The organism is Rhizobium sp. ZK1 (genome assembly GCF_047782645.1).
GTDB lineage: Bacteria > Pseudomonadota > Alphaproteobacteria > Rhizobiales > Rhizobiaceae > Rhizobium.
In genome coordinates this window covers 1,483,564-1,595,862 of the sequence record NZ_CP180587.1, presented here as the reverse complement: position 1 = coordinate 1,595,862, position 112,299 = coordinate 1,483,564, and the positions used below count along the sequence as shown (strand labels likewise).

Below are 112,299 nucleotides of genomic sequence, written 5' to 3'. Positions count from 1 at the left end.
ACGGTCGCTATCAGCGCGATGAACAGCAGCGTGACGTTGCCGACGGCGGAGGCGTAGCCGACATTGAAGAATTGCAGCCCCTCCTTGACGCCCAGCATCATCAGCGTGTTGGTGGCATCGTTCGGCCCGCCGCCTGTTGTGACGAAAACGGAATCGAAGACCCGGAAGGCATCCATCGTCCTCAGCGTGAGTGCGAGGAAGATCGATGGCAGCATCAAGGGCAAGATCAATAGGCGGAAGCGCTGCCATGCCGTTGCGCCGTCGACTGTCCCGGCCTCAAGCAGGTCCGCCGGAAGTGCCTTGAGGCCGGCAAGCAGGATCAGCGTCATCAGAGGGGTCCACTCCCAGCAGTCGATCAATATGAGGACCCAGAGTGCGGTTGAAGCGTCGGTGAGGAGGCCCGTGCGGGGTCCGATGCCCGCCTCGGACAGGAAATAGCCGATCATGCCGTAGTCGGCGCCAAGCAGCGCCTTGAAGATCAGTCCGACCACGAGCGGGGTGATCGTCGATGGCACCAGCAGGAAGGCCAGAACTGCGCGATTGAAGCGGCTGTCGCGCCACAGAAGGAGTGCCAGGCAGAAGCCGAAGATGAGCTGGAGGCCGACGCTGAAAATCGTGAACTGGAAGGTGTTGAGGATTGCCGTGCGCGTCGCCTCATCGGTGAAGATGTCGACATAGTTCTGCAGGCCGACGAAACTTGTCCGGGCCGGACGGAGAAGATTGTAGCGATAGAAGCTGTACCAGATCCCTTGCGAAAGTGGCCAAAGGCCGATTGCAGCGACGTAGACGACTGCCGGCGCGGCCATCAAGAACAGGAAGAGCCTGCGGCGATCGGAGAAGCGATAGGGCATCGGCAAAACAGCGTTCATTCGTGTCAGGCCCGGCTCCGGCCCTCAGGCTGCATCCTTGACCGCGCCGGTTTGAGGATCGGCGCGGTCGCGAAGCGGAATGCGCCTGCCAAGCATAGCGGCAGGCGCGGCGATCAGAACAGTTTTTCTGCTGCTTCCTGCGCCTTGTCGAGCGCTTCCTTCGGGGTTGCGGCGCCGGCGAGTACGGAATTGACGGCTGTGCCGAGCATATCCTGAATTTCCGGATATTCCGGAATGCGCGGACGGAATTCGCCGTTGCCGTGCTCGTAGGTTTGCGCGATCACCGGCAGGAAGTCGTATTTGGCAAGAAGGTCGGGGTCGGTCATCTGGCTCTTGCGCATGAAGCCGCCGGCACCGAGCATATTGAACTCCTTGTGGATTTTCTTGCTCGTCACCCACTTGATGAAGGTCCATGCAGCTTCCTGTTTCGACGTATCGATATCGGCATTGATCGCAAGCCCCCAGCCGCCGACGCCATATTGCGGCGTCATGCCCGCGGCAACCGGCGCCACGGCAATGCCGGCCTTGCCGACGATGTTCGATACTTTCGGATCGGAATAGGCAGCAGCACCCACAGACCAGGTCTGCATGAAGGCAGACATTCCCTGGCGGAAGCTTTCCTCGCGCCCGCCCCAGTCATATTCGATGGCGCCGGGAGGTGCAGCCTCTGTGAAGAGTTCCTTGTAGACCGTGAGGCTCTTGATATTTGCCTCAGAGTTGAGGGCGGGCATGCCGTCCTTATCCAGGATGGAGCCGCCGAGCTGGTTGTTGTATTGCATCCAGTCCTGGGCGACCGCCGGCCCCTTCTGGCCGTTGGCGACGAAGCCGTATTGCTTCTTTGAGGGATCCGTCAGCTTCTTGGCATCGGCGACAAGTTCTTCCATGCTCGCCGGCGGCTTCAGCCCGGCAGCTTCCAGAAGGTCCTTGCGATAGGCGAGCACGTTGGCGTAGGCCGCAAACGGAAAAGCCACATAGTGATCGTCATATTGGCCGAGCGATTTCAGCGCCACCGGATAGATGTCGTCGAGATCAAGTTCGGCAGCGTCGCGCTTGACCCAGTCGGTCAGGTCGACCGAGTACTTGTTCTCAGCGTAGGCGCCCGCCCAGACGATGTCCATGGTCACCAGATCGTAACCCTTGGTGTCGCCGACGAAATCCGCTGTCGTCTTGGTCAACAATGTGCCGTAGTCCATGATCTCGACCTTGAGGTCGGCACCGGTTTCTTCCTTGAAGGCGGGTGCCAGCTCGGTGAGGACCTTGGAAAAACCGTCGTTCATCGACGCGATCGTCAGGGTCACGCCGTCGAGCGACTTTGCCTGCGTGTAGGCGGTGGTCGCCATCAGCGCCATGACGGCGGCCGTCAGGCGGTATGCCGTTTTGGGCATGGAGAATGAAGAGGCTCTCGTCATGACAATCAACCTTTCCGGTGCGGTGAAATATGAAGCGACGTTAGCGCGCCTCAATTCCAAGTCAAACAAAAAATCACATATATAACAAAATAGAATTCGATGCCGGCTACTTTGGTTAAAGCAGTCGCATCCTGCCTAAATGATGAACTTTGATCTGCTTGTTTTTTCACCTGACAGCCGATCTCTCATTATATAGCTGTTTTATCGCATGGATTTCGGCCCGCGCGTTGAGACGAGTGATGGAAAGGCTCTCCACGCTCCGGCAGGCTGTTTGTCGAAATGTCGATCCAAAAACGAACACGGCATGATAGAAAAAATCGAAAAGAAACATGATCAAACACTTTACAACGTGATCATGTTCGCTACGCTTCGGGAAAATTCTGGGGGTCAGTCTCGATGCAGGAACCATTGTCGGCGCAGGATATGTCCAGCCCGGATGCGGCGAAGGCAGCAAGATCACGGTTGCTGCGGCTCGAAAGACAGGTTCGACGCGATCTCGGGATGATCGAAGCGGCGCCACGAGCCTGGGTTCCGACGCACGATGAGGCTGATGTCTCGCATGACGTCATTATCGTCGGTGCAGGCCTGTCGGGTCTTACGATCGCCTTCGGCCTGAAGAGGCAAGGAGTGGAACGTGTCAGCCTGATCGATGCAGCGCCTGCGGGGCAGGAGGGGCCGTGGGTGACGACGGCGCGCATGCGGACCTTGCGATCCCCGAAGACGTTGAGCGGCCCGGATCTTGGCGTGCCGAGCCTGACCTATCGGGCATGGCACGAAGCGCTTCATGGTCGCAAGAGCTTCGACAGGCTCGACAGGATCGATCGCATTGCCTGGATGAACTATTTGAGTTGGTTTCGAAGTGTGCTGGGGTTGAACATCGAAAACGACAGCCGGCTGCTTTCAATCGACGAGGAGCGGGATCATCTCCGGCTCCGCGTTCTGCAGGGCGGTCGGGAACTCACAATGTCCTGTCGCAAGGTGGTGCTGGCGACGGGCCTGGAGGGGGCCGGTGGGCTTCATGTGCCCGCTCTGATCCGCCACGGATTACCGAGGGAACGTTGGACGCATAGCGGCGAACCCATCTTAGCACAGAGCCTTGCCGGCAAGCGGATCGCGGTGATTGGCGCGGCTGCCTCCAGTTTCGACTGGGCGGTGACCGCACTGGAGGCGGGTGCCGACAGCGTAACGCTCCTTGCCCGTGCGCCGTCCCTGCCCAAGACCGAACTGCTGGACTGGTCGAATTTTCCGGGCTTTCTCAATCACTTCTCCGATCTCGATGATGAGAGCCGTTATCGCTTCACCCGTCGCATGTTCGCTTTCAGAACACCGCCGACGGTGGAAATGTACGAGCGCGCCATGGCATTCCCTCGGTGCCGCCTCGTGTCTGGAGCAGCGATAGAAGCGGTTGGGATCGAATGCGGCGAGATTGCCGTCAAGACGACGGTCGGTGACTTTGCCTTCGATCACCTTCTGCTTGGAACAGGTTATCGGATTGACCTTGCGCATCGACCCGAACTGGCCGGGTTTTCCGGCTTGATCGCGACCTGGGCCGACCGCTTCGCGCCGCCAAAGGGCGAGGTCGACCTCGACCTTCTCGCCTATCCCTATCTAGGTCCGGCCTTCGAACTCGTCGAAAAGGTTCCCGGAACGGCATCCATGCTTGCCAATATTCATATCTTCAACAATGCCGCGGTACCAAGTCTTGGTCCGGTTTGTAACGGCATCACCGGCTTGAAGGCAGGGGTGCCGAAGCTTGTCGCCGGCATTTGCCGGGGACTGTTCATGGGAAATATCGACTATTTTTTCCGGTCACTGGACGGCTACGACAAGGTGCATTTCCAGCCGAATATCGGTCCGTGAGCATGGCGCGCTGAGATCATCCGGCGATGAGCCCGACGCGTCGCGCAGCAACGACTTTATACAGTCGATCGCCAGTGTAGCGATATTCCTCGAAGGCGGAAAACACGAGTGAATGGTCATGTTCGTCGTCGGATGCGACGGTCGCCGCCGCTATCTCGGCATCGGAGGGCAGCGGTAGATGGCGCCATTCCTCCAGTTCTCCGGAGGTCGGCGGAAGCGGCATGCCGATCTTGGTGTAGAGCGCCATCACGACTTCCCAGAAATGGAGCGCGAGGCGCTGGGGCTCCCCGATATGCGGGGAAACGAGGCGCAGCCAGTGGCAACCGGTCACCGCATGCAGGGCTTCGAAGCTCATCGTCCCCGCATAAAGAGCAAGGGATGCCGGGCGGATGCGGTGAAGGAAATCCGGCCCGGCGACCAGCCGTCCGAGACGATCCCGAAATGCAGAGAGCTTGCCCATCGCCTCGATCCATTTCCACAGGAGGTGGGTCGGTGCGTCGAGGTTGCGTAAGGCGGGGTCTGCCCGCATGTCGATCAGACATGCAAGCGGATCCGTGGTATCCGGCATGCGCTCAGCCGGAATGCCCTCGTAAGCGAGATAGGTTGCAGCCCAGTAGCCGAGCGCTGCGGCGACCTCGGCATCATCATTGCGCAGAAATGCGTAGGCGAGCCGCATCAGCCCGTGCGTCGCCGATGCCGCGACACCGGGAGCGAGCACCGGCATGACCGCCAGGGCTGTGGCCGAACCGCCTTCCTTTGAGACCCTTGCAGTGAAATAGCGCCGCAGGTCGCCTTCTCGTTCGCGCCGGCCGAGAGCGCTGCGCCATGTTGCGTCGTCCAACGCAGATATGAGGGGGGGCTGCATCGGAACGGCGTGGGAGCGTGTATAGTGCTCTGTGTAAGCCTCAAGCCGCGCAGCCGGAGCGCCGAGTCGGGCCATGGCCTCTAGAACCATTGGCAAATGATTGGCCAGATCGTCAGGGAATTCGCCGCTCCGGCGGCCGACATCAGCGATTAACTCCCTCAATCGCGTGCCCGTTGCCTCGTCCCTATAGAGGTGGCCTGCCTGTACTGCCGTGGTTGCCTGAGACATGATCCTTACCCTGATTTCAACATCCAACGCGCTTAGGCTAAGCTACGCGACGATGTTCGAACAATATCAAACAAGATAAAACAAAAGGCAACGTGTATTCCGGCTGACTACGGCGGTCTGTCCGGATCAGTCGGCAACGGTGACAGCGACGCCTGCTGCCTTCAGGGCCGATGCCAGTTCGCCTGTTGGCGCCTCGTCGCAGACGAGTGTGTCGAATTCGCCAAGTTTGGCGACATGAACGAGGGACATCCGGTTGAATTTCGTCGAGTCGCACAGAACCACGCGCTGCGAGGCGTGACTTAGATAGACACGCTTCATGTCTGTTTCCTCGAAGGAATAGTCGAAGATGCCCTGCGCCGTCAGGCCGGAAACACCAATGAAGGCGATGTCAAACCACAGCGATTCGAATTGCTCCACGGCTGAAGGACCGCTCGTCGACATTTCCTCGCCGCGAATCCGGCCGCCGGCCAGGTAGGTCTCCACGCCCTTGGCGCCGAGATAGGAGGCCGTACGTATGCTGTTGGTAAAAATCTTAACCTGCTGGCGGCCGGCAAGCGCCTCGGCTGCGAAATAGGGGGTCGTACCGACATCGATCGCAATACTGCGCGCGGCTTGGGACAGGCTGGCGGCGGCGGAGGCGATCCTTCGCTTTTGCGCAGCGTTGCGCGCAAGGCGCGCCTCGAATGCCGGTTCTTCGCGATCGACATTCTCTGCGAGCGCAAGGGCGGGCGCCCGATCCGGCTTGACCGCACCGCCATGCGTTCTGATGAGGCGGCCGTCCTTCTCAAGTTCGACGAGATCGCGCCGCACGGTCATTTCGGAGACCGAAAGCTGCTGCGCCAGATCGCTGACCGTTACCGATCCGACCCGTCCGATCTCCTCGATGATTGCGGCCTGCCGGACCTGGGCAAGGAATTTGGGTCGTTCGCCGGATCTGGCGGCGGATTGCTCGCTCGTCATCTTACTTTCGTCTCGTGTTCGTCTTTCAGGATTTCGTCCATCAGAAGGCCGCATACGGACGCCGTTTACATCAATATCTGTTCGAATTAAACATGATCGTCACCGTAATCATAGGCCCGCTCAGATGGAGCCGTGTGGAGTGCACAGTTTTCAGCCATTACAATCCTCCTGAGTTCGTATCTACCGTGGTCTCCAGACAGGTGCGATGCGATCGTAGAGTTCCCGGTAACGGCGATAACCGTCGTCGTACAGGGTTGCATTGGCGCTGCGCGGCTCCAGGACATCCGAAAAATGCACGAAGCGCTTGACACCCCGCCAGTCGGATTCGAGACCAACGCCGATCGCAGCGCTCCAGGCCGCGCCGATGCAGGAGCCTGGATGTCCCGAAAGGCGCTGCACCGGGGCGCCAAGCACGTCGGCCACGATCTGCATCCATATCGTGCTCTGTGCGCCGCCGTCCGACACCAGAAAGCGCTTCGGGCGATGCCCCATATCGATCAGCACCTCGACGTGATGGCGGATGGCATAGGCATAAGCTTCAAGCAGGGCGCGCCATAGATGACCGATATCGTGCGACAACGTCAGCCCCTCAATCACGCCGCGGGCTGCCGGATCGTGGATCGGCGTCTTTTCACCGAGCATATAGGGCAGGATCGTCAGTCCGTCAGAGCCGGCAGGCTTTTGTTCGGCCAGATGGTCGAGGTGCTGATGTAGGCTGCATCCCTTGGCATCGGCAGCATGCTGTTCGCCAGATGCAAAGTTATTCACGAACCAATTCAGCGCAGAGCCACCTGTCGACATGCAGCCGTTCGGCATGTAAAGGCCCGGTACCAGATGATAGTCGAGAAAAAGCCTGGTATCCGGGGCCACAACATCGGTGGCCGTCAGAATATCGACCGCGCCACCGAATTTTAAGAGAACGTCGCCGGCCTCGATGACGCCCGCACCCAGCGCGGACGCAATCATATCTGCCGCACCGCCGACGACGGGGGTTCCAATCCTCAGACCCGTTTCCGAGGCGCCCCGTTCATCGACGAGCCCCATGATCTCCGAAGACGCGCGCTTTATCGGCACGACGCTGGGATCGATGTGAGCAAGACGCACGAGCTCTTCGTCGATGGCATCCGTTGCGATATTCACGAAGCCGGCTTCCAGCGCCCAGTTCTGTTCGACGGAGCGGGCGCCGGTCAGCCGATAGTTGATGTAGTCGTAGGAACCGAAGACCGTTTCAATCTGCTCAAAGATTCTTGGTTCGTGCCGTTCTATCCATCTCAGTTTTGCTGTGACGAGCTGCTGATTGATGCCGTTGCCGGCCCTCTCCAGGAATGCGCGTTCGTCCCATTCCGCCTTCAGTTCGGCGACTTCAGCGCCGCAGCGCCCGTCGCTTTGCTGAATGCTTGGTCTCAGCACTTTGCCGCGCGCATCGAGCAAAACGACGGCAGGAAGCATGCCTGTCACGCCAACCGCGCTGATCTCTCCGGCATCAAGACCGGAAGTGGAGAGCAGTTCTCCGATGATGGAGCATACATTCTCCCACCATTCCGAAGGGTTTTCCTCTGCCCAGCCGATATGTGGGGACGACAAGGTCACCGGCCGGCTTGCCGTTGCCAGGATCCGATCCGGCAGGCCGACCAAGATGCCTATCGTGGAGGTCGTTCCAATATCGAGGCCGAGGACGGCTGCCATGATGCTTTTCGCCTCAGCGTAAAGTTTCGACGACATCCATGAAGCGTCTGACGCGCGCCGCGTCAACAGCGTTCCACGTATTGCCGTCCACCTTGAAATGGGTGCCGATGATGCAGCCCTGCGCCATGGAGAAAACGTCGCTGATATTGTCGATGTTGACGCCGGTATTGGCAAAGACCGGGACATCGGTGACAGCCTCGCAGACGTCGCGAAGATCCGACTGGCTCGCCGGCTGTCCGGTAATCGGGCCGGATACAAGAATGGCGTCGGCGACGGAGGAGAAGACGGCGCTCTTGGCGCGCAGCGCTATCGGGCGCTGATCCAGCGAATGAGCAAACTCCGCGTTGATATTGAACAGCATTTTCATGTCGCCGCGGCCGAGATTCGCCCGTAGTCGAGCCGCAGTTGCGCAGTCCGGCTGCCATAATCCCATGTCGGAGGCAAAAAGACCTGTGAAGATTTCGCGCACGAAACTGGCGCCGGTGACAGCGCCGATGGCGACGCTGGAGACTGGATCCCAGAGATAGTTCACGCCAAACGGAACTTTTAGTTGAGGCTTGATTGCCTGTACAATGGCGGTCATCGCCGCAACGCTCTCGGCCGACCCCTTGAAGACGTAGGGCCGATCGTTCTCGTTGCCGAACATGATGGCATCGACGCCGCCGGCCTGCAGCTTCTCGACGTCCGACGCCACGTCATCGATCAGCTTTTGCATGCCTCCTTGAGCGTCGTAAAGCGGCGATCCAGGCAGGGCGCCGATATGGGCCATGGCGATGACCACCTTCTTGCGCGTCCCGAAGCATTCAAAAACCATTGTGCAAGTCCTTCCACGACGTTCTGTTATGCAGGCTCGGCTCGACCGAGCAACGATGATTGAGCTCACGTTTTCCTGTGAACTGCCTTGAGTGATTGCCGAGCGCGTCGGACTCCTGAGGGAACACCATGCGCAAGTCAGCATGACCATACGCATCGAAACGAACTCAATCAAACAAAAAAAACATTTGATGAGTTCGATTTTGTTGGATACGTTTTCCGGAAATCGTTCAAGGAGCTGCCATGAAACCGCCTGTCTTTTCCGAGCTTCAGGGGCGCCGCGCGTTCGTTACGGGCGGTGCAACCGGCATCGGCCTGGCAATCGCCAAGGCGCTTGCCGCCCAGGATGTTGTCGTAGCAATCGCTGACATCAATCTCGACGCGGCAACCCAGGCGGTTCAGTCGATCGGAAAGGGTGCGGTCGCCGTCGAGGTCGACGTGCGCAAGCGGGCTTCTGTCGAGGCCGCCTTCATGGAGGCGGTAAACGGGATAGGGGGTTGCGATATCGTCATAGCCAATGCCGGCGTTTCCACCATGCAAAAAGCCCTCGAGTTGACCGACGAGGAATGGGACTTCAATTTCGACGTCAACACGCGCGGGATTTTTCTGACGAACCAGATCGCTGGTCGCCATCTGGTCGGGCAGGGCCACGGTTGCATCGTCAATACCGCGTCACTTGCGGCAAAAGTCGGTGCGCCGCTTCTTGCCCACTATTCTGCCAGCAAGTTTGCCGTTCTTGGTTGGACCCAAGCCCTCGCACGCGAGCTCGCATCTGCAGGTATCAGGGTGAACGCCGTCTGCCCAGGCTTCGTGAAAACCGGTATGCAAAGCCGGGAGATCGAATGGGAGGCGCGCCTTCGCAGCATCTCACCGCAACAGGTGTTCGACGAATATGTCGGCCAAACACCCCTCGGGCGCATCGAAACAGCCGAGGATGTTGCCGATGTTGTGGTCTTCCTTTGCTCCGACAGCGCCCGTTTTATGACGGGCCAGGGCGTCAATGTGACTGGTGGCGTCTATATGACTTAACCGAGGTGCTGACACATGTTTTGCGCGTCAACGCCTGATAGCGGGTGACCCACTGGTGTTCACTTTGGTCTGTGAATTCTGGGCTTGCCGTTATCGAAACTCCGGTTGCCGTTCTTCCAGCCGGCAATGACGCGGGCGATCTCGCGCACTGCGACACGCGGGCCAGGACTGTCGAGCAGCACGATCGTCGCCTCGGCGCCTACTTCTAACCGTCTGACGCTGCCGAGTTGGCGTGCTGCCGCATCTGTCACCATGCTGAAGACCAGCGCCATGTCCTCGTCTCGCGAGAGCTGGGCGACGTTTGCATAGAGATTGGCCATGCGGATCAACGAGGCATCACCGTAGGGAGTGAAGGGATTGAGCACGTTGTTGGTCGCAATCGAGGTCGCGACACCGCGGCCTGCCAGCAGGTGAGCGGGTGCGACGCCGCGCGGAACCAGCCGATCATGACTGCGTCCGTTCAGGTACAGATCGGTGGATGGCAGGACAGAAAGCGCAATGTCGGCTTCAGCCAGCCGATCAGCAATGGAGACGATCTCTGCCTGCGACATGGCCGAGAGATTGGTGACGTGGCCGATCGCCACGCGACCCTGCCAACGGTGACGAAGCGTGGCGTCGATCACCGCCGGCAGATCGCTTCGATCGGGATCAAGGCTGAAATCGAGATGGAAGTCGACCGGCATGTCATGCTTGAGCGCCAAGGCGAAGATCATCTCGATATGCCTGTTGGGATCGGGGTCCGTATAGGGACAGCCGCCGACCAGATCCGCGCCATTGGAAAGGGCGGCGTCGAGCATATCCAGTGTCTCCGGCTCATTTGTCAGCCCCTCCTGGGCGAAGGCGCAGATCTCGATATCGACCGCGAAGGCATAGTCTTCACGGATGCGCTTGATCGCCTCGAAGGAACGGAAGCCGGCGCGAGGATCGATCTCGACAAAGGTGCGCATCCGCGTGGTGCCGTGTGAAATCGCCTTCTCAACGACGCGGGCAGACCGGGCATAGACGTCGTCTTCCTCAAAGCCCGCCTTGGCCTTGGCCGTCTCCCGCACGGCCTCGGCAAGTGTCCCTTCGCAAATCGTGCAGCGGTCGAGGATGCAGGCCTTGTCCAGATGGATGTGTGTATCGACAAACCCGCCGAAGGCGAACGCTCCCTCGCCGTCGACGCTTTCGATCGCCTCGCACCGGATATCGGATCCGATGTCAGCGATCCGACCCTCTCGCACCGCGATGTCGACGACGGGGCCGTTCTCCTCGACACGGACATTGCGGATAACGAGATCAAATAATGGGCCAGACGTCACAGCAGGATCGCGCCTCCGTCGCTGCGTGGGTCATGAGCGCCATCGGTTGCACCGTCCTGCCCGATGCGGATAACGCCGGCCTGCCCACCGAGGGGGCTGAAACTGTCGATCGTTGAGATCTCGTGGCCCATGGCGGCAAGTGCGGAGACCGTTTCCAAGCCGACATTTTCCTCGATCTTCAGCGTGTCCCGGCTGTCGGAAAAGGTGCGGCCGAGCAGGAAGCGCGGGCGGGAAAGTGCTGCGGCTGGATCGAGGCCATGGTCGACCAGCAGGCTGAGGAGCAGCGACAAGGTCTGCGGCTGTCCATCGGCCCCTTGCGTGCCATAGATAAGATGCGGCCGGCCGTTCTTGAGCGCCAGGCCTGGATTGAGCGTATAGAACGGGCGCTTGCCGGGACGGATGACATTGGGGCTGGTCGGGTCGGTGCTGAAGGCAGCACCCCTGTTCTGCCAGAGGATGCCTGTATCGCCGACCACGACGCCGCTTCCCCAATCGAAATAGAGGCTTTGCAGCAACGATGCGCAGCGTCCCTTCTCATCGACGGCGGCAAGTAGGGCTGTGTCGCCGTGCCGATAGGGCTGCGGCCAGGGCAATGCGCGGCTGGAATCGATTGCCGCGGCTTTTGCCTTAAGGCGCACTGGATCGAGCAGCGCTGGCGAAACATCGGCCGCGTAATGGGGATCGGCGATGGTATGCCGGTCGAGAAAAGCCTGTTTCACAGCCTCGATGAGCCTGTGGTAGAAACCTGCGCTATCGGGAGGGAAATTACTCATCGGCAAATGGTTGAGCACGCCCATAATGCCGAGCGTGGTTATGCCCTGGGTCGGGGGAGGCGGCGCGAGCAGGGTTGTGTCGCGATAGGTCTGCCGGAGCGGAGGCGCGATATCGGTTCGCGTTGCGGCGAGATCGGTGGCCAAAAGCGGCGAACCGGCCTCCGCCAGCCCAGTGGCGATCTGCCGGGCGAGCGCCCCTTCGTAGAATTCGCGAGCGCCGTGGCGGGCAATGCCATCAAGCGTTCTGCCGAGTGCCGGCTGCCGCTGAATGCCTGACGAGGTGAAAAGGTCCCTGAAGCCCGGCCAGCGCACCAGCTCGCTACGGCGGGATTCGTACCAGAAGGACTGCGACCGGCTGACCTCGAAGCCGTTTTCCGCAAGGGCGATCGCATCGTCAAGCAGACTCGGCAAACTCTCCGATCCCGCCCATTCCGCAGTGGAATGGGCAAGCACTTTGTCCCAGCTATCCACGAGGCAGGCCGTCGTCAGCATGGAGGCGGCTCCGCGTAAGGGAATGTCCCCTTCCGGAATGATACCGCCGGCCTGACCGATGCCGAGGAAGGTCTCCGCCTTTCCCGTCTCGTCGGCGACTAGCCAGACGGCATCGCCGCCGAGACCGCAGAAATGCGGGTAGGTGACCGCAAGCGCCGCACCTGCGGCAACCAGCGCCTCGATGGCATTGCCGCCGCGCCGCAACACCTTGGCACCAGCTTCGCTGGCGAGCCAATGCGGCGTCACGATCATGGCGCGGCGGGACGACATGTCAGCTCGAGTGGTCTGAGTGACGGGAGAGGACATCAGCGTATCACCGAGCCGTTTTCGGCGACGAGGCGGCCTTGCTTGAAGACGCGGCGCGGTTTCGGAACTGCGACGACGGCCTCCGGTACATGCTCGGCCGTGAGCGTGACGAAATCGGCCTTTGCGCCGACCTCGATCCCGTAGCCTTCCAGCCGCAGCGCCTTGGCGCCGCCTGTTGTGACCACGTCGAAAGCGGCGCTGAGTTCCGCATCGCTGAAGAAACCGGAACGGTAGGCGATAATCTCTGCCCGGCGCAGCATGTCGCCATCCCCGAAGGGCCACCAGGAATCGCGGATATTGTCGCTGCCGCTGAAGACATTGACGCCGGCAGCGCGCAGCAGGGTCACAGGAGGAAAATTGTGGTTGCCGGGCGCGTTGGTCATGATCGAGACGCCGCTTTTGGCGATCAGCATGGCAATCTTCTTTGCGGCTTCCGGCGCGAGATCACCAAGACCATAGGCATGGCTGACGGCGACATGCCCCTGCATGCCAAGCGCGGTCGTACGAGCACAGATCTCCTCGATCGTCATGGCGCCGAGCGTGCCCGCGTCATGGAGATGGATATCGACGTCGACGCCGCGCCTTTCGGCAATGTCGAAGACCACGTCGAGATGGCCCTTGATGTCGCGGTCGAAGGAGAGTGGATCAAGCCCGCCGACGAGATTGGCACCCATCGCGATCGCCTCGTCCATCAGCTCCGGTGTACCGGGGCTCTTGAGGATGCCGCTCTGCGGGAAGGCGACGAGCTGGATGTCGATGATATCAGTGTAGTCCTCGCGAACCTTCAGGATGGTTTCGAGCGACTTCAGGCCGACCGATCCATCGACCATCACGTGGCTGCGCATCTGTAGGGCGCCGTTAGAAATGCAGAGATCGAGCTGGTTGCGAGCGCGTTCGTCCATGGGCGCTGCGACCGCCATATTCTCGGCTTGAAAGGCGACGCGCTCATGCACGTCGAAGCCATTGGTGCACGGTTTGTGCGGGATCCACCTGTCTCCGTAGAAGCTGGTGTCGAGATGGATATGGCCCTCGACGAAGCTCGGCACGAGAAGGGCTCCGTTGATATCGACCACGTTTGCCGCGCTGGCGTCCGAGCCTGCCGGTCCTATCGCAGTGATCCGGCCGTCCTGAACCAGGATATCGTTCAGAGTGCCGTCGGCGAGCTTTGCGTTGGCGAAAACTGTTTCGGTGCCCACTTGTGTTTCCTTTCCACTCTATTGTCGGCCGGCCACCGCCCAGTGCGGGGCCGGCTGCTCTGCAGCGATGGAGGATCGGTTCTGCGGCAGCATACCCTGCACACCTTCGATCAGCCATGTCATGTCCTTGATGTCGTTCTCGGAGAGCTTCTGATCGGGGGCGACTTTCGCCTTACCGTTCTGGTCCTTGATCTCACCCGCAAGGGCTTCCCGGCGATATTCGGGCGATGACAGCATTGCATGCGACATGAGCGGAATCCAGTCTACAACATCCTGAGTTTCAGGTATGCAATGTGGATGCCAGACTGTATCGCATGTAGCGTCTGGCAGGGCGTTACGACCTCATTGGCCGGATTCACCTGAGGAAAATTGGAATTGAAGGCCAGGGAAGCGTCGATCGGGTCACCGGCCATAGCATGCTCGCGACGGTCATATGTCTACATATTTTGCAGAATTTTGTATACGTGATTGAAAAGCTGGCAGTTCAGCCGGTGGCGCGGCTCGAAAAGCGCGACAGGATGGAACCGATGTCCGGCTCTTTTGCAAGATCATCCTCGATCAGTGCGCGGCTTTCGACGGATGATAGATGCTCGTCCATCAAGTGCTCCGCGCTGGCCAGATCGCCCTTTTTTAATGCGTTGATGAGGCCGGAATGCTCACTGATTGCACATTCGCTGGAATGCGGCCGGCTATACATGGCAAGGATGAGCGAGCAGCGTGAAACAAGTTCGGAGAGATAACGCTCGAGCAGTGCATTACCGGACAATTCGGCGAGCTTCAGGTGGAACTCGCCCGCCAGCCGAGTTGACAGGCGCACATCGCCTTTGGCATGTGCTGCTTCCTCTTCCTGCACATGTTCCCGCAACAGTTTTTCGATCGCGGGGCTCCAGCGCTTGATGACAGCCTTCATCACCTCCCGTTCGAGTGCGCGGCGAATGGCAAAGGCATCGCGCGCTTCCTCAAGACTTGGCTGGGCGACGGTGGCCGTGCGCTTATGGTAAGTGTCGACCAGTCCCTGCGCCTGCAGCTTGGCAAGTACCGTGCGCACGAGCGTTCGACTCATGGAGAAATGCCGGCCGATCTCGTCCTCGGGAAGTTTTGTCCCGGCTTTGAGAGCCTGCTCGATAATGGCCTGTCGCAGTGTGCGGTGGGCGATTTTCACACGATCGGGATTGGATGGCATCTGATTCCGTTATGTCATTGCTGTTGTATACATTATCGCGACATCACGCATACAACAAGGCGATACTTGTCCGGCCACATCGCTCTACTTCACCGAAAGCACCTCGAGAATGGACATGATCGGTTCGAACGGGTCACGATGAACGCCTGCCGCCCACGGCTCTGCAACGCTCCGGTTTCCTGAGCGGCAACAGGCATGGATCGATCAATCGCGGCGTCATCCCTTTCGGGGGCGGACCTCCATGAACACGTGTGGCGCCCCGGTCTCCGAGGGGATCGCATAGACGTCGTAGGACGCCCGAGGATCCTCGCCCATTCCGAGCGAGCCGGCCGGCATGCCGGGAACGGCCAGCCCTCGCAGCGAAGGCCGCTCCTGCAGCAGCCGTTTGACGGCCGTAAGCGGAACGTGGCCCTCCAGATAATAGTCCTCGACGACGGCAGTATGGCATCCCTGCATGTCGGCGGGCACCCCCAGCCGCACCTTGACCGCGGCAAGGTCGTCCGCGTCGCGGATGTCGACGGAATAGCCCGCGGCGGCCATCGCCTTCGCCCATGCGTGGCAGCAGCCGCAGTTCGGATCCTTGTAGACAGTCATCTCCGTCGGGACGGTCGCACCAACCCGTCCGGCGAGCAATACCAGGGCGGAACCCGCCATTGCGATGAAGCTTCTCCTGCGCATTGTCTTCACTCCTCGATGGCCGCCGCCCGGCATGATCGGCCGGGCGGCGGCGGATGCTATTTTACCTCGGTCACGGTCAGCTTGCCATTCACGCGTTCTGCGACGAACGCGACGCTCGACCCTTCCTTCAGCTTCGCGAGGAGACCCGGATCTTCGACACGGAACACCATCGTCATGGCGGGCATGTCGAGGTTCTTCAACTCCTCGTGCTTGATGGTGACCTTGTTCGCCTTGGCGTCGACCTTGCTGACGACGCCCTTGGTGAACTCCTGCGCGAAGGCTCCGAATGCCGCGCTGGTCGAAAGGACGACTGCGATGGCAAGTCTGATGACAGTCTTCATGATTTCACGCTCCTTTTCGATGGACTACTTTGTGGCGACGCTGACATCGCCGTGCATGCCGGCTTCGTAGTGACCGGGGATCAGGCAGGCGAATTTGAACGCGCCGTCGGTGGTGAATTTCCAGACGATCTCGCCGGATTGGCCGACCGGAAGGCGGATGGAGTTGGCGTCTGCATGTTCCATTTCGGGGAACTTCTCCATGACCTTCTTGTGCTCCAGGATTTTATCTTCCTGATCGAGTACGAATTCATGGTCGACGGTTCCGGCATTCTTGATTGCGATTTTCACCGTCTGCCCCTTGCGGACGTTGAAGACCGCCGGCGTGAACACCATCTTCCCGTCATCGGTTTCCTTCATGGTGACGCGCACCGTCTGTGTCACCTTGGCTTTGTCGCCGGGTTCCCCAACGGCCATCTTTTCGTCGTGACCGCCGGCATGGTTGCCGGAGGCAAGGGCGGGAGTTGCGAGCACTACGAGAGCCAGTGCCAATATATAGTTCTTCATGCATGGATCCTTTTGAGTGTTGGATATCGAGCCTCAGCCGTTCGTCGGCTTCGGCGTGATCTGCGTCTTCGCGTCTTTGGCCTTGGTCGCGTCCGGCAACTCACCGGTCCATTCCCAGGCCTGCGTTCCGGGCGGGTTCTCGTACCAGCCCGGATCGGAGTAATCGTCCGCCGAGATGCCCTCGCGGACCTTCACGACCGAGAACATGCCGCCCATCTCGATCGGGCCGTGCGGCCCCCAGCCGGTCATCATCGGGACGGTGTTCTCGGGAATGGGCATTTCCATTTCGCCCATGTCGGCCATGCCCTTGGTGCCCATGGGCATGTATTCCGGCTGGAGTTTGCGGATCTTCTCGGCGAGCTTCGACTTATCCGCACCGATGAAGGTCGGAATGTCGTGCCCCATCGCGTTCATCGTGTGGTGCGACTTGTGGCAGTGGATCGCCCAGTCGCCGAGATATTTGGCGTCGAACTCATAGGCGCGCATCGCTCCGACCGGGATGTCGATGCTCACCTCCGGCCACCGTGCTTCCGGCCGCACCCAGCCGCCATCCGTGCACGTCACCTCGAAATCATAGCCATGCATGTGGATCGGATGGTTCGTCATCGTCAGGTTGCCGACCCGCACCCGCACCCTGTCGTTCCTGGAAACGACGAGTGGGCTGATGTCCGGAAACACGCGACTGTTCCAGCACCACATGTTGAAGTCGGTCATTTCCATGATACGCGGCACGTAGGAGCCCGGATCGATGTCGTAGGCGTTGAGCAGGAAGACGAAGTCGCGGTCGACGCGCATGAACGTCGGATCCTTCGGGTGGACGACGAAGAAGCCCATCATGCCCATGGCCATCTGCACCATCTCGTCGGAATGCGGGTGGTACATGAAGGTGCCCGACTTCACGAGGTCGAACTCGTAGACATAGGTCTTGCCCACGGGGATGTGCGGTTGAGTCAACCCGCCGACACCGTCCATTCCGGACGGCAGGATCATGCCATGCCAGTGAATCGTCGTGTGCTCCGGCAGCTTGTTGGTGACGAAGATGCGCACCCGGTCGCCCTCGACCGCCTCGATCGTCGGACCCGGAGACTGGCCGTTATAGCCCCAGAGATAAGCGGTCATGCCATCAGCCATTTCGCGCTCCACCGGTTCGGCGACGAGGTGGAACTCCTTGACGCCATTGTTCATACGGTGCGGAAGCGTCCAGCCGTTGAGGGTGACGACCGGCTGGTAGTCCGGGCCGGAGGTCGGGTGGAGCGGCGGCTGCATGGCCGCCGTATCCATCGTCGGGGCGTCGGGCAGGCCCATCGCCGAAGTCTTCGTCCACGCGCTGGTCGCCAGCAGCGCCGCACTTGCACCGAACAGTTGTCGTCTGTTGAACATGGTGAGTTCCTTTCTCAATGACCGCCGCCGCTGCTGCCGGAAGCCGCCGCGACTTCGGTCTCTGCCGACGCGTTGGTCGCGCCGCCGCCGTAGATCGCGGATGCGAGGCCGGCTTCGGCGAGCCAGAAATCGCGCTTGGCGTTAACGGAGAGCAGGATGGAGTTGATCTTGTCGCGCGTGTCTGTGAGCAGCTCGAACGTGTTGGTGATCATGCCGTTGTAGGTCAGCAGGGATTCCTCCTCGACCTTGGTGCGCAGCGGCACGACATTGTTGAGGTAGTGCCGCGCGATGTCATAGTTCGACCTATACGCCTCGTATGCGGAGCGGGCTTCCGAGCGGACGTTGACGGCTTTCTCCGCGAGCTGGTTCGCTGCCCGCATGTATGCCAGCTCGGCCTTGCGCATCCGGGCCTTACCCGTGTCGAAGATCGGAATTGCGAATTCCAGTTCGACCTGGCCAGTCGTTCTGGTCTTCTTCTCGCCATCCTCGATTTCCCGCTCCGTTTCGAAACCGGTCAGGATCTCGAGATCGGTGACATAACGCGTCGCGTCGGTGAGCCCATAGGATCTGGCCGTTGCCTCCAGCTCGAGCTTCGCCACTTGCAGATCGATGCGGTTCTTCAGAGCCTCGGCCTCGATCGTATCGCGTCCGACGACGGATTTAGGCAGCGGCGGCAGGCTGTTTGGAACCTGATAGTCCAGGTCGGCCCCCCAAAGACCCATCAGCCGCGTCAGTTCCTCCTTGGCGAGACGTGCCGCCAGGCGGGCCTTGGCGGTTTCTCCGGCCAGTTCGGCGACGAACACATGTTCGCGCGCCTGGGCGCCCTTGGTCATCGCGCCGGTCTCGCCCAGCTTCTCCGCCAGTTCGGAAGCGGCATCCGCCGTCGCCTGAGCGCGCTGGAGCTGCCCGACATTTTCCCAGGCGGCGACCGCCCCGATCCAGGCACGCCGCGTGTCGGTGGCGACCTCCAGTGTTCTCACGGCGGCGGTCAGTTGCGCCTGCCGGAAACGGGTGTCGGCGATCGCAATATCCCGGTTCCTGGTCGCGAGCGCCAGGATATTCGTCGCGATCATCCCTTCGATGGTCTTGAACGCCCCAAGTTCCGGTGTCCCCATGCCTGTCGTGCCGATGGAGACGGTCGGATTGATGAACATCGTCGACTGCCAGGCGTCGGCCGCGCTATCGCCGAGATCGGCGTAGGCGGCCTGGAGGCCCCTGTTGTTGAGCAGGGCGATCTGGACGGCCGTCTCGACGTCGAGGGTCTTCTTTCGCGCGAGCAGGCTTCTGACCTGCGCGGCGGTCGACCGGGCCTGGTTCTGATTCTGGATCCAGACGGTCTGCTTGCCCGTCACGACCGCGGTCTTGCTCGCAACGGAAGCAAAACCTGCATCCTTGCTGGAATATTCGGCGCCCGTGACACAGCTGCTCAGCACCAGCGGAAACGCCAGCACGGTCATTAATCTTCCGAGGCCAATCATGAGTCGTCTCCATTGGTCGGAGACTGGAGGTCGTTCTGTCTACGCCACGGTCGGGGATCGACGGGTTGCCTGGCAACGTAGCCTGACATTGGCGACCGGTACGCGATCGGGCGCGGGGAAGGCTGTTCGACCGCGGGGGAAGATCCCACCACGTCGGGAGGAAGCGTGGATGCGCAGCCGCCGACAACAAGCGGCAGCCCCACCACGAAAAGCGAGGGTTTCATTATGAAATTTCCGAATAGGAGATAGCGCTACGGGCGCTCGCCTGGACGCAGGCGGCGACCGACTGGACCCGATCGAGCGGGTGCGTCTCTATTCAGATATTCGGGGGACGGTGAAGGGACGGCAGTTCGCCGAGGGCTGCACGATCGTCGATGAACTGTCGTATGGACGTGACGACGGGTCCGCCGACGTCGGGGCCTTCACAAATGATGCCCAGTCCGCCGCAGAAATCCTTGCAGCATTCCTGTTTGACGAGCTTGGTGTCGCCGTCGTCAGTTGAAGCGTCATGCTGATGGCCGTGCTCCGATGGCTCGATCATGTGATGGCCGTCGGCCTCGGGTGTTGCAACTGAGGCGGCGTTCTCGAATTCCGGAAAGGCCGAGCCGTGCATGGCGGCGCTGGCGCTGGACATGTTGTATCCGACCAGCGATGCCAAGATCGCCAGCCGCACGACGAGCAGCCATCTGCTCAGTGCGATTCGGTACATTCTGCCCATGCGACCTGCGTACAGTTTCAACGGCCTGCTTTCAATGGAAGAAACAGGTGCCGACGATTCGCGTCGTTTCTGTGGCCATGACGCAACGAACCGGTTGACGGCGCTACGCGGCAGATGCCTTTGTCGACATGGCCGCCCATGTTCCGGACTGGACCGGCGGCAGGAGATAAAATGCTCACAGCAGTTTCGACCATGACGGGCCTGTTTCTGGTAGCCTTCGCGGCCGCGACGATATTTCCGATGCAGTCGGAAGCCGCACTTGCGGGCCTTGTCCTGGCGGGCCAGCATCCGCCGGTCCTGCTTGTCGCGGTCGCATCGACTGGGAACACGCTCGGTGCCGTCGTCAACTGGGTCCTCGGCCGGGGCGTCGAACGGTTCCGGTCACGGCGATGGTTCCCCGTCGGCGACGCCGCGCTCGATCGGGCGTCGCGATGGTATCGCAGATACGGCAGGTGGTCACTGCTCCTCTCATGGATGCCGCTCTTCGGCGACGCGCTCACGGTTGCTGCCGGCGTGCTGCGCGAACCGCTGCTGCCGTTCCTTCTTCTCGTGTTCGTCGCGAAGACCGGGCGCTACGTTGCCCTCGTGCTCGCCGTCCTCGGAGTTATCGGTTGACGGCGGTCTCTTCGCGATGACCATCCGGTCGATGCTGTCGTCGCGCAGAACCAGAGTGTGCCAGGCCGCGGCCGCGACGTGAAGCGCCACCATCGCCAGGATGATCCTTGAGCCGATGACGTGATAGGGCGCGATCCCGAACCAGATGTAGCTTGCCACGAACCCCATTGCCGCCTGCCCGATAATGGCGGCATAGAAGGCATGATGAAGTACTCGGGAAAGCGCCTTTGCCGCCGACGCCGGTCGACTGTCCGGCAGGGGTGGCCACAGGAGCCGGACCGCAAGCCGCAGGCCCATCAGTAAGCCGATGCCGATCCCCAGATAGTTGTGGAGGTAGTGTTGGACGAGATCCCAGCGGTCGGGCGTTATTCCCATGTGGACCGCATGATGGATCCGCTCGATGCTGCCGCCCGTCAGGTACTGGGTCGGGACCAGGAGGGCGATCAGCCAGTGAAGCCAGATCTGGATGCGGAAATATCCTGGTCTCATGGCGCAGCCGTTGTTGCGATGGTTCGCAAGAGCTAGAGCGGGATGATTTTAGATGGAATCGAAAAGGGGATTCCCTTTTTCCCGCAAATCAGATTCACCATTGAGACCGGTAAAGGAGGCCGGTCTTTATGGCAAAACCTTTTTCCGATGATTTGCGGGAACGCGTTGTCGGCGCGGTGACGCGCGAAGGATTGTCCTGCCGGGCAGCGGCGAAGCGCTTCGGGATTGGCATCAGCACCGCGATCGATTGGGTGCGGCGCTTTCGCCAGACGGGCAGCGCAGCCCCCGGTCAGATGGGCGGGCACAAGCCACGGGCGATTTGCGATACGCATCGGGAGTGGCTGCTCGAGCGCTGCCGCACACGGGCTTTTACCCTGCGCGGGCTGGTCGCGGAACTGGGCGAGCGTGGCCTGAAGGTCGATTACCGCTCCGTGTGGACCTTCGTGCATGATGAAGGGTTGAGTTATAAAAAAAGACAATGGTCGCCGACGAGCGCGAGCGGCCCGATGTCGCCGCCCGACGGAACCGCTGGCTGAAGCATCGCTATCACGTCGATCCGGCCCGCCTCGTCTTCATCGATGAAACCTGGACGAAGACGAATATGGCGCCGCTCCGGGGCTGGGCGCCGCGCGGCGAACGGTTGCCCGGTCAGGCGCCCTTCGGCCATTGGAACACCATGACGTTCATTGCCGCCCTGCGCGCCGACCGCGTCAGCGCGCCATGGATCATCGACGGCCCGATCAATGGCGAGCGGTTCCTGATCTATGTGGAAAAGGTGCTGGTCCCCGAACTCAAGCCAGACGATATCGTCGTGATGGACAATCTGGGCTCACACAAGGCAAAAGCAATCCGCACCGCGATCCGCAAGGCTGGGGCCAAACTGTTCTTCCTGCCCAAATACTCCCCTGACCTCAATCCCATCGAAAAGCTCTTTGCCAAGATCAAGCATTGGCTACGCGAGGCACAGGCCAGAACTCGCCACGCGATCGACGAGGCCATCGCAGCCATCCTCAAGACAGTTTCACCACAGGAATGCCAAAACTACTTCAAGGAAGCCGGATATGAACGGACTTAAAATCATCCCGCTCTAGCAGCCCGAGGTTAAGACATCGCTGACCAGCCGCGTGGACTTTGAAATAACCCGCGATCCCTGGCGCAATTGGAACATTCCCTGGGCGACACTGTTAGACGGCGTAGTGAACGCGGCCACGATGCCGTTTCGACGAGGTTTTTACTGTTTGAGGATCGCGCCGCCATGGCCTGCGCCCTGTTATTCACTGCGGCGGCCAGGAAGCCGGATAGGAGATAATGCCATGCATCATATGTCGAGCGAAATGAAGGCCTGCATCGACAATTGCCTGACCTGCTACAGCGAGTGCCTTTTGATGGCCATGAGCCATTGCCTGGAACTGGGCGGGGAGCATACCAAGCCTGCGCATTTCAAGCTGATGATGGCCTGCGCGGAAATTTGCCGGACCTCGGCGCATTTCATGCTGATCGGCTCGGAGCATCACAAGCATGTCTGCCGCGAATGCGCCGAAATCTGCGCCCAATGCGCAGACGAGTGCGAGCGGATCGGCGACATGCAGAGCTGCGTCGAGGCCTGCCGCCGCTGCGCCGAGAGCTGTAGTCGCATGGCCGCCTAGAAGAGACGCAGCGCCCTCTTTCCGCCCGCTTTGCAGCCGAGATGATGGACCGCCGATCTCCTTTCGGCGGAACTCACACGTGCGAGGCTTTCTTGATCATATCTAAGCTGTTGCCTGTCACGGGGCTCCTGGTCATCATTTTCGCATGGGCCTCCTTTGGGCTTGCGGCGGACGACGTGATCGCGCTTCGGCAGACCGATATGAAGGCCATGGCGGCGGCCGCCAAGACGATGGCTGAGATGTTCCGGGACCCCGCGAGCTATTCGTCGGCGGAATTCCGAAACGCCGCCGGAAGCATTGCCGCGAGGTCTGGCGATGCGCTGGCCGATCATTTCATCAGCGGATTGGATGATCCGAAGTCGAAGGCAAAGCCTGAGATCGGGGCGGAGCGTGAACGCTTCGACCGTCTGGCGGACGATCTCAGAGATTATGCGCACGCACTCGAGACCGCTGCCGCCGACAATCCCGGACTGATGACCGGCCGCATGCGGATGAAGCCCGGCGAGGTGATGGGCGGCGGTCCGCTCGGGACACATGTCCGGAACGAGGCGGCGCTGGCCTCCATCCCCGCCGAGCATGTCTTCCACCTGATGCTGCAGGCCTGCACGACCTGCCATGCCAGGTTCAGAATGGGCCAATGAGACGCCGCACCACGGGCCTGGCTACTCAGTCCTGAGCCCATTGACGACGAAGCAGGCGTCGATCGGGGGCATCACCACCGCAATCGGCCCACATGACCTGCGGCCATCGCTGCGGGTAAGCCTGTCCCTTTGCGGCAAGCTACTCTCGCTAACCTCTCCGGCAGCGGGTTCAATAGACTTGCCTCTACTTGCGCGCAGGAACTGAGTGCGAGCGGCACGGGCCTGTTCTATGGTCTCGTCGACCATCGACGCGAAAGTCGGATTTGCGCCTGCCTGGCAATCCGGTGCAGCAACATGGCTGCTTGCGGCAATCGCCTACCCACGCGACCCGTAGCGCAGACCCGTCCGAGGTCGGGCGTGCCGCAATCGCCGATCTCAGGCGAGCGTTTCCGCAAAAAGTTCGAGCAGGCGCTTCCAATGCCGCTCAGAACCCTTTTCGCTGTAGATCTCGCCGCGGTCGGGAACGGTCCAGCCATGCGACATGCCGATATAGTTCTCGATTATGTGGTCGACGCCGCCGGTGCGCAGCGCCTCGGCGAGGCGAGCGGATTGTTCGGGTGGGAAGCTGCCATCGACGCCGGCAACGCCGACATAGACACGCGCCTTGATGTCGCCGGCCAGGCGATGCGGGCTGTCGGGCGCCTCGCTTGCGAGATTTCCGCCATGGAAGCTTGCAGCTGCCGCAATCCTGTCGGCATAGGCGGCCGCAGCCGTCAGAGCGCGACCGCCGCCCATGCAGTAACCGACGGCGCCGACCGGACCGGAAACGCCTTCGGCCTCGAGCGCATCGAGGAAGGCCGCGCTGTCGCGCTTCGTCATCTCCTGCGTAGTCTCGCGGATCATTCTCATGATCTCGGCGCGCGAGGTCTCGTTGCCGAAGGAAGAACCGTCGAAGGGGCCGTATGCTCCAAAACGATAGAAGAGATCGGGTGCAAGCACGACATAGCCGGCATTCGCGAGACGCTCGCCCATGATGTCGATGGCCTCGCGCGGCCCGAGCGCATCCATGTAGTAGAGAATGCCCGGCAGGACTTTGCCCTCGCTGCCTTCGGGGCGGAAAACTGACGCCCTGGCAACGCCGTCAGCCGTCGTGATTTCAATATCGCGTTTCATCGACCAATCCCTTTGATTTTATTGAAGCAGCGCTCAGGCCGCTGCCGGCAATCTGGCAAAGGCTGGCAACAGTCTCAAGACACGAATCCGTGGAGCGGCGGCGTCCGAGTGGGCTTTTAAGGCTACTGTGAGAATTGCGTTCGGTACCAACCAGGAGAATGCCTGCCCACCGCTTCCCCGAGGGAGCGCGTGTGTTCCCTGATGCACTGCAATCGCCTTCCTATTATGCTGAAGCGCGGGGATTTTATTGACGCACTGGTATTTCATGCCTAAATAGCTAGACAGTCTAGCTATAGAGAATTCTTGATGGAATGGCAGCTGCAGGACGCAAAGAACCAATTTTCAAAAGTCGTGCAAAAGGCTCGACTTGAAGGCCCGCAGGTCGTCACTGTCCGGGGAGAGAGGGCCGCTGTCGTTTTGTCAGCGCATGACTACGACGTTCTACGCGCCGGTCTCCCGACGCTGATCGATGATCTCCTGAGCGGCCCGGCTTGGGACGACGGGCTCGCTGAAGCGATCACCGGGCGAGCAAAAACGCCGAGCCGTGATGTAGCGTTCTGATGTATCTGATCGACACCAACGTCATTTCGGAAGCCAGGCGCGGCACTCCACAGGCTGTCTCCTGGTTACGCTCAGTCGATCCGCTTCGTGTCCATATAAGCGCATTGACACTGGGGGAGATCATGCGGCGTATTGCTCTCAAGCAGAGATCAGACCCGAGAGCTGCAGCCCATCTGATGGAATGGTTGCGTAAGCTTCGATACGACCACGCTGAGCGGATTCTTCCAGTGACAGACGAGATCGCCGTGGAATGGGGTCGCATCGCGGCCATCAGGCCACGCGGCGATATTGACGGGCTCATTGCCGCAACCGCAATCATCCACGACCTGATCGTCGTCACTCGAAATGTCGCCGACTTCCAAGATACGGGCGCATCCGTGATCGATCCGTGGGAGGCGTGAGGATTTGCGCCAAATCGAGCGGGCGAGATTCGTAGCCGCTTGCTCTCGTCATGGCAGAACCTTGTCCCCTGTCTCTTCGTGGGCAGGGACCTTCGTGCGCGAGGACCATGTACCCCTCTCGGAGGCTGTCGCGCGACTGGTCGAAATCGCCAGCGCCACGCAATGCCACTGCAATCCTCCATCCACAGGTTGACTGCATCGTTCCACGAGGCGGGTGACGCAGGCGATTGCCGATCGTCCTGATCTTTGGCATGACTGATGGGAACACCGAGCCAAGGGCGTTACCGGATCGATCCATGCAGCGACGGCTGCGGGCGATCCGGGCAGGAATTGGGCGATTGGCTCGAAACCCGGCAAGCTCGTGAGGGACTGACATTGATGCCGAAAGCCGCCGCAGCCGTAAAACGGGCTCTTGCCTACCTGTCCTGGCCCCTGGTGTTTTTCTCCGGCCTGACGGGCGCCTATTTCGCCTTCGCCGGCGATCGCCCGATGGTTGCCTTCGTGGCCGTCTATGCGGGTGCGGTTCTGATCCTCTTCCTGCTTGAACGCGCCATCCCCTATGAGCAGCGCTGGCTCGAGGCGGACGGCGAAACGGCCAACGATATCGCTCACACGGTGTTGACCAAGGGGCTGGTGCAGCTAGCGGCACTCTCGGCAGCGATCTTTCCGATGCTCGCTGCCGGCCTGCTGCAGCCCCTTGCCGCCATGCAGTTCAGCCTCTGGCCATCATCCTGGCCGATGATCTTTCAGGCAACCCTCGCCGTCATCATTGCCGAATTCGGCCTCTACTGGGCGCACCGCATCGCCCATGAACGGCTGTTCTTCTGGCGCTTCCATGCCCTGCACCACAGCGTCACCCGCCTCTGGGTCATCAATACCGGCCGTTTCCACGTCATCGATTCCCTGTTCAAGATCGCGTTGAGCCAGATCCCGCTCTATCTGCTCGGCGCCCCGCTGCAGGTCTTCTGGTGGCTTGGTGCGGTCACGGCCTTCATCGGCATCCTGACCCATTGCAACGTCGACATGCGCACGGGCCTTTTCGATTTCGTCTTCAGCACGCCCCGGCTTCACCGCTGGCACCATTCGAAGGATCTCCGCGAAGGCAATACCAATTATGGCGAGAATGTCGTGCTGTTCGACCAGCTGTTCGGCACCTATTTCAACCCCGACCGCCCATCCTCGACCGATATCGGCATCAAGGGCCAGATCGCCCCCGGCTTCGTCAGCCAACTGGCGCAGCCCTTCACCAAGGACGGCGTGCGCCAGATCCTCGGCCGTCAGCCCAAACGTGGCTGAGACCGAAAATCGGTTTTTGCCCGTCATCATTTCATGACAATCGACTCGTAAGAGCCTGCAAACCTCGACGGAAACGGACAGGACGGCGAATGACGACGTTGAAACAGGTTGCGCTGAGGGCCGGATGTTCCATGGCGACGGCAAGCCGTGTGCTGAACCTCAGCGGCCCTGTCAGTCAGGCGGCTGCTCTTCGCGTGCGCCGCGCTGCAGCCGAAGTCGGCTATCGGGCGACGGCACCGTCTGCCCGCAGTGGCCGCCGGCCTGTCATTGGCGTGCTGGTGCCGAGTGTGACCAATCCGGTTTTTGCTTCGTCTCTCTCGGGCATCCAGAACCGCATGCTGGTCGCCGGCCATAGCGTTCTCATCGCCCAGTCGAATTACGATCCCGATCAGGAGGCCAATGCGGTGGCAGGGCTTCTCGGCGAGCGGCCGACCGGGCTTATCCTGACTGTCTGCAATGGCGAGACCAGCCCGGCATTGGCACAGGACCTGCCGCCGACCGTGCTGCTTGGCAGCTCGCCGACGGCTCGATATCCGGCTGCCGTCACCGTCAACAATTATGCGGCCGGCTGCCGGCTGACAGAACATCTCTTATCCATGGGCCACCGGCGCATCCTCTATGTCTCCGGCAGCTTCAGGGCCTCGGACCGTGCGCTTCTGCGTTACCGCGGCTATCTGCAGACGATGGAGACAGCGGGTGTGGCCCCGTTCGAGGCCGTGGAAGTGCCCTTCGTCAACGGTTACGACCAGATGGATCTCGGCCAGGCCTTGCGGACATTTTCCCCGACCGCCGTCATCGGCTCGAACGATCTGATCGCGCTCGGCGTCATCGGTGCGATCAATCGCGAGGGGCTTAGCGTTCCCGACGATATCTCGGTTGCCGGCTTCGACGGTATCGCCATCGGCAAGCTCATCAATCCGACGCTGACCTCGATCGAAATGCCCGATCTCAGCATGGGCGCGACAGCAGCGTCGCTGCTGCTCGATATCGTCGAAAACGATGCGCCGCTCAGGCATCTCGAATTGTCGCATGCCCTGCGCCCTGGCGGCACGGTGCGAAACCTCCAAAACGAGAAAACCGCCGCACCTGCAGGATGCGACGGTTCCGGGTCGAGACCGCGGGCGGCTTAACCCGCGACCAATTGCAAATTAGCTGCGCGGCAGCATGCCTTCGACGTCGGCGGCTGCGTCGTCGAGTGCTTCCTTCGGCCCGGCCGAACCGTCAACGACGCGCGACAGGTTGTCGACGATCGTCTGGGTGACCTTGACGCCGTTGGTACCCGGGAAGGCGTACCAGGGGATCATGCGCGGCATCTGGCTGAGGCCCGCCTGGAAGAGCGGGTTCTTCTTGTAGAAGTCGCCGAGATATTCGGCCGACTTGGCGGCAAGTTCGTTGTTCGGCACATAGCCGGTGCCGGGAACGACGACGGAGGCGCCATAGGGGCCGGCGGCGAACTTGGCGAACTTCCAGGCGGCCTCCTGCTTGGCCGGATCCTTGGCGAGGATGACGACGGCGTTGCCACCGGTTGGCAGATGGCCCTTGTCCGGATCGATGAGCGGGATCTGGGCGGTGCGCAGATCGAACTTGGTGCCGACATTCTTGATCGTGTTGACGAGCGCGCCGGTCGTCTGGAATTCGAAGCCGACCTTGCCGGCTGCAAAGGCCTGTTCGCCCGCTGCCTTGGTGAAAACAGGCATGCCGCCTTCTTTGACGAAGCGGCTGATCAGTTCAACGGCCTTCTGGCCCTCAGGACCGTTGAAGGTGACCTTCTGCTCGTCATCGCTCAGCATCTTGCCGCCGGCGCCGAAGAGGAGGGCGGAGAACATCCAGTCGTCACCCTGCCAGCGGAAGTCCATGCCGTCGACGCCGTTGCCGAGCGCCTTGATCTTGCCGGCGAGTGCGATCACTTCATCCCAGGTCTTCGGCGGGGTGTCGGGATTGCCGCCGGCGGCCTTCACGAGATCCGCATTGTAATACATGATCGGGTTGGAGGTGGCGAAAGCGAGGCCGACCTGCTTGCCCTTGACCTGGGCGAGCTTCAGGATCGTGTCCGAGAAGCCCTGCTCGGCCATGTTGCCTTCCTTCTGGACCATCGGTGTCATGTCGACGGCGACATTGCGCTCGTTCAGCATGCGCAAGCGGTTCAGGCCGATGAAGGTGACGTCGGGCATTTCAGACGTACCGGCCTGGCGCAAGATCAGTTGGATGCCGTCTTCGTAGGTCGCCGAGGGAGCGGCGAACTGGATTTTGATGTCGGGGTTTTCTTCCATGAACTTCTTCGAGATCGTGTCCATCACGTCCTTGAAGAAACCCGGCATCGGGTAGTGGATCGTCAGCGTCGTTTCAGCGTGGGCCGGCAGGGCTGCCGCCACGGACAGAGCCGCTACTGCGAGGAACTGGGTGAAATGCTTCATCGCTCGTTCTCCTGGGTTCAGCCGGTCAGCCTTTGAGACCGGTCATGGTGATACCCTCGACGAAGCGTTTCTGCGCGAGCAGAAAGGCCGCAACGAGGGGAATGGTGATGATGATGGTGGCCGCCATCAGCGCGCCGTAATCGTCGCCGGCTTCCGCGGCGCGGAAATTCATCAGGCCGAGCGGCGGCGTGGCGTAGCCGGGCTTCGAGATGACAATCAGCGGCCAGAAGAGGTCGTTCCAATGGGCGACGACCGAAAAGATCGCGAAAGCCGTGACTGCCGGCCAGGCATTCGGCACGATGACGCGCGAGACGATGCCGAGTTCGGACATGCCGTCAAGACGAGCGGCATGGATCAGGTCATCCGGCATGGCGCGGAAGAACTGCAGGAACAGGAAGATTGCAAAGACCGAGATGGTGAAGGGCGCCACCAGCGCCGTATAGCCGTTGAGCAGCGACAGGCTGTCGAAGGCGACGTAGAGCGGCAGGGCAGTTGCATGGATAGGTACCAGAAGGCCGAGCAGCACCAGCACCATCATCAGGCGGGCGGCACGGAATTTCAGCTTCGCCATGGCATAGGCGCAGGGAATCGCGACCAGCACCTGGAAGACGAAGATGAGCGTGCAAACGACAAGACCGTTCCAGAGCAGGGTGCCCATCGCGACCTTGTCGAGCGCCTTGGCAAAATTCTGCACGTAGAAGAAATGCGTCGGGATCAGCGAAAGAGCCGCCGTAAAGATATCGTCCTGCGACTTGCCGGCCGCCGAGATCATGAAGATGTAGGGCGCGAGGAAGATGACCGCCCCGACGATGAGCAGCGCCAGGCGGATAAGCCGGCCGAGGGTAAAGCGGGAGCGCGTCTTCATGAATAGTGCACCCGCCGGTCGAGGAAGCGGTACTGCAGGAACATCATGACGACGAGGATGGCAAGGAAGACCACGGTCATGGCCGAGGCATAACCGACCTTCATGTAGACGAACCCCTCCTGGTAGATGGTGAAGAGCAGGACTTCGGAAGCATGGTTGGGGCCGCCATCGGTCAGCGTCTTGACCGTCTCGAAGGTCTTGACCGCATTGATGATGCTGATCGTGGTGACGAAGAGCGCCGTCGGACCGAGCATAGGCCAGGTGACGAGGAAGAAGCGGTCGAGTGAGGATTTGGCGCCGTCGATCTCGGCGGCGGCGTAAAGCTCGCGCGGGATCGCCGTCAGACCGGCCAGGAACAGCACCATGTTGAAGCCGACCGTCTGCCAGACGCCGATGATCGAGAGGCTGTAGAGCGCGGTTGCCGAGGAGCCGAGCCAGTTCGGCTTGGGCAGGCCGACGACATCGAGCATCGCATTGAGCGGGCCGATGGTCGGGTGGAAGAGATACTGCCAGACGGTCGCCATGGCGACGATCAGCGACACGACGGGGAGGAAATAGGCAGTGCGGAAGACGCTCTTCCCCCAGCCCTCGCTCTCGATCAGCATGGCGACACCGAGGCCGAGCAGGATCGAGACGGGCGCGACAAACGCCGTATAGACCGTGGTGTTCCACAGCGACTTGCGGAAGGTGCGGTCGGTGAAGAGCTCGGTGTAGTTCTCGAAGCCGACGAAGCGGAACTTGCCGACGCCAAGCTCGAAATCGGTAAAGCCGAGAAAGATGACGGCGACGATCGGCGCCAGCACGAAGAGCACGATCAGGATGATTGCCGGCAGCGACAGCAGCCAGGCCATCTGTGCTTCGCGACGCTCATGCCTTGCGGCCGACGCAACCGGACGGATCTTGCCCGCAGCTATGCTAGCCATGGGCTTTCTCCCTGCTGGCATCGGCGGTAAGGGCGCTCGTGCGAAGCCGGCGACCGTCAGGCGCAAAGACCAGGGCCTTGTCGGGCTGAAAGGAGAGCGCAACACCCATGCCGGCCGACAGGCCCACAGCATCGGCAGGCGCAAGCTTGGCGAGCACGGTCTCGCCGATCGCATCCAGCCGGCAGAACAGGATGACTTCCGAGCCTAGGAATTCCATGCGTTCGATACGGGCGGGCAGCGACGTCTGGCCATCGGCGGCAAGCCGGACGAATTCCGGCCGGATGCCGATCGTCACGTCAGGACCTGAAAGACCCGGTTCTGCGAGCGCCATCTTGATATCGCCGAAGGCGACAGTTCCATTCTCGATGCGTGCCGGCAGAAGATTGATGCGCGGCTGGCCGACGAAACGGGCGACCTCGATATGGGCAGGGTCGTCATAGATGACCTGTGGCGGGGCGAGTTGCAGCAGCTGGCCGCCGATCATCACGGCAACGCGGTCGGCCATCGAAAGCGCTTCGGCCTGGTCATGGGTGACATAGACGGTCGGCACGCCGGCGCGGCGATGCAACTCGACGATCTCGCCGCGCGCATGAACGCGCAGATTGGCATCGAGATTGGACAATGGCTCGTCCATCAGGAAGACACTTGGATGGCGCACCATGGCGCGGGCAAGCGCCACGCGCTGCCGCTGGCCGCCAGACATCTGGCCGGGCTTGCGATCCAGCAGATGGTCGATCTTGAGCGCTTTCGCCGTCTCCTGCACGTCGCGGGAAATGCCTGAACGAATGGCGCGGTAGCCGGGCATGACCGGACCGAGGAAGGGCAGGCGCTGAAAGCGGCTTAAGCGGCGCATGGCAAGCGGCACGGCGATATTCTGGCCGGCCGTCAGATGCGGATAGAGCGCGTAGGACTGGAAGACCATGGCGATGTTGCGGTCGGCGGCCGCCACATCGGATATTTCCCGTCCGCCGATAACGATCTCGCCGCTATCGGCATGGTCGAGGCCTGCAAGGATGCGCAGGAGCGTGCTCTTGCCACAGCCCGAGGGGCCGACAAGTGCGATGAATTCGCCCGGCTGAACGTCGAGGCTGATATTTTTGAGGATGGCATTGTCGCCATAGGATTTGCTGATGGCAGAAAGGGCGAGCGCGCTCATTACGCCGGCTCCTTCTGCACCTTGTGGGCCTCGTGCGGATAGACTTCGGCAACGACATCGTCGAGCACATGCGCCACCATGCCGGGAACAGCGACGATCTCGCTGGCAACGTCATCGCCGAGATCGTGGATTACGGCACCGATCAGCCTCTCGCCCGACATTTCGCGCTCCATCGTGCCTATGATGAAGGAGGCCGCCGGACCCCAGACGAGCGCGGTGTCGTTGTAGCGTCCCTTCCAGGCCCAGTGCAGGTGGCCGCTGGCATAGAGGGCGACGTCATGGGAGGCAATCAGATCATAGAGCCGCTGGCGCTGGGCCGGGCGGATGCTCCAGTAGCCGGTGTCGCCCTCGTTAGGTGTGTCGACGAAGAGCGGCTTATGCGCGAACATGGCAACCCGCCGTCCGGCGCGCCCGGCAAGCGCTTGCTCCAGCCATGCAAACTGCGTTTCCTGCTCGTCGTTCTCCATGCCCATCAACAGACTGTCGAGGCCGATCAGGCGCCAGTTGCCGGCATCCTCCAGCCAGTAATCCGGGCCGACGAGGCTGCGCCAGCGGTTGAGCCTTGTCTTATCGACCGGCTGCAGCGAGCCAGGCAGATGGCCGACATCGTGATTGCCGGGAACGATCAGCATGGGGATCGATACCTGCCGCATCAGTTCCATGCAGAAGCTGAGATCCTCATCCTTGTCGGCGCCATCGACGGCAAGATCGCCGGTATGGATGACGAGATCGGCTCCGCTGCTATTGATCCACTCGGTGAGCGGCTGCCAGTTGCCGTTGAAATGCGGGATCGACGGGCTGAAATGCGTGTCGGTAATCTGGACGATTCTCATGCCGGGGCTCTCCAATAAGGCCCGCGGCAGATTTCCGGCGGCAGGCACTGTTCGTGCCGCCTCTTTAGAGCGCCCCAATGTCAGGCGGGTTACAAGCGTTTCCACCCTTGTTCCAATTGTGTCGTGCAATTGTCATGGAGGATCGAACGCTTGGTCAGGTCCGAGCTCCCGCGAAGGATCGATCGATATATGTTGAAATCAAAGATCGCTATCGACGTCGAGATCCGGCGTCGGTGCAAGCATCCGTCCATGGCGGATCAGGATCACGTCCACGCTATCGCCATCGTAGAGGTAGTCTAGCAGATAATCCCCGACCACGAGCGTCAGGCTCCCGGTAATCTGCAGGCCGCCGTGCATCCGGTTCCCGGATTGAGGAAATTCGGACAGTGTCCGCTTCGCGTTCTTGATCGCGAGCGCAAACTTTCGGGCTGCGGCAGGGTTGAGTTTCCGCAGATACTCGCCTTCGCGGCGGATATAGCTGGCGACATCCTTGGAAAGCCGTACGGCAGTCACGCAGCTTTTCCACCCACGATCCTGTCGATGTCCGCGATCACGTCATCCATATTCTCGAACTCTCCAGCAGCGATCTGCTCGCGGCCCTTGATCGCGGCGAGGATGTCGGCCCCCTCGTTCATGAGATACGTCCGCAGGGCTCGAACGATGATGTAGCTGCGGGATCGATCGCTTGCTTTTGCGATGGCTTCGATATCTGCAATCACGTCGGAAGGCACCCGGAGAGTGACAGATTCTGATTGGCTGGCGTTCGACATTGCTTGCCTCCTTCAGGGTGTAAGACAATGTAAGACAAACGAGGATCGGATACAATGGTGGACCGAGTCACGGATCGATTTTACGTCCTTTCTCTTTCCGTCGTAACAGATCGAGTTCAGGCCCGACAAGCAGCGAACGACGTAATGCAGACAGGATCGTCTCAGATGGTTCGCCTGACGGCGGCCCGTTGATTATCTCGTCCAAAGCCGGGCGGTCAATCTTCTGTCGGTACCGGGCAATAAAGGCCTTGGTCGCTGGCGAACCTTCGCCCTTGCGATAGGCGATTGCCACATCGGACGTCACCGTCACGCCGCCGAGCGGTCTGTAGTGGACATCCTGCAGTTCCACCCGGCTCATGGATTGCGGCACGAGAGCGATGCCGATGCCGATGCCGACGAGAGCGGCGATCTCGGTGAAGTCGTGCGCGATGGCCTTGACGGATGGTTCGAACCCGGCCTCCCGGCAAGCCTGTAACGTGTTGCGGTGAAAGCCGACTTCCGGCGGCTGGCGTGGGGTGATGAATGTGTCGCTCACCAGATGGGCAAGCGTATCGATGGGGCGTTCTGCAAATTCATGGTCGGCGGGAACCATGGCGACCAGCGGCTCGCGCAACACGACCTGCACGGAAACACCCGGCGGGATCGGTGCCGGTGCGCGGATATAGCCGAAATCGAGCAGGCCGTCGGCAATGCGCTGCAGCTGCTGACGTAGCTCCATTTCCTGCAGCTCGACCTCGACATAGGGGTAATCGCGCTTGAAGTTCTTGATGGAGCCGACGACAGCGCCGGAATAGGCGGCAGACGCCACATAGCCGATCGAGATGCGCCCGCTTTCTCCGCGGCCCGCGCGGTGGATAGCGGCGACCGTCGCTTCGGTCTGGGTCAGGACCTTGCGTGCCTCCTGGAACAGGATCTCGCCCGAATGCGTGAGTTGGACAGCACGACGGCTCCTGTCCAGCAGCGGCGTACCGACGATCCTCTCCAGGCTCATGATCTGCTGGCTGAGGCCCGGCTGGGCGATGCCGAGGCGGGCGGCGGCGCGTTCGAAATTTCGCTCCTCGACCAGTGTTACGAAATACCTCAGATGCCTGAGTTCGAAGCCGGGGTCGGTCAGCGCCATCACGCCCTCCTAGGAGAATTCAAATCTATGACGTTTCGCCGGTTTCATAATCCATGCTTATGAAAAAATCGAGCCCGGTTTATTGGACCTCTTAAAAATAACATGATTAGAAAAATCCAGTTTTACGGCATATAACGGGCTCCCGATGACTGGTTCTCTTCGCTTGCGTAATTTCGCTTCGACTACGGTTCTCGCGGGCGCGCTTCTGGCGCCGCTGTCTGCGTCTGCCCAGGACGCTGATCCGACGACGCTTGCCCCGATCGTCATCAGCGGTGCCAAGGATGAGGATCCGACGGCTCCGGTGAAAGGTTTCGTCGCCCGGACCAGCGCGACCGCGACCAAGACCGGCACACCGCTTCTCGAAACCCAGCAATCCATCTCGGTGCTGACGGCCGATCAGCTGAAATCGCAGGACGTCGAGACCGTCGGCCAGGCGCTGGATTATGTGCCTGGTGTCGTCGGCGAGCCCTATGGTGCCGACCCGCGCTTTGATTCCCCGCGCATCCGCGGTTTCGACAGCCGCCAGTCGCAGTTCCTGAACGGACTTCGCATGATGCGGACAGCAGGCGCTCCCGCCGTCGATCCTTATCAGCTCGAGCGCATCGAAGTGCTGCGCGGGCCGGCATCGGTCATGTACGGCCAGGGCAATCCCGGCGGCATGATCAATCTCATCAGCAAGCGGCCGGTCTTCGAGCGTTTCGGCGAAGTCGGCGTTCAGGCTGGCAGCTACGATACCTACGGCACCTATTTCGATTTCGGCGACATCATCCCCGGTAATCCGGATTTCGCCTATCGCCTGACGGGTCTGGCAAGGACTGCCTCGGCACAGGTCGATGAACTCGACAACGACCGCTATTTCATCGCCCCGGCGCTGACCTGGCAGCCGGATGAAGACACCAAGCTGACGATCCTGACCAGCATCCAGCACGATAATCCGAGCACGCCATCCGGCCTGCCGCCTGCACTCACCCTCAATGCGGGCACTAACCGTCTGTCGCGGGATTTCTTCGTCGGCGACAAGAGCTTCGACACCTCGGACCGGACCTTGACCAATATCGGCTATGAGCTGGAACACCGCCTGAACGATACCTGGACCTTCCGCCAGAACCTCCGCTACCAGAATTTCGACTGGAACTATCAGGCGCTCGGCATGTCGACGATCGGCCTTACAGGCGGCCGGACGATCAACCGCAATGCCACCATCCAGGACGAGTTGCTGAACACGTTCAACGTCGACAACAACCTGCTTGCGGAATTCGACACCGGCGATATCAGGCACGAGATGCTGTTCGGTCTGGACTACCGCTATTACAGCAACAATGTCGGCACGCAGTTCTGGCGCGCCACGCCGCTCGACGCCTTCAATCCGGTCTACGGCTCCGTTAATCTGATTGCGCCGACGCTCAGCACCTATGTCGATTCGACCATGACGCAGGTCGGCATCTATGTGCAGGACGAGCTTGCCTATGAGAACTGGCGCGCAACGGCAGCCCTTCGCCAGGACTGGGCCAGAACAGAGGGAACATCGACCAACCGGTTGACCGGTGCGTCGCGCCCTCTCGACAAGGACGACCAGAAGCTGACGGGCCGCGCCGGCCTCAGCTATGTCTTCGACAATGGCATCGCCCCCTATATCAGCTATGCCACATCTTTCGAGCCGGTTCCGGTGCCTGCAACCGGCGGACCACTGCAGCCGACGACGGGCGAGCAGGTGGAAATCGGGGTCAAATATCAGCCGGAGGGTTGGAACGGCTTCTTCACTGTTGCCGCCTATGACCTCAAGCAGAAGAACGTGCTGGCGACCTTTGCGCTGCCGGGCGGCGGTACGTCTACCGGGCAGATCGGCGAGGTCGACGTCAAGGGCATCGAACTCGAAGGCGTCACCAGCCTTGCCGACGGGCTCGACCTGCGTGCCGCCTACACGTACATGCAGGCCGAAATTGTCGGCGGCGTCGATGACGGAAATCGCCCTGATAACGTGCCTGAACATGCGGCAAGCCTTTGGCTCGACTATACTTTCCCGGAGGATACGACGCTTGAAGGTTTCGGTCTCGGCGGCGGCGTGCGTTACGTCGGCCAGCGCTACGGCGATACCAAGAACACGCTCGATCTTGACGCCGTGACCCTCTTCGACGCAGCTCTCCACTACGAGAAAGACAATATGACGGCCTCGCTGAACTTCAAGAATCTCGCCGACAAGGATTATGTTGCAAGCTGCAGTTCCTTCGGCTGCACCTACGGCGATGGCAGAACGGTGATGGGCAAGCTGACCTTTCAATGGTGAGAGACTATCGAGCGGCACAGGGACGAGGCTTCGGCCGTCGGCAGGCGCTTGCCCTGCTGGCGGCTTTGGCCATTCCGGGCAAAACCTTCGCAGCAGGTCAGAAGCGCATTGCCGCGATCGATTGGGCGATGCTCGAAACGCTTGTAGCAATCGGCGTCATGCCGATCGCCGCGACCGAGCTCGTGCAGTTCCGCAAGGATGCGGTCGAGCCGGTACTGGACAAGAGCGTCGCCGATCTCGGCCTGCGGGGATCGCCGAACCTTGAACTTCTGCGCCTGCTGCGCCCGGACCTCATCCTGATTTCGCCCTTCTATGTCAGGTTCGAGGCGAGCTTCCGGACGATTGCGCCTGTCCTGTCGCTGCCCTTTTATAACAGGGGCGAGCCGCCCTATCAGAAGGCTGTCGATGCCGTTTCGGCCCTTGCCAGGGAACTAGGTGTCGAGGACCGCGGCCGCGAGGTGGTCGCGCAACAGGCTGTCCTTATCGAGGAAACGCGTGAAAGTCTGCAGGGTTTTGCGTCGCGGCCAACCTATCTGGTCAATATTGGCGACGCCAGGCATGTGCGCGTCTTCGGCGCCGACAGCATGTTCGGCGATATCCTCGGTCGTCTCGGACTGCCGAATGCCTGGGCGGATCGCTCGCGTTATACGTTCGCCGCTCCGGTGCCGATCGAAAATCTCGATGCCGAGCCGGATGCGAGGATCGTCATCATCTCCGATATCCCAGTCGAGGCACGCAATGGGTTGAAGACCAGCATGATCTGGCAATCGCTGCAGCCGGTACGGGACGGCCGCGTGCTGATGCTCGGCAATATCAATCCCTATGGCGGCATCTTGGCAGCCGCCCGGTTCACTCGGCTTTTCAAGGCGGCGATACTGTCGTCAGGGGAGATGCCGTGATCAGACCCACCGCACTCTTTGCCGCGCTCTCAGCCTTTGCCGTTTCCGCCGGCCTCTTTCTTCTGACAGCACTGAACCATCTGCCCTTTGCCGACTGGCCGTCTCTGCCATTTGATCCCGCGCAGATGACGACGCGGCAGATCATTTTCGCCTATGCCGTCCTGCCGCGCGGGGCAGTCGCGATCCTCGCCGGTGCCGCGCTCGGGCTTGCCGGCGCAATGCTGCAGCGTTTGCTGCGCAATCCCATCGCCGATCCCTCGACGCTTGGTGTCTCCGCTGGCGCGCAGCTTGCGATCGTCACGGCGACGCTGTTCTTTCCCGAGATGCTCGACGGCTACCGCGCTTTCGTGGCGCTCGCGGGCGGGGCGGCAGCCACCGCCATCGTCTTTCTGCTCGGCTGGCGGCGCGCCTTCGAACCCATCACCATGGCGGTCTCCGGCCTGCTCGTCGGCATTACCTGCAGTGCGCTCTCGGCGGCGATGACGCTCTCGCAGGGCGAGTATCTGATGTCGCTGGTGACCTGGAACGGCGGTTCGCTCAGCCAGCAGGACTGGTCGACGACGACAACCCTCGGCCTCGAACTGCTGCTCGGCCTCGCCGTCACGCTCCTGCTCCTGCGTCCGCTCACCTTGCTCGGCCTCGGCGACAGCAGTGCCCGCTCGCTCGGCGTGGCACTTGCAGGTACGCGCATTGCCGTCGCAAGCGTTGCGGTGGCGTTGAGCGCGGGCGTTGCTGCTGCCGTCGGCCTCGTCAGCTTCGTCGGCCTTGCCGCACCCGCGTTCGTGCGCCTGCTCGGTGTGCGCACGACACGCGGCATCCTGCTTCTTTCACCTGTCGCCGGCGGTCTGTTGCTCTGGTTCTGCGATGGTATCGTGCAACTGATCGCCTCCTCGGTCGGCGAGACCTTTCCGACGGGATCGGTAACGGCCTTGATCGGCGGACCGTTGCTGCTTTGGTTGCTGCCGCAGGTGCGCGCCGTCGAGCCGCCGCAGCCGCCCGATAGCGTCCTCGTCGCACGGGCGCCGCTGTCACGGCTCGCCCTCATTCTCTGCGTGCTGCCGCCATTCGTCTGGGCGGCCCTTTGCGTTGCGCGCCTGCCCGATGGATGGGTGCTGCTCAGCGGCGATCTTTTCTGGGAGCTTTTCCCGGCCCGCTGGCCCCGTCTGTTGGCATCGGCCGCTGCCGGCGGTTTGCTCGCCATGGCGGGCGCCATGCTGCAGCGCCTCACCGGAAATCCGTTGGCAAGCCCTGAAGTGCTGGGTGTCAGCGGCGGTGCCGGCGTCGGTTATGCCGTTGCCTTAAGCTTCTCAGCCGATGCCGGCGCGCCCGCGCTCTTCTTCGGTGCCGGCAGCGGCGCAATCGTGGTGCTGGTCATCGTCGCGCTTTTTGCCGCCCGCCGGCATCTGCCGCCCGAACGCTTGCTGCTCGCAGGCATTTCTGTCAGTGCTTTGAGCTCGGCGATCCTGAGCGCTCTTCTTGCCGTCGGCGATCAGCGCGCCTGGCAGATCCTCGCCTGGCTCGGCGGCTCGGCCGCGGCCGCCACGCCGGAAACGGCGGCCTTCCTTGCCGGCCTCACCATCGTCATCCTCGCAACCGGCCTGATCCTCACACGCTGGCTGGTGATCCTGCCGCTCGGTGCGCCGACCGCGCTCGCGCTCGGTCTGCCCCTGGTCGGCGCCCGAACGATGATGGTGTTGACGGCGGGCATCGCAACGGCGGCTGCCTCGCTCCTGGTCGGTCCCTTGAGCTTCGTCGGCCTGATGGCCCCGCATATCGCTCACCGCGCCGGCTTTGAAAAAGCGGGCAGCAGGCTCCTCGCCTCGGCCGTCATAGGTGCTGTGCTGATGGTGATCGCCGATCTCGGTGCGCGCAACGTGACCTTCCCCTACGAATTGCCACTTGGCCTCTTCGCCGCCTTCGCCGGCGCGCCCTATCTCGTCTGGATGATCGGCAGGCGGCAGTGAGGGCTGGCCATCAGCCATGCGACGAGGATATCGCTGTTGACCTTACCGCTTCCGTCGAGCGCAACGAAGAGAGGAACTCAGCCGGGGGCATGGGGCGGGAGAACAGGAAACCCTGCAGGTCGTTGCATCCGGCCGCGACGAGAAAGTCTCTCTGCCCTTCAGTCTCTACACCTTCGGCCGTCGTCGCTTTTCCAAGCGTGCGGCTCAAACCCAGGATCGCCGAAACGATCGCCGCACCCTCGGCTTGCGTTCCCAGCAACCGCACGAAGGAGCGGTCGATCTTGATCCGGTCGATGTTGAATTGAATGAGGTGGCTCAGCGACGAGAAGCCGGTGCCGAAATCATCAAGCGCAATCCGGATCCCCTGCGACCGAAGCTTGCCGAGCATTCCTTGAGCATTTTCATCGATGTTGAAGAGTGCGGCTTCCGTCAGTTCCAGTTCCAACCGCGATGGCGTCAGGCCGGTTTCGGTCAGGATGGAGAGCACGTGGCGGTCGAAGTCCCGATGCCGGATTTGCGAGGGCGAAACGTTGACGGCGACCGACATATCGGCCGGCCAGTTCGTGGCCGCCTTTGCGGCATTCCTCAGCACCCATTCGCCAAGCTGGTCGATCATGCCGGCCTCCTCGGCGATCGGGATGAATTTGTCCGGTGACAGCAGCCCCTGGATCGGATGGCGCCAGCGCACGAGAGCCTCGGCGCCCGAAAGGTTCCCTTGCGCGTCGGCACGATGCACGCCCTGAAAGAAGACTTCCAATTGACCGACGGCGTTCGTGCGGGGGTTGTCGGCCATATCGGGCAAACCTGCGCTATCTTCCAGCACGAGGCGAAGGTCGTTCTTGAGGCTTTCGCGTGCCTCGACCCGGTGATCCAGGGACGGATCATATTCGACCAGGCGGCCTCGCCCGTTGGTCTTGGCTTCGTAAAGAGCAACGTCCGCACGCCGCAAAACCTCGCTGGTCGCTTGGGCCGCGTCATGAAAGGCAGCGATACCGATCGAGCATCCGATGCGGACGACGACGTCGCCGCCACGAAGCTGGAACGGCTTGCTCAGTGCCTCGATAATGGCGTTGCAGAGGAGGATGTAACTAACGTCCCCCTCCCTGACATCGGGAAGCAGCAGCGCGAATTCATCGCCACCGAGCCTTGCAAGCGTGTCGCCTGATTCGATCAGGGCATTCATCCTGTCGACGGCGCCGCGCAGCAGCTCATCACCGGCGGCATGCCCATGAATGTCGTTCACTTCCTTGAATTTGTCGAGATCGACAAGGGCAAGGACGGCGCGCTCGCCAGGCGATTTCAAGGCCGCAAGGCATTGCTCGAAACGGGTCGCAAAGAGCGCCCGGTTCGGCAGGCCCGTCAAAACGTCATGCAGCGAAAGATGCCGCGCATGATGTTCGCTGGCGCTGAGTTCTCTGAGGCTGCCGCGCAAACGGCCCATCAAGGCGAAGAAGAGGCCTGCGATGACAAGGCCGGCCACGGAGAGCACGGGAACAAGCCGGCCGATGACGCGTGAGCCCGGCAGATCCGGCCTCCAGATGATGAAGCCGATAGGGTCGCCTGACGCCGTCGCCTCGATTTCGAACGCGACTTCATTCTGCTCCTGATCCGCGGTGCGGGCATAACGAGCGCCGGCCAGCCCCTGTTCGCGGCTCAGCGTATCGAGCGTGACACCGTCGAGGAAGCGGAACGCCACGAGGTAGAGCCTGTTGCCGTCATTTGCTTCCTGGGAATCCACTTTCGAAGAGCGCGTGACCGAAACGACGCCCGCGACCGAAGGGCGGCCCTCAAGTCGCATCAGCTCCACGCGGCTTGGTTCCGGATCGGAGCTTGGTCCTCCCGGTACCCCATGGTGCGTTGCTTCCAGATCCTGGATCATCGGCTGAAGCAGCGGACGCACCCATTTGAAGCGGCGTTTCGTTTCGGGATCGGACTGTAGAGCAAGCTCGCCTGCCGGGGTCACGAGGAATGCCGCGTTGTAGCCGAATACCGTTGTCGCGATCTTGCCGAATGTCGCGGCCGATGTCGCGCCTGCGCGCTCGCTCTTGCCGCTGGCCGTTGCTGAATCCGCCACCAGCAGCGAAGCATAACCTGCACCCATCAGCTGGATATCCTGAGATACACGCCGGACCTGATCCAGAAGGCGGCTGTTGACGAGTTGGCGCTGTCGATCGAGGGCGGCTGCGTCGCTTTCCCTCCCGGCCCAGATAGCAGCCAGGAACACCAGGCCAAGAATTGCCAGCCCGCTGATCGCAAGCAGTACCAGTATCGACCCTGACGATGTCCAGGTCGCCCTGTGAGCGAATAATCTTAAAGGCGGATCAGCAGGCACGCAGTCTTCTCCCGAGCGCCCTGATACTGACCCCGATTGTTTACAAAATGCTTTTCAAGCAGCATCAAAATTAATGGCCGAAAATGATGAGCTTTTTAATTGTTTTGTGATTGGTTGCTCATTGCGCAACGCTTGCCGATGCAAGGTTGGCGATCGAGCTCTACATCAAGGTGATTGATATGTTGCGATTAGGATCTCTCTATCCTTCGAAGTTCCTCGCATTTGCCTGCACGGCCGTTGTTGCGTTGGGTATTTTTGAACCTACTGTTGTCCGAGCCGCCGAAAACGACAGCATCCGCATAGCCGTCGAGGGCGCATTTCCACCATTCAACTATGTCGATTCCAATAACCAGCTTCAGGGATTCGACGTGGATATTGCCAAGGCCCTTTGCGAGACCGCGAAATTGAAGTGCGAATTCGTCATCCAGGAATGGACGGCGATGATCCCGAACCTGCTCGACAACAAATATGACGCGATCATTTCGTCGATGTCGATGAGCGCGGAGCGGCGCCAAAAGGTTGCCTTCACCCAGAAATATTATGACAGTCCGACGGTCTTCATCGCGCGCAAAAACGACGACATCGCCGGCACGTCACCCGATGATCTGAAGAAACTGCGGCTCGGCGTGACGGCAGCAACCTCCCAGGAATCCTACGCCAAGAAATTCTACAGCGATGTCGCGACGACCGTGTTCCAAGCGTCTCCGGATCTTTACAAGGGTCTTGCCGACGGCAGGGTCGATATCATCCTGGAAGACAAGCTCGCGGTCTACGACTGGCTCGCAAACACCAAGGCGGGTGGCTGCTGCGCGTTCAAGGGCGAAGATATCAAAAATACCGAATATTTCGGCGACGGAGCCGGCATCGCCGTGCGCCCTTCCGACAAGGAGTTGCTGGACAAGCTCAATGCTGCGCTCGAAGAGATCGAGGCTAACGACACCTACGATACGATCAACGCCAAGTACTTTCCGTTCAGCATCCGTTGAAGGCGTCGGGCCGAATTTCCTTGATCGCTGCGGTTGGCCCTATGGACCTGCCGCAGCATCGTTTGCCCCCTACTGAGTACGTTCCCAATGTTTGCGGGCTCGCCACAGCACCGTTTCGTCCGCATAACCCAGGACTTGAGCAAGCTCTTTCATTCTGACTGCGCCGTTCTGTTTCTGCAGCACAAGGATACTTTGGCGGTATTCCCGCATGAGATCCCTCAACGACGTCCCCTGCTCGGAGAGGCGCCGTTGCAGGGTTCGCGGCGAAAGGCTGAGCTCCTGCGAAAGCCCGACGAGCGTGATGGGCTTGTGTCCCAGATAGATCCCGATCAATGATCGGACATGATCGACGGTCGAATCCGACTGCAACAACCTGCCGCTCAGATCCGCGATATGGCGCTCCAAGACCGCCGCCAAATCGGGCTGTTCCTGCCGGTAGACGCGGCGGGCGTCTTGCCCCGAAACCACGATGCGATTGGCAGACTCGCCAAATTTTAAAGGAGCCCGGAAAATCCGTTGCAAGGTCGTTGGATCGCGAGGCGCCCGATGTTCAAAATGGACTTCGACGGGTCTCCATCCGCGTGCGAAGCAGGCACGGACAAGCTGGCAGGATGCGGCCAGTGTGAACTCGCTGTCCTGCCGCCTCGGCCAGAGCCTGGGATCGTCAAGGCGGTAGCTCCAGATGAGATTGCCGTCTTCCTGAAAGACACCGGAATTGGTGCCGCTCTGGACGGTGTTCACATATTTCGCCAATCGTTCGAAGCCGGCATGGATGGTGCTCGATATGGAAAAGAGCACGCCGATCGGGCCGATATCGCTCGGCTTGAACAGGGTTCCAAGCAATGCGCCGATCGTCGGATCTCCGACGATCGATGCCGCATCTTCGAAGATCGCCACATATCGGTTCATGGGGACCATGGCATAGGGATCGTCAAGCTGGCTGCGCAGAAGACCATGAAGGGCAAGCAGTACATCTGCCTTGCCGGATTTCCGATCGATTTGTTCGATGAGCGGCAGCAGCACAGACGCACGAATTGAAGCAAATATCTGCGTCGACGTGCCGGTTTGCTGGGCAGATGACATGTTTTTGTTCCCCGCCGCCAGTGATGGCGCAAATTATCGATTCATTGGCATGAACTGCAATTTTGGGGCCAATCGGTCGGGGCTACCGTGTTGACGAAAATCAAAAACAGGGGTTCTCATGACAACGCAAACCACTTTGGGAAATCCTCCCGATCGCCTCGCGAAAAACTCCGTCGGCCTTGCCCATATCGTCTTCTTCGTCGTAGCAGCGGCAGCGCCGCTCACCGCCGTTGTCGGTGCGACGCCCGCCGCTTTCGCTTTCGGCAATGGACCCGGTGTACCGGGTGCCTTCGTCCTGGCGGGGATTCTCTATCTCATCTTCTCGGCCGGCTTCACGGCGATGGGCCGGCATGTTGGCGGAACGGGGGCCTTCTACACCTACATCACGCAGGGCATCGGCAAGCCGGCCGGTGTCGGCGGTGCGCTGATGGCGCTTTTGACCTATTCGTCGGTACAGATCGCCATCTACGGATTGTTCGGTGTCTTCATGAGCGGCGCCGTGGCATCGATCGCAGCGCTTCCGTGGTGGGCTTGGTCCTTTGCCGCACTCGTGGCCGTCCATCTTTGCGGCCAGCGAAACATTGCCTTTTCCGGCACGATCCTCGGGATCTGCATGCTGGCTGAAGTGGCAATCCTGCTGCTTCTCGACATCGGGATTGTGCTGACCGGCGGCGGGCCGGATGGTTTCAGCCTCTCCTCCTTCAGCCCGGCCACCGTGTTTTCGCCGGGCCTCGGCGTGGCGCTCGTCTTTGTGGTTGGCTCCTTCATCGGCTTCGAGGCCACCGCTATCTTTGCAGAAGAGGCAGAAAATCCGGAAAAGACGATCCCGCGCGCAACCTATGCCGCCGTTTTGCTGATTACCGTCTTCTATGCGCTGTCGACGTGGGCCATCGTGCAGTTCTATGGTCCTTCGAAGGTGCAGGCGACGGCCGGCAGCGGCTTGGAAACCTTCTATTTTGTCGCTGCAGACACCATCCTCGGACAATGGTCGTCGCAGGTGATGAATGTCCTGCTGATCACCAGCCTCTTTGCCTGCATCCTGTCCTTCCACAACACGCTGAACCGGTATTTCTACGCGCTTGGGCGCGAAGGGCTGGTGGTCAGGGCTTTGGGCAAGGTTCATCCGGTCCATGGTTCGCCCTATATCGCGGGTACCGTCCAGAGCGCCTTTGCTGCGCTAGCGCTTGTCTGCTTCATCGCAGCTGGTGCCGATCCCTATACCGTCGTCTTTTCCTGGATGTCTGCTCTGGCCGTTCTCGGGATCCTGGCTGTTCAGGCCCTCGTCTGCGTAGCAATCGTTCTGTTCTTCCGGGGATCGCCGCATCGCTACAGTCTATGGACCACGGCGGTGGCACCGCTCCTGGCTCTGGTCGGTATCCTCGGCTCGATCGTCCTCGTCATCATCAACCTGCCGCTCCTGTCGGGATCGGAAAGCGTGATCGTGAAATCCTTCCCGCTGCTGGTGGTGCTGACCGGCCTGATCGGGGCCGCCTTTGCGATGCGCATCAGGACCGTGAAGCCTGAACTCTATGCTTCGCTCGGAAAGGCATTCGAATGACGAGACTTCAACCTTTGACCCTCGTCGACCGGATGTCGCTGATCATCTTGATGGCTTTGACGACAGTCACAATCCTGGTGGCGGCAGAAGCACACGCATTTTGTTCTGTCTTCTGCATCCATGGTGATCGCACGCCCGAAATGGACATCTGCGCCGGCCGCTGAGGCTGAGCCCCGCAGTGCGCAGCCGGATGCGCACTGTCCACCACCCAAAGCACATGAAGGACTGACAATGGACGCCGTTTTAGAAACGCTCGCCTATCCGCTCGACCCGCTGAGTCTGACAGAGATCTCGGAAGCCGTCGCAATTCTGAAGGACGAAAAGCATCTGCCGCAATCGATCCGCTTCCCGATCATTCGCCTGGAGGAGCCGACAAAATCCGACATGGCCGTGCATCGCGAAGGAGGGAAGCTTCCCCGGCTGGCATTTGTCCTGTCGCTGGATTCCAGCTCGGGCGAGGTTCGTGAATCGATCGTCGACCTGTCAAAAAAAGCTGTCGTCGAGCACAAGAGGCTGCCGCTTGAATCAGCGCCTTACGGGCAGCCACCCGTCATGCTTTGCGAGTTCGAGACCGTCGAGGCAACCGTCAAATCGGACCCTCGCTGGATTGCCGCGGTCAAGAAGCGCGGCATCACCGACGAGGATATTCCGCTCGTCCAGATCGACCCTTTTTCTTCGGGTTTCTTTGGACGAGAATTCGAGAAGGACGCCCGGATCGTCCGCGCCGTTTCGTACTGGCGCGAGGATATCCGCGACAATGGCTACGCCCATCCGATCGAAGGGGTCGTTGCTGTTGTCGACCTGATCAGCAATCAAGTGGTCGATCTCGTCGATGACGAGATTGTCATTCCGGTCCCGAAGAAGAAGCGCAATTATGGACAGGAGGCCTTTCCCGATGTCCGCCAGGATGTAAAGCCACTCAACATCGTGCAGCCGCAGGGGCCAGGCTTCTCGGTCGACGGCTGGACGGTGCAATGGCAGGACTGGTCGTTTCGCGTCGGTTTTACGCCTCGCGAAGGTCTCGTCCTGCATGAGCTTGGGATTAAAAACGGCGGCAAGCTTCGTCCCGTGATCTTCCGTGCCTCGGTGACGGAAATGGTCGTGCCCTATGCCGATCCGACCGCCAACCACTATTGGAAGAGCGCTTTCGACGCCGGGGAGTATGGCCTGGGGCGGCTCGCCAACAGCCTTGAGCTCGGCTGCGATTGCCTTGGCCAGATACACTATTTCGACATCCCGTCGGCCGATGATTTCGGCCAGCCGGTGATGATGAAGAACGCCGTTTGCATGCATGAGGAGGATTTTGGGATCCTCTGGAAGCACTACGAGTTCAGAAACGGCATTTTTGAAGTGAGGAGATCGCGCCGTCTCGTCATTTCCTTCTTCGCTACCGTCGGCAATTATGACTACGGCTTCTACTGGTATCTCTACCAGGATGGCACTATCCAGCTCGAAGCAAAGCTGACCGGCATTATCCAGACAGCCGCCGTGGCGAGCGGCCAGAAATATGCCTGGGGTGGAATGGTCGACGACAATCTCGGCGGCCCGACCCACCAGCATTTCTTCAATGCTCGCCTGCACATGGATATTGATGGCGGCGGAAATACCGTCACCGAGCATGAGTTCCAGCCACGCCCATGGGGCGAGGACAATCCCTATGGCAATGTCTTCGATACGAAGACGAAGATCTTGAAACGGGAGCTCGACAGTCCTGCCGTCGCCAATGGCGAGACCGGCCGGTATTGGAAGGTCCAGAACCCCAATGAGCATAATTCCGTGGGAAATGCGCCCGGCTACAAAATGGTCGTCATGCCAAGTCCCCTGATGCTCGCCCAGGAGGGATCGACGGTTGCTCAGCGCGGCGGCTTTGCCAAGAAGCACATCTGGGTGACGGCTTTCGACGCGAAGGAAAAATATGCGTCCGGCGACTATCCAAATGTGCATGCAGGTGGGGACGGCCTGCCGAAATATGTCGAGAACAACCGGAATATCGAAAATGCCGATATCGTGCTCTGGCATTCTTTCGGGCATACGCACGTCTGCAAACCGGAGGATTTTCCGATCATGCCGGTGGAATATGCAGGCTTTACCCTGAAGCCGAACGGTTTCTTCGACAGCAACATCGCCATGAACCTCCCCGCTGCCCGCAATGAGCACAGCCGTGACAACCACGGCTCGGTCGCTGCCGATCAGGGGGATAAGGCCAGCGGCAGTTGCTGCGGACATTGACGGGGATCGCGTGCAGATAAGGGGCGACTGGAAAGGTCGCCCCTTATCTGCAGGCTACCCTTAGCTCTCGGTAATGCGCCGATCCTCGTCGGAGCCGACCGAGAGCTGCTTCCAGTCGAGATCTTCCTGCAGTTCGAGATATTGCGTCGCGCCGATCTTATCCTTGTCGCGCAATTCCTCGAGGCGTTGTCGCTGGGCGATCACGGCGGCGATCGTCAGCTTGCGACGGCGCACGAGCGGCGAGGTCTCGCCGGCCTCCGAGGGCACCGTCCAGTGATCCTTGCAGATCGTTCGGATTGCCTCCGCCTCGGCGCCACCTTCCTTCTCCAGCCGCTCAAATGCAGCTTCGGCAAGCGAGCGCCTTGCGGCTTCCAGTTCGTCTTGAACTTGCGCCTGCCGCCCAAGTTTCAGGAAATGGATCATCGGGGCGAGTGTCGCTCCCTGGATGACGAGCGTTGCGAGCACCACCGCAAAAGCCGTCAGCACGACGAGGTCGCGTTCAGGAAAATCGGCAGGCAGGGCAAAGGCGGTAGCGAGCGTCACGAGGCCGCGCATGCCGGACCAGCCGACGAGAAAGGTCTCCCCGTGCCTGAAAGGCGACAGCAGCTTGCCGCGCCGGTGGCCTGAGATGACGTATGCGTGCAGCAGGAAAGCCATCGCCAGACGTGTCAGGATCACAGCGAACACAACGATGGCTGCAAAAGCGAGCGCTCGCTCGAGCTCGCCAGCGGACATGGATTCCAGGATGCTGCGGGCCTGCAGGCCCATGAGCAGGAAGGCGACGACGTTCAGCAGGAAAACGACGGTCGTCCACACGGCGAAGGAATGCACCCGCATGCGCGGGGAATCGTCGACCGTCGACAGCATCGCGATTGTCATGGCGCTCGCAACCGTTGCCAGCACGGCAGAGAGGTGCAGATGCTCGGCGATCAGCCAGGTCGAAAAGGCATAGACGAACTGAAGCAGCGTGCCGCCGACGGTATTCTCGGTGATTGGCCGAAGCCGTGAGACGAAGAAACCGAAGACGACGCCGAACAAAATGCCGCCGGGTGCAGCAAAGCCGATCTGAAGTGCAGTCATGCTATCGAGCCCGCCGCGCGCCTGGACCGTGAGTGCTGCTCCGAACAGTAGCAGCGCCGTCGCATCGTTGAACAGGCTTTCACCCTTGAGCAGTGCATCGACACGGCGATCGACCGGCAGATTGGAAAGCACCGCGGTCGCCGCCGCAGCGTCCGGCGGCGCAACGATGGCGCCGAGCGTGACGGCCACCGCGATCGGCAGGCCGACGGTCAGCATGCTGATCGAGACGACCACGCCTGTCGTCACCAGAACGGCGATGACGGCATAGAAGATCAGCGGCAGCAGCATGCGCCGCGCAGCGCCCATCGGGAAGTCATAGGCGGAATCGACCAAGACCGGAGCGATGAACAGGGCAAGCGCCGTCGGCGGATCGATCGGGATGACAGGCGCGCCGGGCAACATCGCCACGCCGACACCGGCGGCAGCCAGAATGCCGGGATAGGGTAGGTGCATGCGCCGGGTAATCTGCAGGAGCAGAATGGCGACGGCGAGCAGGGCAACGAGTGTTTCGAAGAAGGTCATGTCGGCATAGTAGCAGGCTTTCGGGCGCATTGAAGCGGGTGGAGCTCCCATGTAAAGCTTAGGCCTATCAAGGTGGTGACAAAGCGCGGAGCGAAACCGTGACGATAGACTACGACGTGGCTGTTATCGGCGCCGGTGCAGCAGGCATTGCCGCGGCACGAAAACTGGCTGAGGCCGGACGCTCGGTCGTCATTCTCGAAGCCAGCAACCGGGTCGGCGGCCGGGCCTGGACGGTCGAACTGTCAGGCATGCCGCTCGATATGGGCTGCGGCTGGCTGCACTCTGCAGAGCGCAATCCGCTCGTTGCCATCGGCCGGGATGCGGGCTTCACGATCGAGCGCGGACCGACGGCCTGGCAGAGCCAGTGGCGCGATCTCGGTTTCTTGCCGGAGGAGCGTGCAGCTGCTGCCGCGGCCTGGGAGGCGCTTGAAGAGCGGCTGCGCACCAATCCGCCGGCAAGCGACAGGGCCTCGGATGCGCTGGTGCCGGATGGTGAGTGGAACGCCTATTGCCAGTCGCTCAGCGGCTATGTGAACGGTGCGCCGCTGGAGCGGTTGTCGGTTGCCGATTTCCTTGCCTATGACAATGCCGCAACCGATGCCAATTGGCGCGTGCACGAAGGCTATGGAAGCCTGATCGCCGCTGCCGTTCCCGATGTGAGCCTGCGTCTGTCGACGCCGGTGCGCCGTGTCGCGCTGACCGGTGGGGGGGTCCGACTTGAAACCGATCGCGGCCCGGTTAGTGCGGCTGCTGCGATTGTCACGGTCTCGACCAATGTTCTTGCCCGCGGCACCATCGCCTTCGACTCTGAAGCCGATGAGCATCTGCATGCCGCAGCGCAACTGCCACTCGGCCTCGCCGACAAGCTCTTCATGGAGCTTCACGGCAATCATGGCCTCGAGCCGGAAACGCATCTGCTCGGCGATGCCAGGAACGATGCGACCGGCAGCTACTACATAAGGCCGCTCGGACGCCCCGTCGTTGAAGGCTTCTTCGGCGGCAAGGGCGCCGTCGTCATCGAACGGGCCGGCCTGCTCGACGCCTTCGTCTTCGCCCTTGAGCAGCTGTCATCGCTCTTGGGGAACAACATCCGCCGCCACCTGCGGCCGCTCGCAGCCTCGTCCTGGTGCCACACGGATTGGGTTCGCGGCTCCTACAGCCATGCGCTGCCCGGCCATGCTGGCGCCCGCACCGTGCTCGCTCGATCGGTCGGCGGCCGATTGTTCTTCGCCGGTGAGGCAACGCATCATTCGGACTTTTCGACCGCGCATGGCGCTTGGGAAAGCGGGTTGCGGGCTGCTGACGAGGCGATCGGCGGCGGTGGCTAGGGTCGGCTTAAATATGAGCCAAATCCATCTCCATCTCCGTTTCTCAGGTGACAGGCGGATAGTACTCCATCAATCGTCGTCCCGGTCGATTTCGTCCATTCGTGCTTAGCGAATGGACGGAGAGGCCGTCGATCCTGCCTCTCCGATACACCGATCCAGCTGTGATATGGAGAATCGACCAGGCGATCTCGTCGCTTATTGCAGCGTTCGGCCCTGGAGCTGCCCCGCGGCGAAGTCCGGTACGACAGTGGTCGCTCCAGCGCCGTCAAGGCCGGTCGCGACGACCGAGACGCGGAACCGGCCGTCCAAGCTGCGGTCGAAGATCGCGCCGACGACGATTTCGGCGTCGTCCTGCACTTCGTCGCGAATGCGGCTGGCGGCCTCGTCGACTTCGAAGAGCGTCATGTCCGAGCCGCCGGAGATCGAGATCAGCACGCCCTTGGCGCCTCTCATCGAAATATCGTCGAGCAGCGGGTTGGCGATCGCAGCTTCCGCCGCCTTCATCGCGCGGGCCTCGCCGGCCGCTTCGCCCGTGCCCATCATCGCCCGGCCCATGCCGCGCATGACCGATTTCACATCGGCGAAATCGAGGTTGATCAGGCCTTCCTTGACGATCAAGTCGGTGATGCAGCCCACGCCGGAATAGAGCACGCGGTCTGCCGTCATGAAGGCATCGGCGAAGGTGGTCTTCGCGTCCGCAATGCGGAAAAGATTCTGGTTCGGAATGACGATGACGGTATCGGCCGCCTGGCGCAGCGCCTCGATGCCGGCTTCAGCCATCTTCATGCGGCGATTGCCTTCAAAGGTGAAGGGCTTGGTGACGACGCCGACCGTGAGGATGCCGGCCGAGCGGGCCGCATGCGCAATGACGGGTGCTGCACCCGTGCCGGTGCCACCGCCCATGCCGGCGGTGACGAAACACATATGCGAGCCGCTCAGGTGATCCATGATCTCGTCGAGCGATTCCTCGGCGGCGGCGCGCCCGACCTCCGGAAGGGAGCCGGCGCCGAGGCCCTCGGTGACATGCGCACCGAGCTGGATGCGGCGCGAAGCCTTGGAGGTTGCCAGCACCTGGGCATCCGTATTGGCGGCGATGAAGTCGACACCCGCCAGTTTCTCGGCGATCATGTTGTTGATCGCGTTTCCGCCGCCGCCGCCGACGCCAATCACCGTAATCTGCGGCCTTAGTCCCGTAATGCCGCTCTTGGCGTCTGTCATCGAACTCTCCTTTTGTCCCTCGTGCGTGCTCAGCCCGTCGCGGTCCGCGAATCGCACGTCACATTAAGCATGCAACAAGGCAGAGGCGGGGCGGGCTTTGCAATATCCAAAGGGATTTCAGCACTCGATCATATTCAAATTGATCCTCAAGGATCGCGCCAGCAGCGATTGCTTTGCCTCGAACCGAAGTTTCGCTAAAGATGAAAGCGAAACGAAGGGAGGGCGCGCATGTTTCTGTCGGATCGTCAGGGGAAGATCGTCGCGCTTGCGAAAACGTCGGGCCGGGTGCTGGTCGATGATCTGGCAACGCAGTTTGCCGTGACACCGCAAACGATCCGCAAGGATCTGAACGATCTTTGCGATGCGCAGCTCCTGACGCGTATTCACGGCGGCGCAACCTTCCCACGCGGCACGGAAAACGTCCGTTACGACGCAAGGCGTCAGATCGCCGCGAGCGAAAAACAGGCGATCGGCGTTGCCGCAGCCGACCTCATCCCCAACAACAGTTCGCTCTTCATCAATATCGGCACGACGACGGAAGCCGTGGGTGAAGCGCTCTCCGATCATCACGAGTTGATGGTGATCACCAATAATATCAATGTCGCCAATAGATTACGACTGATAGACCATATCGAGGTGGTGATTGCCGGCGGCGTGGTGCGCCAGTCCGATGGCGGCATCGTCGGCGAGGCGGCCGTCGATTTCATCCGGCAGTTCAAGGTCGATTATGCCGTGATCGGCGCTTCGGCGATTGATCCGGATGGTGCGCTTCTCGATTATGATTTTCGCGAGGTGAAGGTGGCGCAGGCGATCATCGCCAATGCCAGGCATGTTATCCTGGTTGCGGATTCGACCAAGTTCGAGCGTACCGCGCCGGTGCGGATCGGCCAGATTTCGCAGGTCCATACCTTCATCACCGACCAATGCGATTCGCCGTCCATCCGCAATATCTGTCAGCAGAGCGGCGTCGTTCTGATCGAAGCGGCGAAAGCAAACCGCTGATTTCTGTGGCGGAAAACATTCGTTTGACATTCGAAATATTTTCGGTTTAATCATCCTTACTTTCGTAATGGTTGGGGGGAACCGTTGCGCTGTTCTGGTGCAACGAGGGGGAACATGGGCCGAATCCACGATATTTTCGTCATTGGCGGCGGGATCAACGGCTGCGGCATTGCGCGTGATGCGGTTGGCCGTGGTTATACGGTCGCGCTTGCCGAGATGAACGATTTCGCCTCCGGTACCTCGTCGGGCGCCACCAAGCTCATCCATGGCGGGTTGCGGTATCTCGAACATTACGAGTTCCGTCTGGTGCGTGAATCCTTGATGGAACGCGAGATCCTCTGGGCCATGGCCCCGCATATCATCTGGCCGCTGCGCTTCGTGCTGCCCTACCACCGGGGGGGCATCCGGCCGGCCTGGATGATCCGGCTTGGCCTCTTCCTCTATGACCATTTGGGTGGCCGCAAGCTGTTGCCGCCGACGGCAGTGCTCGACATGCGCACCGATCCGGCCGCCAGACCGCTGAAGGCGCTCTTCACCAAAGCTTTCGAATATTCCGACGGCTGGGTCGACGATGCCCGCATGGTGGTGCTGAATGCCCGCGATGCCGCCGACAAGGGGGCGCTGATCATGCCGCGCACCAAGGTCGTGTCAGCCAGGCAAGAGAAGGGTGCCCAGGAAGGTGGCATCTGGACGATCGAGACGGTCAACACGGTGACGGGCACGAGCGAGCGGCATCAGGCCCGCATGCTGATCAATGCCGCCGGTCCCTGGGTCGATCATGTCATCCGCTCCGCATTCGGCCATAACGAGGCCCACCATGTGCGCCTCGTGCAGGGAAGCCACATCATCGTCAGGAAGAAGTTCGAGGACCCGCGCGCCTATTTCTTCCAGAACCCCGACAACCGCATCATCTTCGCCATCCCTTACGAGACCGACTTCACCCTGATCGGCACCACCGACCGTGACTACACCGCCGATCCGAAGGACGTGAAGATCTCCGAGGAGGAGACCATCTATCTCTGCAATGCGGCGTCGGAATATTTCAAGGAGCCGGTCAGACCCGAGGATATCGTCTGGACCTATTCGGCGGTGCGCCCGCTCTTCGACGACGGGGCCTCCAAGGCGCAGGAAGCCACACGTGACTACGTCTTGAAGGTCGAGGGCAAGGCGGGCGAGGCGCCGCTTCTCAACGTCTTCGGCGGCAAGCTCACCACCTACCGGCGTCTGTCGGAACATGCGCTTGAGAAGATCGGCGAGGCGATCGGCGTCAAGGGCAGGCCGTGGACGGCGGGCAGCCATCTGCCGGGCGGTGATTTCCCGGTGCAGGGTTATGAGGGCGAAGTTAGCAAGCTGAAGAGCCGCTATCCGTTCCTGACCGATGCCCATGCCCGCCGGCTCACCCGCCGCTATGGCACCAGGGCGATCGTCCTTCTCGGCAGCGCCCAGAGGATTGAGGACCTCGGCAGGCTCTTCGGTGCCGATCTCTATGAGGCCGAGGTCGAATATCTCGTCCAATATGAATGGGCCAGGCACGCGCAAGACGTGCTCTGGCGAAGAACAAAGGATGGCCTGCGTCTTTCGAAAGAGCAGGTGAGTTTACTGGAGGAGTACATGGCTGCCATGCCGGCGAAGATGGCCGGGTAAGGTGGCGTGTGGTCCCCGTTGTGAGGAGGCACGGGAATCGGAATGCTGGAGCTGCGAAACGCCGCCAAGATGGTGGGCGCGGACTATCATATCTATCCGACCGATCTGGTTCTCGAGCGTGGCACACTGAATGTCCTGCTCGGGCCGACCCTGTCGGGCAAGACATCGCTGATGCGTCTGATGGCGGGGCTTGACCGGCCGACCGAAGGCTCCGTGTATTTCGACGGCGCCGATGTCACCGGCATGCCGGTGCAGAAGCGCAACGTTGCCATGGTCTACCAGCAGTTCATCAACTATCCGGCACTGAGCGTCTATGAGAACATCGCCTCGCCGATGCGCATTTCCGGCAAGGATGGCGTCACGATCGACCGCGACGTGCGCAAGGCGGCTGAACTCCTGAAACTGACGCCGTATCTCGATCGCACGCCGCTCAATCTCTCCGGCGGCCAGCAGCAGCGCACCGCCCTTGCACGCGCCCTCGTCAAGAATGCCAGCCTCGTGCTGATGGATGAGCCGCTTGCCAATCTCGACTACAAGCTGCGCGAGGAATTGCGCGAGGAACTGCCGAAGATCTTTGCCCAGTCGGGGGCGATTTTCGTTTATGCCACGACCGAGCCTTCCGAGGCGCTGCTGCTCGGTGGCAATACCGCGACGCTGAACGCCGGCCAGGTCACGCAGTTCGGGCCCACGATCGAGGTCTATCGCCGGCCTGTCGATCTTGCCACCGCCGGCATCTTTGCCGATCCACCGCTGAACTCCATCGAGGTCACCAAGTCAGGTCACGTCTTTGTGCGCCCAGGCGGGGGCTCGCTTCCGGTTCCTTCACATCTCGCAATGGTGCCGGACGGACCTGTGACCATCGCCTTTCATCCGCACCATCTCGGTCTTGCGCCGCAGACCGGCGATGCGGCCCGCCTGCAGGCGCGCACGCTGGTCTCCGAAATCACCGGTTCGGAGAGCTTCGTCCATCTGGACTATGACGGCGTGCGCTGGGTGATGCTGGCGCATGGCATTCACGACATCGATCCGGACATGGACATCGAGGCCTTTCTCGACATGCGCCACCTGATGGCCTTCGGCACCGACGGGCGCGCCATCGCCACGGTCGCAAAGGTTTAGGAGAGCACAATGGCACGTATAACGCTCGACCATATCCGCCACGCCTACGGCGCCAATCCGAAGAGCGACAAGGATTATTCGCTGAAGGAGGTCGACCACGAGTGGAACGACGGCGGTGCCTATGCGCTGCTCGGCCCTTCTGGCTGCGGCAAGACCACGCTGCTCAACATCATCTCCGGTCTCCTGCAGCCGTCGCACGGACGCATCCTGTTCGACGGCAAGGATGTGACCGACCTTTCGACCCAAAGCCGTAACATCGCCCAGGTCTTCCAGTTTCCGGTCATCTACGACACGATGACGGTCTACGATAATCTCGCCTTTCCGCTGCGCAACCGCGGCGTAGCCGAAGCGGATGTCGACCGGCGCGTCCGCGATATTCTCGAGATGATCGACCTCGCCGGCTGGGCGCGACGCAAGGCGCAAGGACTGACGGCCGACCAGAAGCAGAAGATCTCGCTCGGGCGCGGGCTGGTGCGCAACGACGTCAATGCCATCCTGTTCGATGAGCCGCTGACCGTCATCGATCCGCATATGAAATGGGTGCTGCGCTCGCAGCTGAAACGGCTGCACAAGCAGTTCGGCTTCACCATGGTCTACGTCACCCACGATCAGACGGAGGCGCTGACCTTCGCCGATAAGGTCGTCGTCATGTATGACGGCCAGATCGTCCAGATCGGCACGCCGGCCGAACTCTTCGAGCGCCCAAGACACACCTTCGTCGGCTATTTCATCGGCTCGCCCGGCATGAATGTCATGCCGGCAAAGATCGACGGCAGCACCGTCAGGGTCGGCGGCGAGACGCTGACTCTCGATTATGCGCCGAAGACCGAGGGCGCGGCCAAGACCGAGCTCGGCATCCGGCCGGAATTCATCCGGCTCGGACGGGAAGGCATGCCTGTCTCGGTGAGCAAGGTCGAGGATATCGGCCGGCAGAAGATCGTGCGTGCTCGTTTTGCTGACCAGCCGATTGCAATCGTCGTGCCCGAGGACGGCGAAATCCCTGATGACGCCCGGGTCAGCTTTGATCCCGCGGCTATCAGCATTTACGCCGACAGCTGGCGCGTCGGCAGGGAGGCCTGACCATGCAGAAGACGTGGAACAACAAAGCCTGGTTTCTGGTCCTGCCGGTGCTGCTGCTCGTGGCGTTCTCGGCCGTCATCCCGCTGATGACCGTCGTCAACTATTCGGTTCAGGATACGTTCGGCAATAACGAGTTCTTCTGGGCCGGCACCGACTGGTTCGTCCAGACCCTGCATTCCGACCGGTTCTGGGACGCATTGCAGCGCAACCTGCTCTTCTCCTTCATCATCCTGGCGCTGCAAATTCCGCTCGGCATCTTCATCGCGCTCAACATGCCGAAATCCGGGCCGGGTGTTCCCGTCTGCCTCGTCTTGATGGCGCTGCCGCTGCTCATTCCGTGGAACGTCGTCGGCACGATCTGGCAGGTCTTCGGCCGTGTCGATATCGGCCTGCTCGGCCATACGCTGGAAGCGATCGGCCTCGACTACAATTATGTGCGCGACCCGGTCGATGCCTGGGTGACCATCATCATCATGGACGTCTGGCACTGGACGAGCCTCGTTGTGCTGCTCTGCTATGCCGGCCTCGTTTCGATCCCGGATGCCTATTATCAGGCCGCCAAGATCGATGGGGCCTCGCGCTGGTCCGTGTTCCGCTACATCCAGTTGCCGAAGATGAAGCGTGTGCTTTTGATCGCCGTGCTCTTACGTTTCATGGACAGTTTCATGATCTATACCGAACCCTTCGTCGTCACCGGCGGCGGTCCCGGCAACTCGACGACCTTCCTCTCCATCGATCTGGTGAAGATGGCGGTCGGCCAGTTCGATCTCGGCCCGGCGGCGGCCATGTCGATCATCTACTTCCTCATCGTCCTGCTGCTCTCCTGGGTGTTCTACACCGTGATGACCAGCGGCGACGCGAACGGTTGAAGGAGGGCACAGACATGACCAGCAAATACAAACCTGCCGGCAGCTTTTCCTGGCTCGTCCCGACCGTTTACATTATCTTCCTGATCCTGCCGATCTACTGGCTCGTCAATATGAGCTTCAAGGAGAATGCCGAGATCACCGGCGCCTTCTCGCTCTGGCCGACGAACCCGACGCTGCGCAACTATGCGGTCATCTTCACCGATCCGTCCTGGTACAACGGCTATATCAACTCAATCATCTACGTGGTGATGAACACGGTGATCTCGGTCGCCGCAGCATTGCCGGCTGCCTACGCCTTCTCGCGCTACCGCTTCCTCGGCGACAAGCACCTGTTCTTCTGGCTGCTTACCAACCGCATGGCGCCGCCGGCCGTCTTCGCGCTGCCCTTCTTCCAGCTTTATTCGGCTTTTGGGCTGATCGACACGCATATTGCTGTGGCGCTGGCGCACTGCCTCTTCAACGTGCCGCTGGCGGTCTGGATCCTCGAAGGTTTCATGTCGGGCGTGCCGAAGGAGATCGACGAGACCGCCTATATCGATGGCTATTCGTTCCCGCGCTTCTTCGTGAAGATCTTCATGCCGCTGATTGCAAGTGGTGTCGGCGTCGCTGCCTTCTTCTGCTTCATGTTCTCGTGGGTTGAGCTCTTGCTCGCCCGCACGCTGACGACGACGGCGGCAAAGCCGATCTCGGCGATCATGACGCGCACGGTTTCGGCGGCCGGCATGGACTGGGGCGTGCTGGCGGCAGCCGGCGTGCTGACCATCATTCCCGGCGCGCTCGTTATCTATTTCGTTCGCAACTATATCGCCAAGGGCTTTGCCCTGGGCCGCGTCTGAGGAGGATCGGACATGAGCTTTTCCTGGATGGCCTGGACGCTGCCGACGGCGCTCTTCTTCCTGACGATCCTTCTGCTGCTGATCGGCATGAGCGTCTGGGAATATTTTTCGCCGGGAGGCGCGCCGCGCGTTGGCTTGCTTCGTTTCGAGACGACGCGCGGCGACCGGCTGTTCATTTCGCTGCTTGGCGCAGCATTCATTCATCTTGCATGGCTGGGTCTGGGTGGACCCAACCTGTGGTGGGCTCTTGGCATCTCCGTGATCTACGCCATCGGTGTGTTCCGTTACGTGTGATGCCAAGGTGATACGGATGGCCGGGGGTACTGGCCGCCTGAGACGTGAGAACTGCAATCGCAAACCCTGGGAGGATATTATGCGACGGCATCTACTAACGACGACAGCAGGCATTTTGCTGGCTATGGCGGGCTCCGCTTATGCCGGCATGGATGAGGCGAAGACCTTCCTAGACAAGGAGATCGGCGACGTCTCGACACTGACGCGTGCCGACCAGGAAAAGGAAATGCAGTGGTTCATCGACGCTGCCAAGCCTTTCGCCGGCATGGACATCAAGGTGGTTTCGGAAACGATTACCACACACGAATATGAATCGAAGGTGCTGGCGCCTGCCTTCACCGCGATTACCGGCATCAAGATCACCCACGACCTGATTGGCGAGGGTGACGTCGTTGAAAAGCTGCAGACGCAGATGCAGTCGGGCGAGAATATCTATGACGCCTATATCAACGACTCGGACCTGATCGGCACCCATTGGCGCTATCAGCAGGCCCGCAGCCTGACCGACTGGATGGCCAACGAAGGCAAGGACGTCACCAATCCTGGCCTCGACATCGACGATTTCATCGGCAAGTCCTTCACCACGGCGCCGGACGGCAAGCTCTATCAGCTGCCCGACCAGCAGTTCGCAAACCTCTACTGGTTCCGCTACGATTGGTTCAACGACGAGAAGAACAAGGCGGACTTCAAGGCGAAGTACGGCTACGATCTCGGCGTGCCGGTCAACTGGTCGGCTTATGAGGACATTGCCGAGTTCTTCACCGGCCGCGATATCGACGGCAAGAAGGTCTACGGCCACATGGACTACGGCAAGAAGGACCCGTCGCTCGGCTGGCGCTTCACCGATGCTTGGCTCTCCATGGCCGGCAATGGCGACAAGGGTATCCCGAACGGCAAGCCCGTCGATGAGTGGGGCATCAAGGTCGATGAGAACTCCCGCCCGGTCGGCTCCTGCGTGGCCCGTGGCGGCGATACCAACGGCCCGGCAGCGGTCTATTCCATCCAGAAATATCTGGACTGGATGAAGGCCTATGCACCGGCCGCCGCTCAAGGCATGACCTTCTCCGAATCCGGCCCGGTCCCCTCGCAGGGCGAAGTCGCCCAGCAGATGTTCACCTACACGGCCTTCACCGCCGACTTCGTCAAGCCGGGCCTGCCGGTCGTCAATGCGGACGGCACGCCGAAATGGCGTTTCGCACCGAGCCCGCATGGCGTCTACTGGAAGGACGGCATGAAGCTCGGCTATCAGGATGCCGGCTCCTGGACGCTGATGAAGTCCACGCCTGATGATCGCGCCAAGGCGGCCTGGCTCTATGCCCAGTTCGTCACGTCAAAGACTGTCGATGTGAAGAAGAGCCACATGGGCCTGACTTTCATCCGCCAGTCGACGCTGGACCACAAGTCCTTCACCGATCGTGCGCCGAAGCTCGGTGGCCTGATCGAGTTCTACCGTTCGCCGGCCCGTCTGCAGTGGTCGCCGACCGGTACCAACGTTCCTGACTATCCGAAGCTCGCGCAACTCTGGTGGCAGGCGATCGGTGATGCCTCCTCCGGCGCAAAGACTGCGCAGGAAGCCATGGACTCGCTTTGCTCCGAGCAGGAAAAGGTGCTGCAGCGCCTCGAGCGCGCCAAGGTTCAGGGCGATATCGGCCCGAAACTCGCCGAGGAGCATGATCTCGCTTACTGGAACGCGGATGCGGTGAAGAAGGGCAACCTCGCTCCGCAGCTGAAGATCGAAAACGAGAAGGAAAAGCCCGTCACCGTCAACTATGACGAGCTCGTCAAGAGCTGGGCTGAAGCCAAGAAATAGGCTGTTTGACCGGGTCCAGGCCCGGCAGCCATCAGACCTTCCCGGCACGCCGCCGGGAAGGTCGACACCACTTCCAAGTACAAAACGAGGACAAGCCGTCGTTCCGACGGAACGATGGCTGCTGCGCAGGAAAGAGATGTCATGAGTGGCCATATCCTTGCCATCGACCAGGGTACGACATCGTCGCGGGCAATTCTCTTCGACCCTCAGATGCGGATCGCATCGTCGGCACAGACGGAGATCACCCAGTATTTCCCGCAGACCGGCTGGGTGGAGCATGATGCGGCCGAAATCTGGGACACGGTGCTTTCGACCGCGCGCGATGCGCTGGCAAGGAGCGGCGTGGCGCCCGGCGCAATTGCTGCTGTCGGTATCACCAACCAGCGCGAAACGGCCGTCGTCTGGGAAAAAGGCACCGGCCGGCCGCTCTGCAAGGCGATCGTCTGGCAGGACCGGCGCACGGCGGAAATGTGCGACCGGCTGAAAGTCGATGGCTACGAAAAGCTTTTTACCGCCAAGACCGGCCTGCTCCTCGATCCCTATTTTTCGGGCACGAAGCTGCGCTGGCTGCTCGACAATGTCGAAGGGCTGCGCACCCGGGCGGAGGCCGGAGAGGTCTGTTTCGGCACCATCGACAGCTGGATCATCTACAAGCTGACCGGCGGGCGGGCGCACGTCACCGACGCGACCAACGCCTCGCGAACCCTGCTCTACAATATCGCCGAGAATTGCTGGGACAACGAGCTTCTCGAGATCCTGCGTATTCCACGTGGCCTGCTGCCTGAAGTCAAGGACAGTGCCGACACCTTCGGTTTGGTCGATCCCGGCATCCTCGGCGCGGCCATTCCGATCCTTGGTGTTGCCGGCGACCAGCAGGCGGCAACGATCGGCAATGCCTGCTTCGAGCCGGGCATGGTGAAATCGACCTACGGCACCGGCTGTTTTGCGCTCCTGAACACCGGTGATGATATGGTGCGGTCGAAGAACCGGCTTTTGACCACCATTGCCTACCGCCTGAACGGCAAGACGACCTATGCGCTGGAGGGATCGATCTTCATCGCGGGGGCTGCAGTGCAATGGCTCCGCGACGGCCTCGGCATCATCGAAAATGCATCGGAAACCGGAGCATTGGCTGACAGAGCCGATCCGCAGCAAAGGGTCTATGTCGTGCCCGCCTTTACCGGGCTCGGCGCTCCCTATTGGGATCCGGAGGCACGCGGCGCGATCTTCGGCCTGACCCGCAACAGCGGCCCGGCGGAATTGGCGCGCGCTGTGCTGGAATCGGTTGCCTACCAGACACTCGACCTTCTGGTGGCGATGCGGAGCGATTGGGGCGACCATCCGATCGAAACCGTCCTTCGCGTCGATGGCGGCATGTCGGCCTCCGAATGGACCATGCAGCATCTCGCCAATATACTTTCGAGCCCCGTCGATCGGGCCGCAACGCTGGAGACGACGGCGCTTGGTGCGGCCTGGCTTGCAGGATCGCAGGCGGGTGTCTGGCCGGGTCAAAACGAGTTTGCCCGCGCCTGGGCGCGCGACCGCAGCTTTCAGCCTGACATGACGGAGATCGACCGGCAGGCGAGAATTGTCGGATGGCGCAATGCGATTGCGCGAACACTCAGTACTGTGACCTGACTGGAGCGGACCACTGTCTTGAAAAGAGCCGGGCGGCGTCAGGCCGCCCGGCCTGCCTGTCTATTTGGTCGTTCAGGCGTCGAGCCTGCTCTGCGTCTGTCGGTCGAAGAAATGCACCTTGGGGGTAGCAAAGGACAGCTTGACGCGTTGCTCCGGGGCGAGGTTCACGCGCTCGCGCACGAGCCAGGTCAGCTCCTTGCCCTCGACCTCAACGGCGACATGGGTTTCCGAGCCGGTCGGCTCGACAACTTTCACGATTGCCTCGACGCCTTCGTCTCCGCCGAGCGAAATGTCCTCAGGGCGGATGCCGAGCGTCAGCGGCTTGCCGGCGGAATTGGCCGGTGCCTGTGAGAGTTTCACACGAGCGCCGCCGGGAAGGGCGAGGCTCGGGCTACTGGAATTCTCAAGCGTGCCCTCCAGGAAATTCATTGCCGGTGAGCCGAGGAAGCCGGCGACGAAGATATTGCGCGGCCGGTCGTAGAGCTCGAGAGGGCTGCCGATCTGCTCCACCCTGCCACCCTGTAACACGACGATCTTGTCGGCCATGGTCATCGCCTCGATCTGGTCATGCGTGACATAGACGATCGTCGTCTTCAGACGTTGATGCAGGGCCTTGATCTCGGCCCGCATCTTGACGCGGAGTTTGGCGTCGAGGTTCGACAGCGGCTCGTCGAAGAGAAAGACTTTTGGGTCGCGAACAATGGCGCGGCCCATGGCGACACGCTGGCGCTGGCCGCCCGAAAGCTGCGCCGGTTTGCGCTCCAGCAGCGGCTGCAGGCCGAGGATGGCGGCAGCTTCGGAGACTTTCCTGTCGATCTCCGGCCGCTTGGTGCCGGCCAGCTCCAGCGCAAAGCCCATGTTCTGGGCGACCGTCATCTGCGGATAGAGCGCGTAGTTCTGAAAGACCATGGCGATATCACGATCCTTCGGCTGCAGATTATTGACGACGCGGCCGTCGATGCTGATCTTGCCGGCGCTGATCTCCTCGAGGCCGGCAATCATGCGTAACAGCGTTGACTTGCCGCAGCCCGACGGTCCGACAAGGATGACAAACTCGCCATCGGCGATCTCGACATCGATGCCGTGGATGATGTCGACCGAACCGAAGGATTTTTTGACTTTATTGATGCTTAACCCGGACATGGGGGCTCCTTCTATCCTTAGCGCTTTCTACGCACGCGCAGCGCTTGATGCGGCTTGCGGGGAAGCTTGACGCCGAAGGCCGCGTCCGGCTTGCCACCACGCACGATCGCGCCATGACGGGTGGGATGCGGGATGGGGGCTGCGACCTTTTCGGCCGGTGTGATCGTCATCTCCCAGGTGTCGATAATATCGACGTCGTAATCGGTGCCGTCGAGCGGCAGGCCTGATGACCAGATGACCGGCTGATGCTCGCCGAGATAGATCAGCCGGAAATCGCCGTCGCCGTCCCGCGCACCTGAGACGCGTGACCAGGGCCATTCGCCGAGAACGCCGAGCGGTTCCAGCCCGTGCCTGACGTCGGCCTCGAGCAGATCGCGCAGGAAGCCGATGCGCTTCCAGGCCTCGCCGCGCAGCTCGCCGCCCTTGGCCCACCAGATCAGGTCGTCCGGATGCGAATAGGTCTCGCCATGGCCGGCATAACCGCCGCGCGCCATGGTGATCCAGTAGCGATGCACCAGTTCCCGGGCCGAAAGATTGCCCCAGGACTGCACGATGTCGCCCTCATATTCCGGCTCGTCGTTGACGACCGGCTTGCCATAGGCGTTGCGCCATTCCTGCGTGCGCTTGACGTCGGGGTTCTGGATGCAGGTATGCGTCACCCAGGGTTTGCGATGGTCGAAATTTGCCGTCACGTCGCCATTATGGATCGAGCGGAGGTGCTGGTAGGGATCGTTTTCCTCCAGGATATGGAAGTAGCGGTCCCACTGCTCCATCGGCTTGGTATCGATCAGGAAGTCATATTCGTTGGCAAGCGACCACCAGACGTTCCGGTAGGCGGAAAGCCGCGCTGCAAGATAGGCGACATAGCGGAAATCCTGCTCGGCCGACATGTCGGCATAACCCCAGCGGTCATAGGGGTGGAAGATAATGATATCGGCCTCGATGCCGAGCGCGCAGAGGGCTGCCACCTGCCGGTCGAAATGCTGGAAGAGGGCAGGGTTCGGCCGGTCGAAATCTAGCCTGCCGTCGGCACCCGTTTCGAAGCAGGCGTGCAGGGGCTCGTTGGTATTATAGGGATAATCCTTCGGGAAGACGCCCATGCGGATCTTGTTGAAGCGGGTTTTCTTCAGCGTCTCCAGTGTCTGGTTCTGCATCTCCAGCGGCTGATGCGTCCAGGCATAACAGGTCGTGCCGAAGGAGAAGAAGGGCGTGCCGTCGGCATAACCGAAGTGGAACTTGTTGCGCACGCGCACCGGACCGTGATTGCCGGCGGAAGGGGCCGTTGCCGCAAACGAGCCCGTCTTGCCCTCGAGGGCAGCCGTCTTCGACCGTGTCCTGAAGGACCATTCACCCTCGGTATCGGGCATGAAGCGGATGCGGTAGATGCCGTTGCCGTCATAAAAGCCCGGCACGCGGACCTCGCGGCTCTTATGCGTGAACACGGCATCGAATGCCACGTCGAGATAGGGATTACCTTCGGACGGGCCGGCGAAACCCGCTTCGAACACGCCCCATTTTTCGACTGCTGCATCGGACATATGTCTCTCCTCGAAGAACAAGATTTCGGTATCAGCCCTTGACGGCCCCGGAGGTCAGTCCGGACACGAAGTAGCGCTGGAATATGAGATAGACGATCGTCGCCGGCAGGACGGTCATGACGATCGCGGCGTTGAGCTGGCCGTAATTGCTGGAAAACTGCCCCTGGAACGACATGAGGCCGAGCGGCAGCGTCCACATGTGCTGGTCCTGTAAAAGGACGAGTGCCATGGCGAATTCGTTCCAGGTTGAGACGAAGTCAAGGATCAGCAGGGCGGCGAGAACCGGCAAGCAGACCGGCAGGAAGATCCGCCGAAAGATGGTGACATGCGTCGCTCCGTCGATGAGGGCCGCTTCCGACAGTTCCTTCGGAATGCCCTTGAAGAAGCCGTGCAGGATGAAGACCTGGTAGGGGACGCCGAAGGCGATATAGGGCAGGATGACGCCCGGATAGGTATCGATCAGCCCGAAGGAATTCACCAGCGTGAAGAGCGGGGCCAGCATCACCTGGAAGGGGATCATCGTACCGAAGACGACGAGCAGCAGCAGGGCCTTACTGATCCTCAGCTTGATCTTGGCAAGCGCGTAAGCCGCCATCGCCGACAGCGCGAGGCCGAGCGGCACCTTGATCACGGTGATGATGACGCTGTTGAAGAAGGAGCTTGCGAAATTGCCGCGGCTCCAGGCGTCGACATAGTTCTGGACGGCGAGTTCGGTCGGCGGCATGAATGCGCCGGTGCTGGTGACCGCAGCCGGTGTCTTCAGCGAGGTGAAGACGATGAAGACGAAGGGTGCGACCCAGATCAGCGCGACAAGGATGAGCGCAATCCACAAGCCGATGAGGATGGGATCCCGCTTTAGGCGAAGGGGTTTGGTATCGATGTCGACATCATCGGCTTGCGCTCCGAGAACTGTCACGATTCGACCTCCTCATGCTTTTGCGTCCAGCGCAGATAAGGGATGACGATCGCCATGGTGATCAAAAGCAGCACCACGGAGATCGCAGCACCGCGGCCGAAATCGAAGATCTGCATCGCCTGGGTGAAAGCCCAAAGCGCCAGCATTTGGGTCGACTGGGCGGGTCCGCCGCCGGTCAGGCCGTAGACGATATCGAAGGCCTTCAGCGACGAGATGATCGAGAGCACCAGCACAATGGTGATGGTGGGGCGCAATGCCGGCAGGGTGACATGCTTAAACACGGCCCAGCGGCCGGCGCCATCGATGCGGGCGGCTTCGACCAGCGTCTGCGAGACGTTCTGGAGACCCGCCAGGAACAGCACCATAGAGAAGCCGACGGTCTGCCAGAGATAGGCGATGAAAACGGAATAGAGTGCAATGTCCTTGTTGCCGAGCCAGTCCTTGATCCAGGTCTGCATGCCCCATGACGTCAGCATCTGGCTGAATAGGCCGAAGAACGGGTCGTACATCCACTTCCACATGGTGGCGACGGCGATCGGCGCGATGATGACCGGCAGGTAAAAGATCGCCCGCAGCCCGTTGCGGCCGAAGATCTTCTGGTTGAGGCTGAGGGCCAGCAGAAGGCCGACCAGTGGCGGGAAGATCAGGCTCATCAGCGTCCAGATCACGGTGTTCTTGAAGGCGACCCAGAAGACCGGATCGCGCGTGAAGATCGCCGAATAATTCGCAAGGCCGACGAAGGGGCGTTGCGGATCGAGCCCGTTCCATTTCTGGAAGCTTATAATAACTACGTTCAGCATCGGGTAGAGCGCGAAGATCGCGTAGATGGCCAGAGCCGGGACGAGCAGGATGAAGGCCTGCACGCGCGGATCATGCGTTGTTTGGCGCAAAGACATTCTCACCTCCGGGGCAGGATATCCACCCTGCCGGTCTTGCGGATGCGGCGCCAGCCGACCGACAAGGTGTCGACCGGCCGGCGTCTCGGGAGGAGTTAGGTTCTGCCGGCGATAAAGGCCTGCATCTGCTTGGCTGCTGCTGCCGGCTCTATGCTGCCGGAGGCGACATCGTTGATGACGCGGAAATATTCCGTCGTCACATCAAGCGGGAAGGCCTGGTCGCCGTTCATGTAGATCTTGTCGTAGGTCTTGAAGACATCCAGCCACTCGGCTTCCAGAGGCTTCTGGTTGGTGTACTGGACATTCTTGTTGACCGAGATCGAGCTGATCTGCCCGACGAGATCCTGCTGCACCTTCGTCGACAGGAAATAGTCGACGAATTTCGCAGCCATATCAGGGTTCTTGGTCTTGGTGCTGATGTAGTTGTATTCGGCGAAACCGTAGAGGCGGTTGGTGTTGGTCGGGAAGGGGAAGATCCCGTAATCGTCGAGGTTTGCGCCGCTGCCCGAGAGCTGACCGACCAGCCAGTCACCTTCCAGCATCATCGCTGCGCGGCCGGCGGTGAAGAGACTATAGGATTGCTTGTTGTCGATGCCCATGAAGGGCTGCAGCGTATAGTCCTTCGTCCACCTGGCGAATTCGGCGAAACTGTCGGTGGCGCAGGGTTCCTTTGTCCAGTCGAGCTTCATCAGCTTCAGTTGGTCGTGCTTTTCCGCACCGCACTTGGTTTCCAGGATCACATCCATCAGGCGCATCACGTGCCAGTTGACCGTCCCGCCGAAGGTGAAGGCCGGTATGCCGGCTGCCTTCAGTTTTTCGGCCGCTGCCAGAAGCTCCTCATAGGTCTTCGGCTCCTCGGTGATGCCGGCCTGCTGGAAGAGCTTCTTGTTGTAATAGACGGCTTCGCCCTTGAAGGTGAAAGGCGTGCCGTGCTTGCCGCCCGGATAGAGGTCGGCAAAGGCCGCTGCCGACGGAAGCAGTTCGTCGTTCCATTTGTATTCGGTGTAGTACTTGTCGAGCGGCAGCGACAGGCCGGCCTTCACATATTCGCCGCCGAGGCCAAGGCCTGCCCAGCTGAAATAGATGTCCGGTCCGCGGTTGGAACCGGCAGCCACGCGCAGTGCCGTCTTATGCTCATCGACGGCGCGCTGGACGATCTCGATATGGGTTCCGGGGTTTGCCGCTTCGAAGTCGCTCGCCACCTTCTTCAGCGCCACGTTGGCGGCATTGTTGTCGAAGTTCAGCGTCCAGAGCGTGATGTCTTCGGCTTTGGCGGGGGTAACTGCGATGGCAGCGAGCGCGATGGCAGCCATGCATGAAGACTTCAATTTTGCAGAAAGCGTCAGCATTACGTCCTCCTCTTGTAAGCTGGAGCCTTTCTTGCAGGATGCTCATTGACATGTCAACTGGTATGATGAGGTAACCATAATTAGATCAATGTCAGTTCCCTTGCAGGCCAGGCGGCTGCGGTCGAGGAGAAACTGTTTGTTGGAACCCGAACATGAAGGAGCTGAGGGTCAAGATACTTAAAGTACAATGACCCTTCGCCTTTGCCTTCGATCCCAAGCGAAAAGTGTTCTCTCATGCGATGGAGCGAAAAGCAGAGTGAAGCCAGAAGTTCTTGTGAAAGCACCTAGTTGATGTAGGTGGCAGGAGGTAGCAAAGCCGAGCGGCCACGGAGAAGCTTCAGTCCACGGTCACGGGTACTCACCGCATCGGAGATAGGCGCCCATCACACATCAATCGATCTGTGTCAGTGATCAACGCGAATGGTAGAAGTCCTGAGTTTGGACTAAAGTGATCGTGTTCCCTTGAACGTTCGGCTCGGCTTACACAATCTCCGGAACCGAAGGCGCAGCGCTCTGGTTGGGAACTATAGAGCGGTTCAAGAAGCGAAGTGATCAGCATAGAATCCCGCAAACATGCCTGCATTCCAGATTTTGGCAGTCTGTGGCCGAGGGGATCATCATCGATGCAAGTTGTTCAGCTTCATTTTTTGTCGTCCGGCCGACACGGGAATATGAATACCGCAAGTAATAACTGGAATTCATCTACCGCACCCGCTGCGGATAGTTTAGAACAAGGAAGTGCTTCGCCTCATGCGTGTAGCCAGGTGAGCGAGCCGAACCGATTGCCTTTCTTGTTGAACGACTTTAACAGCTTCTCAGGGAACTAGATCGAGCCCGTGTCCTCAATTCGATTGTCCGTCATTGTGATCATTCTGTTGGCTCTCGTCGGCTGTGGCGGACCACGCGCGGTGCTTGGCCTTCCCATTACATCATCGTCAGGAGCAGAATCGCGGGCAATCGTTCCGATCTACGTCGCGACTACGCGTACCCGATCCAACAATCTTTCCCTGCCATATTCGGCCGAGCGGTCGAAGACGTTGAATTTTGCGAAACTAGACATTGGTATCCCGCAAAACCACGTTGCCGGCCGCGTCGAGAAAAGCGGACGGAGCCCTGATCCAAGCAGGCACTTTTCAGCACGGACCTATCAGCCGATTGCCGAGCGGCAGGACTTCGTCAGGCAGCTGAATGTCGCGCTCGCGCAACGCTCGCCGGAAAATCGCGAGATCTTCATTTTCGTCCACGGATACAACAACAACTTCGCCGACAGCGTCTTCCGCAACGCCCAGATCAGCTATGACTACGGTATCAAGTCGGTCTCGCTGCATTACGCCTGGCCGTCAGGAGCATCGATCCCACTTTACGTCTTTGATCGCGACAGCGCCCTTGTTGGCCGGCGAGGACTTGCCGAGACGATCGAGATCGCGGCAGCGACCAATGCGAAGAGAATCATTGTGGTTGGCCATTCCATGGGCGCTTATGTCGTCACGGAAGCTTTGCGCGATCTGGCCCTCAGGGGACGCACCAGCACGTTGAAGCGCCTGGGTGGCGTGGTTCTCGCCGCACCTGATATCGATGTCGACGTCTTCCTGAGCCAGATCGACGACATTGGTGACATCCCGCGACCGTTTGCAATCATCGTCTCACAGCGCGATCGCGCGCTCGGATTTTCCCGGCGATTGGCGGGCGGCCTCCCGCGTGTCGGCAGCGGCTCCGAGGTCGCCGTCCTTCAAAAGAGAGAGATCGCGGTTATCGATGTCTCTGATGTCGATGGCGGCCGGCACAGCGTCTTTGCCAGTTCACCGACACTGATGGACGTGGTCAACAACGATGCCTTGATACGCAGTGTACTTAGAGAGGACGAGGGACCTGCCGGCCAGACAATGCTCGCCGACGGCGCATCGGTGATCGAGGGTGCTGCATCACTGATAATTTTCCTTCCAAGCCGCATTCTGGGTGGGATCGCACAGGCGGCCGCCAGCCAATAGCCGCCATTGGGGCCAAGATTGTGGGCCTGCTGCCGGCACATCAGATTGGAAGAATCCTCAGAGTGCCCAGCAGATAGATCGCGATTGCATAATAGAGTATATAGAGTGCGTATGTCTGTCCGTTGCCGGTGTAGATGTATCGCACTCGTCCCGCTGTGCCGACCGTCAGATCGCAGATACCATCCCAGATGAAGTTTGCAATTGGGGTGACGAGTGGGGCAAACGCCGATCGATAGAAGGCGTAAAAATGAGCCGTGCTAACGGGAATGGAGCGCCCGCGCCCGGTTCGATAGACCAACGCGAAGCCCCCAAAAGGACCGCTGTGATCGCGACAGTGATCACCATGACAGGGACAGGATTCCAATAGCTACAAGCTGTTGAAAGAGGCGCTGGCGCATAGGCCGTTGTCGTGATTCACTCGCTTTATTGCGATTTGAAACTGATAGATGCGCGGCGGGGATGTGAAGACGGGTCATGTCAACCGGGAGGGTCGTGTTCGTCGTGATCATCCGCTGCGGGCCATCCGGCAGATCGTGAACGAGGCGGGGGTTTTGCTGGAACGGGAGTATGTAGCGCTTTATTCACCGATTGGGCGGCCATCAATCGCCCCAGAAAAGCTTCTGCGTGCCATGCTGTTGCAAGCCTTCTATTCGATCCGTTCGGAACGACTTCTGATGGAGCGGTTGGAATACGACCTTCTGTTCCGTTGGTTCGTCGACATCGGCATCGATGATCCCGCTTGGGACCATTCGGTGTTTTCGAAGAACCGCGACCGGTTGCTTGATGGTGACATCGCTGCGAAGTTCCTGGGTGCGATCCTTTCTCAGCCCAAGGTAAAGCGACTGCTGTCAACGGATCATTTTTCTGTCGATGGCACGCTGATCGAAGCCTGGGCGTCGATGAAGAGCGTCAAGCCGAAGGACGGCCCAAGGGGCGATGATGGCGAACCACCATCGGGTGCGAGCGGTCGGAATGCGGAAGCAGACTTCCACGGCGAAAGGCGTTCCAACGAGACGCATGCTTCAACGACCGACCCGGATGCAAGACTTTACAAGAAGGGCAAAGGCAAGGAGGCCAAGCTGTGCTTCATGGGACATGGGCTGATGGAAAATCGCCATGGCCTGCTGGTCGATGCCTATCTGACAGAGGCCAGCGGATATGCTGAACGGGTAGCGGCGCTTACCATGATCGAGCCTTTCGCCGGCCGGACACGAGCGATCACGCTGGGTGCCGACAAGGCCTATGACACAAAGGACTTCGTCAAAGATTTGCGGTCGATGAAGGTGACACCCGCATGTGGCGCAGAACATCAACGGTCGTCGTTCGGCCATCGACGGGCGAACGACGCGCCATTGCGGCTACAAGGTCAGCTTGCGTATCCGCAAGCGCATCGAGGAGGCGTTCGGCTGGATCAAGACCGTCGCAGGGCAGGGCAAGGCGAGGTTTGACCAGGATCAATGCGATTCGCACCAGATTGAGTGATCCTTAATGGATATTTTCAATCTGATCAGGAGCATAAGATGACTACGAGACGTCAATTCATCAGTGCGCTTCCTGCTGCAGGCGCCGCGCTGACGATCGGAGGCAACCTCTTTCTGGAGAACAATCCTGCGCGAGCAGCGACGTCAACTCAGCCGTTGTCAAACCACTACCATCCCAAAGGCTAGGCTCCATCCAGCTTCACAAAAGCGATACTTGAGGATGCCAAGGCAACATTGCCCTTCGCCGACCAAAAAGACTTCGAAGAGCAGAAGAAGGGCCTTATCGCGCCGATGACTGACATGAAGATCATGGCCGACGCCGGCCACGTCGCATGGGACATGGAACGCTTCAAGTTTCTTGATCAACAGGAGGAGTTTGACAGTATCCATCCATCCTTACACCGTCTTTCGCGCCTAAATAACAACTACGGCCTTTACGAAGTCATTCCTGGTATCTACCAGGTGCGGGGATTCGACCTTTCGAACATTACGTTTGTTCGCGGCAAGACCGGCTGGATCGTCTTTGACCCTATGGTGAGCGGGGAACCCGTCAGGGCCGCTTGGAACCTTTTTCAAAAGAACGTTGGTATGGGCCTGCCAGTCACCGCGGTGATCTATTCCCATACGCACGGGGACCACTGGGGTGGGGTTCGGGCGATCGTCGATGAAGACGATGTTCGTTCGGGTAAGGTTGCGATGATTGCACCGGCAGAGTTCATGGACTTCACCATCTCGGAGAACGTTTATGCCGGCAACGCGATGAACCGCCGTCTCTTTTATCAATACGGTCTGCTGCTACCGGCCGCGCCTCATGGTTATGTAGGTCAGGGACTAGGACAAGGGGTTTCGGCAGGCGCAACCGGACTTATCGCTCCAAATCGCTTCGTCTCCGACCCAATTGAGGAATTTGAGGTCGACGGCATCCGTATGATCTTTCAAAATACACCCAATACCGAAGCGCCTCGCGAGATGAATACATACATCCCTGAATTGAAGGCGCTGTGGATGGCAGAGAATATAATTGCCTCACTGCATAACATTTATACGCTGCGCGGCGCGCCGGTGCGAGATCCCCTGAACTGGTCCAAGTATATCGCCCAAGCTCTCCACCTCTATGGTGAAGAGGCCGAGGTAATGTTCGCCTCCCATCATTGGCCGAGATGGGGGAACGAGAGAGTGCAGGAGGTCATGCGAGCGCAGCGCGACCTTTATGCAAACATGAACAATCAGGTCCTTCACCTTGCCAACCAGGGCGTGACCATTAACGAGGTCCATAATGTCTACAAGCTGCCAAAAGGGCTGCGAGACAAGTGGTACTGCCGCGGCTATCACGGCTCCCCCGAGCACAATGCCCGCGGTGTAATCCAGCGCTACCTGGGCTTTTGGGACTGCAATCCGACGACACTCATTCCACTCTCGCCTGCCGATTCCGCGCCGCTCTATGTCGAGATGATGGGAGGTTCAGGCAAGATCCTGGAGAGAGCGAGCGCGTTGCACGACGAAGGCAAATATTTGTTAGCGAGCGAAATTCTCAACAAGTTGGTGCTGGCAGAGCCTAACAATGGGGTTGCCAAGGATCTGCTCGCCGATGTCTTCGAGCAACTCGGCTACCAGCAAGAAAATCCCGGATTGCGCAATAGTTTCCTGGCGGCAGCCTACGAGCTTCGAACAGGCATACCACAGGGCGAAACTGCTAACACTAGCAGTCCCGATGTCATTCGTGCAATGTCAACCGAGCTCTTTCTCAACTTCCTCGGTATCCGCATGGACAGCCGCCTGGCGGAGGGCATGCGGTTTACGATCAACCTAGTCACACCAGACAATGGTGAAAAGTTTATAGTCGAGATGGAGAATGCCACGCTCACCAACATCGCCGGCTTTCAATCTCCGAAGCCAGATCTCACCCTGACCATCAATCGCTCCGACCTGGAACAAACCATGATGGGAAAGAAGACGCTCGAAGCTCAACTGGCGAGCGGCGTCGCCAAGGCCGACGGCGATATCAGCGTACTGGCAAAGCTGGCGTCGACTATGGTCGATTTCGACCCCCGTTTTGAGATCATGCCGGGAACCAAAGCTCGGACAACGGTGGTTGCCCACGCGGATCCGTACGAGGCGGTACCGACGAAACCGATCGCTGAATAGAAGTGCAATGCCCGTGGTGCCATTTGAGACAGCTCCGGCATTATAGTGCGAGTTTGGGAGAGTGGCTGAGGGGGAGTCGCTAGTGAAATCCCATCCAGATTTTCTTTGGGGCAGCGCTGGCCTTGAGTACGCTTGGAGCGACCCCGGTGTTGGCGTCTGACCCCGCAATGGGCGTGCCGTCACCCGAAAACGCCTCGGTCGACAATCTCCAGCCGCTCAGCGTCGCACCATTTTTGGGCGGCTGGCATACGCGGAGATGTCGGAGCGTGCTGTTCTAGAAGTGGACGACCAGACCAAGAATCGGGCCCTGCTGGACGGCATCGAATACAAAGCCGTCGTTGCTGTAATCCACGCCCAAGGCTCTGTACCCGAGTACGGAGGAAATCCGGTCGTTGAACTTGTAGCCGATCGTCGCCGCTACGTCCCAGTCTATGTCGGCAGCTCCGCCGCCGACGAGGCCCCAGCCGGCCAGGAATACTCTGGGCGTGATCGAATAGTCTGCGCGAAAACCGCCCAGTGCATCGATCCAGGTGTCGCCGTCGCTACGCGAACGACTACCGAGAAGTCCACCGCTCACGAAGACTGTGGTGTCGACCGACCACACGCGAGCAGCACCGACAATGTCCAGCTTTCCTCGGCTGCCTTCGAGTACGGTATATCCAGCTCCGATGGTTCCTGCGAACGTCTCCGCGTCAACGCCGGCTTGCGTTGCTAGGATACCGAGAGGTGTTCCCGTGTCGCCCGAGAGCTTGGTGTACATAAGATCGACGAAGACGCTGTAGGACCCGTAGCGGGCTTCGCCGATCCCCATGGCAGCGAAATCGAGATGCTCGAAAAGATCGCTGAAGCTGGCGTCCACACCGACCGTCGGCAGCCCGAAGACACCCACGTCACCGGACAGGTCCGGCGCCCAAAAATAAGGCGCAATCGTAAATTCCCAACCGTTCTCCGTCGTAACTTTTTGCGCTTCGGGCGAAACCGTCATTCCCATGTCAGCACCGAGGGCGCTACCACCGAAGACGTGCAATTCCAGGCAGCACAAAGCACAAGCAATAACAGGCCTCATAGGTTCCCTCAACTTTTCACCTCGCGCCCCCATCGTGCGTTATATTAGATTATGCTTCAATTACGCGATTCGTTCAATCGGCCGATGCTGCACCCTCAGGGCAATCGCTTCAGCTTTGCTTTTTTGCTGTGGCGTTGAGAGGTGTGGGTGTGATTCATGAGGAGCTTCAAATCGACGGAGCCGTTCATGCCAGCCCCTCACACATCTCCACGCGCCATTCTTGATCATTTTGCGGCGCTTTCCGACCCGCGAGAGTGTTGGCGGGTGGTTTATCCGCTGCCGGAGTTTCTGCTGCTTGTGCTGTGTGCGACACTGAGCGGCATGGAGGATTTCGTCGAGATCCTGCTTCCCGTCACGGGTCGACGCGTTGCGGGATGGCAAGCCAGACGTCATCGCGATTGATGGCAAGCATCCCGGCGGACCCACGCGCGCAGCCGAGGGCAAGAACCACTGCATATGGAGTCAGCATGGGCAACCCGTCAGCGGCTGGTTATTGGTCAGGAGGCGAGCGATGTCAAATCAAACGAGATCACGGCTATCCCGCTTCTCCTGGAACGACTTGAGTTGACCGGTGCCATCGTCACCATCGATGCCATGGGCACTCAGTCAGCCATTGCCGAGACGTTCGTCCGGCGCGGCGGTGATTATCTCCTTGCCCTCAAAGCCAACCGGCCTGCCACCTATGACGACGTCGCACGCTTCTTCGCCGATCCGCCTGCCGATAGGATTGAAACGGACACGGCAACTGTCGAGAATGATCATGGCCGGATCGAGCGGCGTTGGTACATCGTCTGCCACGATGTCGATTGACCGACCTCCAACCTCCGACCGCCGATATCCCGATGAACCGCGCTTTCCCCATCTCGCTCGAAGGGAGAGCCGGGCGAACCCGGCTCCATGGCAGATCATTTCTTGGCCGCCTGAGCGGCGTACATGTAGCTGTCGTAGCTATATTCAGCGACACGGAACCATTCGAAACTCTCGTCGCGAAACTTTTTCCAGCCCGGATAGATCTTTGCCCAGGCCGGATGCTTCTGGCCGTACTCGCCGTAGAGCTCGAAGGAGGCCTTGTAAGCGGCGTCCATGACGTCGCGGGGCAGGGGACGCAGCTTGACGCCCTTGCCGACGAGCGAGCGGATAGCAGCCGTATTCTTGACGTCGTAGAGCGCCTGCATATTGATGTTCGCGGCCTTGCAAGCCGTGTCGAGCGCTGCCTTATAGGTATCTGGCAGGCCTTCGTATTGCGACTTGTTGATGAAGAAATGGATCGTCAGGCCGCCTTCCCAGTAGGCCGGGTAGTAATAGTTCTGGGCGATCTGGTAGAAGCCGAGCTTCTCATCATCGTAAGGACCAATCCACTCGGCGGCGTCGATCGTGCCGCGCTCAAGCGCGGGGTAGATATCGCCACCCGGGAGTTGCTGCGGTACGACGCCAAGGCGCGACATGACTTCGCCGGCAACGCCTGCGATCCGCATCTTGACACCCTTGAGATCCGCGACCGACTTGATCTCCTTGCGGAACCAGCCGCCCATCTGGGCACCTGTGGCGCCGCCCGGAATGCCGACCACGCCATAGTCCGACAAGAATTCATTGTAAGCTTCGTTGCCGCCACCATGATAGAGCCAGGCGTTCTGCTGTCGACCGTTCAGGCCGAAGGGGATGGTGGAACCGATCGCGAATGTCGGATCCTTGCCCGTGAAATAATAGCCGCAGGTATGGGCAAGCTCGACCGTATTCGACTTGACCGCATCGATCGCCTGGGCGCCGGGCACAAGTTCACCTGCCTGGAAGACCTGGATCTGGAACTTGCCCTCGGTGATCTTGTTCAGTGCATCGGCCATGACCACCGCACCGCCGTAGATCGTGTCGAGGTTGTTCGGGAAGCCGGATGTCAGGCGCCAGCGAAGCGTCGGCGTGCTCTGGGCGATTGCGGGAGCGGCAAGCGAAGCGCCTGCAACGGTGGCAGCGCCCGCCAGCGCGCCTTTCGTCAAGAAGCCTCTACGGCCCATGTCTTTCGTCATGATTGTCCTCCTCTGTGGGTTAATCCTGCCGCATGGAGCGCGGCAGCGATCTCAGTCCTTTCCCTGTGAACGTCAGGGATTAGATCCATTCTGCTCCGGATCGCCGAAGCTTGGCGTCGGCGATCCGAAATCGGGTGCCGGCGCGTCGAAGGCCGGTGGCGTGGGTTCACCCTCTGATGGCTCGGCTCCGAAGGGAGCGGCCGGTGTGCCGAAGGGATTGGCTCCATCCTCGCCAGGCATCGGCACGTTCAACTCGATCGTCGACGGATCGACGGCCACACGGCCCGACTTGTAGTGCGTCACGAGTTGCGGGAAGGCGATGACGATGATCACCGTGGCTAACTGGATGCCGAGATAAGGCAGAGCGCCCATGTAGATTTGGCCCGATGTAACCGGCTGGATCGTCTCGCCGGTCATCCGGTCCTTGTAAGCACGCGTCGGCGCGACCGACCGAAGGTAGAACAGCGAGAAGCCGAAGGGCGGGTGCATGAACGAGGTCTGCATGTTGATCGCCAGCATGACACCGAACCAGATCAGGTCGATACCGAGGCTATCGGCGACCGGTGCCAATAGCGGAATGATGATGAAGGCGAGCTCGAAATAGTCGAGAAAGAAGGCCAGGAAGAAGACGAGCAGGTTGGCGACGATCAGGAAGCCGACTTCGCCGCCCGGGATAGACGTCATCAGATGTTCCACCCAGACATGGCCGTTGACGCCATAGAAGGTCAAAGAGAAGACGCGGGCGCCAAGAAGAATGAAGATCACGAAGGACGAGAGCTTCGCCGTCGCATAGAGCGCCGACTTGACCATCGCCAGATCGAGACGGCGGTTGATGGCAGCGAGTGCCAGAGCACCAACCGCACCCATCGCGCCGCCTTCCGTCGGCGTCGCAAGGCCGATGAAGATGGTGCCGAGAACGAGAAAGATCAGGACCAGCGGCGGCACGAGCGAGATGACGACGCGCTGCAGGAGCCTCCAGCCCTTGAGCGTGCGCGCAGCGGGCGGCAGTGCCGGTACACTCGGCGGCCGCAGGATCGACATCGTGATGATGTAGAGAGCGTAGGCGGCAACGAGCAGCAGGCCCGGAACGAGCGCGCCCTTGTACATGTCGCCGACAGAACGGCCAAGCTGGTCGGCGAGGATGATGAGCACAAGGCTTGGCGGAATGATCTGTGCCAAGGTGCCTGAGGCCGCGATCGTGCCGGCGGCGACGCGCCGGTCATACCCGTAGCGCAGCATGATCGGCAGCGAGATCAGGCCCATCGAGATGACCGATGCCGCCACGACGCCGGTCGTCGCAGCCAGGATTGCACCGACGAAAATGACCGCGAAGGCGAGACCGCCGCGAACCGGACCAAACAACTGCCCGATCGTGTCGAGCAGATCCTCGGCCATGCCGCTTCGTTCCAGGATCAGTCCCATGAAGGTGAAGAACGGGATAGCCAACAGCGTCTCGTTCGACATCTGGCCGAAAATGCGATCGGGGATGGCACCGAAGAGGTTGACGGGCAAAAGCCCCATCTCGATGCCCACGAAGCCGAAGATGAACCCGACGAAGGCGAGGGCGAAGGCCACGGGATAGCCGAGCAGGAGTACGACGATCAGTGACAGGAACATGATCGGCGCGAGGTTTTCCGCGAAAAATTCAAACATGATCGGGATCCTGGCCTTAGAGGGTCTGCGCTTCGGTGTCTGCGATCGCGATGGCGTCGGGCAAGTCGCCACGAAGGATCGCAATCCGCTTGATGAGTTCGGAAACGCCCTGAAGTGCGAGCAGCCCGAAACCAAGCGGAATCATCGCCCAGACCGGCCAGAGGATGAGCCCGCCGGTGTTGTTGGATATTTCCCCGGTCGAAAACTTCTCGATCACCGTCGGCCAGGAGAGGTAGATGGTGATAAAGCAAAACGGGAACAAAAAGAGGATCGTGCCGAGGACTTCGATCCAGAGCTGGACCCGACGGGAAAGGCGCCCATAGACCAGATCCACCTTGACATGCTCGTTGCTCATCAAAGTCCACGCGGCCGCGACCAGGAATGCGGCGGAGAACAGGTACCACTGCGCCTCCAGCCACGCATTGGAACTCAGATTGAAGAGCTTGCGTGTCGTCGCGTTGACGGCGCTGATCAGAACTGCCAGCAGCAGAAGCCAGGAAACGGCTTTCCCGAAAAAGGTATTGATCGCGTCTACCGCCCGCGATAGCGCCAAAAATCCAGCCATGATGTCCTCCCGAAACCGCAGGCAGCGGTCGGCGAAGACACGTACGGACTGCTTTCAGGCGACGCAATATGAGAGAGTGGTCAATTGAGGGCCTCTACCCAGTAGTGGGTAGAACGCTCAGCCCGCCGATGTCAGGCCATGCTCTATTGCGATGCGTGTCAGGTCGGCGGTGGTTGAAACCCCTAGTTTGCGCTTGATGGTCTTGCGATGCGTTTCGATGGTCGCGACCGACAGATTGAGCAGTCCGGCTATGTCCCGGTTGCTTCGCCCCATGGCAAGATGCGTCAGGATTTCGCGCTCGCGTGCCGTGATCGGCAACGGATCGTTGTCCTGCTTCCGCCTGGGCTGGAGAAGCACCTCCGAAACCCCGGTGGAAAAATAGGTGCCGCCGGCGGCTACTGTTTCGATCGCTCGGACAATCTCTTCATTGGGGACGTCTTTGAGGATATAGCCCGAGGCGCCTTTGAGGACCGATGCGGATATATATTCGCGGCTGTCGTGCATTGACAGCATGAGGACCCTGGTCGACGGGGCAGCGCCCTTGAAGAGCTCTATTGCATCGATGCCGCTGATCTGCGGCATGTTGATGTCCAGGAGGACGATGTCGGGGGGGTGTCGCGCTGATATGTCAAGGCCTGCTTGAACAGCTCCGGCGGTGCCGACGACTTTTATGTGCTCGTAGGTCTCCAGCACTGCGCGCAGCCCCTCGAGAACGAGCGGGTGATTGTCGACGAGAATGACGGAAATATCTCGCTTTCTCTTCATGCTGCTTTCGCTGGCGTTGTCGCATTGGCCGATTTGGGAAACATGGCGGTCAGTGCCGTGCCATGCTCATTGGTTTGAACGATCAAAATGCCCCGAAAATGCGCCATTCGTTCCTGCATGTTTCTAAGCCCGAGCCCACCCGAGTAGGTCTGGCTTTCATTCGCCGGTTTTCTGGCGAACCCAATCCCGTTGTCCGCGATCAACATGCGTACACGGCCTTTCGTACTCCAGATCCTGATTGAGACCTGAGAGGCTTCGGCATGCCGTTCAACATTTGCGAGCGCCTCCTGCGCTATCCGGTAGAGTGCCGTATTGGCTTCGGGTTTAAGCGTGTCGGGGCTTGAGGATTCCACCGATACGGTGATGCCCGTCCGCTCTTGAAAACGATTGCCAAGCGACGTCAATGCGGCGGTCAGTCCGAGATCGTCGAGAATACGTGGGCGCAATTCATGCGACAGATCCCTGACTTCCTTGATCGCTCCATTCAATGCGTCGATCCCCCGATCGATCGCCGCAACGGCGTCGGCGGTATTTGCCCTGACCTTGCGAGAGGCGAGATCAAAGGCATAGCGGACGCCGACCAGGTTTTGCGAAACGCCATCGTGCAGTTCCCGCGCGAGTCTCGCTCGCTCCTCCTCCTGCGTATCGATAATGCGTTGCGTCAGCAGTTTCTGTTTGCCATCGGCCATGCGGCGCTCATGAAGGGTAATGCCCATGCAAGTTACAAAGACAAGCAGAACCGACGGAATGGCGATCAATGTCACGACGACAAAGGTGTGCCTGATGCTCTGCTTCAGATCCGCCTTGGCGGCCGCGGTCTGGGCAAAGACATCGTCGAGATAAACGCCGGTACCGATCATCCAACGCCATTTGTCTAGGCCTGCCGCAAAGGACAGCTTGTCGGCCATCGATCCGCTGGAAGGCTTCTCCCATTTATATTGGTGAAGGCCTCCGCCTTCTTTCGCCTTGGAGATCAGGTTCGCAATCACCTGATCACCGTCAGGATCGGTGAGGTCCAGCCAGTTGCGGCCCGGCCTGAATGATTGGCGCGGATGAACGACGTTATTGCCGTCGTAGTCGTAAACGAAGAAATACCCGTCCTGCCCGTAGTCAAGGGACGTCAATATCTGCCTGACCTGTTCCTTTGCCTGCTCATCGTCCGGTCCCGCAGCGTCGTAGGCATCCTTGATCGCCGACAGAGCAAGGTTTGTCAGATTGAGAAGCTCGCTCTCTTTGGCCTTCAGCATGTTGCGTTCGAACGCCTCGATGCTGCTCTGGGCCAGATTCGAGGACTGCCATGTCGTGAAGGCCGTGATCAGGGTGATCGCGAGCATAAGTGGAAGAACCGCAAGGGCAAGGATCTGATGGCGAAGTTGCAAGGTAACTGCCTCTCATGAAACGGCGAGACTAGCCTCGCCGTTATTATTCGAAACAAGCGTCGAATGTGAAGCCTCATCAAAGCCGAGCTGTGAAACAGCATTGACTGGCGCCTAGCCAATAAATATATCATCACATGATATAGGAGTTGCCGATGGGAAGAGATATCAAGATCGTGCTCGTGGCGACAATCGGCGCCCTTATCGTCTGTACCGTCTGCTTCGCCTTATGGGCGTCCTCTGCACCTTACCGGCCGCAATGGGATTTCCCGGGAGAGCGCGGTGTGAGCCGCTGAAATGTCAAACGACATCTGACTTCAATGTCGCTTCAATGTTGGAGAGCCACGTTGGGCAGAAATTTCGCCACGCCGACTTGCAAAGGAAGGCCGAGATCATGAAGCCGAACGGGCTGAGCGCCAGCGGCAACAAATAGGACCATCCCCTTGAGGCGGTAATGCCCGAAGTCCCGGTCTGTACAAGATCGGCGAGCCTGGGAAAACGGACACTTGTTCCTTCGCCCCGGTGCGATACGGTCAATGTCGATTAGCGGCTTGAACCACCGCATCTTCTTATATTATATCATAGGGTGACATTATCCTGAACGTGAACACGGCAGATTTCATGTCCAGCAACAAAACGCCCGCGCCCCTTTCCGACGACATCCTCGCCTTGCGCCTCGGCCTGACGACACGCGAATTCCAGCGGTACCGCGGGCAGGGGCTGATTGTCGTCACGGTCACCGAAGAGGACGAGAACACCGCCAAGGTCACGTGCCAGCTTGGAAATCGCATCTGGGAAGGTTTTGTGGCCAATGGCGAAATCATTGTCGAAGGGGTGAGATTTACGCGCGGTATGCGTTCGAAGACCATAGTGTCCTGACACTGACCACAGACGTCACATCAATTCACGAAGATGAAGAAGATATCAATGAAGAAGCTTGCCTGCCTTATCATCGCTGCGACGTTTGGCTCTATCGGACCCCTTCAGGCGACGCCAAGGATGGTTGGACAAAGCGGCGACTGGCTCATCTATTCCTTCGACAGAGGCGGTAAAGAGACCTGCTATGTTTTGTCGGTGCCGGAAGACGCGAAACCGTTGGGCGTCGATCACGGGAAGAATTACTTCCTTGTCGCGCCGGGCGAGCAGACCAGCCGTCGAGAGCCTGAGGCGATTATGGGCTATCCCTTGAAGCCCGGCTCCATCGCCGAACTATCAGTGGGAGATAAGAAATTCAGGATGTTCACGAAGGGTAACGCTGCCTGGGTGAACAATGAAAAGCGCACGCCGGAACTGATCCGCGCACTCAAAGCCGGTAGCAAGATGGTGCTTCAGGCGACGTCGGCACGCGGGACGGACACGACCTATGTCTATTCCCTTGACGGCATCACCGCAGCTCTGGATCGCAGCTCCAGATGTAACTGAATACAAGCTGCCCTATACCGAAAGCTGCCCGTTCGCCGGACGTGTCGATCTCTGTCTTACGCGCTTGGGCCTCCTGTCCCGGGCAGAAAGAAGCGGATCGATCTGATCTGCCCGGGCCAAACCGGAACAGAAGCCGCTCCGCCTCCTGTCGGCTGACACCGTAGCGACGTCGAAACGCCGCCACGTCATAGGGAGCGAACGCGCGATTGCTCGGCAGGTGGGGGTTCTTTCGTACCGGTCGCGGGAGAGCCTCCTTGCGATCACCCAAATCGCCATTGCGACCATCGTCAGGTTCTCGGTCAGCGAGACGCAGCCGAGGGGACGTTGCTGTCGCCGTCAACGCAGGCGCATTTCAGGTGTCGTTTTTCCAGGTGAAAGGCCCCGGTAACGGTCCCGTCCTCGCGTGGGAAACATACTGTGGGTGACCGGATCTACGGGGAAGGCAGGCGTGCTGCATCTCCATACTCCTTGCTACGAGGAGCACTGGAAAAACCCTGCGACTATTCCACGCTCGCCATATAATATCATGGCGTGACGTAAATGCGCACTTAGAGGCAGAAGATGATATAGATGGCGTCACCCCAGATGCTTGCAACGACGATAGAGACGCAAACAAGAAACAGGCTCACCTGCCGCGACATCATGCGGGAGAACAACCGGTTTGTTCGTGAAGGCTCCAATCGCCAAGAGGCGATCTTCTGATCATTACCGTCCTCACGGATGGTTAATTGATCGAATGATCGGTCCGTACCTGCGAAAGTTCGGACGCTGTCTCGTCGGGAATCGAGGCGATAACAAACATGACGGCGACATAGCTCGCGAATACGGCAGAGATGAAAGCGGTCTTCGTCATCGGCGGCTCCCTTATATCATGTGATGACATTCTTTAATGGTTCGGCGATATTGTCAATCCTGAATGCAGGATGAACGAAGACAGGGCTGGGGGCAGAGGAAGTGAAAATACTTATTGTCGAAGACAACCTGATATTGGCGCAGGATATGCGCGATATCGTATCCGGCTTGGGTTATGAGACGTCGGGCTTAGCCGAGAGCTTTGAGACCGCACGGCTGCTTGCCCCGTTCAGCACGATCGCCCTTGTCGACGTCAACCTCAGCGACGGAGCGACCGGGCAGCGTATCGGACAATATCTTGCAACTGAATTCGGTATATCGGTGGTCATGGTCACGGCAAATCCGCAAGCCATCCAGTCAGGGCTCTCGAACGTCATCGGTGTGATTTCCAAGCCCGTCGATCCGACCATCGTCGGCAACGTGTTGAACTACATCCGTGCAATTCGCGAGGGTCGCGTTGCTCACGCGCCGAGCGAAATACGGCTGTTATCGTGAACAGACAGGGGAGGGGCATCATGCCGGATGAACGTCAGCAACTTGGGCTATGGCTGAGCGCTCTTGAGAGTATTCTTGTCGAACGGAATGTGCTCGATGATAAAGGCCAAATTGCCACGATCAACGTAGAATGCAAGTTTCCAAAGGAGATCGAAGATGCGCTCGATGGGTTCATCGAAAATCCGATAGAACTCGCTGGTCTCTTGAAAATCGCCAGGGACGCTCGGGACGGCCGGCCCTTGTCGCCGGCAGTGCTGAGCGCCGCGCACTTGATGATGCGGGAAGTGCTGTTGGCGCTCAGGCGCGACGATGCTCGCTCCTAGCGGGTTGACAAAAATCGGCCCGCCCGAAATCATTTCGGACGGGCCTGCGCCAGCCGGATATCTCATCACATCCGGCCGATCCTAGCTGCCAGTCACCGCCGTATCGGCAGGAGAGGGCAATTCCTTCAATTTCGCCAGCTGGTCGGCGCAGGCGTCTGCCCCATTGGTCGACTTATCGTCAATGCCGGCAATCGTCGCCCAGCCGCCCTCGTTGATGAAGTCTCCACGTTGCCAGGATGATTTGGCCTTCAGCGCCTTGAGATTCTCTTGGGCATCGCTTGCTGTGACGAAATTGTGGACGCAGATTGCCGCCACAAGATCAGCCTTCGCATCCCGCACCCCGATGTCTCGCATGACGTTCGCGCGTCCTGTCGTCATCCATCCGGCCCAGGTGAAACCGACGACCATCGTCAGTGCCGACGCACCGATCATTGACCATATCCAGAGCGTCTTGGACGGTCGGTAGTGGGCCCAGCCGCTTTCCTGATCTTGCATTGCTGTTCTCCTCTTTTGTATCACAGCATGATATAAAATCGGAAAAACATCAACAGAGAAGCAATCAAAAAATGGTGACGGCGCTCAGGCGAGTTCCGTCACCTGCCGAAGACGCGAAAGGGATTCGGCCAGAAGCGGCTCGTTGACCAGCATGCCCTCGACGTGCACCCTTGCGAGGCCTTCGAGAATGTCATGCCCTTTCGACGTCATGCCGATCAGAACGCTACGCTTGTCGTCCTCTGCAGGAATCCGCTCCGTAAGGCCGGCAGCACACATGCGGTCGACAAGCTGGACGGCGCCGTTGTGATGCATGAGCATCTGTTCGGCGAGGTCACGTATGCGCACATTCCTGTCGCGGGACGTACGCACGACAAGCAGCGCTTGGTATTGCTGCGATGTGACGCCAGCCTCCGCAAGTGCAGCCTCGCTGAAGGCCAGGAAGCGTCGCATTGCCAGACGAAACCCGGCCAGCCCATTGTAGATATCATCGTTCAGGCCCGAGGAACCGCGTCGGGAGCGAGGCATCGAACTAATCCTTTTCATACGTTATGCGTGATGTTATTTCGCGTGGTTACGCTGGAGAACGGATGGGCGGCGCGACTGAACGCGGGAGAGGCATCCCGCCGGCCTCGCTCGGGAACCGTTATCTCATCAAAATGGCAGAATGACTGTGCCAAATTCATGACTTTCCAGAATTTTCAAGGAGCTTGGTTAGCGGCGCATCGTGACGGCTGGCGCTCGAGACGAATGATACGGGTACGAACCCTATGACGTCTGGATGATCAAGACCTCGCCGCAGGCAATCGAACGCCAAGAGAAGGCGTTCGAACGGGATGGAACAACCATCCGTCCATTACCAGAAACCGTCATTGTCAAGGCACGGCTAAAGCACGCAGACGAAGAGCGTATGGTGAGCGGAAAGAGAGAAATCGATGCATCGCAAGCCGGGCGCCCGCCAAGCCCTCATAGATGCCTTGCGGCAAGCAAAATGTCCTTTTAATACATCATTACATGATATATTGTTGACTGCTCGCGCTGGGAGGAGGTTCGCGAGGGCGCATCGGCAGAAGCGGGCTCACCCGCCATCGCTCGAACGGTCAGTTGCAGCGCTCGCGAACCATATCCCCGATACCGGAAAACAGAAATAGACCAGGGTCAACGGTCTCCTCTTGTCAACCGGCTAATGGGGCAGCCTACGCACACGGCTGCCTATTTTTCAGGTCGCTTCGGTTGAAATATCGCAGTGACGCGAATCGCAGGCAGATCGGAGAACATGATGTGGCGAATTGTTAGGGAAGACGAGAATTCGATCGGCTCCGCGGATCTCGTTGCATTGAGCTTGTTGCTTGACGAATGGTGTCGCCGGCACGGCATCAATCACTTCGATCCAAGTGCTGCGGATACGGCCCAGATCCTGGTCGCCAAACGGCGTGCGGGAGCGACCATTGACAGCCTCAAGCAATCGCTTGCGTCTGGACTTTCGATCTAATTTTGCCTTGAACTCGTGGTCCATCGGACACGCTATTGATTAATCCGTCGCTTTTCAGATCGTGTCGAGGCTTGCAACTGTCGCCTCTGGTTCGCCCTTGTTACTGTTTTCAGGAATAAGTCGAGTGGGTCATGTGGCCGGTTCAGCCGTGCAGCCTGCGCAGCATTGTTCCAAACCGGCTTGCGGGGTCGCTTTCCTCAAGGCCCGGAGACTGTCGGCAAGGAAAATTGCTTCTTCTTCCGATCCGCACGTCCGTCGGGCTATAGCCGAATTCCCGCTTGAAGGCGCGACTGAATTCTGTGCCGTCACTGAAGCAGCGCTGCTCTGCCAAATCGAGTATGCGGCGTTGATCGCTCGGATTGGCCAAAGCTGCGTGTGCATCGAGCAGACGCCTATGTTGAATGTAATGCTTGACGCCGCCAAAAGCCTCGAACATGCGGTACAGTCGCGATCGCGAAACGCCCAATTCTCGCTCGAGCGTCTCAGGTCCCATGGTCGGGTCGAACAGCCTCGATTGTATGATCTTTTGCGCACGGTCGAGTAGTGTTACTGCAATCGGATGACTTGCCGTCTGTACGTTGTCGACCGAAGGAGAGGCGCACGCGAGTATCATCGCTCGCGTCGCCTCGACCAGGGCGGGAAGATCGGCCTGTTGGACGAATGGCAGCTGATTGGCGAGCCCCACCATATAGTCATGGAATAGCCGCGCCATGCCGCCTTCCAATGTTGTGAATTCCGCAGCGCTCAAAGCTTGGGATACGCGGGGACAAAAATCCCGCGGGACGAACAACATGAGCAACTCGCTCGCCGTCAGACTGCCATGGAAACTGCGACCCATTGCGTGGACTTGGGTGGCACCGACAGTGCAACGGAATGTGCTGGTAGGCGCTTCCGTATACGCCTCTCCGGAAAGCAAAACCGACAGGATAAAATGGTCGAGCGGCTCCCAGTGGAGATGACGTGTTACGCTCCCGAACTGCAGGGGATCCGTCGTAACCTGCGAAAACACAAAGCAGCCAAGATCCCAGGTGACGTGCCTGCCGATGAACCCTCTCCTCGTGTCACGTGCGGAGTCGATATCAAAGATCGGGGCGAAATTGGTGCGCCACGCCTCGAACTGGTGGATCCTCGGCACCGCGCTCGTTACGAACTCAAAGGAAGATAGATTTGAGAGCTGCGACGGTCCGAATGCGCGTTTTTCCGCTGCACCCCGTTCAGACGCAAGGCGGGCCGAGTGAAAGGCTGTTTGCCGCGCCCCCAGCTGATGAACTGTCATGATATTGATGCAGACTGAACTGCACTTTCAAAAGCGGAATTCGACATCGAAAGTCTCCAACCAAAATCCGCATTTCAACTGGATGCCTGGCCATGCACGCGGTACTCATGCCGGATTTCGGGTCGTTTATTAGCATGATCGACAATAAAGCACAATCTAACCGAGCATGATAATTCCCCACTATCGCTGTATAACGTGTCGTTTCACTGGGCAGACATCGCTGGTCCGATCCCGCCCGAATTCTCGACGCGGCTTTCGAGGTAATTCGCCTGTTTTCACCAACGGACCGATTTAGCGCCGAGGATCTGCGCCCGCCACGCCGACAGATCTGGCCTCGATCCGCTTGGGGGACGCAGGGCACAGGCATGAGATTCCATGCCATCACCGGCGGGTCGAGGATCAGGTAATGTTAGCTGATGAACGGCCGTTGGTACCGGCCAGATAGGCCTACCTGGATTGTCTGCCATGAGCTCCTCTTCCGAAGGCAAATTTTCGCTGTGGACCCTGACGGCGATGTCCGTGGGATCAATGGTCGGCGCTGGTATCTTTTCGCTTCCACAAGCGTTCGGACGCGCGACAGGCCCATTCGGCGCAACGATCGCCTGGATGATCGCCGGTGTCGGCATGTTGATGCTCGCCTTCGTTTTCCAGACGTTATCGGAACGCAAACCAGACTTGGACGCCGGCATCTACGCCTATGCGAAAGCGGGTTTCGGCAACTATCTGGGGTTCCTGTCCGCGCTCGGCTACTGGTCCGCAGCGCTCCTTGGCAATGTTTCCTATTTTGTGCTGATCAAGTCGACGCTTGGCCTCTTCTTCCCGATCTTCGGCGATGGAAATACGCTTTTCGCCATTGCCATCTCCTCGGTGCTACTGTGGACCGTTCACGCGCTGATCTTGCGTGGAATCCGCGGAGCGGCGTTGATCAATACGATTGTCACCTTTGCCAAAATTATCCCAATCATCCTCTTCATCGTATTTGTCATTTACGGTTTCCAAGCCGACATCTTCGCGCTCAATTTTTGGGGAGGTGACACCGTTACCTTTGGCGGTATCGCAGGGCAGGTCCGCGCGACGATGCTGGTGACGGTATTCGTCTTCGTCGGCATAGAAGGCGCAAGCGTCTACTCTCGCTATGCCCGCAATCGCTCTGATGTCGGAATTGCGACATTACTCGGCTTTGCGGGCGTGCTTTGTCTGCTCGTCCTGGTGACAATCCTCTCTTACGGCGTCATGCTTCGTGCCGATCTTGCCAGTTTGCGCAATCCGTCGATGGCAGGGGTGCTGTCGTCGGTCGTCGGCCCCTGGGGCACCGTGTTTGTCAGCGCCGGGCTGATGATCTCGGTTGGTGGGGCCTATCTCTCCTGGGTTCTGCTTGCCGCAGAAATTCTCTTCTCCGCTTCGAAATATGGGACGATGCCCGGATTTCTGATGCGTGAAAACAGTGCCGGCGTGCCGTCGAATGCGCTCTGGTTGACCAACATTGTGGTGCAGGTCTTCCTGATCCTGTCGCTATTTGCCCAGTATGCGCTTCGTCTGGCTATCGAACTGACCAGCTCAATGATTCTGATCCCCTATTTCCTCGTCTCCGCCTATTCTTTCAAGCTTGTTTTGACCGGCGAGACCTACGAACGGGATTCGGCAAGCCGACACCGTGAATTCGTGCGCTCCGCAATAGCACTCGTCTACACTTCCTTCCTCATCGCCGCCGCAGGTGGCACTCATCTGCTGCTCTCCGCCGCCATTTACGGACCCGGTTCCATCCTGTTCTTCATGGCGCGCCGGGAGCAGAAGCTTCCTGTGTTTAAGCTGGCCGAAACGCCGGTGTTCATCGTTGCGGCCGTAGGGGCCCTGATTGCCATCTACGCACTCGCAACGGGTCGAATCTCCGTCTAGCCAAGTCACACCGCAGATCCGGGCCGCTGCCGTATTTGTGCGAAAATGCCGCGCCACCGGCGCTTCCCCCGACCTTCCGGCTTCACGCCGACCAGTCTTCTGTTTTTCAAGTCGCTGCCGTCAACGCCGCAGCTTAACGCATTGTTCGCTAACTTCGTGGATTTCGTCACTTTTAGACGCAAAGCATAGTTCTGAGATTCTGTGCGATCACGGCCGGGACGGAAGCACTTTATAGTGTGGGTAAACGCACGTTCCTGCTGCACGACATCTTCGAAAAGTCCGAACAACCTTCCTGAGAGGGCATTATGGCTTCGGCTTCCACGCAAAAATTATCCCTCTTCGCACTGACCGGGATGGTGGTCGGTTCGATGGTCGGCGCCGGTATATTCAATCTCCCCGGCCGTTTCGGGACGGCGACCGGTCCGTTCGGCGCGATCATAGCATGGATGATAGCCGGCACTGGCATGTACATGCTTGCACGCGTCTTTCAGGCCCTGGCGGAAAAAAAGCCGGAAATTGATTCTGGTGTCTTTGCCTATGCCAAAGAGGGCTTTGGAAACTATATGGGCTTCCTTTCCGCCTTCGGGTACTGGCTTGGCAGCTGCCTTGGCAACGTCTTTTACTGGGTCCTGATCGGTTCCACACTCGGTCTGTTCTTCCCTTCGATCTTTGGCGACGGAAGCACTATCATCGCCATTGTTGTTTCCCTCCTGGGGATATGGGCCTTCCATTTCATGATCCTGCGCGGCGTCGAGCAAGCCGCATTCATCAACGTGATCGTGACAATTGCCAAGATCGTCCCGATCATCGTCGCCATCCTGGCTATGGCCTTCGCGTTCAACTACGCGCAGTTTTCCGCCAATTTCTTCGGCGGTGTGGATATGCCGGAAAAATCTCTGGTGGCGCAGGTTCGTGACACGATGCTCATCACGGTCTTCGTCTTCCTGGGGATCGAAGGAGCGAGCGTCTATTCACGCTTCGCCAGGGCCCGCGCCGATGTCGGTACCGCGACCATTCTGGGCTTCATCGGAGTGACCGGTTTGATGGTGGCGATCACTTTGCTTCCTTACGCTGCGATGCCGCGCGCAACGATGGCTGGGGTCCAGAATCCTTCCCTCGCCGGCGTCCTCGAAGTCGTCGTCGGCCATTGGGGTGCGGTATTCATTTCGATCGGCGTGCTGGTGTCGGTCCTCGGCGCCTATCTCGCATGGTCGCTGATCTGCGCCGAAGTGCTGTTTGCCGCTGCCAAATCAGCGGACATGCCAAGGATTTTTGCGGCACAGAACAACAACAGGGTGCCGGCCAACGCGTTGTGGCTGACAAATATTGTCGTCTCGTTGTTCGTCATCTCGACCTATTGGTCTCGAGACGCTTTCAACTTCATGCTCGACATGACGAGTGTTACGGCCTTACTGCCCTACCTTTTGGTCGCAGGCTACGGTGTTTTGCTTGCGCGCCGCGGCGAAGGCTACGAGGAGACACCCCAGGAGCGCGGCCGCGACCAGGTTTTTGCCTGGATCGCCGTGATTTACACGATCGTCATGTTCGTCGCCGCAGGGCTGAAATACGTTCTTCTCGTCAGCGTTTTGTTCGTGCCTGGAACCATCCTTTACGTCTGGGCGCGGCGCGAGCAAAAGGTGACGCTTTTCACCAGCATCGAACTCATCGTTTTCGCCGTCACCGTGATTGCGGGTCTCGTAGGATTTTACGGCCTGCTCACGGGCACCATCACGCCTTGATGACATAGGGAGTAGATCGATGACACAGGAAATCACATTTGGCGTGCATTCCGAAGTTGGCCAATTGCGAAAAGTCATGGTTTGCGCGCCCGGCCGTGCCCATCAGCGTCTGACGCCGACAAATTGTGACGCGCTTCTCTTCGACGATGTTCTTTGGGTCGACAATGCCAAGCGCGATCACTTTGATTTCATAACCAAAATGCGCGACCGCGGCATCGACGTGGTGGAGATGCATAACCTGCTTGCCGAGACGGTTGCGATCCCCGAGGCCAAGACGTGGATACTGGACAACCAGGTCGTCGCCAACCAGATTGGTCTCGGTCTTCTGAATGAAGTGCGATCCTATCTGGAAGGGCTTTCCGACCGGGATCTGGCCGAAACGCTGATCGGCGGCCTGTCGACGTTTGAATTTCCGGAAGCCATTGGAGGCGAGCAACTGGCGCTGATCCGCGATGCAGCCGGCGTCAACGAGTACTTACTGCCGCCGCTGCCGAATACGCTCTACACCCGAGACACGACCTGCTGGATCTATGGTGGCGTAACGTTGAATGCGCTCTACTGGCCGGCGCGTCATGAGGAGACGATCCTCACCACGTCCATCTACAAGTTTCATCCGGATTTCGCCGGCAAGGTCAATGTATGGTGGGGCGATCCAACGAAGGACTGGGGCCTTGCGACGATAGAAGGCGGCGATGTCATGCCGATCGGTAAGGGTAACGTCCTCATCGGCATGAGCGAGCGCACGTCGCGACAGGCGATCAGCCAGGTGGCGGCAGCGCTGTTTGAGAAAGGCGCCGCTGAGCGCGTCATCGTCGCGGCCATGCCGAAGCTGCGCGCTGCCATGCATCTCGATACCGTGTTCACCTTTGCGGACCGCGATTGCGTGCTGATCTACCCCGACATCGTCAACAATATCGAAGCCTTTTCCTATCGCCCCGACGGCAAGGGCGGCATCGAACTTCACAAGGACAAGGGCTCCTTCGTCGACACTGTGCGCGACGCGCTCGGACTAAGGGCGATGCGCGTCGTCGAGACCGGCGGAAACGACTATATGCGCGAGCGAACCCAATGGGACAGCGGCGCCAATCTGGTCTGCGCATCGCCCGGTGTCGTCTACGCCTATGACCGCAATACCTACACCAATACCTTATTGCGCAAGCAAGGCATTGAGGTGATCACGATCACGGGCGCAGAGCTTGGGCGTGGGCGAGGTGGTGGGCATTGCATGACATGCCCCATCGCTCGTGACGCCGCCGACTATTAGTTGTCGCAGGAAAAAAGTCGGCCCACCTTATGGCGCGCCCTGCTTGCCGTCGCTTGGGAACGCGGCGGCAATCCGCTCGATGACCTGAAGCTCATCGACAATCTCGAGAAGAGCCTGAAGGTCGTCATGAAGGATGGCCGGATTTTCAACAACACACTCTGACCTATCCAGGCGAGGGCAATAATGCGGGCAGGGCGACATCGAGCAGTTCCTTCAGCTCAGGTCGTCATTGCGGTGCTTGTCGTGATCGCCATGTTGCCGGCGGGCGCAACGGTGCTTGCGCCGCTGGCATTCGCGCTCCTGGCGATAGCCCTTCTGTGGCCGGTCCAGCATCGCATGCAGACCGTTTTTCCAAGATACATCGCGCTTCTGGTGACATTGGCCGTTATGATGCTGGCCCTTCTGGCATTCGGCTGGATCTTTGCCTGGTCTTTCGGACGTGTCGGCGGGTGGATGGTCGACAATACGGCTCGCTTTCAACAACACTATGATGAGCTTCGTCAGTGGCTGGAGGGACACGGCATCGACGTTGATGTGCTCTGGGCCGACAGTTTCGGCGCCGCTTGGGCAATGCGCGTGGTTCAGGCCGTGACGAGCCGCGTCAACAGCACGTTCAGCTTTTGGCTGATCGCTCTCACTTACCTTCTTCTCGGCTTGATGGAGGTCGAGGGTTTTGAGAGCCGGATCAAGGCGATGCGTAATCCGGTGGCAAGAAAATTCCTGCTCGACGGCAGCCGGGAAACGGCGCAAAAGCTTCGACGCTTCATGAGGATCCGGACGATCATGAGCATCACAACGGGGCTGTTCATCTGGTTCTTCACCAGCAGCTTTGGGCTGCCCCTTGCAAAGGAATGGGGCGCGATTGCCTTCGTTTTGAATTACATACCCTTCATCGGTCCGCTCGTGGCAACGCTGCTTCCGACCGCCTTTGCGCTCATTCAGCTTGATAACTGGCAATCGGCGATTGCCATCTTCCTGGGGCTCAACCTCATTCAGTTCACACTTGGCAGCTATATTGAACCGCGCATATCCGGCAGCGCTCTCTCCCTCTCACCAGTCGTCGTGCTGCTTTCCGTTTTTGCCTGGGGTTATCTCTGGGGGATTTTCGGCGCGTTCATCGGCGTACCGATCTCGATCGCGCTGGTGACATTCTGCCGCCATCATCCCTCCAGCCGGTGGGTGTCCGAACTTTTGGGACGCGGTAGCGAAGCCGGCGGCGTCTGATCTGAGACTGCGCCAGCGATGAGGCACCACGCCCTTTATCGAAACATCTCGAAGAGCGCCGTGCTTGCCTCCTGCATTGTCAGGCCGTGTTGAAACGCGCCGTTTTCGACAAAATTGACTATCTCGGCGATGACGATCGGGTTGAACATCATGAACGTGTGCGTGGCATGTAGCACCAGATGGTCAGTCGCACCCTCCAATCTCGTCGATGCCACGGACACTTTTCCATCGTTCCGCCCCTTGATGATGGAGTTGAAAAGCGGATTGACGGATATGTCGCCTGCGATGATGCCAACGGGATAATCCGGAAGCGGCAATAGCTTCGGCAACGCCGTCTGACCGGTTCCTAGCTCGCGTCCGGCTGGGCCGTTGATCCAATGAAATGGCAACATCTCTCCGAAGACATCCACGATCTCGGATCCGTTGTTGGGTGGCGCCAGCATGACCACCCGCCCGAGATTTGTAGGACGCCGATGGGCCAGCCAATAGCGAACAAGAATTCCGCCCATGGAGTGGGTTACGAAATTGACGCGTCTCTGCCCGCACATCGCCACAGCATCACCGACGTAGCCGGCAAGTTCGGAGATTGTCGCGCGCGTTGAGGGATATTCGTTGTTGATGACGAGGAATCCGCGCCGTGCCAGTGCCTTCTCGACAAGCCGAAGGGATCCGCTGCCGCGCGCAAGCCCATGCACCAACACGACGCATTCCGCATCGTCCTCACCGGCATTACCCATCACGCCCCAGACCTACTCAACTTCAGCGTTTCCAGTTTCGATCCGACCGATCGACCCTTCATTCGTGCTGGTCGCCGCGGTAGGATCACGGGTCTTCTCGGCATGGGCGGTACCAAATAGTTTCCGCTTGCCGGCCTCCCTCACCGTCTGAACGAAAATATAGAGCAAAGGAATGGTGAGGAGGCCGATAATCGTTCCGAGCAGCAGCCCACCGAGAACGGTAACACCGATCGCCTGGCGGCTGCCTGCTCCGGCTCCCGTCGCCACCACCAACGGTACCACGCCCAATATGGAAGCCATCGCCGTCATCAATACCGGTCTGAAGCGCTGCGACGTTCCTTCGCGTGCCGCTTCTATGATGCTGAGACCTTCTTCCCGCCGCTCCTTGGCGAACTCTACGATGAGGATGGCGTTCTTGGCCGCCAGCCCGATCAGCAGCAGCAGGCCGATCTGGGCGTAGATATTGAGATCGATGCTGCCGACCGCCAGTCCCGCCAGGGCCCCGAGCACCGCGACGATCACGGACATCATCACGGCGAGCGGGACGCTCCAGCTTTCATATTGGGCGACGAGGAAGAGATAGGTGAGGATGATCCCCATGGTCAGGATGATGACCGTCTGTCCGCCCGCCTGCTTTTCCTGAAGGGCAAGTCCCGTCCATTCATATCCGAAGCCCGGCGGCAGCTTTTCCGCAGCAAGCGCTTCCATGGCGTTCAAGGCATCCCCGGTACTCGCACCCGCCGCAGCCTGCCCGTTGATCGCGGCGGATGGAAAAAGGTTGTAGCGATTGACCGAGTTTGGTCCGTAGACGGTCGAGATGGAAAGCAATCCTTGCAAGGGCACCAGATCGCCCGACTGGCTTCGCACCCTCAGCCGCTGGATGTCCTCGATACGCGAGCGGAACGTCGGCTCGTCCTGGATCCGAACCTGGTATACGCGCGAAAATATGTTGAAGTCGTCGACATAGGCCGATCCCAGATGCGCTTGCAGTGTGCTGAAGATCGTCGCTGGTGAAACGCCGAAAAGTTCGGCCCGTCGCCGGTCGATATCGAGATAGATCTGCGGTGCGTCGGCCGAAAACGTGCTGAAGACGCCTGTTAACCGCTCCGTCTGGTTTGCTGCGACGATCAGCCCGCGCATCACTTCGGCTAGTTCCTCCTGACTTTGCCCGGCGCGGGCCTGAAGGCGAAAGTCAAAGCCGCCGGTCGTCCCGAGACCAGGTATTGCTGGCGGATTGAACGGGACAACCGACGCCGTCGAAACCTTTCTGAACTCCGTTCGAAGCTCGTTCATCAACGCAAAGGCGCTCTGGTCCGACCCGCGTTCGCTCCACGGCGTGAGCGCCGAGATGATCATTGCCGAATTGGAGCCGCCACCGCCTATCATGCTCGTCCCGGCAATGGCGATGGTGTTTGCAATCCCAGGCGTCCGCTGGAGCACAGTGGTGACCGCCGCGACCGTCTCCTGCGTGCGCTCGAGGGAAGCGGAATCGGGCAATTGCACGTTCATGAAGAGATAGCCCTGGTCTTCGGCGGGGACAAAACCCACGGGCAGAATGCGATAAAGACCGTAGACGCCCACGACGGTAATCGTGAGAAACAGCAGGCTGAGGGCAATCCTGCGGGCAAAAATCGCCAGCAAAGAAATGTAAAACCGTCGCGACGCATCGAGGCCCCGGTTTATCCTGCCGAACAGCTTCGACCGGCTCTCCTGTGCCGGCCGGAGGATGAGGACGCAGAGTGCCGGACTGAGGGTCAAGGCATTGATCGTCGAGAAGGTGATCGTGATCAAGATGGTGACCGCGAACTGACGGTAGAGTTCACCGGTTATGCCGGCGAGGAACGCAACCGGCACGAAGAGAGCGGCCAGCACCAACGTTGTTGCAACGATTGGCCCCGTAACCTGGCTCATCGTGCGTAGCGTCGCTTCACGCACGTCGACGCCCAGCTCGCTCATGATGCGCTGGACATTTTCCACCACGATGATCGCGTCGTCCACGACAAGACTGATCGCGAGGATCATCGCGAAAAGCGTGATCGTATTGGCCGAATAACCCAGGAGATAAAGCACGGCAAAGCCGCCGATCAGCGAAACGGGTATGGTCAGCGTCGGGATGATTGTCGCGCGCCAGTCCTGCAGGAAAAGGAACACGACCACGACAACGAGCACGAAGGTGATCGCCAGTGTAATGAAAATCTCCTGGATGGTCTGCCGAACAAAAGCGGTCGTGTCGAAAACGACCGTATAGGCGAGGTCATCAGGAAATTGTTTCGACAATGTCTGCAGCTCGCCGAGAACGGCGTTCGATACCGCCAGCGCGTTCGCATCGGTCGATTGGTAGACGACGACGGTCGCGCTCGGCCTGCCATTCAGGGTCGATGCCGTATCGTAGGATTGTGCGCCGAGCTCGATCCGGGCGACGTCGCGAAGATGGACGATCGCTCCGTCCTTGTTGGTGCGGATGATGATGTTGCCGAACTCGTTTGCATCCGCAAGCCTTCCCCTGGCCATGACGGTCAACTGCAGCTGCTGACCGGTGGGCGAGGGGGGCGAACCGAGCTGGCCGGCGGATGCCTGGACGTTCTGGGCCTGGATCGCCGTCGTCAGGTCGGCTGCGGTTACCCCAAGGGCCTGCATGCGATCGGGGTTCATCCAGATCCGCATGCTGTAGGCCGGGCCAAACACGCTCGCCTCACCGACGCCGGGAAGGCGAGCGATCGCGTCCCGGATGTTGATCATGGCATAGTTGCTGATGAAGACATCGTCCCTGGTGCCGTTCGGCGAGTAGACGGCAAAGCCGAGTAGCATGCTCGACGAACGAGTTCTGACCGAGACGCCTGTCTGTGTAACGGCAGCGGGAAGCCGCGGCGATGCCATTGACACGCGATTCTGCACATTGACCTGGGCGATTGCCGGATCCGTGCCGGCTGCGAACGTAACCGTCAGGCTGTAGGTGCCGTTATTGGTGCTTGACGACGACATGTAGAGCATGTCTTCAACGCCATTCACCTGATCCTCGATCGGCGCTGCCACGCTGTCGGTCATGACGCTGGCATTCGCGCCGGGATAGGTTGCCGTGACCTGCACTTCGGGCGGTGTGATCTGCGGAAACTGGGCGACGGGTATCAAGAAGAGGGAGAGGCCGCCTGCGATCATCATCACGACTGCGATGACCATTGCAAATCTTGGCCTGGCAATGAAGTGCGCCGAAAGGTTCATTGGGGTGAACCCGGTTGCGGTTCCATCGGCGCGAGCGAGATCGCGTTGCTGTCGGTTGGAGAAACTTCCATGGGCTCGACGACGAGGCCTTCCGAGACGTTCTGTAGGCCGTCGACGATCAGTTTTTCCCCGCCTTTAAGACCATCATCTACCGCCCACCTGCCACCGATCTGTCGAGTAATCCTTATTCGACGCAGCTCGACGGCATTTTGCGCGTTGACGAGCAGGACGTACTTACCGTCCCGATCCTGCTGCACCGCCCCCAGCGGCACAACCGGACGGAGCGTCTTTTCCCTTTCCGATATGACAACTGTTACGAACTGACCTGGAATAAGCAGGGCATCTGGATTGGGAAATAGCGCCCGAACGGGCAGTGTTCCCGTCGCCGGGTCGATTTCGTTGCCGAAGAATTCGATGCTTCCCGGCTCCGTGTAAGATTGGCCATTCGACAGCCGCAGGCTGGGCTTATAGCTGCTGGCAAGCGCCTCCTTGCCGATATTGCCTCTGTTTGCACGCAGCTCGAGGATCGATCGATCGCTCACCGAGAACACGACGCGGATCGGATCCATTTCGACGACGCGAGCCAATGCCGTTGAACTCCCGCTGACGAAGCTTCCGACGGACAATTCCGCAGCACCGATGCGGCCGTCAATCGGCGAGACGATCCGGGCATAGCTGAGATTGAGCTCGGCCTGGCTCACGCGTGCTTGTGCCGACAGAAGGTTTGCCTGGCCGGTTTCAAGGGCGGTCTGACTTTCTTCCAGCGTCGCGCGCGATACGGTTTGGCTGCTCAGCGATTGATTTCGCGCGACCCGCCGTTGAGCATCCGCCAATGTCGCCTGGGCGCTCGCAAGCGCTGCCTTGGCGTCCGACAGCGCTATTTCCAGGGACCGCTTGTCGATCAGAAAGAGATCCTGATCCTTCCTGATCAATTGGCCCTCATTAAAAAGACGTTGGTCGACGAAGCCTTCGATGCGCGAACGGATATCGACGGCATTGACTGCCTCCACTCGTCCGACGAATTCGTGTTTCGGCGAAACGTCCTGGACCGGCACGGTGAGGACGCCGACGGACGGACCAGCCTGTGCCGCCACGTCCTGCGGCACTGACATCAGAGCTGCGAACAATAACACCAGGAATGTCGGCGGAACTCGACGATGCAACTTCATCGACATGTCTCCAACAGAACCGTGAAATTAGATCACTCAAGGCGGATGGAAGCAGTCTACAAAAATTAGCATATGTTGAAATTCTACTACCATACGTGGAGAGCAGCAAGCGTTACAGATGGCGCGTCCTGTCCTAAATTGGCGCTGGAAAGACCCTTTATCGGACAGGCACCGCACTGTTGATTGCGTCACCACCAGATGCTGATGCCACCGCTGCCGAACTCGAACCTGAAGCGGAGAGAGGCGGGATTCGTGCACAGCCTTCCCATGCTCTCCCGATCAGCACTATCTCACGTCTCAGGTGGTCTCATCGTCGGTCTTCGACCAGCTTGTTTGTGCGACGTCCGATCTCAAACTCAGCTGGGCCACAAGTTGTTCGACAACGCTGTCCTGGTCGCCCTTTGTGAAAACGATCGCTTCGATTTCCATCCCCTTATCGGCATCGCACAGGCGGCTTTTTATCGATCGGAACTGCAGTTTGTTGGCGTTCAGCGATTGCAGCAGCGTCGCCCGGACTGCTATTTCATGATCCATTGGGCATTTGAGCTTTATGTCGTAGATACGTTCTTGCTCTGGTGCGACCACAGACCAGGCTTCAATATACGATCCAAGCTTGGGAAGCGTATAGTTGAAGGCGACAATGAAAAAGGCCGCTTCGCTAGCCAATAGAAGCTGCCCATAGCCAGCGAAGACGCCGACAGCGCCGGTGCTCCAGACCGTCGCAGCCGTGCTCAAGCCTTTGATGTTGGTGCCGTCGCGGATAATGAGACCCGCCCCAAGGAAGCCGATGCCCGTAACGACCTGAGCGCCCATGCGCAGATCGAATTCGAAGCCCATCGCACTTGGAAGCGACGCATAGGATGCGGCACCAAGGGAAACAAGCGCATGGGTTACGAGATTTGAGTTCCGCTGCTTCAAATGTCTTTCGGCGCCGATCAGCGTTCCGAGCAGCAATGCGGTCACCAGTTTGACGAGAATTGATTGGCTGGCGTCCATATCGATCGCCTCTATGTTTATCCGGTGTAAGCCGCGACTATTTCCTGGACATCGGCCAGTTATGTCTCCGCAAGGAACCATTTACCCTCGTGCAGAAAGAAACCAGCATCCTCCCGTCTTTTTCTTACTTTGATTTGGATGTTGAAGTTCGATCGGAGAGACCATGATAAACATCCTGCTGAAGTTGCGCTTCGTCATGGCGCTTGCATCCATAGGTGTCATTGCCGCCGCCGGTTTGATGTTTTGGGAGGGCCTGCTGACATTATGGCATGCCTTTGCCTATGTGAGAACCGACCCGGATCTTGCCGTCATTGCGGCCGTCATGCGGGCGACGGATAAGCTGCTGTTTGCGATCGTCCTCGTCATCTTCGGCTGCGCCATCGCGCTTGGTTTTCTCGTCGATCTGTCGCCCGAACAACGCGCGGCGCTGCCCGATTGGATGGTCATCGACAGTGTCGCCGAACTCAAGAACCTCTTCATCCAGATGATTATCCTCTATCTGGTGGTCCATTTCGCCACGCTCGTCGCGGAGACCGACCAGATGCTGCAATGGAACGCGCTGGTCCTTCCCATGTCTATCCTGCTATTGGCCGGCGCCATGAGACTGATCGCCGATGCTCCTGGGCACGGCCATCACGGTGATCACGCTTCGGTTCAAAACAAACCACCCGCTTCCAATGCCAGCACCGACGATGCCTAAATTCACTGCGCGATCCCAATCCGCTGCTCCTTGATGCGTCGGCGGCAAGCAGCGGGCATGCGGTGTCTTCCCGGGCAGGGATGAAACTCCTCGAAAAAATAGCCGTCTTGCCCGCGACGCTGTGGTTGATGAGGAGAGCACGACGTTGTCGTTCACCATCGCGCAAAGTATCTCGTCGCCGGTTGCTATTCCTCTTGACGTCTTTCTGCCGTCCCAACCGATATCTCAACCGCTCAATTTCCCTGGCCATCTCTCTTCGTCTGTGAGTGAAAGGTAAAATTTACCAAGATTTGTAACGATCCGCCTCTATCCAAATCGCGGAGGAATTTTGTGAAAACTGCCACGCTCGCATCCATCGCTTTGGCGATGTCGGTCTCCGCCGCTGGCGCCCAGACGATCGGCGTCTCAATGTCGGATCTCGACAAATTCAGAACGGCGCTCCTGAACGGCGTCGTCACCCACGGGCAGACGATTTCCGGTCTCAAGCTCGTCACCGAGAACGCAAAGGGTGACAACGAACTGCAGAAGCAGCAGGTCCAGAAGCTCATTGCCGACAAGGTCGATGCGATCATCCTGGCGATTTCCGATGGCGATCTCGGTCCGCAGATGAGCAAGATGGCGGCAGATGCGGGTATTCCGCTGATCTATATCAACAACGTCCCTTCCAACCTGCTCGACCTGCCGGAAAATCAGGTGGTGGTCGCCTCCAATGAGAAGGAATCGGGAACGCTGGAAACGAAGCAGGTCTGTGCGCTCCTGAAGGGCAAGGGCCGCGTCGTCGTGCTGATGGGCGAACCCTTCCACGCGGCTGCCCGCGCCCGCACTCAGGACATATCGGACGTCATCGCCACGCCGGAATGCAAGGGCCTCGAGATCGTCGAGCGGCAGGCTGCCTACTGGTCGCGCGATTATGCCGACCAGCAGATGCAGGAATGGCTCGCGGCCGGCGTCAAGTTCGACGCTGTCATCGCCAACAATGACGAAATGGCGCTCGGCGCGATCCGCGCCATGAAGAAGGCCGGCATGCCGATGAAGGACGTCGTCGTCGCTGGCGTCGATGCGACCGACGACGCGCTCGCCGCGATGGCAGCCGGTGATCTCGACGTCACCATTCTTCAGAGCGCGGTTGGACAGGGCGCGACCGCAGTCGATGCGGCTGTCAAGCTCGTCAATAAAGAGAAGGTGCCGCGGGAAAACAACGTTCCCTTCGAGCTCGTGACGCCTGAGAACATCGCCAAGTATCTGCCGAAGACCCAGTGAATAAGAGGGCTATCATGTTGCATTTCTGGAATAAATTCGGCATTCGCGCGCAGATTACCTCGGGCTTCGTACCGCTGTTCCTGTTGATGAGCCTTCTCACCGTCAGTGCAACCTCCGGCATGAACGGGCTTGCCGCCATCTTCGCCTCCTATCGCGCCACGGCAGGCCAGAGCCTCGCCATATCGGATTACAGCGACCAGCTGCACGAGATCCAGATGTCGGCGGAAGCTTTCCGCTCCACGCCGACACAGGCCGTCGTCGACAGCTTCCGTGCCGGCGTAAAAGCCTTCGAGGCGGACGATCCGCGTTTTGCAGGCAACAAGGACTTGCAGTCCGGTCTCACGACGATCCGTCAAGACATTGCCGCTTACGGCAAGGCATTCGAACAGATCGTCTCCCTCCAGGCCAGGCGCGACATGCTGATCTCCAAGGTCACCGAATTCGGCCCCTGGACCAGCATCGCGCTCAACGACGTCATGCGCAGCGCCTGGCGTCAGAACGACGTGGCTCTGCTGCACATGACGGCGCAGACGCTGGAGGCCTTGAACCGCAGTCTCTATTTCTCCGAACGCTTCGTGCATTCTGACGATTTCGCCGCCTATGACACGGCTCAGGCAGCGCTCGCCGAAGCGGTGGCGCTCAACGATACCGCCGCCAAGACGGCCAAGAACGAGCTGCAGAAGAAGCGCCTGTTGGGCGCCGGCCAGCTCATGCAGAATTATACCGCCCGTCTTGGCGACATGAAGGAAGTGCTGCAGGCATCCGGAAATATCCGCCAGACGCAGCTCAACATATTGGCTCCGAAGATATCGGGCGAGTTCAAGAACCTGCAGGCGACCGTGACCGGCGCGCAGAAGAATCTTGACGGCTCCGTGGAAGCAACGGTTGCCTCGGCCACCAGCGCGACACTCGTCATCAGTGGCCTGCTGATTGTCATCGGCCTCGTGCTCTCCTACTTCGTCGGCCGGCTGATTTCCTCGGCCGTCCGGGGCATGGCGCACTCCATGGAGCGGCTTGCCCGCGGCGACGACGCCATCGTGATCACGGGCGTCGAACACCGCCACGAGCTCGGCGCCATGGCGCGTTCGCTGAAGGTTTTCCAGGAGACCGGCCGCGCCAAGCTGGTTGCCGAAGCCAATGGCGAACGCGCCCGCCTGGCTGCGGAGGAAGAGCGGCTTCGCCAGGAAGCCGAGCGCCTCAGCGATGCGCAGGTGATGGAGCATGCCTTCCACCAGATCTCGCTTGGCCTGGATGCGCTTTCCAAGGGCGATCTCTCGGTCCGCGTCGGCGAAGTCGACCACCGCTACGTCAGGATCCGCGATCACTTCAACAACTCGGTCGCAAGCCTGGAAGAAGCAATCGGTTCCGTCATTCGCGCGGTCACGACCATCCGCTCCGGCCTTGCCGAAATCTCCACCGCCTCCAACGATCTTGCTCGCCGCACCGAGCAGCAGGCCGCTTCGCTGGAAGAAACCGTAGCGGCTCTCGGCGACGTCACCCGCGGTGTCAACGGAACGGCAGAAGGCGCCAGCCGCGCCCAGGCTGTCGTGGCGACGGCCCGCACCAATGCCGAAAAGGGCGGCGAGATCGTCTCCCGCGCCATCGCCGCGATGACGGAAATCCAGAACTCTTCGTCGAAGATCGGCAACATTATCAGCGTCATCGACGAGATCGCCTTCCAGACCAACCTCTTGGCGTTGAATGCCGGCGTCGAAGCCGCACGCGCCGGCGAGGCTGGCAAGGGTTTTGCCGTCGTCGCGCAGGAAGTGCGCGAGCTCGCCCAGCGCTCGGCCAATGCGGCAAGAGAGATCAAGGAACTGATCTCGACCTCCTCGATACAGGTCAAGACGGGCGTCGAACTGGTCGGCGAATCCGGCGTCTCGCTCAAACAGATCGTCGAGCAGGTGACGGCCATGAATACGACCGTCGCCGAGATCGCGGTGGCCGCCCGCGAGCAGGCCACAAGCCTGCGTGAGGTCTCTGCTGCCGGCGATCAGATGGACAAGGTGACTCAGCAAAACGCTGCGATGGTCGAACAGACCACAGCTGCCGCCCAGAGCCTGACTCAGGAAACCGAGAACCTCGCGGAATTGCTGTACCGGTTCCGGACAAGCAGCGCTCCCATCTCAGAAAACCGGCATTATGCAATGGCATCGTAACGCTCTTTTGGCACGCGCTTTCGATCGCGGAACCTTGCCGAACGGGGCGGAGCATTCCGGCCCCGACCGTCCGCGCTCCGGCGGATGGTCGGTGCGCACCGCTGACACCGAAGCGCCTGCCCATCCTCGCGCCCTCGTGTGACGCGAATTTCCGCTTTCCCGCACGACGCTATGCTGAACGCTCCGATACGCTTCTTCGTTGCGCACGTGTCTCTATTCTCCGGAGCTCAGTCACCTGAGAAGCGGTCGCTCCAAGAAAGACTTTCCCTGAATTGCACCCGTCAGCCGGAACCAGCGTAAGGACTTCTAATCGTTCGCCTGAGCGGATACGAGATCATAGGGCACCATAGATGGCATTGCGCAGGTCGACGAACTGTCCCCACATGCCCTTCAGCGCGGTATTGGTCAGCGCCACGACCGTCAGCGCCTTTTGCGGATCCACGAACCAGCTATGACCATAGGCGCCGCCCCAGTGATAGGTGCCCTTTGACCACGGAGCCTGCGCGGCGACGGGATCGGTGACCACAGCCTATCCGAAACCGAAGTCGATCCCCGGTTCAAGCGGTTGGCGCACGTCGTGCGCTTGATCGCTGGTCATGAGGTCGACCGTCTCCTTAGGAAGAAGTGGTGCTCCGCCTTTACGGGCCGTTTCCAGTATCGCGATCACCTCACGCGCCGTCCCCGCGATGCCTGCGCCGCCGGAATGATAGGAATCGGGATCGAAGATGCGGTCCGGCGCAAATCTCACCGTCCGGTGAATGCCACGACGGACATCCCGTGCCCATGCGCTCGGGCTCCGGCGAGCCGCTCTTATGGGCTGCCGCCAGTCTCTCGCGGTCATTGATCCGGGACGCGGTGTCGCGTAGTCCGATCGGGCCTGTGACAAGCCTTTCGACAGCCTCGCCAAGCCTCATGCCGGTTTCCTTCTCGATGATACCGCCGATGACGTCCATCGCCAGTGAATATTGCCAGTTCGTGTCCGGCGTGAAGAGCAGGGGGCGCTTGCGATACGCCGGAGGTTTTCGTCCAGCGGCAGGCCGGGTTCCGCCAGACCGTCGGAAACGCCGGCGCGAACATAAGGGCCATTCTCCTCCATGAACCCGTAGGTCAGGCCGGCCGTATGCGTCAGGAGATCGCGGATACGGATAACCGGTTCGTTGCCATCAGCAAGACGCGGCCTGAAATCCGGCAGCCATCTCGTCACCGGATCGTCAAGCCCGATCAGGCCTTGCTCGATGAGGCGCATGGCCGCAATCGCAACGATCGGCTTCGTTACCGAGGCCAAGCGGAAGATCGTATTGTCCGTCATCGCGCGGTTCGTCTCGCGGTCCGCCAGGCCGGCAGCGCGGCGGAGATCGCCGACATTCTCGACATGTCGCCTCGGACGGTGGACAAGCACATGGAGCAGATCTTCAACAAGCTCGCCGTGGAAAAGCGTACTTCGGTTGCCACTCTGGCGGTCAAGGTCTTGTGGCGGGAGTGATGGCGATGTGACAAAGCCAGTGATGTCGGCGGCGCGATGCTGAAGCGTTGATCGGCTTGAGCCACCGCGCATTGAACATGCGGCGGCCTAGCCGAACCCCGCCACCACTGTTTCGATGGGCAGGAACAGCGTTCGGCTGTCTTCCGGATATTCGATGAACTCCGCGCAACGCAGATAGAAGCGCTTGGCCGCATCGTCCTTGGCCTGAACCAGAACTGCCCCGATGCCAATACTCTGCGATGCTAGAGCAATCCGGCGCAGCGCATCGGACAGGAGGTCCGCCCCGAGACCCTTTCCCGCATGATCGCGACTGACCGCCAACCGCCCGATAACTGACACCGGAATCACGTCGGGCGCATTGCACCGCACCTTGCCGGGAGCAATCCCACGCTCGACCGATCCGGCTGAAATGCAGAAATAGCCAACCACCCGATTGCCCTCACACACGACATAGGTGCGCGAGAACCGGCTTTCGTTCTTCAAGGCCCTATGGCGCAGCCAGTCATTCAGCACCGGCTCACCACAGTCGAACCCCGAAACATCGTGGTCGACAGTCAAGGCAACGGGAGCGGAAAGCCGAGGCGCGGGCTGGTCCGGCGCGTCGTCTATTTCTGCCATGCCGGAGTCCGGCGTAGAAGGGCCTTGAGCTTCGGTCCGGGCGCGGGCGGATTGTCGAGCGCGTGAATGAAAGCGTCGTAACGCTCGGGATCGAGCGTGAACAGGCGCTGGTCAAGCAGCACATCGACTGCCTGCCGCCGGGCGCTTTCCACCATGAACTCGGTGCGCGTCTTACCCAACACCGCCGCCGCATTGTCGATGAGCTGGCGAGTGCCGGTCTCGATCCGCAGGTTGATACTGCCCTTGGTGTCGGCCGCAGAGGCGCGCGCCGAGACAGCAGCAGAAGGGGAAGATGCGGAGGGAGCGGTACGAGTTTTTGTCATACTCGGATTATGGGCCTCTGTATCCACACTGTCAATACGCTCGTGCTTTCTTTAAGATCGGACAGCGCCTGACTCACAAAAGGAAAATTGTCGAATGCTCAAGGTCATCGCTCAGGATTTCATCAAGCCGGAAGCCATCGAAATCGTCCTGCCGCTTTATCGCGAAATGGTCGAGAAGACCCGGCAGAAAGAACTCCGTATCGCCTATGACCTGTTCGTCGACAAACGCATCCATCAGGATAAATGTCGCGTCCTGCCGCCGATGAGCTTTGATGAGTGGTACCAACCGCGTGAAATGCTCGGCCCTGCAATGCGCGTCCAGAGTGGCCCGGTCCGGCCATTCTTCGATGAAAACAAAATATCCGGGATCTTTCGTTGACGTGGAAGAGGTAGCCTACCTGCTTGGATACCAGGACGCCAACTCGTTTTATCGCGCCTTCCGCGAGTGGGAAAACATGACGCCCGGCCGCTGGCGTCGGATCGAGTCTGTGTCGGCAATGACTGCTCTTGAGCAGCGGTGAAGCAGAGATCAACGGCCGGGTTGGGGCGCAAACTTGTCGCGCCATTCGTGAGCGCCGATCTGCAGCGCCGCTCAATCCAGATTTTTGTGATTGCGGTCATGGGCGCGGTCAATGCTCCTCGCCGCAACGAGAAAGCATCGCCACGTCCCGTATTTAGCCTTACCCGGCCTTCTGGCCACCTGGAATCTCGCCTCTTCTGCTCACCTTCGCTGGGACCCTAAGAGTCAGCTGCGGGGCTGGAGCAACGCCAGGACGATGGTCGATGCCGCCAAGAGGGCGGTCATGATCAACGGCCCGGAAGCGCCATGCTGATCGACGATATAGCCGCCGAACACCGCACCCATGCTGATGGCGACCTGGAACGAAACGACCATCAAGCTGCCAGCAGCCTCCAAGGCATCCCCTGCGCCCCGGGACAAGTTAGTAGGCAATACCACCGGAGCCATCCCAAAAGCTAAACCCCAAAGTGTAACCAGGGCAAACGCGATGCCGCTATGTGCACCCCAGAGTACGAGAGCAAGTGCAGCAAACGCCATCAATACGCCGGTGACAGCGAGTGCCATGTGGATATTGGCGTCTGCCAGTCGGCCGCCGACGACATTGCCGATCACAGCGGCGATGCCAAACCCGAGGAGCGCCAAGGCAATCGGCCCCGTGCCAAGGAGCGTCACTTGTTCGAGGAAGGGTCGCACGTAGACCGAGCCGGCAAAATGCCCGGTCATCAGCAAGAGGATGGCAAGCATTCCGAGTTGAACAGTGCGCCGTTTGGTCAGCCGGAAGACGTCAGAAAGACTGTTGCTTGTGCTTGCGGGCAGTGTCGGCAAGCTGAGTATCTGCAGCAGCATCGCAACCGCTGCGAGCCCAGCCGTCATGCCTGTGGCGGTACGCCAGCCGAGCCAATCGCTGATCAAAGCACCCATCGATGGTGCAGCGATGGTGGCGAGAGAGACGCCGAGGGTGACTATAGCCATGCCCCGACCTGTCGCATTGGTGCCAACCAATCTCGCCACAACGGCAACTGAAAGCGCCCAGAAACCACTCAGCGCCACGCCCAGCCCGGCTCGGCCCAACAACAATAGCCAAAAATCGGTCGCGAACGCGGCCAGAAGATTGGAGCCGATAGCCAAGGCACTTAGGCCAACCAGAACAGTCTTCCGGTTCAGTTTGCCGATCAGAACATTGCTCAACAAGGCCGTCACCGCGCCAACAGACGCGGTTGCGGTGACAACCTGACCGGCGGTTCCCTCACTGATGCCAAGGTCACGTGCCATCGGCGTCAACAGGCCTGCCGGCAGGAATTCAGCTGACACAAGCGCAAAGCTTGTGGCTGCCATTGAAATAACGGCAAGCCAGGTAGTGGGGCTCCATGCACTCGGAACGGCAGAATCGAGGCCAATCGCGGGGCCGTCAAGCTGTGATGTTGTGTCCGTCATTGAAGTACCTCCATGTTTGAAGGTCTTCATAGCGGAGTTCTTCAGGATGATATGTGCCTTAAAGTCCGAATTCTATGTCCGTTCGTCCGGAAATGGTGCGGCGCACAACGCCAGGTGAAACGCTGGTGATGCGCTTGAAGGCGCGAGCGAAAGAAGCTTCAGATTCATAGCCCAGTTGAGAAGCGACCTCGGCAACCGACATGTTTTGACCGAGTAACTCTCGTGCAAGCTGCATGCGCAGACGAGCGAGATAGCGTGCCGCGCCTTCCCCCAATATGGCGCTGAAGCGTTCCGCGAAGATCGAGCGCGATTGACCTGCCACGCCAGCAAGGGTCTCAAGCGTCCAGTCATGGCCTGGATCTCGGTGCATGGCTGCCAGCGCACGACCGATATGAGGATCACGGATCGCGGCGAGCCAGCCGCTGGTCGAGGCTCCGCTGCAATTGACCCAGCAGCGAATAAGCCGCGCGACGAGTACGTCCGCCATGCGTGACAAGACCGTAGCGCTACCTATCTGGGGCTGCGACGCCTCTGCCGTCATGGCGGCGAGGAGAGGCCCGACGACCGGATCATTGCCAGCAACATCACAGCCCTTGATGATCGGTGGCATCAGAGCGATCAAAGGGTTGAGGGCATTCGCACCCAAAGCCATCGAACCGCAGAACAGGGTGCTCGTCGCTCCTGTTCCTTGATGCACCACTTCGCAGACATTGCCCCCCAAGTTGGTGACGTGACAGCTCTTAAGCGAGTCCCCGACAACATCAGGCTTGCTGGCCAGTCGGTGTTCGACACCTTGTGGTAACAGCACCAGATCGCCGTCTTGTAACTCTTGCCATCCCTGGGCTTCGGTATGGACCCAGCATGGCCCCTCACTGACAAAATGGAAGCGGAGCAGCTGTTGCTGCGGAAAGGCGATGCTCCATGGATGGCGCAGCTCACAACGGCCGTAGTTGACCCCACTCAGGCGAAAGTCCTGTAGAACTTCGCTTAGTGCGTCCGTAGGAATATGTGTCGGAGATTGGGATGAACGATCAAGCATTGGGCCAATTTATATGCCGGGCGTCCGGCATGCAAGTAAGGCATCCGTGCCATGCAGGGCAATCGCTTCAGCTTTGCATTTCGTTGTGGCCGGCAGAGGTGCGATTGTGATTCATGAGGAACTTCGAATCGACGGAGCCGTTCATTCCTGATCATTTTCCGGCGCTTTCCGACCCGCGAGAGTGTTGGCGGGTGGTTTATCCGCTGCCGGAGGGTGCTCGACGTCGTCTTCCACGACGACCTCTCAAGACTGCGAACTACTGCCGGACCCGTCGGCGGTCGACAGTAAAGCAATCAGATGCAAAAACATCGGTCTCCAACGCCCTCCATCCCTATGTGTGGGAAGTCATTGATGTGAAGTAAAATCTTGCCCGCTGTGCGGCGGTACGTATCCCATCAACTGCGCCAGACGTCGAGTAACGAGGTCTCAGGCGCTGCTATCATCAAAGCGTCGAATTGGGCATACCTCAGCTTCTTCCCTATTAAAAAACGGCAGCTTGCTTAAACGGCAGCTCAAAACCATACCCCGTGTGGCCTCCATCGACATCGACGACTGGAACACGCGCTGCGTCTCGACCGGCGCTAGCCCAATCCACCGGTCTTACCGTTTGACCGTGCCGCTATATATTTCCGCCTATGGATGATCGGCGGAAATTGGCATGGCATTCGAGGCTCTGGCGAAGAATATCGCAAGTGCTAGCCCTGATGCTGGGCCTGATGCCGGCATTTGGTGCCATCGCGGCGCAGGGGCAGTCCAATCGGGTCGCGATCGTCCTCCAGCTGAATGGTGCCGTCGGTCCGGCGACGGCTGACTATATCAAGCGCGGTCTTCAGCACGCCGCCGATCGCGGGGCGGTGCTTGTTGTTCTGCGGATGGATACGCCGGGCGGTCTCGACACGTCCATGCGTGACATCATCCGCGCAATCCTTGCGTCGCCGATACCGGTCGCGGGTTTCGTCGCGCCTCCCGGAGCGCGTGCCGCCAGCGCCGGAACCTATATCCTCTATGCAAGCCATGTAGCGGCAATGGCGCCCGGCACCAATCTCGGCGCGGCAACGCCGATCGCACTCGGCCGACTCCCGGACAAAGGCACGGGAGACGATCAGACCAATCCGGAAGGTAACAAGCGGCAGGCACCGCGCAGTCCGGAGGAGGCCAAGGCAGTCAACGACGCCGTGGCCTACATCCGCGGGCTTGCTGAACTGCGGGGCCGCAATGCCGACTGGGCGGAGCGCGCGGTGCGCGAGGCGGCCAGCCTTTCGGCGACCGCGGCCCTGCGTGAACACGTCATCGATTTCATGGTCACCAGCCCCTCCGATCTTCTGGCCCAGGCGCAAGGGCGTGTGGTGAGAATCGGCCAGGCTGACGTGCGGCTCGATACGGCAGGCCTTGCGATAGAGACGTTCGAGCCGGACTGGCGGATCCGTCTGCTTTCGGTGATCACCGATCCGAATATCGCCCTCATTCTGATGATGATCGGCATCTATGGACTGATCTTTGAATTTCTCGCGCCGGGAACGTTCTTGCCCGGAACGATCGGCGCCATCTGCCTGCTGCTTAGCCTCTATGCGCTCGCCCTACTGCCAGTCAGTTATGCCGGCGTCGGTTTGATTGTTTTGGGCGTGGGCCTGACCGTCGCAGAAGTGCACTCGCCGTCTTTCGGCGTGCTCGGCATAGGCGGCGGGCTGGCTTTGGTGCTGGGTGCGGCGATTCTGTTCGACACCGACATACCCGGCTTCAGCGTCTCATGGCCGATGCTGGGCGCCATCGCCATTGCAATCTCGGCGCTCAGCCTTCTGATCGCGTTTCTCGCCTTCACATCGCGCCGGCGCGACGTGGCTACGGGAGCCGAGCAGATGATCGGCCTTTCCGGCAAGGTTCAGAGCTGGGAAGATATGACGGGTTACGTGATCGCACATGGCGAACGCTGGAGAGCGATCGCCGACGAACCACTATCCAGCGGCGACGAAATCAAGGTTACCGGCCGCAAAGGACTGACGCTCGAAGTTGCTCGCCAGCGGCAGGAAAGCTAGGGCAGGGAATATTCAGAGGCAGGAGGACATCATGGGCATGTTCGTGAGTTTCACCTTTTATGGCGTCGTCATCCTCATTCTGCTGCTCATCATCGGATCGGCGATCAAGATCCTGCGCGAATATGAGCGCGGCGTCGTTTTCACACTCGGCCGCTTCACCGGCGTCAAGGGACCGGGTCTGATCCTGCTCTTTCCCTACGTGCAGCAGATGATACGAGTGGACCTGCGCACCCGGGTACTCGACGTGCCGAGCCAGGATGTTATTTCCAGAGACAACGTTTCAGTTCGCGTCAACGCGGTGATCTATTTCAGGGTCATCGATCCTGAGAAGTCGACCATCCAGGTGGAAAATTTCATGGCCGCCACCAGCCAGCTCGCACAGACGACGCTGCGCTCGGTGCTCGGCAAGCATGATCTCGACGAGATGCTTGCAGAACGCGACAAGCTCAACAGCGATATCCAGGCGATCCTCGACGCGCAGACGGATGCGTGGGGCATCAAGGTCGCCAATGTCGAGATCAAGCATGTCGACATCAACGAATCGA

General features: G+C 59.8%; 102 protein-coding genes and 6 pseudogenes (2 of these 108 cut by a window edge). 49 read left to right on the top strand and 59 right to left on the bottom strand.

Features of this window, described 5'->3' with window-relative positions; all coding sequences use genetic code 11:
- Together ACK9YZ_RS29940 and ACK9YZ_RS29935 are read right to left on the bottom strand one after the other, a co-directional pair.
- Window positions 1-851, bottom strand: partial view of a carbohydrate ABC transporter permease gene (locus ACK9YZ_RS29940; protein WP_416068459.1) — the 5' portion only. Its footprint begins 49 nt before the window's first position; 851 of the gene's 900 nt are visible here — the first part of the coding sequence; it begins with the start codon at window positions 849-851; its stop codon lies beyond the left edge, outside the window.
- Window positions 852-982: 131 nt separating this feature from the next.
- Window positions 983-2,218 (bottom strand): ABC transporter substrate-binding protein, encoded by a 1,236-nt coding sequence (locus ACK9YZ_RS29935; RefSeq protein ID WP_416068458.1) that lies wholly within the window; start codon window positions 2,216-2,218, stop codon window positions 983-985.
- Between the two features lie 456 nt (window positions 2,219-2,674).
- Here ACK9YZ_RS29935 and ACK9YZ_RS29930 point away from each other — a divergent pair, with 456 nt between their 5' ends.
- Window positions 2,675-4,138: an FAD-dependent oxidoreductase gene (locus tag ACK9YZ_RS29930; RefSeq protein WP_416067160.1), complete on the top strand. Its 1,464-nt coding sequence runs from the start codon at window positions 2,675-2,677 to the stop codon at window positions 4,136-4,138.
- 16 nt (window positions 4,139-4,154) lie between these two features.
- Here ACK9YZ_RS29930 and ACK9YZ_RS29925 read toward each other — a convergent pair whose 3' ends face one another.
- From ACK9YZ_RS29925 to ACK9YZ_RS29910, 4 genes are all read right to left on the bottom strand, one after another.
- Window positions 4,155-5,231 carry a questin oxidase family protein gene (locus tag ACK9YZ_RS29925; protein ID WP_416067159.1) on the bottom strand — a complete coding sequence of 359 codons (1,077 nt, stop codon included), beginning with the start codon at window positions 5,229-5,231 and terminating at the stop codon, window positions 4,155-4,157.
- A gap of 126 nt (window positions 5,232-5,357) precedes the next feature.
- A complete protein-coding gene (locus ACK9YZ_RS29920) occupies window positions 5,358-6,191 on the bottom strand; it encodes a DeoR/GlpR family DNA-binding transcription regulator (protein WP_416067158.1) in 834 nt (277 codons plus the stop codon).
- 180 nt (window positions 6,192-6,371) lie between these two features.
- On the bottom strand, window positions 6,372-7,877 hold the full coding sequence (locus tag ACK9YZ_RS29915) for an FGGY-family carbohydrate kinase (protein WP_416067157.1): 1,506 nt from the start codon (window positions 7,875-7,877) through the stop codon (window positions 6,372-6,374).
- Window positions 7,878-7,890: 13 nt separating this feature from the next.
- A complete protein-coding gene (locus tag ACK9YZ_RS29910) occupies window positions 7,891-8,691 on the bottom strand; it encodes a BtpA/SgcQ family protein (protein ID WP_416067156.1) in 801 nt (266 codons plus the stop codon).
- Window positions 8,692-8,933: 242 nt separating this feature from the next.
- On the opposite strand from ACK9YZ_RS29910, the gene ACK9YZ_RS29905 reads away from it, so the two are divergent.
- Window positions 8,934-9,719, top strand: a complete 786-nt coding sequence (locus ACK9YZ_RS29905) for an SDR family NAD(P)-dependent oxidoreductase (RefSeq protein ID WP_416067155.1) — start codon at window positions 8,934-8,936, stop codon at window positions 9,717-9,719.
- A gap of 59 nt (window positions 9,720-9,778) precedes the next feature.
- On the opposite strand, the gene ACK9YZ_RS29900 is transcribed toward ACK9YZ_RS29905, so the two are convergent.
- The 12 genes from ACK9YZ_RS29900 to ACK9YZ_RS29845 form a co-directional block, all read right to left on the bottom strand.
- Window positions 9,779-11,020: an amidohydrolase family protein gene (locus ACK9YZ_RS29900; protein WP_216760098.1), complete on the bottom strand. Its 1,242-nt coding sequence runs from the start codon at window positions 11,018-11,020 to the stop codon at window positions 9,779-9,781.
- Window positions 11,017-12,591, bottom strand: a complete 1,575-nt coding sequence (locus ACK9YZ_RS29895; RefSeq protein ID WP_416067154.1) for a gamma-glutamyltransferase family protein — start codon at window positions 12,589-12,591, stop codon at window positions 11,017-11,019. The genes ACK9YZ_RS29900 and ACK9YZ_RS29895 overlap by 4 nt, the downstream gene beginning before the upstream one ends.
- Window positions 12,591-13,787 carry an amidohydrolase family protein gene (locus ACK9YZ_RS29890; protein WP_416067153.1) on the bottom strand — a complete coding sequence of 399 codons (1,197 nt, stop codon included), beginning with the start codon at window positions 13,785-13,787 and terminating at the stop codon, window positions 12,591-12,593. The genes ACK9YZ_RS29895 and ACK9YZ_RS29890 overlap by 1 nt, the downstream gene beginning before the upstream one ends.
- 18 nt (window positions 13,788-13,805) lie before the next feature.
- The gene (locus ACK9YZ_RS29885) at window positions 13,806-14,036 is read right to left on the bottom strand and encodes a hypothetical protein (protein ID WP_416067152.1); all 231 of its coding nucleotides are present in this window, start codon (window positions 14,034-14,036) and stop codon (window positions 13,806-13,808) included.
- Window positions 14,037-14,271: 235 nt separating this feature from the next.
- Window positions 14,272-14,970 (bottom strand): GntR family transcriptional regulator, encoded by a 699-nt coding sequence (locus tag ACK9YZ_RS29880; protein ID WP_416067151.1) that lies wholly within the window; start codon window positions 14,968-14,970, stop codon window positions 14,272-14,274.
- A gap of 216 nt (window positions 14,971-15,186) precedes the next feature.
- The gene (locus ACK9YZ_RS29875; protein WP_216760102.1) at window positions 15,187-15,648 is read right to left on the bottom strand and encodes a DUF411 domain-containing protein; all 462 of its coding nucleotides are present in this window, start codon (window positions 15,646-15,648) and stop codon (window positions 15,187-15,189) included.
- A 56-nt stretch (window positions 15,649-15,704) separates the two neighbouring features.
- Window positions 15,705-15,989, bottom strand: coding sequence for a copper-binding protein (locus ACK9YZ_RS29870; RefSeq protein WP_416067150.1), 285 nt, complete (start codon window positions 15,987-15,989; stop codon window positions 15,705-15,707).
- A 24-nt stretch (window positions 15,990-16,013) separates the two neighbouring features.
- Entirely contained in the window at window positions 16,014-16,493 is a 480-nt protein-coding gene (locus ACK9YZ_RS29865) for a plastocyanin/azurin family copper-binding protein (RefSeq protein ID WP_416067149.1), read from the bottom strand.
- Window positions 16,494-16,526: 33 nt separating this feature from the next.
- Window positions 16,527-17,873 (bottom strand): multicopper oxidase family protein, encoded by a 1,347-nt coding sequence (locus ACK9YZ_RS29860; protein ID WP_416067148.1) that lies wholly within the window; start codon window positions 17,871-17,873, stop codon window positions 16,527-16,529.
- A gap of 14 nt (window positions 17,874-17,887) precedes the next feature.
- On the bottom strand, window positions 17,888-19,351 hold the full coding sequence (locus ACK9YZ_RS29855) for a TolC family protein (protein ID WP_416067147.1): 1,464 nt from the start codon (window positions 19,349-19,351) through the stop codon (window positions 17,888-17,890).
- Window positions 19,348-19,575, bottom strand: coding sequence for a hypothetical protein (locus tag ACK9YZ_RS29850; RefSeq protein ID WP_416067146.1), 228 nt, complete (start codon window positions 19,573-19,575; stop codon window positions 19,348-19,350). The genes ACK9YZ_RS29855 and ACK9YZ_RS29850 overlap by 4 nt, the downstream gene beginning before the upstream one ends.
- A gap of 92 nt (window positions 19,576-19,667) precedes the next feature.
- Entirely contained in the window at window positions 19,668-20,069 is a 402-nt protein-coding gene (locus ACK9YZ_RS29845; protein ID WP_216760107.1) for a hypothetical protein, read from the bottom strand.
- Window positions 20,070-20,240: 171 nt separating this feature from the next.
- Between ACK9YZ_RS29845 and ACK9YZ_RS29840 the strand changes: the two genes are divergently transcribed.
- Entirely contained in the window at window positions 20,241-20,684 is a 444-nt protein-coding gene (locus ACK9YZ_RS29840) for a YqaA family protein (RefSeq protein ID WP_416067145.1), read from the top strand.
- Here the strand turns inward: ACK9YZ_RS29840 and ACK9YZ_RS29835 are convergent.
- Window positions 20,673-21,173, bottom strand: a pseudogene (locus tag ACK9YZ_RS29835) (cytochrome b); the annotation flags it as partial. The gene ACK9YZ_RS29840 and the pseudogene ACK9YZ_RS29835 sit on opposite strands and share 12 nt — an antisense overlap.
- Before the next feature lie 128 nt (window positions 21,174-21,301).
- Between ACK9YZ_RS29835 and ACK9YZ_RS29830 the strand changes: the two are divergent.
- From ACK9YZ_RS29830 to ACK9YZ_RS29820, 3 genes are all read left to right on the top strand, one after another.
- Window positions 21,302-22,248, top strand: a protein-coding gene (locus tag ACK9YZ_RS29830; RefSeq protein WP_416064054.1) for an IS630 family transposase whose coding sequence is annotated in 2 segments (ribosomal slippage) — window positions 21,302-21,640 and window positions 21,643-22,248 — 945 coding nt in all. Because the reading frame shifts where the segments join, the coding sequence is not laid out codon by codon here.
- Between the two features lie 238 nt (window positions 22,249-22,486).
- A complete protein-coding gene (locus tag ACK9YZ_RS29825) occupies window positions 22,487-22,819 on the top strand; it encodes a four-helix bundle copper-binding protein (protein WP_416067144.1) in 333 nt (110 codons plus the stop codon).
- A gap of 92 nt (window positions 22,820-22,911) precedes the next feature.
- Window positions 22,912-23,460 carry a cytochrome c gene (locus tag ACK9YZ_RS29820; protein ID WP_416067143.1) on the top strand — a complete coding sequence of 183 codons (549 nt, stop codon included), beginning with the start codon at window positions 22,912-22,914 and terminating at the stop codon, window positions 23,458-23,460.
- 375 nt (window positions 23,461-23,835) lie between these two features.
- Here ACK9YZ_RS29820 and ACK9YZ_RS29815 read toward each other — a convergent pair whose 3' ends face one another.
- Window positions 23,836-24,573 (bottom strand): dienelactone hydrolase family protein, encoded by a 738-nt coding sequence (locus tag ACK9YZ_RS29815; protein WP_416067142.1) that lies wholly within the window; start codon window positions 24,571-24,573, stop codon window positions 23,836-23,838.
- A 306-nt stretch (window positions 24,574-24,879) separates the two neighbouring features.
- Here ACK9YZ_RS29815 and ACK9YZ_RS29810 point away from each other — a divergent pair, with 306 nt between their 5' ends.
- The 4 genes from ACK9YZ_RS29810 to ACK9YZ_RS29795 all read left to right on the top strand — a co-directional run bounded on the left by ACK9YZ_RS29810 (window position 24,880) and on the right by ACK9YZ_RS29795 (window position 27,961).
- On the top strand, window positions 24,880-25,134 hold the full coding sequence (locus ACK9YZ_RS29810; protein WP_416067141.1) for a type II toxin-antitoxin system Phd/YefM family antitoxin: 255 nt from the start codon (window positions 24,880-24,882) through the stop codon (window positions 25,132-25,134).
- Window positions 25,134-25,535: a type II toxin-antitoxin system VapC family toxin gene (locus tag ACK9YZ_RS29805; protein ID WP_416067140.1), complete on the top strand. Its 402-nt coding sequence runs from the start codon at window positions 25,134-25,136 to the stop codon at window positions 25,533-25,535. Before ACK9YZ_RS29810 ends, ACK9YZ_RS29805 begins: the two co-directional genes overlap by 1 nt.
- Before the next feature lie 378 nt (window positions 25,536-25,913).
- The gene (locus ACK9YZ_RS29800; protein ID WP_416067139.1) at window positions 25,914-26,831 is read left to right on the top strand and encodes a sterol desaturase family protein; all 918 of its coding nucleotides are present in this window, start codon (window positions 25,914-25,916) and stop codon (window positions 26,829-26,831) included.
- Between the two features lie 89 nt (window positions 26,832-26,920).
- Window positions 26,921-27,961 (top strand): substrate-binding domain-containing protein, encoded by a 1,041-nt coding sequence (locus ACK9YZ_RS29795; protein WP_416067138.1) that lies wholly within the window; start codon window positions 26,921-26,923, stop codon window positions 27,959-27,961.
- Window positions 27,962-27,979: 18 nt separating this feature from the next.
- On the opposite strand, the gene ACK9YZ_RS29790 is transcribed toward ACK9YZ_RS29795, so the two are convergent.
- From ACK9YZ_RS29790 to ACK9YZ_RS29755, 8 genes and pseudogenes are all read right to left on the bottom strand, one after another.
- Window positions 27,980-29,245 (bottom strand): ABC transporter substrate-binding protein, encoded by a 1,266-nt coding sequence (locus ACK9YZ_RS29790; protein WP_416067137.1) that lies wholly within the window; start codon window positions 29,243-29,245, stop codon window positions 27,980-27,982.
- Between the two features lie 25 nt (window positions 29,246-29,270).
- On the bottom strand, window positions 29,271-30,110 hold the full coding sequence (locus tag ACK9YZ_RS29785; RefSeq protein WP_416067136.1) for a carbohydrate ABC transporter permease: 840 nt from the start codon (window positions 30,108-30,110) through the stop codon (window positions 29,271-29,273).
- The gene (locus ACK9YZ_RS29780) at window positions 30,107-31,033 is read right to left on the bottom strand and encodes a carbohydrate ABC transporter permease (RefSeq protein ID WP_416067135.1); all 927 of its coding nucleotides are present in this window, start codon (window positions 31,031-31,033) and stop codon (window positions 30,107-30,109) included. Before ACK9YZ_RS29780 ends, ACK9YZ_RS29785 begins: the two co-directional genes overlap by 4 nt.
- Window positions 31,026-32,189, bottom strand: coding sequence for an ABC transporter ATP-binding protein (locus ACK9YZ_RS29775; RefSeq protein WP_416067134.1), 1,164 nt, complete (start codon window positions 32,187-32,189; stop codon window positions 31,026-31,028). Before ACK9YZ_RS29775 ends, ACK9YZ_RS29780 begins: the two co-directional genes overlap by 8 nt.
- Window positions 32,189-33,022, bottom strand: coding sequence for a metallophosphoesterase family protein (locus tag ACK9YZ_RS29770; protein ID WP_416067133.1), 834 nt, complete (start codon window positions 33,020-33,022; stop codon window positions 32,189-32,191). The genes ACK9YZ_RS29775 and ACK9YZ_RS29770 overlap by 1 nt, the downstream gene beginning before the upstream one ends.
- Before the next feature lie 198 nt (window positions 33,023-33,220).
- A complete protein-coding gene (locus tag ACK9YZ_RS29765; protein WP_416067132.1) occupies window positions 33,221-33,535 on the bottom strand; it encodes a type II toxin-antitoxin system RelE/ParE family toxin in 315 nt (104 codons plus the stop codon).
- Window positions 33,532-33,792: a CopG family ribbon-helix-helix protein gene (locus tag ACK9YZ_RS29760; protein WP_216760119.1), complete on the bottom strand. Its 261-nt coding sequence runs from the start codon at window positions 33,790-33,792 to the stop codon at window positions 33,532-33,534. Before ACK9YZ_RS29760 ends, ACK9YZ_RS29765 begins: the two co-directional genes overlap by 4 nt.
- 226 nt (window positions 33,793-34,018) lie before the next feature.
- Window positions 34,019-34,912: pseudogene (locus tag ACK9YZ_RS29755) on the bottom strand (LysR substrate-binding domain-containing protein); the annotation flags it as partial.
- A 145-nt stretch (window positions 34,913-35,057) separates the two neighbouring features.
- Here ACK9YZ_RS29755 and ACK9YZ_RS29750 point away from each other — a divergent pair.
- From ACK9YZ_RS29750 to fhuB, 3 genes are read left to right on the top strand one after another with little or no spacing between them, the layout of a single operon-like run.
- Window positions 35,058-37,196, top strand: coding sequence for a TonB-dependent siderophore receptor (locus ACK9YZ_RS29750; protein ID WP_416067131.1), 2,139 nt, complete (start codon window positions 35,058-35,060; stop codon window positions 37,194-37,196).
- A complete protein-coding gene (locus tag ACK9YZ_RS29745) occupies window positions 37,190-38,095 on the top strand; it encodes an iron-siderophore ABC transporter substrate-binding protein (RefSeq protein ID WP_416067130.1) in 906 nt (301 codons plus the stop codon). Before ACK9YZ_RS29750 ends, ACK9YZ_RS29745 begins: the two co-directional genes overlap by 7 nt.
- The gene (fhuB, locus tag ACK9YZ_RS29740; RefSeq protein WP_416067129.1) at window positions 38,092-40,059 is read left to right on the top strand and encodes a Fe(3+)-hydroxamate ABC transporter permease FhuB; all 1,968 of its coding nucleotides are present in this window, start codon (window positions 38,092-38,094) and stop codon (window positions 40,057-40,059) included. The genes ACK9YZ_RS29745 and fhuB overlap by 4 nt, the downstream gene beginning before the upstream one ends.
- A gap of 10 nt (window positions 40,060-40,069) precedes the next feature.
- On the opposite strand, the gene ACK9YZ_RS29735 is transcribed toward fhuB, so the two are convergent.
- Entirely contained in the window at window positions 40,070-42,391 is a 2,322-nt protein-coding gene (locus ACK9YZ_RS29735) for a putative bifunctional diguanylate cyclase/phosphodiesterase (protein ID WP_416067128.1), read from the bottom strand.
- A 179-nt stretch (window positions 42,392-42,570) separates the two neighbouring features.
- On the opposite strand from ACK9YZ_RS29735, the gene ACK9YZ_RS29730 reads away from it, so the two are divergent.
- Complete coding sequence (locus ACK9YZ_RS29730) at window positions 42,571-43,377, top strand: transporter substrate-binding domain-containing protein (protein WP_416067127.1); 807 nt, start codon at window positions 42,571-42,573, stop codon at window positions 43,375-43,377.
- A gap of 69 nt (window positions 43,378-43,446) precedes the next feature.
- Here the strand turns inward: ACK9YZ_RS29730 and ACK9YZ_RS29725 are convergent, their stop codons facing one another.
- Complete coding sequence (locus ACK9YZ_RS29725; RefSeq protein ID WP_216760124.1) at window positions 43,447-44,460, bottom strand: AraC family transcriptional regulator; 1,014 nt, start codon at window positions 44,458-44,460, stop codon at window positions 43,447-43,449.
- Between the two features lie 118 nt (window positions 44,461-44,578).
- Here ACK9YZ_RS29725 and ACK9YZ_RS29720 point away from each other — a divergent pair, with 118 nt between their 5' ends.
- From ACK9YZ_RS29720 to ACK9YZ_RS29710, 3 genes are all read left to right on the top strand, one after another.
- The gene (locus ACK9YZ_RS29720; RefSeq protein ID WP_216760125.1) at window positions 44,579-46,018 is read left to right on the top strand and encodes an APC family permease; all 1,440 of its coding nucleotides are present in this window, start codon (window positions 44,579-44,581) and stop codon (window positions 46,016-46,018) included.
- Between the two features lie 14 nt (window positions 46,019-46,032).
- Window positions 46,033-46,182 (top strand): hypothetical protein, encoded by a 150-nt coding sequence (locus ACK9YZ_RS29715; protein ID WP_183727343.1) that lies wholly within the window; start codon window positions 46,033-46,035, stop codon window positions 46,180-46,182.
- A 67-nt stretch (window positions 46,183-46,249) separates the two neighbouring features.
- On the top strand, window positions 46,250-48,247 hold the full coding sequence (locus tag ACK9YZ_RS29710) for a primary-amine oxidase (RefSeq protein ID WP_416067126.1): 1,998 nt from the start codon (window positions 46,250-46,252) through the stop codon (window positions 48,245-48,247).
- A gap of 60 nt (window positions 48,248-48,307) precedes the next feature.
- On the opposite strand, the gene ACK9YZ_RS29705 is transcribed toward ACK9YZ_RS29710, so the two are convergent.
- Window positions 48,308-49,849, bottom strand: a complete 1,542-nt coding sequence (locus tag ACK9YZ_RS29705) for a cation:proton antiporter (protein WP_416068457.1) — start codon at window positions 49,847-49,849, stop codon at window positions 48,308-48,310.
- Between the two features lie 104 nt (window positions 49,850-49,953).
- On the opposite strand from ACK9YZ_RS29705, the gene ACK9YZ_RS29700 reads away from it, so the two are divergent.
- The gene (locus tag ACK9YZ_RS29700; RefSeq protein ID WP_416068456.1) at window positions 49,954-51,177 is read left to right on the top strand and encodes a flavin monoamine oxidase family protein; all 1,224 of its coding nucleotides are present in this window, start codon (window positions 49,954-49,956) and stop codon (window positions 51,175-51,177) included.
- 195 nt (window positions 51,178-51,372) lie between these two features.
- Here ACK9YZ_RS29700 and ftsZ read toward each other — a convergent pair whose 3' ends face one another.
- A complete protein-coding gene (ftsZ, locus tag ACK9YZ_RS29695; protein WP_216760127.1) occupies window positions 51,373-52,395 on the bottom strand; it encodes a cell division protein FtsZ in 1,023 nt (340 codons plus the stop codon).
- Between the two features lie 228 nt (window positions 52,396-52,623).
- On the opposite strand from ftsZ, the gene ACK9YZ_RS29690 reads away from it, so the two are divergent.
- The 9 genes from ACK9YZ_RS29690 (at window position 52,624) to glpK (ending at window position 62,687) form a co-directional block, all read left to right on the top strand.
- Window positions 52,624-53,397 carry a DeoR/GlpR family DNA-binding transcription regulator gene (locus ACK9YZ_RS29690; RefSeq protein WP_216760128.1) on the top strand — a complete coding sequence of 258 codons (774 nt, stop codon included), beginning with the start codon at window positions 52,624-52,626 and terminating at the stop codon, window positions 53,395-53,397.
- A gap of 114 nt (window positions 53,398-53,511) precedes the next feature.
- The gene (glpD, locus tag ACK9YZ_RS29685; RefSeq protein WP_416067125.1) at window positions 53,512-55,041 is read left to right on the top strand and encodes a glycerol-3-phosphate dehydrogenase; all 1,530 of its coding nucleotides are present in this window, start codon (window positions 53,512-53,514) and stop codon (window positions 55,039-55,041) included.
- Between the two features lie 42 nt (window positions 55,042-55,083).
- Window positions 55,084-56,160, top strand: coding sequence for an ABC transporter ATP-binding protein (locus tag ACK9YZ_RS29680; protein WP_416067124.1), 1,077 nt, complete (start codon window positions 55,084-55,086; stop codon window positions 56,158-56,160).
- 9 nt (window positions 56,161-56,169) lie between these two features.
- Window positions 56,170-57,240 (top strand): ABC transporter ATP-binding protein, encoded by a 1,071-nt coding sequence (locus tag ACK9YZ_RS29675; RefSeq protein WP_416067123.1) that lies wholly within the window; start codon window positions 56,170-56,172, stop codon window positions 57,238-57,240.
- A gap of 2 nt (window positions 57,241-57,242) precedes the next feature.
- A complete protein-coding gene (locus tag ACK9YZ_RS29670; RefSeq protein ID WP_216760132.1) occupies window positions 57,243-58,109 on the top strand; it encodes a carbohydrate ABC transporter permease in 867 nt (288 codons plus the stop codon).
- 14 nt (window positions 58,110-58,123) lie between these two features.
- Window positions 58,124-58,945, top strand: coding sequence for a carbohydrate ABC transporter permease (locus tag ACK9YZ_RS29665; protein ID WP_216760133.1), 822 nt, complete (start codon window positions 58,124-58,126; stop codon window positions 58,943-58,945).
- 12 nt (window positions 58,946-58,957) lie between these two features.
- The gene (locus ACK9YZ_RS29660; RefSeq protein ID WP_216760134.1) at window positions 58,958-59,239 is read left to right on the top strand and encodes a DUF2160 domain-containing protein; all 282 of its coding nucleotides are present in this window, start codon (window positions 58,958-58,960) and stop codon (window positions 59,237-59,239) included.
- A gap of 79 nt (window positions 59,240-59,318) precedes the next feature.
- The gene (locus ACK9YZ_RS29655; protein WP_216760135.1) at window positions 59,319-61,049 is read left to right on the top strand and encodes an ABC transporter substrate-binding protein; all 1,731 of its coding nucleotides are present in this window, start codon (window positions 59,319-59,321) and stop codon (window positions 61,047-61,049) included.
- Window positions 61,050-61,190: 141 nt separating this feature from the next.
- Window positions 61,191-62,687 carry a glycerol kinase GlpK gene (gene glpK / locus ACK9YZ_RS29650; RefSeq protein WP_416067122.1) on the top strand — a complete coding sequence of 499 codons (1,497 nt, stop codon included), beginning with the start codon at window positions 61,191-61,193 and terminating at the stop codon, window positions 62,685-62,687.
- A gap of 72 nt (window positions 62,688-62,759) precedes the next feature.
- Here the strand turns inward: glpK and ACK9YZ_RS29645 are convergent, their stop codons facing one another.
- The 5 genes from ACK9YZ_RS29645 to ACK9YZ_RS29625 form a co-directional block, all read right to left on the bottom strand.
- The gene (locus ACK9YZ_RS29645; RefSeq protein ID WP_416067121.1) at window positions 62,760-63,830 is read right to left on the bottom strand and encodes an ABC transporter ATP-binding protein; all 1,071 of its coding nucleotides are present in this window, start codon (window positions 63,828-63,830) and stop codon (window positions 62,760-62,762) included.
- 17 nt (window positions 63,831-63,847) lie between these two features.
- Complete coding sequence (locus ACK9YZ_RS29640; protein WP_416067120.1) at window positions 63,848-65,368, bottom strand: DUF5060 domain-containing protein; 1,521 nt, start codon at window positions 65,366-65,368, stop codon at window positions 63,848-63,850.
- Window positions 65,369-65,399: 31 nt separating this feature from the next.
- A complete protein-coding gene (locus ACK9YZ_RS29635) occupies window positions 65,400-66,284 on the bottom strand; it encodes a carbohydrate ABC transporter permease (RefSeq protein WP_416067119.1) in 885 nt (294 codons plus the stop codon).
- On the bottom strand, window positions 66,281-67,180 hold the full coding sequence (locus ACK9YZ_RS29630; RefSeq protein WP_416067118.1) for a carbohydrate ABC transporter permease: 900 nt from the start codon (window positions 67,178-67,180) through the stop codon (window positions 66,281-66,283). Before ACK9YZ_RS29630 ends, ACK9YZ_RS29635 begins: the two co-directional genes overlap by 4 nt.
- Window positions 67,181-67,275: 95 nt before the next feature.
- Window positions 67,276-68,529, bottom strand: a complete 1,254-nt coding sequence (locus ACK9YZ_RS29625; RefSeq protein WP_416067117.1) for an extracellular solute-binding protein — start codon at window positions 68,527-68,529, stop codon at window positions 67,276-67,278.
- 836 nt (window positions 68,530-69,365) lie between these two features.
- On the opposite strand from ACK9YZ_RS29625, the gene ACK9YZ_RS29620 reads away from it, so the two are divergent.
- The 3 genes and pseudogenes from ACK9YZ_RS29620 to ACK9YZ_RS29610 all read left to right on the top strand — a co-directional run bounded on the left by ACK9YZ_RS29620 (window position 69,366) and on the right by ACK9YZ_RS29610 (window position 74,143).
- Window positions 69,366-70,517 carry an alpha/beta hydrolase gene (locus ACK9YZ_RS29620; protein ID WP_416067116.1) on the top strand — a complete coding sequence of 384 codons (1,152 nt, stop codon included), beginning with the start codon at window positions 69,366-69,368 and terminating at the stop codon, window positions 70,515-70,517.
- 446 nt (window positions 70,518-70,963) lie between these two features.
- Window positions 70,964-71,999: pseudogene (locus ACK9YZ_RS29615) on the top strand (IS5 family transposase).
- A 233-nt stretch (window positions 72,000-72,232) separates the two neighbouring features.
- Window positions 72,233-74,143 (top strand): alkyl/aryl-sulfatase, encoded by a 1,911-nt coding sequence (locus ACK9YZ_RS29610; protein WP_416067115.1) that lies wholly within the window; start codon window positions 72,233-72,235, stop codon window positions 74,141-74,143.
- 274 nt (window positions 74,144-74,417) lie between these two features.
- On the opposite strand, the gene ACK9YZ_RS29605 is transcribed toward ACK9YZ_RS29610, so the two are convergent.
- Entirely contained in the window at window positions 74,418-75,209 is a 792-nt protein-coding gene (locus tag ACK9YZ_RS29605; RefSeq protein WP_416067114.1) for a hypothetical protein, read from the bottom strand.
- A 186-nt stretch (window positions 75,210-75,395) separates the two neighbouring features.
- On the opposite strand from ACK9YZ_RS29605, the pseudogene ACK9YZ_RS29600 reads away from it, so the two are divergent.
- Window positions 75,396-76,074, top strand: a pseudogene (locus ACK9YZ_RS29600) (ISAs1 family transposase); the annotation flags it as partial.
- 40 nt (window positions 76,075-76,114) lie between these two features.
- On the opposite strand, the gene ACK9YZ_RS29595 reads toward ACK9YZ_RS29600, so the two are convergent.
- The 5 genes from ACK9YZ_RS29595 to ACK9YZ_RS29575 form a co-directional block, all read right to left on the bottom strand.
- Entirely contained in the window at window positions 76,115-77,230 is a 1,116-nt protein-coding gene (locus ACK9YZ_RS29595) for a TRAP transporter substrate-binding protein (protein WP_416067113.1), read from the bottom strand.
- A 72-nt stretch (window positions 77,231-77,302) separates the two neighbouring features.
- Window positions 77,303-78,883, bottom strand: a complete 1,581-nt coding sequence (locus ACK9YZ_RS29590) for a TRAP transporter large permease (protein ID WP_416067112.1) — start codon at window positions 78,881-78,883, stop codon at window positions 77,303-77,305.
- Window positions 78,884-78,899: 16 nt separating this feature from the next.
- A complete protein-coding gene (locus ACK9YZ_RS29585) occupies window positions 78,900-79,448 on the bottom strand; it encodes a TRAP transporter small permease subunit (protein WP_416067111.1) in 549 nt (182 codons plus the stop codon).
- Window positions 79,449-79,565: 117 nt separating this feature from the next.
- On the bottom strand, window positions 79,566-80,213 hold the full coding sequence (locus ACK9YZ_RS29580) for a response regulator (protein WP_216760145.1): 648 nt from the start codon (window positions 80,211-80,213) through the stop codon (window positions 79,566-79,568).
- A complete protein-coding gene (locus tag ACK9YZ_RS29575; RefSeq protein WP_216760146.1) occupies window positions 80,210-81,592 on the bottom strand; it encodes a cache domain-containing protein in 1,383 nt (460 codons plus the stop codon). The genes ACK9YZ_RS29580 and ACK9YZ_RS29575 overlap by 4 nt, the downstream gene beginning before the upstream one ends.
- Window positions 81,593-81,744: 152 nt before the next feature.
- On the opposite strand from ACK9YZ_RS29575, the gene ACK9YZ_RS29570 reads away from it, so the two are divergent.
- The 3 genes from ACK9YZ_RS29570 (at window position 81,745) to ACK9YZ_RS29560 (ending at window position 83,011) form a co-directional block, all read left to right on the top strand.
- Window positions 81,745-81,885, top strand: coding sequence for a hypothetical protein (locus ACK9YZ_RS29570; protein WP_216760147.1), 141 nt, complete (start codon window positions 81,745-81,747; stop codon window positions 81,883-81,885).
- 325 nt (window positions 81,886-82,210) lie between these two features.
- Window positions 82,211-82,468 (top strand): hypothetical protein, encoded by a 258-nt coding sequence (locus tag ACK9YZ_RS29565; protein WP_416067110.1) that lies wholly within the window; start codon window positions 82,211-82,213, stop codon window positions 82,466-82,468.
- 48 nt (window positions 82,469-82,516) lie between these two features.
- Window positions 82,517-83,011: an invasion associated locus B family protein gene (locus ACK9YZ_RS29560; protein WP_416067109.1), complete on the top strand. Its 495-nt coding sequence runs from the start codon at window positions 82,517-82,519 to the stop codon at window positions 83,009-83,011.
- A 252-nt stretch (window positions 83,012-83,263) separates the two neighbouring features.
- Here the strand turns inward: ACK9YZ_RS29560 and ACK9YZ_RS29555 are convergent.
- Window positions 83,264-83,376: pseudogene (locus tag ACK9YZ_RS29555) on the bottom strand (glutaredoxin); the annotation flags it as partial.
- 359 nt (window positions 83,377-83,735) lie between these two features.
- Window positions 83,736-83,864 (bottom strand): hypothetical protein, encoded by a 129-nt coding sequence (locus ACK9YZ_RS29550; protein ID WP_301925087.1) that lies wholly within the window; start codon window positions 83,862-83,864, stop codon window positions 83,736-83,738.
- A 101-nt stretch (window positions 83,865-83,965) separates the two neighbouring features.
- Between ACK9YZ_RS29550 and ACK9YZ_RS29545 the strand changes: the two genes are divergently transcribed.
- Together ACK9YZ_RS29545 and ACK9YZ_RS29540 are read left to right on the top strand one after the other, a co-directional pair.
- Entirely contained in the window at window positions 83,966-84,358 is a 393-nt protein-coding gene (locus tag ACK9YZ_RS29545) for a response regulator (protein WP_416067108.1), read from the top strand.
- A gap of 20 nt (window positions 84,359-84,378) precedes the next feature.
- A complete protein-coding gene (locus tag ACK9YZ_RS29540; RefSeq protein WP_216760151.1) occupies window positions 84,379-84,681 on the top strand; it encodes a hypothetical protein in 303 nt (100 codons plus the stop codon).
- An 81-nt stretch (window positions 84,682-84,762) separates the two neighbouring features.
- Here ACK9YZ_RS29540 and ACK9YZ_RS29535 read toward each other — a convergent pair whose 3' ends face one another.
- Together ACK9YZ_RS29535 and ACK9YZ_RS29530 are read right to left on the bottom strand one after the other, a co-directional pair.
- Window positions 84,763-85,176 (bottom strand): hypothetical protein, encoded by a 414-nt coding sequence (locus tag ACK9YZ_RS29535; RefSeq protein ID WP_216760152.1) that lies wholly within the window; start codon window positions 85,174-85,176, stop codon window positions 84,763-84,765.
- A gap of 84 nt (window positions 85,177-85,260) precedes the next feature.
- Window positions 85,261-85,701, bottom strand: coding sequence for a MarR family winged helix-turn-helix transcriptional regulator (locus ACK9YZ_RS29530; protein WP_216760153.1), 441 nt, complete (start codon window positions 85,699-85,701; stop codon window positions 85,261-85,263).
- Window positions 85,702-85,954: 253 nt separating this feature from the next.
- On the opposite strand from ACK9YZ_RS29530, the gene ACK9YZ_RS29525 reads away from it, so the two are divergent.
- Window positions 85,955-86,176 (top strand): hypothetical protein, encoded by a 222-nt coding sequence (locus tag ACK9YZ_RS29525; RefSeq protein WP_416067107.1) that lies wholly within the window; start codon window positions 85,955-85,957, stop codon window positions 86,174-86,176.
- 216 nt (window positions 86,177-86,392) lie between these two features.
- On the opposite strand, the gene ACK9YZ_RS29520 is transcribed toward ACK9YZ_RS29525, so the two are convergent.
- Together ACK9YZ_RS29520 and ACK9YZ_RS29515 are read right to left on the bottom strand one after the other, a co-directional pair.
- Window positions 86,393-86,689 carry a hypothetical protein gene (locus ACK9YZ_RS29520; RefSeq protein WP_416067106.1) on the bottom strand — a complete coding sequence of 99 codons (297 nt, stop codon included), beginning with the start codon at window positions 86,687-86,689 and terminating at the stop codon, window positions 86,393-86,395.
- A 118-nt stretch (window positions 86,690-86,807) separates the two neighbouring features.
- Complete coding sequence (locus ACK9YZ_RS29515; protein WP_416067105.1) at window positions 86,808-87,941, bottom strand: helix-turn-helix domain-containing protein; 1,134 nt, start codon at window positions 87,939-87,941, stop codon at window positions 86,808-86,810.
- A gap of 465 nt (window positions 87,942-88,406) precedes the next feature.
- Between ACK9YZ_RS29515 and ACK9YZ_RS29510 the strand changes: the two genes are divergently transcribed.
- From ACK9YZ_RS29510 to ACK9YZ_RS29490, 5 genes are all read left to right on the top strand, one after another.
- Window positions 88,407-89,837 carry a basic amino acid/polyamine antiporter gene (locus ACK9YZ_RS29510; protein ID WP_416067104.1) on the top strand — a complete coding sequence of 477 codons (1,431 nt, stop codon included), beginning with the start codon at window positions 88,407-88,409 and terminating at the stop codon, window positions 89,835-89,837.
- Window positions 89,838-90,142: 305 nt separating this feature from the next.
- Window positions 90,143-91,576 (top strand): basic amino acid/polyamine antiporter, encoded by a 1,434-nt coding sequence (locus ACK9YZ_RS29505; RefSeq protein WP_416067103.1) that lies wholly within the window; start codon window positions 90,143-90,145, stop codon window positions 91,574-91,576.
- Between the two features lie 19 nt (window positions 91,577-91,595).
- Window positions 91,596-92,840: an arginine deiminase gene (locus tag ACK9YZ_RS29500; RefSeq protein ID WP_416067102.1), complete on the top strand. Its 1,245-nt coding sequence runs from the start codon at window positions 91,596-91,598 to the stop codon at window positions 92,838-92,840.
- The gene (locus ACK9YZ_RS29495) at window positions 92,841-93,002 is read left to right on the top strand and encodes a hypothetical protein (RefSeq protein ID WP_416067101.1); all 162 of its coding nucleotides are present in this window, start codon (window positions 92,841-92,843) and stop codon (window positions 93,000-93,002) included.
- A gap of 21 nt (window positions 93,003-93,023) precedes the next feature.
- On the top strand, window positions 93,024-94,064 hold the full coding sequence (locus tag ACK9YZ_RS29490; RefSeq protein ID WP_216760159.1) for an AI-2E family transporter: 1,041 nt from the start codon (window positions 93,024-93,026) through the stop codon (window positions 94,062-94,064).
- Between the two features lie 35 nt (window positions 94,065-94,099).
- On the opposite strand, the gene ACK9YZ_RS29485 is transcribed toward ACK9YZ_RS29490, so the two are convergent.
- From ACK9YZ_RS29485 to ACK9YZ_RS29470, 4 genes are all read right to left on the bottom strand, one after another.
- Window positions 94,100-94,801 carry an alpha/beta fold hydrolase gene (locus tag ACK9YZ_RS29485; RefSeq protein ID WP_216760784.1) on the bottom strand — a complete coding sequence of 234 codons (702 nt, stop codon included), beginning with the start codon at window positions 94,799-94,801 and terminating at the stop codon, window positions 94,100-94,102.
- 12 nt (window positions 94,802-94,813) lie between these two features.
- Window positions 94,814-98,020, bottom strand: a complete 3,207-nt coding sequence (locus ACK9YZ_RS29480; protein ID WP_416067100.1) for an efflux RND transporter permease subunit — start codon at window positions 98,018-98,020, stop codon at window positions 94,814-94,816.
- Window positions 98,017-99,189, bottom strand: coding sequence for an efflux RND transporter periplasmic adaptor subunit (locus tag ACK9YZ_RS29475; RefSeq protein WP_416067099.1), 1,173 nt, complete (start codon window positions 99,187-99,189; stop codon window positions 98,017-98,019). The genes ACK9YZ_RS29480 and ACK9YZ_RS29475 overlap by 4 nt, the downstream gene beginning before the upstream one ends.
- 297 nt (window positions 99,190-99,486) lie before the next feature.
- Window positions 99,487-100,185, bottom strand: a complete 699-nt coding sequence (locus ACK9YZ_RS29470; RefSeq protein ID WP_216760162.1) for an MgtC/SapB family protein — start codon at window positions 100,183-100,185, stop codon at window positions 99,487-99,489.
- 163 nt (window positions 100,186-100,348) lie between these two features.
- Between ACK9YZ_RS29470 and ACK9YZ_RS29465 the strand changes: the two genes are divergently transcribed.
- From ACK9YZ_RS29465 to ACK9YZ_RS29455, 3 genes are all read left to right on the top strand, one after another.
- Window positions 100,349-100,885 (top strand): YqhA family protein, encoded by a 537-nt coding sequence (locus ACK9YZ_RS29465; protein WP_416067098.1) that lies wholly within the window; start codon window positions 100,349-100,351, stop codon window positions 100,883-100,885.
- A gap of 330 nt (window positions 100,886-101,215) precedes the next feature.
- Window positions 101,216-102,145: a substrate-binding domain-containing protein gene (locus tag ACK9YZ_RS29460; RefSeq protein WP_416067097.1), complete on the top strand. Its 930-nt coding sequence runs from the start codon at window positions 101,216-101,218 to the stop codon at window positions 102,143-102,145.
- Window positions 102,146-102,159: 14 nt separating this feature from the next.
- Window positions 102,160-104,304 carry a methyl-accepting chemotaxis protein gene (locus ACK9YZ_RS29455; RefSeq protein WP_416067096.1) on the top strand — a complete coding sequence of 715 codons (2,145 nt, stop codon included), beginning with the start codon at window positions 102,160-102,162 and terminating at the stop codon, window positions 104,302-104,304.
- A 334-nt stretch (window positions 104,305-104,638) separates the two neighbouring features.
- Here the strand turns inward: ACK9YZ_RS29455 and ACK9YZ_RS29450 are convergent.
- A pseudogene (locus tag ACK9YZ_RS29450) lies at window positions 104,639-105,655 on the bottom strand (serine hydrolase domain-containing protein); the annotation flags it as partial.
- A gap of 21 nt (window positions 105,656-105,676) precedes the next feature.
- Here ACK9YZ_RS29450 and ACK9YZ_RS29445 point away from each other — a divergent pair.
- Entirely contained in the window at window positions 105,677-105,787 is a 111-nt protein-coding gene (locus ACK9YZ_RS29445; protein WP_416067095.1) for a hypothetical protein, read from the top strand.
- A gap of 87 nt (window positions 105,788-105,874) precedes the next feature.
- On the opposite strand, the gene ACK9YZ_RS29440 is transcribed toward ACK9YZ_RS29445, so the two are convergent.
- The 3 genes from ACK9YZ_RS29440 to ACK9YZ_RS29430 form a co-directional block, all read right to left on the bottom strand.
- Window positions 105,875-106,405: a GNAT family N-acetyltransferase gene (locus ACK9YZ_RS29440; protein WP_416067094.1), complete on the bottom strand. Its 531-nt coding sequence runs from the start codon at window positions 106,403-106,405 to the stop codon at window positions 105,875-105,877.
- Window positions 106,393-106,728 carry a DUF1778 domain-containing protein gene (locus ACK9YZ_RS29435; RefSeq protein ID WP_216760167.1) on the bottom strand — a complete coding sequence of 112 codons (336 nt, stop codon included), beginning with the start codon at window positions 106,726-106,728 and terminating at the stop codon, window positions 106,393-106,395. The genes ACK9YZ_RS29440 and ACK9YZ_RS29435 overlap by 13 nt, the downstream gene beginning before the upstream one ends.
- 73 nt (window positions 106,729-106,801) lie before the next feature.
- On the bottom strand, window positions 106,802-107,077 hold the full coding sequence (locus ACK9YZ_RS29430) for a hypothetical protein (RefSeq protein ID WP_416068455.1): 276 nt from the start codon (window positions 107,075-107,077) through the stop codon (window positions 106,802-106,804).
- On the opposite strand from ACK9YZ_RS29430, the gene ACK9YZ_RS29425 reads away from it, so the two are divergent.
- Window positions 107,001-107,249: a helix-turn-helix domain-containing protein gene (locus ACK9YZ_RS29425; RefSeq protein ID WP_416067093.1), complete on the top strand. Its 249-nt coding sequence runs from the start codon at window positions 107,001-107,003 to the stop codon at window positions 107,247-107,249. The genes ACK9YZ_RS29430 and ACK9YZ_RS29425 overlap by 77 nt on opposite strands.
- A gap of 224 nt (window positions 107,250-107,473) precedes the next feature.
- On the opposite strand, the gene ACK9YZ_RS29420 is transcribed toward ACK9YZ_RS29425, so the two are convergent.
- Together ACK9YZ_RS29420 and ACK9YZ_RS29415 are read right to left on the bottom strand one after the other, a co-directional pair.
- Window positions 107,474-108,682 carry an MFS transporter gene (locus ACK9YZ_RS29420; RefSeq protein WP_416067092.1) on the bottom strand — a complete coding sequence of 403 codons (1,209 nt, stop codon included), beginning with the start codon at window positions 108,680-108,682 and terminating at the stop codon, window positions 107,474-107,476.
- A 58-nt stretch (window positions 108,683-108,740) separates the two neighbouring features.
- The gene (locus tag ACK9YZ_RS29415) at window positions 108,741-109,721 is read right to left on the bottom strand and encodes a cupin domain-containing protein (RefSeq protein ID WP_416067091.1); all 981 of its coding nucleotides are present in this window, start codon (window positions 109,719-109,721) and stop codon (window positions 108,741-108,743) included.
- 683 nt (window positions 109,722-110,404) lie between these two features.
- Here ACK9YZ_RS29415 and ACK9YZ_RS29410 point away from each other — a divergent pair.
- Both ACK9YZ_RS29410 and ACK9YZ_RS29405 read left to right on the top strand, forming a co-directional pair.
- Window positions 110,405-111,754: an NfeD family protein gene (locus ACK9YZ_RS29410; protein ID WP_416068454.1), complete on the top strand. Its 1,350-nt coding sequence runs from the start codon at window positions 110,405-110,407 to the stop codon at window positions 111,752-111,754.
- Window positions 111,755-111,785: 31 nt separating this feature from the next.
- On the top strand, window positions 111,786-112,299 hold the 5' portion of the coding sequence (locus ACK9YZ_RS29405; protein WP_216760172.1) for a slipin family protein. Its footprint extends 260 nt past the window's final position; the window shows 514 of its 774 coding nt (coding positions 1-514); its start codon is at window positions 111,786-111,788; its stop codon lies off the right edge, out of view.

What these genes read in the sequence shown, in the direction of transcription:
- ACK9YZ_RS29865 (WP_416067149.1), bottom strand. Translation starts at nt 16,493, where the DNA reads ATGAAGAACTATATATTGGCACTGGCTCTCGTAGTGCTCGCAACTCCC.
- ACK9YZ_RS29810 (WP_416067141.1), top strand. Translation starts at nt 24,880, where the DNA reads ATGGAATGGCAGCTGCAGGACGCAAAGAACCAATTTTCAAAAGTCGTG.
- ACK9YZ_RS29680 (WP_416067124.1), top strand. Translation starts at nt 55,084, where the DNA reads ATGCTGGAGCTGCGAAACGCCGCCAAGATGGTGGGCGCGGACTATCAT.
- ACK9YZ_RS29850 (WP_416067146.1), bottom strand. Translation starts at nt 19,575, where the DNA reads ATGAAACCCTCGCTTTTCGTGGTGGGGCTGCCGCTTGTTGTCGGCGGC.
- ACK9YZ_RS29915 (WP_416067157.1), bottom strand. Translation starts at nt 7,877, where the DNA reads ATGGCAGCCGTCCTCGGCCTCGATATTGGAACGACCTCCACGATAGGC.
- ACK9YZ_RS29625 (WP_416067117.1), bottom strand. Translation starts at nt 68,529, where the DNA reads ATGCTGACGCTTTCTGCAAAATTGAAGTCTTCATGCATGGCTGCCATC.
- ACK9YZ_RS29440 (WP_416067094.1), bottom strand. Translation starts at nt 106,405, where the DNA reads ATGGCAGAAATAGACGACGCGCCGGACCAGCCCGCGCCTCGGCTTTCC.
- ACK9YZ_RS29840 (WP_416067145.1), top strand. Translation starts at nt 20,241, where the DNA reads ATGCTCACAGCAGTTTCGACCATGACGGGCCTGTTTCTGGTAGCCTTC.
- ACK9YZ_RS29655 (WP_216760135.1), top strand. Translation starts at nt 59,319, where the DNA reads ATGCGACGGCATCTACTAACGACGACAGCAGGCATTTTGCTGGCTATG.
- ACK9YZ_RS29895 (WP_416067154.1), bottom strand. Translation starts at nt 12,591, where the DNA reads ATGTCCTCTCCCGTCACTCAGACCACTCGAGCTGACATGTCGTCCCGC.
- ftsZ (WP_216760127.1), bottom strand. Translation starts at nt 52,395, where the DNA reads ATGACAGACGCCAAGAGCGGCATTACGGGACTAAGGCCGCAGATTACG.
- ACK9YZ_RS29920 (WP_416067158.1), bottom strand. Translation starts at nt 6,191, where the DNA reads ATGACGAGCGAGCAATCCGCCGCCAGATCCGGCGAACGACCCAAATTC.
- ACK9YZ_RS29805 (WP_416067140.1), top strand. Translation starts at nt 25,134, where the DNA reads ATGTATCTGATCGACACCAACGTCATTTCGGAAGCCAGGCGCGGCACT.
- ACK9YZ_RS29420 (WP_416067092.1), bottom strand. Translation starts at nt 108,682, where the DNA reads ATGACGGACACAACATCACAGCTTGACGGCCCCGCGATTGGCCTCGAT.
- ACK9YZ_RS29860 (WP_416067148.1), bottom strand. Translation starts at nt 17,873, where the DNA reads ATGTTCAACAGACGACAACTGTTCGGTGCAAGTGCGGCGCTGCTGGCG.
- ACK9YZ_RS29720 (WP_216760125.1), top strand. Translation starts at nt 44,579, where the DNA reads ATGACAACGCAAACCACTTTGGGAAATCCTCCCGATCGCCTCGCGAAA.
- ACK9YZ_RS29690 (WP_216760128.1), top strand. Translation starts at nt 52,624, where the DNA reads ATGTTTCTGTCGGATCGTCAGGGGAAGATCGTCGCGCTTGCGAAAACG.
- ACK9YZ_RS29630 (WP_416067118.1), bottom strand. Translation starts at nt 67,180, where the DNA reads ATGTCTTTGCGCCAAACAACGCATGATCCGCGCGTGCAGGCCTTCATC.
- ACK9YZ_RS29455 (WP_416067096.1), top strand. Translation starts at nt 102,160, where the DNA reads ATGTTGCATTTCTGGAATAAATTCGGCATTCGCGCGCAGATTACCTCG.
- ACK9YZ_RS29550 (WP_301925087.1), bottom strand. Translation starts at nt 83,864, where the DNA reads ATGACGAAGACCGCTTTCATCTCTGCCGTATTCGCGAGCTATGTCGCC.
- glpK (WP_416067122.1), top strand. Translation starts at nt 61,191, where the DNA reads ATGAGTGGCCATATCCTTGCCATCGACCAGGGTACGACATCGTCGCGG.
- ACK9YZ_RS29930 (WP_416067160.1), top strand. Translation starts at nt 2,675, where the DNA reads ATGCAGGAACCATTGTCGGCGCAGGATATGTCCAGCCCGGATGCGGCG.
- ACK9YZ_RS29565 (WP_416067110.1), top strand. Translation starts at nt 82,211, where the DNA reads ATGTCCAGCAACAAAACGCCCGCGCCCCTTTCCGACGACATCCTCGCC.
- ACK9YZ_RS29580 (WP_216760145.1), bottom strand. Translation starts at nt 80,213, where the DNA reads ATGAAGAGAAAGCGAGATATTTCCGTCATTCTCGTCGACAATCACCCG.
- ACK9YZ_RS29795 (WP_416067138.1), top strand. Translation starts at nt 26,921, where the DNA reads ATGACGACGTTGAAACAGGTTGCGCTGAGGGCCGGATGTTCCATGGCG.
- ACK9YZ_RS29800 (WP_416067139.1), top strand. Translation starts at nt 25,914, where the DNA reads ATGCCGAAAGCCGCCGCAGCCGTAAAACGGGCTCTTGCCTACCTGTCC.
- ACK9YZ_RS29870 (WP_416067150.1), bottom strand. Translation starts at nt 15,989, where the DNA reads ATGAAGACTGTCATCAGACTTGCCATCGCAGTCGTCCTTTCGACCAGC.
- ACK9YZ_RS29500 (WP_416067102.1), top strand. Translation starts at nt 91,596, where the DNA reads ATGACACAGGAAATCACATTTGGCGTGCATTCCGAAGTTGGCCAATTG.
- ACK9YZ_RS29415 (WP_416067091.1), bottom strand. Translation starts at nt 109,721, where the DNA reads ATGCTTGATCGTTCATCCCAATCTCCGACACATATTCCTACGGACGCA.
- ACK9YZ_RS29880 (WP_416067151.1), bottom strand. Translation starts at nt 14,970, where the DNA reads ATGCCATCCAATCCCGATCGTGTGAAAATCGCCCACCGCACACTGCGA.
- ACK9YZ_RS29665 (WP_216760133.1), top strand. Translation starts at nt 58,124, where the DNA reads ATGACCAGCAAATACAAACCTGCCGGCAGCTTTTCCTGGCTCGTCCCG.
- ACK9YZ_RS29785 (WP_416067136.1), bottom strand. Translation starts at nt 30,110, where the DNA reads ATGAAGACGCGCTCCCGCTTTACCCTCGGCCGGCTTATCCGCCTGGCG.
- glpD (WP_416067125.1), top strand. Translation starts at nt 53,512, where the DNA reads ATGGGCCGAATCCACGATATTTTCGTCATTGGCGGCGGGATCAACGGC.
- ACK9YZ_RS29885 (WP_416067152.1), bottom strand. Translation starts at nt 14,036, where the DNA reads ATGTCGCATGCAATGCTGTCATCGCCCGAATATCGCCGGGAAGCCCTT.
- ACK9YZ_RS29535 (WP_216760152.1), bottom strand. Translation starts at nt 85,176, where the DNA reads ATGCAAGATCAGGAAAGCGGCTGGGCCCACTACCGACCGTCCAAGACG.
- ACK9YZ_RS29490 (WP_216760159.1), top strand. Translation starts at nt 93,024, where the DNA reads ATGCGGGCAGGGCGACATCGAGCAGTTCCTTCAGCTCAGGTCGTCATT.
- ACK9YZ_RS29790 (WP_416067137.1), bottom strand. Translation starts at nt 29,245, where the DNA reads ATGAAGCATTTCACCCAGTTCCTCGCAGTAGCGGCTCTGTCCGTGGCG.
- ACK9YZ_RS29525 (WP_416067107.1), top strand. Translation starts at nt 85,955, where the DNA reads ATGATCAAGACCTCGCCGCAGGCAATCGAACGCCAAGAGAAGGCGTTC.
- ACK9YZ_RS29520 (WP_416067106.1), bottom strand. Translation starts at nt 86,689, where the DNA reads ATGGACCACGAGTTCAAGGCAAAATTAGATCGAAAGTCCAGACGCAAG.
- ACK9YZ_RS29725 (WP_216760124.1), bottom strand. Translation starts at nt 44,460, where the DNA reads ATGTCATCTGCCCAGCAAACCGGCACGTCGACGCAGATATTTGCTTCA.
- ACK9YZ_RS29515 (WP_416067105.1), bottom strand. Translation starts at nt 87,941, where the DNA reads ATGACAGTTCATCAGCTGGGGGCGCGGCAAACAGCCTTTCACTCGGCC.
- ACK9YZ_RS29560 (WP_416067109.1), top strand. Translation starts at nt 82,517, where the DNA reads ATGAAGAAGCTTGCCTGCCTTATCATCGCTGCGACGTTTGGCTCTATC.
- ACK9YZ_RS29825 (WP_416067144.1), top strand. Translation starts at nt 22,487, where the DNA reads ATGCATCATATGTCGAGCGAAATGAAGGCCTGCATCGACAATTGCCTG.
- ACK9YZ_RS29540 (WP_216760151.1), top strand. Translation starts at nt 84,379, where the DNA reads ATGCCGGATGAACGTCAGCAACTTGGGCTATGGCTGAGCGCTCTTGAG.
- ACK9YZ_RS29510 (WP_416067104.1), top strand. Translation starts at nt 88,407, where the DNA reads ATGAGCTCCTCTTCCGAAGGCAAATTTTCGCTGTGGACCCTGACGGCG.
- ACK9YZ_RS29505 (WP_416067103.1), top strand. Translation starts at nt 90,143, where the DNA reads ATGGCTTCGGCTTCCACGCAAAAATTATCCCTCTTCGCACTGACCGGG.
- ACK9YZ_RS29705 (WP_416068457.1), bottom strand. Translation starts at nt 49,849, where the DNA reads ATGACCTTCTTCGAAACACTCGTTGCCCTGCTCGCCGTCGCCATTCTG.
- ACK9YZ_RS29780 (WP_416067135.1), bottom strand. Translation starts at nt 31,033, where the DNA reads ATGGCTAGCATAGCTGCGGGCAAGATCCGTCCGGTTGCGTCGGCCGCA.
- ACK9YZ_RS29480 (WP_416067100.1), bottom strand. Translation starts at nt 98,020, where the DNA reads ATGAACCTTTCGGCGCACTTCATTGCCAGGCCAAGATTTGCAATGGTC.
- ACK9YZ_RS29770 (WP_416067133.1), bottom strand. Translation starts at nt 33,022, where the DNA reads ATGAGAATCGTCCAGATTACCGACACGCATTTCAGCCCGTCGATCCCG.
- ACK9YZ_RS29875 (WP_216760102.1), bottom strand. Translation starts at nt 15,648, where the DNA reads ATGCGCAGGAGAAGCTTCATCGCAATGGCGGGTTCCGCCCTGGTATTG.
- ACK9YZ_RS29935 (WP_416068458.1), bottom strand. Translation starts at nt 2,218, where the DNA reads ATGGCGCTGATGGCGACCACCGCCTACACGCAGGCAAAGTCGCTCGAC.
- ACK9YZ_RS29760 (WP_216760119.1), bottom strand. Translation starts at nt 33,792, where the DNA reads ATGTCGAACGCCAGCCAATCAGAATCTGTCACTCTCCGGGTGCCTTCC.
- ACK9YZ_RS29605 (WP_416067114.1), bottom strand. Translation starts at nt 75,209, where the DNA reads ATGAGGCCTGTTATTGCTTGTGCTTTGTGCTGCCTGGAATTGCACGTC.
- ACK9YZ_RS29775 (WP_416067134.1), bottom strand. Translation starts at nt 32,189, where the DNA reads ATGAGCGCGCTCGCCCTTTCTGCCATCAGCAAATCCTATGGCGACAAT.
- ACK9YZ_RS29435 (WP_216760167.1), bottom strand. Translation starts at nt 106,728, where the DNA reads ATGACAAAAACTCGTACCGCTCCCTCCGCATCTTCCCCTTCTGCTGCT.
- ACK9YZ_RS29730 (WP_416067127.1), top strand. Translation starts at nt 42,571, where the DNA reads ATGTTGCGATTAGGATCTCTCTATCCTTCGAAGTTCCTCGCATTTGCC.
- ACK9YZ_RS29445 (WP_416067095.1), top strand. Translation starts at nt 105,677, where the DNA reads ATGTCGCCTCGGACGGTGGACAAGCACATGGAGCAGATCTTCAACAAG.
- ACK9YZ_RS29905 (WP_416067155.1), top strand. Translation starts at nt 8,934, where the DNA reads ATGAAACCGCCTGTCTTTTCCGAGCTTCAGGGGCGCCGCGCGTTCGTT.
- ACK9YZ_RS29475 (WP_416067099.1), bottom strand. Translation starts at nt 99,189, where the DNA reads ATGAAGTTGCATCGTCGAGTTCCGCCGACATTCCTGGTGTTATTGTTC.
- ACK9YZ_RS29855 (WP_416067147.1), bottom strand. Translation starts at nt 19,351, where the DNA reads ATGATTGGCCTCGGAAGATTAATGACCGTGCTGGCGTTTCCGCTGGTG.
- ACK9YZ_RS29645 (WP_416067121.1), bottom strand. Translation starts at nt 63,830, where the DNA reads ATGTCCGGGTTAAGCATCAATAAAGTCAAAAAATCCTTCGGTTCGGTC.
- ACK9YZ_RS29845 (WP_216760107.1), bottom strand. Translation starts at nt 20,069, where the DNA reads ATGGGCAGAATGTACCGAATCGCACTGAGCAGATGGCTGCTCGTCGTG.
- ACK9YZ_RS29660 (WP_216760134.1), top strand. Translation starts at nt 58,958, where the DNA reads ATGAGCTTTTCCTGGATGGCCTGGACGCTGCCGACGGCGCTCTTCTTC.
- ACK9YZ_RS29675 (WP_416067123.1), top strand. Translation starts at nt 56,170, where the DNA reads ATGGCACGTATAACGCTCGACCATATCCGCCACGCCTACGGCGCCAAT.
- ACK9YZ_RS29670 (WP_216760132.1), top strand. Translation starts at nt 57,243, where the DNA reads ATGCAGAAGACGTGGAACAACAAAGCCTGGTTTCTGGTCCTGCCGGTG.
- ACK9YZ_RS29570 (WP_216760147.1), top strand. Translation starts at nt 81,745, where the DNA reads ATGGGAAGAGATATCAAGATCGTGCTCGTGGCGACAATCGGCGCCCTT.
- ACK9YZ_RS29485 (WP_216760784.1), bottom strand. Translation starts at nt 94,801, where the DNA reads ATGGGTAATGCCGGTGAGGACGATGCGGAATGCGTCGTGTTGGTGCAT.
- ACK9YZ_RS29910 (WP_416067156.1), bottom strand. Translation starts at nt 8,691, where the DNA reads ATGGTTTTTGAATGCTTCGGGACGCGCAAGAAGGTGGTCATCGCCATG.
- ACK9YZ_RS29425 (WP_416067093.1), top strand. Translation starts at nt 107,001, where the DNA reads ATGAGTGGTACCAACCGCGTGAAATGCTCGGCCCTGCAATGCGCGTCC.
- ACK9YZ_RS29925 (WP_416067159.1), bottom strand. Translation starts at nt 5,231, where the DNA reads ATGTCTCAGGCAACCACGGCAGTACAGGCAGGCCACCTCTATAGGGAC.
- ACK9YZ_RS29750 (WP_416067131.1), top strand. Translation starts at nt 35,058, where the DNA reads ATGACTGGTTCTCTTCGCTTGCGTAATTTCGCTTCGACTACGGTTCTC.
- ACK9YZ_RS29465 (WP_416067098.1), top strand. Translation starts at nt 100,349, where the DNA reads ATGATAAACATCCTGCTGAAGTTGCGCTTCGTCATGGCGCTTGCATCC.
- ACK9YZ_RS29530 (WP_216760153.1), bottom strand. Translation starts at nt 85,701, where the DNA reads ATGCCTCGCTCCCGACGCGGTTCCTCGGGCCTGAACGATGATATCTAC.
- ACK9YZ_RS29745 (WP_416067130.1), top strand. Translation starts at nt 37,190, where the DNA reads ATGGTGAGAGACTATCGAGCGGCACAGGGACGAGGCTTCGGCCGTCGG.
- ACK9YZ_RS29590 (WP_416067112.1), bottom strand. Translation starts at nt 78,883, where the DNA reads ATGTTTGAATTTTTCGCGGAAAACCTCGCGCCGATCATGTTCCTGTCA.
- ACK9YZ_RS29470 (WP_216760162.1), bottom strand. Translation starts at nt 100,185, where the DNA reads ATGGACGCCAGCCAATCAATTCTCGTCAAACTGGTGACCGCATTGCTG.
- ACK9YZ_RS29640 (WP_416067120.1), bottom strand. Translation starts at nt 65,368, where the DNA reads ATGTCCGATGCAGCAGTCGAAAAATGGGGCGTGTTCGAAGCGGGTTTC.
- ACK9YZ_RS29815 (WP_416067142.1), bottom strand. Translation starts at nt 24,573, where the DNA reads ATGAAACGCGATATTGAAATCACGACGGCTGACGGCGTTGCCAGGGCG.
- ACK9YZ_RS29595 (WP_416067113.1), bottom strand. Translation starts at nt 77,230, where the DNA reads ATGACGAAAGACATGGGCCGTAGAGGCTTCTTGACGAAAGGCGCGCTG.
- ACK9YZ_RS29585 (WP_416067111.1), bottom strand. Translation starts at nt 79,448, where the DNA reads ATGGCTGGATTTTTGGCGCTATCGCGGGCGGTAGACGCGATCAATACC.
- ACK9YZ_RS29710 (WP_416067126.1), top strand. Translation starts at nt 46,250, where the DNA reads ATGGACGCCGTTTTAGAAACGCTCGCCTATCCGCTCGACCCGCTGAGT.